Consider the following 114923-nt stretch of genomic DNA (forward strand, 5'->3'; position numbering starts at 1 on the left):
TCGCCGCCGAAGAACAGCTGCGCGCCGCGCGCGCCAATATCGGCGCCGCGCGGGCCGCCTTCTTCCCGAGCATTTCGCTGACCGGGAGCGCCGGTTTCGCCTCGAGCGAGCTGGGTGATCTGTTCGGTTCGGACGGGCTCAGCTGGTCGTTCGGCCCCTCGATCTCGTTGCCGATCTTCGACTGGGGCGCGCGCGAAGCCGACCTCGATCTTGCCCGGGCGCGCGAAACCGAACAGGTCGCGCTGTATGAAAAGGCGGTCCAGACCGCATTCCGCGAAGTGTCGGACGGACTTGCCGGACGCCGCTGGCTGGCCCAGCAGGTCGCCGCGCAGGAACAGGGCGTGGCCGCGCAGGAACGCATCGCGCGACTGGCGCGCCTGCGCTACCGCGAAGGCGTGGCGGACTACCTCGAAGTCCTTGATGCCGAACGCAATCTGTTCTCCGCCCGCCAGCAATTGCTCGCCACGCGCCGGGCTTATCTGCAGAACGGCACGACGCTGTTCGTGGCGCTGGGCGGGGGTCTCGAACGCTCTCCCTAAGAGGACCTATGGCGGGCTGAGGACGGCCTACCCTGCCCCCAACGGATCGGGCCGCGGCTAAAAGCCCATTTTTACGCCGGCCCAGACCGTGCGCGGGACGCCGAAGTCGATCGAGCCGCCCTGATTGCGGGTGACGATGGTCTCGTCGGTGAGGTTTTCGCCGCGCAGGACCAGCGCGATAGTGTCGGTCAGCGGCACCTGGGCGAAAGCATCGAGCGTCGTCGCCGCAGGCAGGAGGTCGGTTTCCAGATCGTCCTCGAATTGCGCGCCGACATGGCGCAGCGTGGTCGACAGCAGCCAGTTTTCCGCCGGGCGCCAGGCCAGCGTCGCGCCGCCGACGAAGCGCGGGGTCTGCGAGGGGCGATTGCCATCGAGCGCCGCGGCGAAGCCCGAACCTTGCGCTTCGGCATCGGTCCATGCCGCCGAGGCATCGAACGACACCTCGCCCAGGGTCGCGGCTATAGACGCCTCGATCCCGCGCGCATGCACCGCATCGATGTTGCGGCGCTGGCGCAGGTTCGTATCGAGCGTGACATTGGCGACCGCATTCTTCACGCGGTTGTCGAAGGCTGTCAGCGACAGGCCCACACCCGGCACCGGGGTCACGTCCACGCCCAGTTCGAAGCCTTCGAGCCGTTCGTTCTCGAGCGCCGCATTGGCCTGGGTCACCACGGGGAAAACCACGAAGGGCCGGTAGAGCTCGTTCAGTGTCGGCAGGCGCAGGCCCGAATAGGCTGCGGCGCGCAGCGCTACGCCCTCGCTCGCCCGGTAAACCAGACCGCCGCGGAAGGAAGCGTCCCACCCGGCCCGGTCGGCATAGGTCGTCGTCGATACCAGCGCTCCGGCGCCGTCGTTCTCGCGGTAGAAGCCATCGCGGATGGTCCAGCGGTCGAGCCGTGCCCCCGCGGTCAGCACCAGCGCGCCCAGCGTCCAGTCATCCTCGGCAAACACGCCGAGATCGGTATTGGTCCCGCCCGCATTGCGGCGCGCGGTGACCGCACCCGAAAAGGCGCTGATCGCGGTTTCGAACAATTCGCCCTCCGCGCGACGGTAATCGACGCCCAGCCGCAGGACATGCGCCCCGCCCACCGGCGGCCGGATCTCGAACTTCCCGCCCAGCCCCGTCGCCGGCGTGTTGCGCTGGTCGAGCACGGGCACGAAGCGGGTCGAGCTGACCACGATGTTGGTGAAGTTGCGCGCCTGGACATAGCCGATGGCATCGAATTCCCACGCACCGCGCCCGACCATGCGCAGGCTGGCGTCCTGCCCCTCGATGCTGCTGTCCGCACCGTCGAACCGCAGCGTGCGTTCATCGCGATAGGCCAGCCCGCGAACCTGCAGTTCGACATCCTGCGTCAGGGGTGCGACCCCGCGGATCTGCGCGGACCAGCCGTCGAATGCGGCGCGCGCGCTGAGCGGGGCGCGATCGGCTTCGGGCGTGGTGAAGAAGCCCTTGCCGCGGTCCCAGCGGCCCGAGGCAACCACGAAGCCGCTCCCCAGACTGGCGCCCGCGCTGCCCGACAGTTCGGTTTCGCCGCGGTCGTTGACGAGCGCCTGTCCAGCGAAGCCATCCAGCGCGTCGATCCTGGCGCTTTCCAGCTCGATAGTACCCGCGAGCGCGCCTGCGCCGAACGGCCCCGATCCACCGCCCCGGGTAACGCGGATCTGCGCAAGCCGCTCGGGCGCGATCGCGCTGAACGGGATATAGCCGAAGAAGGGATCGCTCATCGGCACGCCGTCGAGCAGCACCAGCGCGCGGCTGGTGGCATTTCCCCCCAGCGCGCGCAGCGTCGCCCCTTGCGCCGAGGCATTGGCCGAACGGCTGTCCGACCGGCGGAATTGCTGGAACCCGGCGACCGTGGACAGCGCATCCTCGATCCGGCCCGAAGGAACCGCAACCAGCTGGTCGCGGTCGATCACCTGCGTATCGTAAGCGGGCGCAGCGGGAGTCGTATCGAGACCCGCACCGGTGACGACGATCACCTCGTCCCCATCTGCGTCTTGCGCGGCCGCGGGTTCGACAAGGGCCAGCGCGAGGGCTGTACCGGACATCAGATATCTCAGAATAGGCATCGCCGCGTGCCCTAACCGGTGATCCGCGTGAAGGCGAGAGCAAGCTAACCGTTGCAGCCGCGCGGCGATTGCCTAGAGATGGTCTTGGAAGAGGAGACAATCGGGATGACCGACGCAGATGCGCGTTCGCAATGGGTAAAACGGCCCGCGGCAGCGACCGAAGGGACCAATTGCCCGCTCGAGGAATACCAGGCGCTCTACGCCCGCAGCATCGAGGACAGCGATGCCTTCTGGGCCGGGCAGGCCCAGCGGCTCGACTGGATCACGCCGCCCAGGACAGTGGCCAACTGGTCCTATGATCCGGTGTCGATCAAATGGTTCGAGGATGGCGCGCTCAACATCTGCCACAACGCTGTCGACCGCCATGTCGCGGCCGGCCATGGCGAGCGGCTGGCGCTGATCTTCGAGCCCGACGATCCCGCAGGCGAGGTCCGCCGGATCACCTATGCCGAACTGCAGGCCGAAGTCATCCGTATGGCCAATACGCTCAAGGCGATGGGCGTCGCCAAAGGCGACCGGGTGACGATCTATATGCCGATGGTGCCCGAAGGCGCCTTTGCCATGCTGGCCTGCGCGCGGATCGGTGCAATCCATTCGGTGATTTTCGGCGGCTTCAGCCCCGAGGCGATCGCCGGCCGGGTCGAGGATTGCGAGAGCGACTGGATCGTCACCGCCGATGAAGGTCTGCGCGGCGGCAAGCGGATCCCGCTGAAAGCCAATGTCGATGCCGCGTTGGACAAGGTCCCCGCCAAGGCGGTGCTGGTCGTGCGCCACACCGGCGGCGACGTGTCGATGACCCCGGGCCGCGACCATTGGTATCACGAGCTTTCGGCGGATGTGGCGAGCGATTGCCCGTGCGAACCGATGAATGCCGAGGACCCGCTGTTCATCCTTTACACTTCGGGTTCGACCGGCAGCCCCAAGGGCGTGTTGCACACCACGGGCGGCTATGCGGTGTGGACCGAGACGACCTTCCGCTATGTCTTCGACTACCGCGAGGGCGAGGTCTTCTGGTGCACGGCCGATATCGGCTGGGTCACCGGGCACAGCTATATCGTCTATGGCCCGCTGTTGAACGGGGCCACCGCGCTGATGTTCGAGGGCGTGCCCAATTATCCCGATCACGACCGGTTCTGGGCGGTCTGCGAGAAGCACAAGGTCAATATCTTCTACACCGCGCCCACCGCGATCCGCGCACTCATGCGCGAGGGCGAGAGCCATGTGGTGAAACACGATCTGTCCGCACTGCGCCTGCTGGGCAGCGTCGGCGAACCGATCAATCCGGAGGCCTGGCGCTGGTATCACGACACCGTCGGCAAGGGTGAGTTACCGGTCATCGATACCTGGTGGCAGACCGAAACGGGGGGCGTGATGATCACCACCCTGCCCGGCGCGCATGATATGAAGCCGGGCAGCGCGGGCCGGCCGTTCTTCGGCGTTTGTCCGCAGCTGGTCGACAATGAGGGCGAGGTGCTCGACGGCGCGGCCTCGGGCAATCTGTGCATCACTCGCAGCTGGCCCGGCCAGGCGCGCACGGTCTATGGCGATCACGCGCGCTTCGTGCAGACCTATTTCAGCACCTATTCGGGCAAGTATTTCACCGGCGACGGCTGCCGCCGCGACCGCGACGGCTATTACTGGATTACCGGCCGCGTCGACGACGTGATCAACGTGTCGGGCCACCGTATGGGTACGGCCGAGGTCGAAAGCGCGCTGGTGCTGCACCCGCGGGTGTCCGAAGCCGCAGTGGTCGGCTTCCCGCACGATATCAAGGGTCAGGGCATCTATTGCTACGTCACGCTCAATGCGGGCGAGGTTGCGGATGATGATTTGACCGGAGCGCTGCGCGCGCATGTGCGGCAGGAGATCGGCCCGATCGCCACACCCGATCACCTGCATTTCACCCCCGCGCTGCCGAAGACACGCAGCGGCAAGATCATGCGGCGTATCCTGCGCAAGATCGCGGAAAACGAATTCACTGCGCTGGGCGACACATCGACGCTTGCCGATCCGAGCGTCGTCGATGCGTTGATCGAGGGGCGCAAGAACCGCTAGGTCTGCCGCCAGCCAATCGAGCGATATGCGGGAAACGCCCGTATTATCGTTATCGGGTGATTAACCGGGCTTCTGCATAAGCCTCATATGAATGTGGACCGTGCGCAATGTGGGTGGTGAAACAAATCGCCACGCGGTCGCGTGGATCCGATTGGCGTGGCTATTTCCTGATCGCCTGCGTCATTATCCTCGCGCTGCTGCTTGCCGGCACCAGCTGGAGCGCGTGGCAATCCTCGATCGAGCGCGCGGCGGCCGAGGCCCGTCAGGATTACACGCTCGAAGTCCTGCTCGAAACCGATCAATTGCGCACTGCCGCACTGCAGCAGATCCGCGGCGGGCGCGGATATCTGCTCACCGGCAAGCGCATCTTCCTGACCCCCCATACCGAGGGCAAGCGTAGTGCCAGCGCCGCCTATGACCGGCTGTCGGGGCTGCTGGCGGACAATGGCGGCCAGGCCCCCCGTATCAGGGCGCTGAAGACCGATCTCGCCCATCTAGACACCGTCATCGGATCGATGATCGCCAGCGCCGCCGACGGACGCCAGGCCGATGCGCTGCGGACCATGCGCAGCGGCAGCGACCGCGACGCCATCGAAGCGATCATACGCACGCTCGACGAGATCGAGGGCACCGAGCGCGCCGCACTCGCCACGCGCACGGCGATTGCGCAGAGCCGGGCAATCGCCAACGAACGCTACCAATATATGCTCGCGGGTATCGGCCTGTTGCTGCTGTGGCTGTCGATCCTCGCGACCGTCTATGTCCGCAAGGCGCTGGCGCGCGAACATGCGGTGCGGCGCGAGCTCGAACAGTTCGCGCTGACCGATCCGCTGACCGGGCTGCCCAACCGGCGTGCTTTCATGAAAGCGCTGACCCGATCGATGGCCCGGGCCGAATTGGACCGCGACCGCAAGCTCAGCCTCGCCATTTTCGACATCGACCACTTCAAGCGGGTCAACGATCTGTTCGGCCATCCGGCGGGCGATGCAGTGATCAAGGAAGTCGGTGCTCGCGCATCCAAGGCGCTGCGCGAGCGCGATCTGGTCGGGCGGATCGGCGGCGAGGAATTTGCCGTGCTGCTCCCCCGCGCCGACATTGAAACCGCACGGTTCGCCTGCGAACGCCTGCGCGAAGCGATCGCCGGGGCGCCCATCGTCCATGGCGATGCGATCATCCCCGTCACCGCCAGCATCGGGATTGCCGAGTTTCAACCGGGCGAAGATAGCGACAATCTGATGATCTGCGCCGACGCCGCGCTTTATGAAGCGAAGACCGGCGGGCGCAACCAGGTCCGGCTCGCCGCCTGAAGGTTGCACATTCCGGCATCGCCGGATTAGGTGGGACACATGGCAACACCGCGTATCCTGTTCGTCTGCCTCGGCAATATCTGCCGCTCCCCGCTCGCCGAAGCGGCCTTTCGCGAGGCGGCGCGCGAAGCCGGGCTCGAGGTCGAGGTCGATAGCGCCGGAACCGCCGATTACCATGTCGGCGAGCCACCCGACCCGCGCAGCATTGCCGAAGCGCAGCGGCGCGGCATCGATATCACCGGCTATCGCGGGCGGCAGCTACACGCGCAGGATTTCCATGCGTTCGATCATATCCTCGGCATGGACCGGTCGAACATGGCCAATATCGCGCAAGTCGATCCGGGTGACGGCAAGGCCAGGGTCGCGATGCTGCTGGATATCGTGCCGGGGCAGGAGGGCCGCGAAGTGGCCGATCCGTGGTATGGCGAAGCCGACGGGTTCAGTGCGACCTGGGCCGAAGTGGATGCCGGTGCCCGCGCGCTGCTTGCGGTACTGTTCGACCACACATCCTGACCCCGCGGCAGTGCACGCGCGCAGCCACTAGCCGCCGCGCAGCGTCTTCACCCCGAAATCGCGCTCGAACAGATAGAGCAGCACGCGCGCCGCTTCGCCGCGCTTGCCTTCGAGACCGCCGTCGCGCTCGATCAACAACCGCGCATCGTCATGCGCCTTGGGCAGCAAGGCAGTGATCTGCTCCAGCGTGGCAACGTTGAACGCGCTGTCGCCCGATTGCCGCGTGCCGAGCAGTTCGCCGCCACCGCGAAGGCGCAGATCCTCCTCGGCCAGCAGGAAGCCATCCTGCGTCTGGCGCATCAGCTTGAGCCGTTCCTGCGCGGTTTCCGACAGCGTTTCGCCATGCAGCAGCACGCAAAAGGACTTCTCGCTACCGCGGCCCACGCGCCCGCGCAGCTGGTGCAACTGGGCCAGCCCGAACCGCTCGGCCTGTTCGATCACCATCAGCGTGGCATTGGGGACATCCACCCCGACCTCGATCACGGTGGTCGCGACCAGCAGCTTGGCATCGCCGCGCGCAAAGCGTTCCATCGCGGCGTCTTTGAGTTCGGGGGCAAGCTGGCCGTGGACCATCACCACATCCTCGCCGAACCGCTCCTTCAGCATGGCATAGCGCGCTTCGGCGGCAGCGATATCCTCGGGCCCGTCCATCTCGCGAACCATCGGGCAGACCCAATAGGCCTGCCGCCCCCCGGCGATCTGCGCGGCCAGCCGCTCGACCAGCGCGGGCAATTTGTCCTGCCCCATCACCACCGTGTCGATCGCCTGCCGGCCGGGGGGCAATTCGTCGAGCTGGCTGACGTCGAGCTCGCCATATTGCGCCAGCGTCAGCGTGCGCGGGATCGGGGTTGCGGTCATGGCAAGCACATGCGGCGCGCGCTTGCCCTTGCTGGCGAGCATCAACCGCTGGCCGACCCCGAAGCGGTGCTGCTCGTCGATCACCACCATCGCCAGATTGCGATAGGCGACCTTGTCCTGGAAAATCGCATGGGTCCCGACCACCAGGTCGATACTGCCATCGAGCAGCCCCATCAGCGTCGCTTCGCGCGCGCGGCCCTTGTCGCGCCCCATCAGCAGCGCCACGCGCGCGCCGGTGGGTTCGGCCATGCGGCGCAGGCTTTCGTAATGCTGGCGCGCAAGGATCTCGGTGGGCGCGAGTAAGGCAGCCTGTGCCCCCGCCTCGACCGCGATCAGCATCGCTTCGAGCGCGACGACGGTCTTGCCCGCCCCGACATCGCCCTGCAGCAGCCGCAGCATCGGCGCTTCCTGCGCCAGGTCGCCTTCGATCTCGGCAATCGAGCGCTTCTGCGCGCCGGTCAACGGGAACGGCAGGTCGAGCTTGGCGCGATAGCTGCCATCGCCCTGCAATTGCTGGCCCTTGCGCTTGCGATTGTCCGCGCGGACCAGCATCAGCGCGAGGCTGTTGGCAAGCAATTCGTCATAGGCCAGCCGGTCGCGCGCCGTTGCATTCTCGCCCTTGTGCGCCAGCACCAGCGCATCGCGCCAGCTGGGCCAGCCTTCCTGGTCCACTTGCGACCGCTCGATCCACTCGGGCAATTCGGGGGACCGCGCGAGCGCCTGATCGACCAGCCCCGCGAGCTTGGGCTGCGTCAGCCCTTCGGACAGGCGATAGACCGGCTCGCACAGCCGCTGGAGCGTCTCGCCGCCCTCTTCGACCACATGGTCGGGGTGGACGATCTGGAGCATGTCGCCAAAGCGTTCGAGCTTGCCCGCCACCCAGCGCGTCTCGCCCTCGGGAAGCTGCTTCCTCGCGGTGTAGGAAGCGCGGCCGAAATAGGTCAGCGCAATCACATTGCCGAGCGCATCCTGCGCCAGCACGCGATAGGGCGCGCGCGGCGACCGGCCGCCGCGATGCTCGGTCACGGTCAGCTTGACGACGATCTGCTCGCCCTCGCCCGCCTCGTCCACATTCTCGACCGCGCGGCGCGTCACGAAGCGTTCTGGAAGATGGTAATCGAGGTCGCGCACCCGCGTCAGGCCAAGCTTGTCGAGCGGTTTCTTCAGCTTGGGGCCCACGCCGTCGAGCGTCTCGCTTTCGGCGAACAGAGGGTTGAGGATATCGGGGCGCATCGCCGCTTCCTAGCCCAAGGCAAAACGGCCCGTCACCCCCGTGTGGGCGGGCCCCCCGATAAGCTGTCGATATCGCTCGGGCCTGATGTTCGCTGGATCCCTGCCTACGCAGGGATGACGAGGCGAAAGTTTGGCGCTAGTGGACCCACCATGGTCCAAGCCCTGACATTTGAAGGCCGCAAGCAACGCGCCAAGTTTCGTGCCTGGCATCGCGGCACGCGCGAAGCCGATTACATGATCGGCGGCTTCTTCGATCGCTATCACGACAGCTGGGACGAGGGGGAACTCGCCTGGTTCGAGGCACTGCTCGAACAGGACGATGTCGATGTCATGGCATGGGCGCTCAAGACCCAGCCCACCCCGCCGTCCTTCCAGGGGCCGTTGATGGCGGCGATGCAGGAACTCGACTACGTCGATATTCCGCGTTGACGGGCTAGCCACAGCCCCTATCTCCCTATTCGCACATCGCGCACCCCCTTCCCGTCCGGGCAGGGGGCATTCTTGCGTGTGCGGAACGCGCGGCCCCTTCGAACGCTAGGAACACGATGCCCGATCTTTCCAATATCCTGAACGCCCGCGAACCGCTGACGCTGGCGCAGGTGGCACGGGGCGCGCAGCCGCTGGTCATGGCCGATCTGGCCCGCGCCAGCACGGGTCGCGCAGTGTTCATCGCACCCGACGATGCAGCGATGCGCGGGATCGTCGAGGCGGCGGCGTTCTTCGCCCCCGAACTCGACGTGATCGAATTTCCCGCGTGGGATTCGCTGCCCTACGACCGCGCCAGCCCGGCGCTGTCGATCAGCGCACGCCGGCTGGCCGCGCTTCACCGGCTGCAGACGGGCAAGGCCAAGGCGCAGCTGATCGTTACCACCGCCAACGCCGTTCTCCAGCGCGTGCTCACCCCGTTCCGCATCCGCGAAAGCGTGCGCGAGTTCAAGGTGGGGACCGAGATCGGGCGCGAGAGCCTCGCCGCGTTGCTCCAGCGGCAGGGCTACAGCCGTGCGGACACGGTGATCGACAAGGGCGAATATGCCGTCCGCGGTTCGATCGTCGACATTTTCCCGAGCGGTATGGAAGAGGCGCTGCGGCTCGACTTCTTCGGCGACGAATTGGAGAGCCTGCGCACCTTCGATCCCAATACGCAGATGAGCACCGGGCGGCTCCAGTCGCACCTGTTGCTGCCCGCCAGCGAAGCGCTGCTCGACGATGACAGCATCAAGCGGTTCCGCAGCCGCTACCGCGAGATGTTCGGCGCCAATGCCACGCAGGACCCGCTTTACGAAGCCATCAGCGAGGGGCGTAGGCTGGCGGGGATGGAGCACTGGCTGCCCTTGTTCGAGGACAAGCTGGCCACGCTGTTCGACCATCTCGGCAAGGACGACCTCATCGTGATCGACCAGGCGGCGCTGGCCGCTGCGGACGAGCGCGTGAAGGATATCGGCGATTATTACGACCAGCGCACCGCCATCACTGGACAGGCCAAGGGCAATTACCGGCCCCTGAAGCCCGATGCGCTCTATCTCACTGCGGGCGAATTCAAGGCCGGCCTTGCTGCCGCCCCCGCCCACCGCGCGACGCCTTTCGATGAACCCGAAAGCGCCAAGGTGGTGAATTTCGGCTTCCGCTCGGGCCGCGACTTCGCGCCCGAACGTGCCCGCGGGGACAATGTCTATCCCGTGCTGGCCGACCACCTCAAAGCGCTGGCGAAAGCGGGCAAGCGTCCGCTGCTCGCCGCCTATTCCAAGGGTAGCCGCGCGCGCATCGCCTCGATCCTGGAGGAAGCGGGTACGCCGGTACAGATGGCCGACACCTGGCAGGAAGCGCTGGGCCTGTCGGCTGCGAAGGGATCGGGCGTACCCAAGCCCACGGCGATGATCCTGCCGATCGAAGCCAGTTTCGCCAATGACGAGCTCGAATTGCTGACCGAGCAGGACATCCTTGGCGACCGGCTGGTGCGGCGCAAGAAGAAGCGCAAGGATGCCGACGCCTTCCTCGCCGAATTGCAGGCGCTCAGCGTAGGCGATCTGATCGTCCATACAGAGCACGGCATCGGCAAATATCTCGGTCTCGAACCGATCGCGGTGGGCAAGTCCAAGCACGATTGCGTCCAGCTCGAATACAAGGGCGGCGACAAGCTGTTCATCCCGGTCGAGAATATCGATGTGCTCAGCCGCTATGGCTCGTCCGAAGAGGCGGTTCAGCTCGACCGGCTCGGCGGCGAAGCATGGCAAAAGCGCCGCGCACGGCTTAAGGAGCGGATCCTCGAGATCGCCGGCGAACTGATGCAGGTCGCCGCCCAGCGTGCACTGAAGAAGGCTCCGGTGCTGGAGGTGGAGGACGGCCCCTACAACCAGTTCCTCGACCGTTTCCCGTGGGAAGAAACCGACGACCAGGAACGCGCGATCGAGGATGTTCTTGGCGACCTCGAAAGCGGCAAGCCGATGGACCGGCTGGTCTGCGGCGATGTCGGATTCGGCAAGACCGAGGTCGCACTGCGCGCCGCCTTCATCGCGGCAATGAACGGCCAGCAGGTCGCGGTGGTCGCGCCGACCACCCTGCTCGCGCGCCAGCATTTCGAGAATTTCGCGTCCCGCTTCAACGGCTTCCCGCTGAAGGTCGGCCGCCTGTCGCGGCTCGTTCCGGCGCGCGAGGTGAAGGAGACGCGCGCGGGGCTGGCCGATGGCCAGGTCGATATCGTGGTCGGCACGCATGCGATCCTGTCGAAGCAGACCAACTTCAAGAACCTCGGACTGGTGATCGTCGACGAGGAACAGCGGTTCGGCGTCACGCATAAGGAAAAGCTCAAGCAATTGCGCGCCGATGTGCATATGCTCACGCTCACCGCCACGCCGATCCCGCGCACGCTGCAGATGGCGATGACCGGGCTGCGCGAACTGTCGACCATCCAGACCCCGCCGGTCGACCGCCTCGCGGTGCGCACCTATGTGATGGAATGGGACGACATGGTGATGCGCGAAGCCTTGCTGCGCGAACATCACCGCGGCGGACAAAGCTTCATCGTCGTGCCCCGGATTTCCGACATGGAAGCCATTTCCGACTGGCTCCACGAGCACGTGCCCGAGGTCAAATTCGTCGCCGCGCATGGGCAGATGGGCGCAGGCGAGATCGAGGAGCGGATGAGCGCCTTCTACGAGGGCAAATACGAAGTGCTGCTGGCGACCACCATCGTCGAAAGCGGGCTCGACCTGCCCAGCGCGAACACGATCATAATTCACCGCGCCGATATTTTCGGCCTCGCCCAGCTCTACCAGCTGCGCGGACGCGTGGGCCGTTCGAAGCTGCGCGCCTACGCCTATCTGACTTACGCCACCGACACGCAATTGTCTGAAGTGGCTGAAAAGCGCCTCAAGGTGCTCGGCGATCTCGACAGTCTCGGCGCAGGCTTCCAGCTTGCCAGTCACGACCTCGATATTCGCGGTGCGGGCAATCTGCTTGGCGACGAGCAATCGGGCCATATCCGCGAGGTCGGGTTCGAACTCTACCAGTCGATGCTGGAGGATGCGATCCTTGCCGCCAAGGCGGGCGAACTGGGGCTGGAAGCCAAGCCCGAACGCGTCAGCCCGCAAATCACCGTCGATGCGCCGATCATGATCCCCGAGGATTACGTCCCCGACCTCGCGGTGCGCATGGCGCTTTATCGCCGTCTCAACGATGCGCAGGACAAGCCCGAAATCGACGCGCTGGCGGCTGAGATGATCGACCGCTTCGGCGATCTCCCCGCTGCCACCGCCAATCTCGTCAAGCTGATCGAGATCAAGCACCAGGCGATCGAGGCCAATATCGCCAAGATCGATGTCGGGGCGCAGGGCACGCTGGTGACCTTCCACCAGGACGACTTCCCCGATCCGGTGGGCCTGCTCGCCTATGTCGACCGGCTGAAGGGCACCGCCAAGCTGCGCCCCGACATGAAGCTGGTCATCAGCCGCGCATGGGGTTCGCCCGAAAGCCGCCTCAACGGCCTGATCCAGCTGACCAAGGGTCTGTCGGGTATCGTCAGGAAATCGCGCAAGCGCGAGAGCGCGGCGGCGTAGGTTCCGTCAGGTCAGGCTGAGGAACGCGCTTGCGCTCATCGGCTTGGCGCGCAGGAACCCCTGGTAATATTTGCAGCCTTCCTTGCGGACGAATTCGCGCTGCTCCTCGGTCTCGACGCCCTCCACCAGCACCTGCAGGTCGAGCGCCTCGGCCATCGCCATGATCGCGCGGATCACCGCCCGGTCGCGCTCGTCGTCCAACACGCCGTCGAGCATCGAGCGATCGAGCTTGAGAGAGTCGATCGGCAGGACCTTGAGATAGCGGAAGTTGCAGAAGCCCGCGCCGAAATCGTCCAGTGCGATGCAGATGCCGAACAGTTTCAACTGGTCGAGCACGCGGCTGACACGGTCGAGATCGGCGAGCAGCACCTGCTCGACGATTTCCAGCGTGATCCGTTCGAGCGGGAAACCCGTCTTTTCCGCCATCTGCGCAAAATCGATCGCGAAATTCTCGGCGGCCAGATCAGGTGGGGTGATGTTGAGCGACAGCCGCAGGTGATCGGGCCAGTGCAGCGCCTTTTCCAGCGCGCGCATGACGATATGGCGTGACAGGTGCGCCACATGGTCGGCCCGCTCGGCAACCTGGAACAGCGTCCCGCCGCCAATGCGCCCGATGACCGGATGGTCCCAGCGGGCCAGCGCCTCGGCCCCGATCAGCCGGTCGTCGTCGAGCGCGTATTGCGGCTGGAAGAGGATCTCGATCTCGTTGCGGTCGATCGCCGCGAGCAGATCCGCTTCGAGCTGCTGGTTCGAGCGGCCCGAGCGCGCGACATCGCCCGTCGACCAGTCGATCCGCCGCCGCGCGCTGTCGCGCATGCGGGCAGCGACCTCCGACAGGCGATCGAGCACGCTGTCGGGATCGTCATTCTGGGTCACGCGCATCAGGGCGATGCGCGGCCACAGCCGCAGGCTCGCCCCGCCCTCGGGATTGGCGATCGGCATGGCGATGGCATCGGCCAGCGCCTCGGCCAGCCACTGCCAGCGTTCGCGGCTGCATTCCTGCCGCGCAACGAGGAGGAAATTGCCCCCGCCAAGGCGCGCCGCGGTCCAGGCGCTGCTGCTCTCGAGTTCGTCGCCCGCGAAATGCCTGATGCGCTGCGCCACTTCGACCAGCGCCCCGTCGCCCGCCGATTCCCCGAAGGCGACATTCACCGTATCGATCCGCCCGAGCGTGATCATCATCGCGTGCATGGGGCAGGCGATCGTGTCGCTGGGCCATTCAGCCAGCCAGCGCTCGATTGTCTCGCGTGCCTGGGACTGGTCCGCCAGGCCGGTTAGCGCATCGCGCGTGTCGCCGGTTGTGTCGCTGGGTATGCTGGCCATGTGACAGTCCTTATGAGGCCCGGGGTTAAGCGGTATCAGTTTTTGCAGTGTGTTGCCAAATGGGACGCGCGACCATAGGAAACCCGCGTGCCCGGCGAGCTCGTCCCGGCACGGGAGGATGCGAGGGGACCCATGTCCGAATTCAGCCGACTGGCCCTGCTCGTGTCCGACGCCCCGCGTGCGCAGGAAGCCGCCGACAAGGAATTCCGCGCAGTCGCCGACTGGGTGCCGCTCGAAGAAGCCGATGCGGTCGTCGTGCTCGGCGGCGATGGTTTCATGCTGCAGACGCTGCATGCCATGCTCGACAGCGGCCGGATCATTCCGGCCTACGGGCTCAATCTCGGCACGGTCGGCTTCCTGATGAACCGCAACCGCAACCCCGAAACGCTGCTCAAGCGGATCGGGCGGGCCAAGCGCCACCATATCGCCCCGCTGCGGATGGAAGCGACCACGCAGGCTGGCGCGCAGCACACCTTTTGCGCGATCAACGAGGTCAGCCTGCTGCGTGAGACGCGCCAGACCGCTAAGCTGGAGGTGACCGTCGACGACAAGGTGCGGATCCCCGAGCTGGTCTGCGATGGCGTGCTGCTCGCCACCCCCGCGGGATCGACCGCCTACAACCTCTCGGCCGACGGCCCGATCCTGCCGCTCGATTCGAACCTGCTCGCGCTTACCCCGATCAGCCCCTTCCGCCCGCGCCGCTGGCATGGCGCGATCCTGCCCGACCGCAGCCGCATCACGCTGCGCGTGCTCGAGAAGGACAAACGCCCGGTCTCGGTCGTGGCCGACCAGCGCGAGCTGCGCGACGTGGCCGAAGTGAACCTCGAAATCGCCCGCGACAGCGAATTGACGTTGCTGTTCGACCCCGGCCACGCGCTCGACGAACGCATCGTCGCCGAGCAATTCGTGGTCTGAGCGGCACAGCGGAACCGCGGCGCACAATTTTTGCGATTTGCCCGCTTGCCAAACCGTATGACCGCCCATATAGGCGCACCCCTGCCCAGCGGGCTGCTCCCCGATAGCTCAGCGGTAGAGTAGGTGACTGTTAATCACTTGGTCGTTGGTTCGAATCCAACTCGGGGAGCCACTTTTCTCATACATTCAGCAGCAAGCGCCCGCCCACCCAGGCGGTGAGCGCTGCTGTGCCGTAGCGGATCCAGCGTTGCGGCAGGTATTTGAGCGCCAACAGGCTGCCGATCTGCCCGCCGATCGCGACCGCGACCAGCAGCGGCAGGCCGAAATCGATCGCGGCACCGAGGCGGCCCGTACCGCCCTTGAGCAATTGCCCCGCCAGACCGAACAGCGAATTGACGAGAATGAACAGGCTGGCGGTCGCGGCAATCGCGCGCGCGCTGTCCCAGCGCGTCAGGTGCAGGAACGGGGCGAGGAAGATGCCCCCGCCAATACCGACGAGGCCCGCGAGATAGCCGAGAGGCACCGCCAGCACCGGCATAGCCCCCGCGAACCGCGGCGGCGCTCCCGTCGCCGTATCGCGCGGTCGCAGCAGGAGCGTCAGCGCGGTCAGGACGAGGCTGGCCCCGAGAATGGTGAGGAATGTCGCCTCGTCGATCGGGGTGAGGCCGCCGAGCAAGGCGGCGGGCGCCGCGACCCCCGTCAGCAGCAACGCATTTCGCCACGGCGTGACCTTGGCGCGGGCAAAGCGCAGCGAACTGCCCGCCACCACGACGATATTGCATGCCAGCGACAGCAGCGGGAGCAGGCGATAGTCGATCTCGGCAAGCGCCAGCAGCGCGGTATAGGTCGAACCGCCGCCGAACCCGACGCTGGCATAGAGCAAGGCTGCCACGAAAAATGCAACGATGAGGGAGGCCATGGCGCTCGCCTAGACCGCCACCGCGCCGCGCGCTAGCGTCGCGGCGCAGGAGGACGAGGGATAATGCAGGCAGGTAACATCGAACTTGGCGAGGCGCTTGTCCGCGCCGGGCCTGGCGATGCCCGCAGGATCGGCGACATCACCGCCGAGGCCTTCCGCAACGATCCTTTCAACCTCTGGCTGTTCGGCAAGTTCGCCGGGATCCGCAACCTGTTCCACCTGCAGGCGCGGCGCATCTACGTCCCGCGCGGCTATAGCTATTCGCTGGGCGACGAGGGCGCGTGCATGTGGATGTTGCCCGGCGGCGAGGCGAGCTTTTCGCTGCGGGATTATGCCGCTTTCGCCCTCCCCACGCTGTTTCGCTGCGGACCGGGAGCGGTGGCGCGCGGGATCCGTACCGGCGATGCAATGGCGCAGTGCCATCCCGCCTTCGATCACGCCTATCTGTTCAGTATCGGCCTGCGTCCGGCGGCGCAGGGCAAGGGACTGGGGCGCAAGCTGATCCGGCCGGTGCTCGATGCCTGCGACCGGATGCAGCTGCCCGCCTATCTCGAGAATTCGAACCCGGCGAACACCGGCTTCAATACGTCCTGCGGCTTCGAGCCCTTTGGCGTCCCGATCCATCCGGAACCCGGCAGCCCGCCACTGGTACCGATGGTCAGGCAGCCCCGCCGCGCCTAGCGGCAGAGCTGCCCCGACCGGGCATCACGCATTGGCGCTGATGGCGCCGTGGCAATGCTTGTACTTGTTGCCCGAACCGCACGGGCACGGCGCGTTGCGGCTGATGTCCATGCCCGCATAGGGGTTCTCGCTCACCGAACCGCCCGGCCCGACCGCAGCGCGCGAACTGCCCGCCAGTGCACCGAACAGCGCCGCGCGTCCGGCCGAGCCATCGCCGTCGTTGGAATTGTCGAGCCCGGTCAGCGGGTCGATGTGACCGGTAAGGAAGTCGGGCAAGTCGGGCAGATCGACCTGCGGCAACGGCGCAGGTTCGACCAGTTCGAGGCGGATCAGCTTGTTGGTCACCGTCTCGCGCAGCTTGTCGAGCATGGTTTCGAACAGGCTGAAGGCTTCCTGCTTGTACTCGTTGAGCGGCTGCTTCTGCGCATGCGCGCGCAGGCCGACCACCTGGCGCAGTGCGTCGAGCGTGGCGAGGTGGTCCTTCCACTGCCCGTCGAGTTCCTGCAGCAGCACGCTCTTTTCGATCCGCCGCCACAGCGCGGGATCGGCCGCAGCGATCTTGTTGTCCATGATCGTATCGATTTCGCTGGCCAGCCGTTCCTCGATGATTTCAGGTTCGACCTGGTCTTCCTCGATCCAGTGCTCGATCGGCGGTTCGATCGTCAGCACTTCGGCAATGCGCGTCTTGAGCGCCTCGATGTCCCACTGCTCGGGATAGGAACCCGGCGGGCAGGCTTCCGAGACGATCGAATTGATCGCATCGTGACGCATGTCGACCACCACATCGTCGACCGCCTCGCTGTCCATGATCTCCGCGCGCTGTTCGTAGATGACCTTGCGCTGGTCGTTCATCACATCGTCGTATTGGACGACCTGCTTACGGATTTCGTAATTGCGCGCCTCGACCTTCTTCTGCGCGGTCTCGATCGCCTTGGAGAGCCATTTCGAGCCGATCGCCTCGCCATCCTCGAGGTTCGAGTTGAGCATCTTGGAGAACAGCGTGTCGGGTCCGAAGATGCGCAGCAGGTCGTCCTCCAGACACAGGTAGAACCGGCTGAGCCCGGGATCGCCCTGGCGGCCCGAACGGCCGCGCAGCTGGTTGTCGATGCGGCGGCTTTCATGGCGTTCGGTGCCGAGCACGAACAGGCCCCCGGCCTCGAGCACCTTCTGCCGCTCGGCCGCGACCTCGGCGGTGATGCGAGCGATTTCGAGGTCCTTCTTGGCCCCGTCTTCAAGCTCGGAGAGCTCGTCGCCGATCCGGAAATCGACATTACCGCCCAGCTGGATGTCGGTCCCGCGGCCGGCCATGTTGGTGGCAATGGTCACCGCGCCGATACGGCCCGCCTGCGCCACGATATGCGCCTCGCGTTCGTGCTGGCGCGCGTTGAGGACCTCGTGCTCGACCCCTTCCTGCCGGAGGAATTCGCTGAGCATTTCCGACTTCTCGATCGACACCGTGCCGACCAGCACAGGCTGGCCGATGGCGTTCTTCTCGGCGATGGCCTTGGCGATGGCTTTGAACTTGTCCTGCGTGTTCTTGTAGAACTCGTCATCCTCGTCGATGCGCGAAACGGGGACATTGGTCGGGATCTCGACCACGTTCATCTTGTAGATGTCCCAGAACTCGGCCGCTTCGGTGGCCGCGGTGCCGGTCATGCCCGACAGCTTGGGATACATGCGGAAATAGTTCTGGAAGGTGATCGAGGCGAGTGTCTGGTTCTCGGGCTCGATCTTGACGCCTTCCTTGGCCTCGACCGCCTGGTGCAGCCCGTTCGACCAGCGGCGGCCATCCATCATGCGGCCGGTAAACTCGTCGATGATGACGACCTTGTCGTCCTTGACGATGTAATCGGTGTCGCGCTTGAACATGTGCACCGCGCGCAGCGCCTGGTCGAGATGGTGGACCACCTGCGTGTTCTCGACATCGTAGAGGTTGTCGGTTTCGAGCAGGCCTCTTTCGATCAGTAGCTGTTCGACCGCTTCGGTGCCTTCTTCGGTCAGCTGGATGCTGCGCTGTTTTTCGTCCTTCTCGTACCAGTCCTCGGGGAACTCCTTCACCACCTCGTCGATCGAGGTGTAGAGATCGGACTTGTCCTCGGTCGGGCCGGAGATGATCAGCGGCGTACGGGCCTCGTCGATCAGGATCGAATCGACTTCGTCGACGATGGCGAAATTGAAGGGGCGCTGGACCATCTGTCCGCGCTCGTGCTTCATGTTGTCACGCAGGTAATCGAAGCCAAGCTCGTTATTGGTCGAATAGGTGATGTCCGCGTTGTAGGCCTCACGGCGCTGGTGCTCCGGAAGGTTCGGAACGATCACGCCGACAGTTAGGCCGAGGAACTGGTGCAGCCGGCCCATCCATTCGGCATCGCGCGCGGCGAGGTAGTCGTTGACGGTGACGATATGGACACCCTTGCCCTCGATCGCATTGAGATAGGTCGCGAGCGTGGCCACCAGCGTCTTGCCCTCACCCGTGCGCATCTCAGCGATTTCGCCGCGGTGAAGCACGATACCGCCGACCATTTGCACATCGAAATGGCGCATGCCGAGCACACGGACCGAGGCTTCGCGCACGGTGGCGAAGGCTTCGGGCAGGATGTCGTCGAGCGTCTTGCCATCGGCCAGCTGCGCGCGGAACTTGTCGGTCTGCGCCGCCAGTTCTTCGTCCGAAAGCGCCTGGAGCTGCGGTTCGAGCGCGTTGATCCGGTCGACGATCTTGCCGATCGATTTGACATAACGGTCGTTGGACGAACCGAATACGGTCTTCATGATGGAATTGAACATAGGGGGCCTGGCGCCTTCCGGATGAATTCTATGGTGTATGGTGGAAAGCCCGCGCACAGCGTACGTGGCGGACGAAAATCGGGGGATGTCGCGGCCGGCCTATTCGTAGGCGCGGTCGATGCCCATCTGCACGGTCGGGATGACGACCGAAAGGACCGCAACCGGCTGGCCCGGTCCGGTCGCACGCGGCGCAACCAGCGAATGGCGAGCCGTGTGGAGACGGATGCTTACCTCGCCGTGGCAGGGCTTCTCGGTATCGGCTGCGCGCTCGACGCCCGATGCCGCATCATAAACCACCGCATGGGCAGGCGCGCCGGCAGCAGCGAGGCCGGTCAGGAGCGCGAGGCAGGCGAGCAGGCGTTTAAGCATCCTGACCGGCGAGATAGTGACGCGGAGGCGGAACGTCCAGCCCGAAGCCGGTAAACTCGCCGAAAGTCCCGCCTCCGGCGCTGGGGACAGATGTGGGCCAGCAGTCGAATTATCTTTCCAGTAAACATACGCTCTTAAGCGTCGCACTCGAAACGGGATTGCAGGGGGCAAGAATGAGCACTGTCGACGGGACCTTGGATAGCAAGCCGAGCGGCTATGAAGAGCGGGATGACCCCGCCGTCGTTACCCGCCTGCTGCTGGCCAGCGGGCTCATGCTCTTCGTCGAACTCGCGCTGATCCGCTGGCTCGGTTCGAGCGTCGTCCACCTGTCCTATTTCTCGAATTTCGTCCTGCTGGGGTCGTTCCTCGGCATTGGCGCGGGCTTCCTGATCAGCCGCAAGGAATGGTCGATCTGGCCGATTTCGCTGCCGCTGCTGGCGATCCTCGTCATCGGCGTGATCCAGTTTCCGGTCTCGATCGAACGGCAGGGTTCGGACCTCATCTATTTCACGGCGCTCGAAATCGAAGGACCACCCGCCTGGCTTGCGCTGCCCGTGGTCTTCGGGCTGGTCGCGGTCATCCTTGCCGGACCGGCGGAACTTGTCGGGCGGTGTTTTCCCAAGATGCGGCCCCTGTCTGCGTATCGCTACGACCTGATCGGTTCGCTGGCCGGGATTCTCGGCTTCACTGCCCTGAGTTTCCTCCATGCACCTTCGCTGGTCTGGGGCGTGGTCGCCATGGTTCCGATCATGCTGCTGACGGCACCCAACCGCCGGATCGTAAGCGCTGGCTGGGGCGTCGTGCTGCTGGCGGGCCTCGCCATGGAGACCTTCACCCCCGGCGTGAGCTGGTCGCCCTATTACAAGATCAACGCCGAGGAGATGGAAGAAGCCGATTCCGGTTTCGTCCTGATCCGCGCGAATGGCGTCCCGCACCAGTTGATGGCTCCGGCGGAATGGAAGCTGGAACAGGGCGAACGGATTTACGAGACGCCCTATCTACGGCTTCCGGGTAAGCTCGACGACGTGTTGATCGTCGGCGCTGGGTCGGGTTCGGACGTTGCGATCGCGCTGCGCGAAGGGGCCAAGCATGTCGATGCCGTGGATATCGACCCGCGCATCATGCAGATCGGGGTCGAGATGAACATCGACCGCCCCTACGCCAATCCAGGCGTCCAGCGGCATGTCAACGACGGCCGCGCCTTCCTCGAGAACACCGAGCGCAAATACGATCTCATCCTTTTCGCGCTGCCCGATTCGCTCACGCTGGTGAGCGGCGCATCGCAAATCCGCCTCGAATCCTTCCTCTTTACCGAGGAGGCCATCCAGTCGGTCCGCCGCGCGCTCAAGCCCGACGGCGCGTTTGCGATGTACAACTATTACCGCGAACCCTGGCTGATCGACCGGCTTGCCGGGACCACGCAGGCGGTGTTCGGCCATGAACCCTGCGTCGACACCTGGGCCGATGCGCAGGCGGTCGTCAGCATCGCGGTGCAGGCGGAATCGCAGACCTGCGGCGAACCCTGGGTTCCGACGACCGAAATCACCACGGTCAAGGACGATGCCCCGTTCCTGTATTTCCGCGGAAACAGCTTCCCGCCGCTCTATGCCTTCACTATCGGGGCCATCCTGCTCGCCTCGCTGGTGACAGTGCGGCTGCTGGGCGGCCCGCTCGGCACGATGCGGCCCTATGCCGACCTGTTCTTCATGGGTGCGGCGTTCCTGCTGCTCGAAACCAAGAACATCGCGACCTTTGCCTTGCTGTTCGGCACCACATGGTTCGTCAACGCGCTGGTGTTTGCCGGCGTGCTGGTGATCGTGCTTGCCGCGGTGGAAACCGAGCGGCGGGTCAAGACGCCGCCGCTCAAGGTGGTCTTCATCGCGCTGGCCGCCTCGCTTGCGGCGGCCTGGGTCATCAAGCCCGAATGGTTGCTGCCGCTGGCGTTCTGGCCGCGGCTGGTCGTGGCAACCGTGCTGGCCTTCCTGCCGATCTATCTCGCCAATATCGCCTTTGCGAAACGCTTCCGCGAAAGCAGCGATTCGCAATCGGCCTTTGCGATCAACCTGCTCGGCACGATCGTCGGCGGGTGTCTCGAATATGCGGCGCTGTTCACCGGCTACAACAATTTGCTGATCGTGACCGGCCTGCTGTATCTCGTCGCCTTCCTGCTGGTGCCGAGGGTCGCGGGCCGCGCAGCCTGACGCTTGTCTGGCGCGCGGCGCGGGGCTAGCGCGCGGGGAATGGATCTAACGCCTTCTCTGCTCGCCCGCCCCTTCCCCGCGCTGCCGGTAATCGACGGCGTGACGCTGCGCGTGGCGCGCGCGGGCTACAAGGCGTGGGACCGGTCCGATCTGACCTATGTCGAACTCGCCGCCGGCTGCGCCGTGGCGGGGGTCTTTACCAAATCGGCCTGCGCCTCGAGCGAGGTCGAGATGGGCCGCGCACAGGTGGAGCAGGGCCGCGCGCGGGCGCTGATCGTCAATGCAGGCAATTCCAACGCCTTCACCGGCTATCGCGGGCGCGAGGCGGTCGAGCAGATCATTGCGCAGGTAGCCAAGGCACTCGACTGCCCGGGGGACGAGGTGTTCGTGTCCTCGACCGGCGTGATCGGGGTGCCCTTGCCCAAGGACAAGGCGCGCGCCGGAGTGGCCGCGGTGCTCGGCGCCGAAAGCTGCGGCTGGGAAGAGGCGGCGAACGCGATCGGGACCACCGACACCTTCACCAAGGGCGCCGCAGCGGCGGCTTTCATGGGGACCCAGCGGGTCGAACTCGCCGGGATCATCAAGGGCAGCGGCATGATCGCGCCCGACATGGCGACGATGCTGGGCTATGTCTTTACCGACGCGGCCGTGGACCCGGCGTTCCTGCAGGAGATGCTATCCAAGGCGAATGAGGCGACGTTCTCCTGCATCACGGTCGATGGCGATACCTCGACCAGCGACACGGTGCTGCTGTTCGCAACCGGAAAGGCGGGCAATGCGCCGCTGACCACATGGGACGATCCCGGCGCCGATGCCTTCTACGCGGCGCTGCACGATGTCTGCCGCGAACTCGCCCTGCTGGTCGTGCGCGACGGCGAAGGGGCGCAGAAATTCATCGAGGTCGCGGTCACCGGGGCGGCGGACGACGCCAGCGCGCGCCGCGTCGGCCTGGCGATTGCCAACTCGCCGCTGGTGAAGACCGCGATAGCCGGGGGCGACGCCAATTGGGGCCGCGTGGTCATGGCGGTGGGCAAGGCGGGCGAACCCGCCGACCGCGACCGATTGTCGATCGGCTTCGGCGGGACCTGGGCCGCACGCGATGGCCAGCCCGTCGCCGATTACGACGAGGCACCGGTCGCCAAGCATCTTGCCGGGCAGGACATTCGCATCGAGGTCGATCTCGGTCTTGGCGAAGGCCGCGCGACCGTCTGGACCTGCGATCTCACGCATGGCTACATCTCGATCAATGCAGACTACCGCTCGTGAGCGCGCTCGACCGCGATATCCTCGCGCTGATGCAGCGGGTCACCGTGCAGGCGATCCTCCCGCGCTATCGCAACCTTGCCGCGGGCGAGGTCGAGGACAAGGGCGGCAACGATCCCGTCACGGTGGCCGACAAGGAGAGCGAGGCGCTGCTGCGCGAGGGGCTGGCCGCGCTCGACGATACGCTCGCCTTCGTGGGCGAGGAAACCGCGCACGCGGACCCAGGCATACTGGACCGGCTCGATCGCCCGTGCTGGATCGTCGATCCGGTCGACGGGACCCGCAATTTCGCCAGCGGGAAGCCGCCATTCGGGATCATCATCGCGCGCGCCGAAGGCGGGGAAGCACAGTCGGGCTGGATTTACGACTGCCTCAGCGGACGCTTCTGCACCGCGCATCGCGGCCAAGGGGCGCAGGTTGATGGCGTGAAGGTCGCCGCCCACCCCACCGGCATGACGCCGCCGATCGCCGCCCTGTCGCTGATCTTCATGCAGGAAGAGCGCCGCGAGGCGACGCGGCGGCATATCGCACCGCAGTACCACCTCGTCGACATCCCCTATTGCGCGGCGGAGCAGTATCCGCGGCTGGCGCTGGGGGTGAACGATGTGTCGATTTTTGAACGCACGCTGGCCTGGGACCACGCGGCGGGTGCGCTGTGGCTCAACGAGGCGGGCGGAAAAGCAGCGCGGCCCGACGGCTCACCCTATCGCGTGGACGAGGTGGGCCGAACGGGCCTGCTGGGTGCGGCGAGCCCGGCCCTGTGGGACGAGCTCGCCGAGCTATATGCGAAGCTGGATTAAAGCTCGCTCTCAAGCCACTGCTTGAGCTGGCCCTTGGGCGCCGCGCCGCGCATATGGGCAGCGGCTTCGCCATTCTTGAACAGCACGAGATAGGGGATCGACTGGACGCCCATCGAACCGGGGACGTCGGGGTTTTCCATGATGTCCATCTTGGCGATGGTGACCTGCTCGCCCAGTTCCTCGCTCAGTTCTTCAAGCGCGGGTGCGATCATCTTGCACGGACCGCACCAGTCGGCCCAGAAATCGACCAGCACGGGCTTGTCGCTTTCGAGCACGTCGGATTGGAAGCTGGCGTCGGTGACGGCGGTGGTGGCCATGGGAAATCTCCTGAAATTCGCTTGGCCCCCGATGTGGGCAGCCCGGTCAATTACTCAACGGGCGGCAGGGTAAAACTTTCCTGCGGCGCCGCAAATGCGCTCTTGTAGGCAGCCAGTATCGCGGGCGGCAAGGCGAACAGCTGCGGCGTCTGGGTATAGAGCACTGCGGCTTCTACCCGCCGGCCGGGATAGATCGCCTCCAGCGCGGCGACATAGGCCGCCATCTGCTTGAGCGTGCTTTCGGGAATGTCCTCGGGCGCGGCTGGCGGGCGCCGCGCGGTCTTGAAATCGACCACGGTGACCGTCTCGCTCGTGACCAGCAACCGGTCGGCCGTGCCCATCACGACCTGCCCTTCGACCGTCGCGGCGAGCGGCACTTCGGCAAGCGCCTGCGGACCGAACACATGCGCGAAGGTCGGATCCTCCAGCACCGCGCGAACCCGGGTGAGCATTTCCGCGCGCTCCGCCTCGGTCAGATCGGGAGCCTGCCGCGCGAGCCAGCCGCGCGCCTGTTCCTCGCGCATATCCTCGGCCAGCTGCGGCATCCGTTCGAGCAGCGCATGGATCAGCGTCCCGCGCCGCGCCGCTTCTGCCGCATGGGCGGGAGGCAGCGGCGGATCACTGCCCTCGACCTCGCCCAGCCCCGATGGCGCGAGCGGGCGCGGCGGCCGCGGTTCGGGACCGATCGGGCGCGTGGCCCATACGGGCAGCATCGGCTGCGAACTCTCGGCGGTGTGCTCGGCCGCTGGCGCTACAGCGGGAGCGCGTTCGCCGATTTCCCAGCGCGCATCCCAGATCGGGTCCGCCAGTCCCTCGTCCTCGCCGAACAACGGCTTGAGGCGTGCATACCAGCTATCCTCATGCGGGCCGTTCTTCGCATCGCGCGGACCCAGCGAACCGGTGATGAACAGCGCTTCCTGCGCGCGTGTGAGCGCGACATAGAGCAGCCGCCAGTGCTCCTGCATTGCCTTGGCGGTTTCGAGCTCGCCCGCCAGCCGCAACGGACCGACCTGTTCGCTCTTGGCAAGGACGGGCAGCGGGACCGCGCGTGCCTCGCCCCCACCGGGGAGGTCCTCGTGCAGGACCAGTTCCCCTGCGCCATCGGGGCGGATCGCGCTGTCGGCGAGGATCACGATCGGCGCTTCGAGCCCCTTCGAGCCATGCACGGTCATGACGCGGACCTGGTCGCCCCCCTCGCCCGCTTCGCGTTTCAGGTCGCCATCGTCGGCATCGAACCAGCGGATGAAGCCCTGAAGGCTGGCGGTATGCGCGCTGGCATAGGCATTCGCCGCATTGAGCAATTCGTCGATCGGATCGTTCGCTTCGCGCCCCAGCCGCGCGACCAATTGCCGCCGTCCGTCCATCGGGCCGATCAGCATCCAGTGGAGCAATTGCTGCGGACTGTCGTAATCGGCGCGGCGCAGGATTTCGCGCAGGATGCCCATGGTCTCCACGACCCGCTCGGCATCGCTGTCGCGCAGATGCTCCCACAAGCGCATGCGGGGCGGGCGATGGCCGTAGCGCAGCAATTCGTCCTGGCTCCACCCGATCAGCGGCGAGACCAGCAGGCTGGCGAGCGTAAGATCGTCGAGCGGTTGCGCGGCAAAGCGCAGCGCCGCCATCAAATCCTTCACCGCCAGCGGGTTGCCGAGCCGCAGGCGATCGACCCCGGCAACGGGAACACCGTGACGGTACAGCCGCGCGACGATCAGCGACGCCAGTTCGCGCCGCTTCTGTACCAGGATCATGACATCGCCAGCCGTGGCACGGCGCGGATTGCCCTTCGACAGCGTGAAGCCCTCGCCCGCAGGATCAAGCCACTGTGCCACCTGCTGCGCGATACGATCGGCCAGCTGGCGATCGTGCCTTGCAAGCCAGCCTTCCCGCTCGCCGTCATCATCCTCGCCTTCCGTGACCCGGACGACCTGCCACAGACCGATCAGCCCCGGCTCCGCGCTGCCCGTATGCGGGTCGCCGCGCTGGTCGAGACCGAAACCGCCATAGCCAATCGCATCGATTGCCCGGTCGACGAAGCCGAGCACCTGCTGGTTCGTGCGATAGCTGCGCCCGAGCCCGTATTCCTCCAGCCCGCGAACGTTCGGCGCGCCGCGCGTTTCGCGCGCGGCCTGCGCAGCGGCATCCAGCTTGTCGCGAAAGTAATCGCGCGCTTCGCGGAAGTTTTCCGGACTGGTGCCCTGGAAACCGAAGATCGCCTGCTTGTAGTCGCCGACGGCAAAGATGGTGCGCACCGCATCGCCCTGCGCGCCCGCGCCGTCGAAGTAATCGTCGGTCAGCGCCTTGACGATGCTCCATTGCGCCGCATTGGTATCCTGCGCTTCGTCGACGAGGATATGGTCGAAACTGCGGTCGAGCTTGTAGCGGATCCACTCGGCCATCGCGCTGTTCGACAGCAGGCTGGCGGCGCGGGCGATAAGGTCGTCGAAATCGACCAGCCCCTCGCGCTCCTTCGCCTTATGCCAGACGAGCGCGAAGGCGCGCCCGGCCTCGAGCTGCGGAGCAAGGAATGCAGCCAGCTCGATCAACGCGGCGCGTTCGCGGACCTGCGCCACGGCCTCGGCCACCTGCTGCTGATTGTCCGTAAAGACAGGATCGGCCTTCTCCGCCCCCGCCAGCTTGCGCGGCGTTCCGTCCTTCTTGAGCAATGTAGTGCAGAAACCCTCGAGACCAGCTCGGCGCGCGTCCGCATCACCGGCGAGCCAGCCCTCGATGAAGTCGGCGCATTGCTGCCCGGTCTTGGCGGGCCATCCGCGCGTGGCGGACAGGCAGGCGCGCAAGGCCGCGACGGGAAAGGCGTCGTCCGAACAGGCCTGCGCCACCCATGCAGCATCGGCGTCGGCGGGGATGCCGAGCAGGCGGTGGACGCGCGGCTGCATGGGCGGCTGCCAGCTGCCCGGTCCGCGCCATAGATCCATGTGCCGTGCGCAGCGCATCAGCCAGCCGCGGACCGCATCGGGCCCCTTGCGCTTGCTCAGCTCGGCAATCGCGCCGGTTATGCGGGTGTCGCCTTCGCCCAGCAGCGTCGCCAGCACCTCGCGGCTGAGCAGGTCGCGCTCGCGGTCTTCCATCGGGCGCGATCCGGGCAGCATGCCCGCCTCGCCCGGGAACGCGGCGAGGAGATATTGTGCGAAGGCGTGGATCGTATCGATCCGCAAGCCGCCGCCGGGACAATCGAGCACGCGCGCGAACAGTGCGCGGGCCCGCGCACGTGTGGCGGGATCGGCCGGCGCGCCAAGATAGCCGAGCTCCTTGCCGAGCTGGGCATCGTCCATCCGCACCCACCGCGCGAGCACCGCGTTGACCCGCACCGCCATTTCGGCCGCGCCCGCCTTGGTGAAGGTCAGGCACAGCACCTGCGACGGATCGGCACCCGGTTCGAGCAGCAGCCGCAACACACGCGCCGACAGCACCTGCGTCTTGCCGGTCCCCGCGCTCGCCGACAGCCACACGCTGTCCTGCGGATCGACCGCGAGCCGCTGCTTGTCCTGCAGTTCGTAGACGGTCCCGCTCATGCGTCCTCTCCGCCATCCTGATGCGCGATCCATTCATCGAGCCGCATCAGCTGGTCATAGGTGTCGTAGGCGGGGTAATCGGGGTTCTCGCGCGCGGTGAAGGGATCGCGGCCCTTGATGAAACGGCCGATAGCCAGCGTCAGCTTCTCGGCGGTGAGCGGGAGGAATTCCTCGGGCAGCACACCCGAAGTCTTGCGCCCGACCTTCAGCGGGATGTCGACATAGCCGAAGCCGAACGGGTTATCGTCATTGTTCGCCTTGCCCAACGACCAGTATTCATAACCGTGCGGATCGCCCGACAGGCCGTCGAACCCGCCCCGCTCGGCGATCAGGCCGAGGATACCGAGCTGGAGTGCAAAGCCCTGCTCGACCATCGCCGCGCTGGGCGGCTTGCCGGTCTTGTAGTCGATGATCGCAAGGCTGCCGTCCTCTAGCCGGTCGATCCGGTCCGCGCGGCCATGCACCTGCACGCCTTCGAAAGTCATCGCGCCCTTCTTCTCGACCGCGAGCACGCAGCGCTCGTCGTAACTGGTCACCTGATCCTCGATCCAGCGCAGCGCCGCTTCGAGGCGGGGCTGCCACAGACCGCGCATCAGCGGATCGGCGTTTTCCTCGTCGAGCACCGCATCCATGATCGGTGCCAGCGACGCCGCCGGATCGCTCTCGCGCGCCTCGTGCCAGCGCTGCAGGATCGTATGTGCGACATTGCCCTGCCACAGCGCCGACGGCTCGGCATCGAGCGCGTCGAGATCGGACAGGCCCATGATCTTGCCCGCATAGAATTGGTAGGGATCGCCCAGTAGCCGATCGAGCGCGGTGGCGGAAATATCGACATCGCGCTGTTCCGGCGCCGGATCGGGCGCGGGCCGCGGATAGCGCTCGGCCGCCGGTGCGCGCGTCATGGCGCGGGCCAGCGCGACCGCTTCGCGTTCCTCGTAACGCGGCAGCATCTCGCCCAGCAACGCCTGCACCCGCAACAGGAAGCGCGAGGGAATCGCAGGGCCGGCCTCGTCGCGCTCCGACCGCGAGAGCACCACCTCGGGTGCCCCCATCGCCCCGGCCAAATCGTGTGCCGACAGACCGATGCGGAAATCGGAGCCGGGAATGCCCAGCGCGCGCAGCACGGGCGGCGCGAGCAGCGCGTCGATCCCGCCCCTGGTGGGCCAGACGCCTTCGTTGAGCCCCGCACAGATGACCAGTTCGGCGCGGTTCATCCGGCTTTCCAGCAGACCGAGAATATGTACCCGCGCATGCCCGCCATAGGGTGGCCGCACTGCGATCTGCTCCATCGCATCGCGCAGCGCGATGCCCGTTTCGGTAGGCGCGAGCGCAAAAGCCGCTTCGCGCGCATGCAGCCGCAAATCCTCGACAAAGGCGGAGAGCGCGCGGCCGTCTTCCCTGGCCCACAGCTTCTCGCCGCACAGCGCCTCGCCCGCCTCGGCTAGCGTATCCAGCACTTCGGCCAGCGGCGCGCTTTCCTCCTGCCGCAAGGCAAGCAGCGGCATCAGCGCCTGTTCGACCACCGCATACCATGCGCCGACCGGCGGATGGGTTTCGGACAGCTGGGCTGCGATCTTCGCAAGCGGAACAAGCCCGCCCGCCTGCCGCGGCCCGCGCAAACGCTGCTCGATCCGGCGCAGCTGGCGCAGCCAGGTACCGCGCTCCATGCCGCCATCGACCAGCGGATGCGCCAGCAGCCCCATCAGCGGCACGGGCGCGGCGTCCTCCGCCATCACCTCGGCCAGCAGCAGGAACAACCGCCCCGCCGGGGTCTGCGAGAGCGGGCGGCCCGCCGAATCGTCGGCGGCAATATTCCAGCGGTCGAGATGGTGCACCACCCGCCGCGCCAATGCGCGGTCCGGGGTGACGACTGCCACGCGCCGTTCGGGTTCCTCGAGCGCTTCGCGCACCAGCAGCGCGATCGCCTGCGCTTCTTCCTCGGGCGTGGCGCAGGTCATCGTCCGCAGGCCCGACAGGCGGCGCTTTTCGGGCGGCAGATCGACCCAGCCCTTGCTTGCCTCGGGCGGGAGAAACAGCGATCCGATCGCATGGCTGCGCTCGGGCGGCGCCGCGGCGAGGCCCCTGCGATGCCACGGCTGCACTTCTTCCCGTGCCACCCCCATGCGGTTGAGCAGCAGCTTGAGGTGATATTGCGGATGCGTCACCGCATCGTCGCGCGCAAACGGCGTGGCACCCGGCTCGGGCGTTGCACCCGCCCGCCCCAATTCGTCCCAGACCGCCTGCGGCATCGTCAGGTCGAAATCGGGCAGGATGACCGCGCCATGTTCGAGATCCGCCACGACGCGCAACAGCCGCGCGAGCGACGGCGCCGCGCTGGTCACCCCCGCAGCCACGACCGGCGTCGGCGGCGGGGTCTGCTTCCAGCGCGAGGCAGCCCAGTCGAACAGCCGATTGCGCCGCGCGGCTGCATCGAGCGCGTCCCATTCGCGCAATTGTGCCAGCCATTGTGCCTGCACGCTGGCAAACAGGTGGAGGCTTTGCTGCCAATGGCCCGACAGCGATCCGAACAGGTCGAGCACGGGTTCGCCAAGCAATTCCTCGGGGCCCACGCCTTCGACCAGCAGCCGATCCATCGTCGCGCCCATCTCGCGCGCCAGCCGGAGCAGGGTCGCCCCGCCGGGCGCCTCGTCGCCCATGGTTTCGCCAATAAGCTGGGCCAGCGCGAACAGCCGCCGCTGCGGATCGATCGCGGGCGGGACATCGGCCGCGCCAAGCGGATCGAGCAGCGGGCCCAGCGTCTCGTCGAGATCGAGATCGCCAACCACCGCCATGCGCGGCATCAGCAGCCCCGGCGTAGTGTGCTCGCCTGCGTGGCGGATGAAGGCTTCGGCGATCGTCCGCCGCGCCCGGCTGCTCGGTACCAGCAGCGTCAGCCGCGCAAGACCGAACTCGGGGTCCGAATATCGCGGGACGAGACCCGCCACCAGCGCATCGGCAAAGCCGCGGTGGGCAGCAATCGAGTAGACCTGCGGCTGGTGCCGTTCAGCCACCCTTGAGCGCCTGTTCGGTCGGGCGGATATGCGCCGGCGTGCCGACTTCGTACCAGTGCCCGGTAAAGGCGAGCCCGAACAGGCGGCCTTCGGCAATCGCCCGGTCCCACAGGACATTGGTCGAGAACTTGCCTTCGGGCGCATCGCGCAGCAGCCGCTCGGATACGAGCTGGATCCCTGTATAGATGAACGGCGCGATCCGCCCCGGCAGCTTGCGCTGCAACAGCCCCGCCCCATTCATGTAGAAATCGCCCACGCCATCGAAATTATACGCCCGCGCGTGGTTCACGACCAGCAGCAGCGCGTCCATCCGGTCGGGGTCCCAGCGCGCCGACAGATCGGCAAAGGCATTGCGCGGACCATCGAGCCAGATGCTGTCGGCATTGCAGGCAAAGAACTGGCTGGGCAGCAGGCCCGCTGCCGCGGCCTTGACCATGCCGCCGCCGGTTTCGAGCAAGTGTTCGCGCTCGTCCGAGAAGGTCACAGCGGGCGCCTTGCGCGGCCCGATATGCGCCTCGATCGCATCGGCGAGATAGTGCACATTGACCACCGCCTTGGCGATCCCGGCTTCCTCCAGCCGATCGAGCGCCCGGTCGATCAGCGGCTTGCCCGCCACGCGCACCAGCGGTTTGGGCGTGCTCGCGGTCAGCGGGCGCATGCGCTTGCCCAGCCCCGCAGCCATCAGCATGGCGGTGTCGGAGGCCAATTCGCTCACTGGATTTCCCCGCCCGCGGTATCGCGGATTTCCTGCGGGATATTGGCGGCGAACCAGTCGGCGACCGGCCGCAGCGCTTCATGCGCGAGATCGCGCTCCATCGCGGTCCAGACCCGCGGGATCATCGCGAGGTAGCGGGCCTTGCCATCACGCTTCCACAGCCGGGTGAAGATGCCGACGATCTTGGCGTTCCGCTGCGCGCCGAGCCGCGCGTAATCGGCTTCGAAGTGCTCGCCCGGATCGGCCGCAGCACGGTAGCGACCGAGCATTTCGCATTCGAGGTCTTCGGCCACATCGCGGCGTGCATCCTGCAGCAAGCTGACGAGATCATAGGCCGGGTGGCCGACCAGCGCGTCCTGGAAGTCGATCAGCCCCTGCGCGCCCGCCAGCTTGCCGGGTTCGAGCAGCATGATGTTTTCCGCATGGTAATCGCGCAGCACGGTTACGCCCGGCGTCTGGCGCGGCAGCAAGGGCTCGAGCACGGCCTCCCACGCCTTGCGATAGCCCTCGACATCGACGTCGAGCCCCATCGCCGGACAATACCATTCGACCAGCAGCATCGCTTCGCGCAGATAGACCGCCATGTCGTAGGTCGCGAACGGACCCGGCGGCAGCCGATGCAGCTGCACCAGCGTGTCGATCGCCTTGGCATAGATGTCGCGTTCGTCACCCGGATTGTCGTCGATCCATTCGCGCATCCGCTGGTCGCCGAAATCCTCGGTCAGAACCCATCCGCGCGCGGCGTCTTCCAACAGGATATGCGGCGCGCGCAAACCGCTGGTTTCCAGCCAGTGCGCGACATGCAGGAAGGGCTTGGGATCTTCCTCGGGCGGCGGTGCATGCATCAGCATCGCGCTCTTGCCGCCGAGCTTGAGCCGGAAGTACCGGCGGAAACTGGCATCGCCGACGAGCGGGGTGATTTCCGCCCCCTCCCATTCGGTATCGCCAAGGAATGCGTGAATATCGTCAAGAAGCGCGTCGCTCATAGCCAGCGCCCTTGCCAAGATGTGCCCGGGGTTACAACGGCCTCGCGCCCGTCACCCACCTTTTCGAGATCAATCGCGAGACACGTCGGCTCATGCGCGAAGCCGCCGGCATGGTCGGGCCATTCGGCAAGCAGGACCGCACCCTCGCGATAGTCGTCGAGCCCGAGTTCCTCGACCTCGGATGGATGTTCCAGCCGGTAGAAATCGGCATGCACCACCGGCGGGTTCAGCTCGTCATAGGTCTCGATAATCGTGTAGGTTGGCGACGGCACTTCGCCCATGTGGCCCAGCGCAGCAAGGATCGCCCGGGCGAGCGTGGTCTTGCCGGTCCCCAGCGTGCCCGAAAGCGCGACGACATCGCCCGGGGCGAGCAGGGCCGCGATACGCTGCCCCAGCGCCTCCATCGCTGCGAGATCGGGCAAGGCAATGGTCACGGCAGCGTGATCGTGGCCGTGGTGCCGCCGTTCTTGCGGCTGTGGATTTCGAGCGTTCCGCCATGCGCTTCGATCAGCTGCCGCGCGAGCGGGATACCCAGCCCCTGCCGCCGCTCGATCCCCTTGCCATCGGCAGACATGCGGATGCCCTCGAGCGCCCGCGCCAGTTCATGCTGGCTCATCCCGCGGCCATTGTCGGCGATGACGATCTTGGTCTCGCCGCGCTTGCGCCCGATATCGACCAGGATCCGCCCGCCGCGCGGAGTGCCGTTGATGGCGTTGTCGAGCAGCTGCGAAATCGCCCGCCGCAACTGGTGCGGATCGGCGGTGACGCTCTTCTCGGGGCTTCCCTTGAGATCGAGCGTCAGCCCGCTGTCGAGGATCCGCCGTTCCTGTTTGCGCACGATCTGCGTCACGAAAGGCAGCAGTTCGAGCTTGCTCTGGCGCAGCGGCATCAGGCCCGCTTCGGATTGCGAGAGATCGAGGACGTTTTCGACCTGCTCGGTGAGCTTGCCGACCGACAGCGAGATCGCCTGCGCATATTCCTCGGCCTGCGGTGGCAATTCGCCCGCAATGCCGCTGGTCAGCAGTTCGGCAAACCCGCCGATCGAGGTCAGCGGCGTCCGGAATTCATAACTCATGTTGGCCAGGAAGCGGGTCATCACCGCATCGGCTTCCTCCAGCGCGCGGTTACGCTCGCGCAAGGCCTGTTCGGCCTGGCGCGAGGCGGTCACGTCGAGCACGGTCAGCAGGCCATTGCCATCGGGCAGCGGGACCCCGGTGAAGTCGAGCGTGCGCCCATTGGCGAGTTCGATGCGGCCATCGCTCTTCTTGCGATCGAGCGTCGCCGCACGGATGACCTGGTTGATCCCCGACACCGCGCTGGGATCGGCAAGGTTCGGGGCAATCGCGCCGAGCAAATCCTCCGCCTGCGGGTGGCCATCGAGAACCTCGTGTTCGATCCCCCAGGCGCCGGGGAAGCCGCGGTTCCACAATTCCAGATGCCCGTCGGGAGCGAATACCGCCAGCGCCTCGAACAGATTGTCGAATGTCGCGGTGCGCGTGCGCAGCAGCGTGTCGCGGGTCGCCGAAAGTGCGAGCTGCTCGGTCCGGTCCTCGGCGATCATCACCAGCCCGCCATCGGGGAGCGGCTGCGCGACGATCCGCAAATGCGTGCTGTCCGACAGCGACCAGGCTTCTTCATGCGGCTCGTCGCGCTGGAACCACTCGGCCAGTTCGTTGCGCCATGCGGGGAAGTCGCGGACTTCGGGGATGCGGCCATTCTCGCGGGCAATCAGCAGCATTTGCTGGAAGGTCGTGCGGTCGTTGACCACGCCCGGCGGCAGCGAGAACACGCGGTGGAACGGCTGGTTGGCGAAGGTCATGCGGTGCGCCGCATCGAACTGCGCCACGCCGATCGACAGCTGGTCGAGCATCGAGCGCTGCGCCTCGCGGAAGGCGCGGAATTCGCGGGCCTGCTCCTCCATTTCCTCGATATCGACCGCGTAACCGGCAATGCCCTCGCCCATCAACGGCAAGTCGGTCACCCGGATGGTGCGCCGCGCGCGGTCGATGGTCGCGCTGACGATGCGCTCGATCGGCTGGCGCCGGTCGGCAGCCTGTTGCGCGACCTCGGTCGCCGTCCGGCCATTGACCGTTTCGACCAGCTCGATCTGTTCGGTGACCACGCGGTCCGCGCTGTCCGCGCCGACCGCTTCGACATAGGCCTGGTTGACCAGCCGCAATTGCATGTCCGCCCCGCGGAACCACATCGGCATCGGCGCCGCCTCGATCAGCCCGACCAGCGCGCCGAAATCCTCGCGTGCGCGCGCGGCTTCCTCGCGCAATTGCAGCAATTCGGCTTCGCTCTCGCTGAAATCGAAGACCCAGATCAGCGCCGCCCCGCCGGGCGAAACCGCGGGGTCTGCCAGCGACCCCTGCATCGCCAGCGACTTGCCCGAGCCCGGCGCCACGGTGATCGCCATGCGGAACGGCTTGGCGGTCTTCTGCGTGCGGCGCACATTGCGCGTCAGATCGTCCATCTGCGCTTCGGTCAGGCCGCGGCCATCCGCGCCCGCCAGTTCGGACATGTATTCGGGGACCTTGTCGAGCCCGATCCAGCGCGCCAGCCGGTCGGGCGCCTCGATCCGCCCGTCGGCGCGGACCAGCAGCGGGATCGCGGGCGCTTCCTCGATCAGGCGCGAAAGGCGCTGCGCAACCTGCCTGCTGGCGATCGATTTCTGCTCGCGTCCGCTCGCGCGCAGCATCGCCCAGACTGCACCTGCGGTCCATAAGGCCAGCAGGAGGCCGACGATGGCCAGCAGTGCGGGAGAGGTTTCCATTACCGCCAGCTATGCGGACGCGCGCGGGGATGCAATGCCCCCGCGCGCGTTCGTGCCACGGTAGTGCCGCAGTTTGCGGCGATCAGTAGCGGTAGTGCTCGGGCTTGAACGGGCCATCGACCGGCACGCCGATGTAGTCGGCCTGCTTCTGGCTGAGCTTGGTCAGCTTCACGCCGAGCTTGTCGAGATGCAGCGCCGCAACCTTCTCGTCGAGATGCTTGGGCAGGACATAGACGTCGTTCTGATATTCGTCGCCCTTGGTCCACAGTTCGATTTGCGCCAGCGTCTGATTGGTGAAGCTGAAGCTCATCACGAAGCTGGGGTGACCGGTGGCGCAGGACAGGTTCACGAGGCGGCCCTTACCGAGCACGATGATTTCCTTGCCGTCGGGGAACTTCACCAGGTCGGTGCCCGGCTTGAGTTCGTTCCACTCGTAATTGTCGAGCGCGGAAATCTGCAGCTCGCTGTCGAAGTGACCGATGTTGCAGACGATCGCCTTGTCCTTCATCGCCTTCATCTGTTCGGCGGTGATGACATGCTCGTTGCCGGTCGCAGTGACGAAGATATCGGCAACACCGACCGCTTCGTCCATGGTCACGACTTCGAAGCCGTCCATGGCCGCCTGCAGCGCGCAGATCGGATCGATTTCGGTCACCAGCACGCGCGCGCCGCCATTGCGCAGCGACTGCGCCGAGCCCTTGCCGACATCGCCGAAACCGGCGACGCAGGCGACCTTGCCCGACAGCATCACATCGGTCGCACGGCGGATCGCGTCGACCAGCGATTCGCGGCAGCCATAGAGATTGTCGAACTTCGACTTGGTCACGCTGTCGTTCACATTGATCGCGGGGAACGGCAGCTTGCCCTGCTTGGCAAGGTGATAGAGACGGTGGACGCCGGTGGTGGTTTCTTCCGAGACGCCGACGATGTTCTGAACCGACTTGGTCAGATATCCCGGCTTGGCCTTGAGGAACGCCTTGAGCGCACGCTGGAATTCGATTTCCTCGGCGTTCTGCGGCTCGGGCAGTTCCTCGCCCGCTTCGATGCGCGCGCCCCACAGCGCGAACATGGTGGCATCGCCGCCATCGTCGAGAATGATATTGGCGGTGCGGTCGGCATCGTCTTCGGTCGACCAGTCGAAAATGCGACCGACATAGTCCCAGTAATCGGCGAGGCTTTCGCCCTTGATCGCGAACACGGGAATGTCCTGCGCCGCGATTGCAGCCGCGGCGTGGTCCTGCGTCGAATAGATGTTGCAGGTGGCCCAGCGCACATCGGCGCCGAGCGCGACCAGCGTTTCGATCAGCACGGCGGTCTGGATCGTCATGTGCAGCGAACCGGTAATGCGCGCGCCCTTGAGCGGCTTGTCGGCATATTCCTCGCGCAGCGCCATGAGGCCCGGCATTTCGGTTTCGGCAATGGCGATCTCGTCGCGGCCGTATTTGGCCAGCGCCAGGTCCTTGATAACGTAATCGGTAAATTCGGTCACGATGATGTCCTCGATTTTTCGGGGTGGTGACCGCACGCAAAAGGGGCGGCCGCCATATTGGCGCCGCCCCTAGCCCCTCCACGAACCGGGGGCAACAGCCCCCCGACCGTTGCGAACCCGAAGGGGCCCCGGCGCGCCGCGAACCGTCCCCCGTTGCGCGGCGCAGCAGCGAGCCGTTTCATCGCTGCAATCTCGCATTTCATGGGATAGGATAAAGGGATTACAGTAACTTAAAGCGGCGCGGTAAAGAGGTCTTAACGCTTGCACGGCGGTTCCGCGATGCCGCGCCCGTCGAGGAAGGTTGCGCGGGCCTTCGCGCCCGCCTACCCATGCGCCGGACGACATTAACGGAGTTTCCAACATGACGATTTCGGTGGGCGACAAGCTGCCTGATGTGAAGCTGGTCAAGGCGACCGAGAATGGCCCCGAACAGGTCAGCTCGAGCGAATATTTCAAGGGCAAGAAGGTCGCGCTGTTTTCGGTGCCCGGTGCCTTCACTCCGACGTGTTCGGCGCGCCATCTGCCCGGCTATGTCGAAAAGGCCGACGACTTGAAGAGCAAGGGCGTCGACGAGATCGTCGCCACGGCGGTCAACGACGCCTTCGTCATGGGCGCGTGGAAGAGCTCGGCCGGATCGGACGACATCACCATGCTGGCCGATGGCAATGGCGATTTCGCCGAAGCCGTGGGTCTGACGATGGACGGTTCGGGTTTCGGTCTCGGCAAGCGCGGCCAGCGCTATTCGATGGTTGTCGAAGACGGCGTGGTCACGCAGCTCAATGTCGAGGCACCCGGCGATTTCTCGGTCTCGAGCGCGGAGCACATGCTCGGCCAGATGTAGACCTGTTTCGGCCTGCGCCGTTACCGTATGACCGCCCCGCCCGGCCCTGCGCCGGGTGGGGCGTTTTCGTGAGTCCCGTGCGAAGGCCGCCCTCCCGCCTGACCAAAATATACAAGACACGGGCCAAAATACCCTGAAGCCTGTCCCGATCGACCCCCCATCAAGGAACCCGATCGGTACCCTCAGCTCCCTGCAAGCGGGCCCCCTCGCGACTGGGCAGGTTGAGGCACGACTCAATGCCTATGATAGAAAAAACAAGAGATTATGTCGCAGTTCTCCGACAGCAGGCCACGCAGCTGAACGAACTTGCCGATACGCTGGAAAAAGACCTTGGCTCCGCTGCCCGCCCAATCAAACGGGCTTCCGCTCCGAAAGTATCACCGGTCGAATTGGTCCCGGTCGCCCAAGCGATGTTCTCGCTGCGACGCAGGCGCGAAAAAATCCTGCCCCAGAAATTCCTCGGCGAACCGATGTGGGACCTGCTGCTCCATCTGTTCGAACGCACGGCGAACGACCACCCGGTATCGATCACCAAGGCCAGCTACGCGGCGCACGTTCCACCGACCACCGCGCTACGCGCCATCTCGGTCATGGAGAACGAGGGGTACCTCGTCCGGACCAAGCCCTGCGCGAATTCGCGCAATGTCCAGCTGAGGCTGACCGACAATGCGATGGAGGCCATGTGCAGCTATCTGCAATCGTCGGACCCGCCGCGGCTCTATACCGAGGCGCTGGTTCACAGGATCGGCGGGGTCGGCGTGGCGTGACAGCTTGAGTATGCCTTCGGTGCCGTTGAACCGGCACTCGGGGAAACCTGGTCAGCCGTACCCCATGAGCCGGAGCACTTCCTCGCGGCTGCGGTGGTCGTCGAGGAACGTACCCATCATGCGGCTGGTGACCATGCCGACACCGGGGGTTTTGACCCCGCGGGCGGTCATGCAACTATGCGACGCCTCGATAACCACGGCGACACCCTGCGGCTGAAGGTTCTCCCAGATGCAATCGGCGACTTCCGCGGTCAAGCGTTCCTGAACCTGCAGGCGCCGCGCGAAACCGTGCAGCACCCGGGCCAGCTTGGAAATGCCCACAACCCGGTCATGGGGCAGGTAAGCGATCGCCGCCTTGCCGATGATCGGCGCCATGTGATGCTCGCAATGCGACTGGAACGGGATGTCCTTCAGCAGGACGATCTCGTTATAGCCGCCGACTTCCTCGAAGACGCGGCCGAGATGGTAGGCGGGGTCTTCCTCGTAACCGAGGCAATATTCCTTCCACGCGCGCGCCACGCGGGCGGGGGTATCGAGCAGGCCTTCACGCGATGGATCATCGCCGGTCCATTCGATCAGAGTGCGAATGGCATCCTGGACATGGTCGGGCACCGGCAGCTTGCCGCGGGGATCGTCCTCGTCGGGTCCAACTAGGCTGCTCACGTTCCCTTGATCCTCCTGAACTTTTCGCGAAACCGCGCGAGCCTGCTGCCTTTGCGGAAAAGGCCGCCCTTTGCAAATGGCTCGAACATCTCTTCCGGGTGCTCGGGATCGAGCAGCGCGCTTTCGGCCAGGGTCTGCTCGACTCCATTGAGTTCGGGCGGGTGGTAACGCCGCAGATTGCGCCCGCCGTCTTCCTGCGAATGGTCGATCAAACGGGCCATCGACCCGTAGCGCGACAGCAGCTGGCCGACCTCCCCTTCGTCGATCCCGCAATGCTCGCCAAGCAGCGATCGCCGCAGGTCGGCTATGCCGGCACGCGCGTGATCGTTGCCCGCACGCGTGGCATCGATGAACACGTCGCATTCGCTGTCGAGCCCCATCGAGCGATTGTTGAGATTGGCCGAGCCGATCCGCAGGATATCGTCGTCGATGATCATGATCTTGGCGTGGACATAGATCGGGGTCTCGCCGGAGAATGGTGACCACAGCGAGAACCGGCGGTGCTTGTCCGCCTCTTCTATCGCGCGCACCAGTTCGGCGCGCGCGTGGTCCATCGCCTGCTGCTCCAGCCAGCCGTCGGCATGGCAGGGATGGACGATGACGATCTCGGGCGGTTCGTCTTCCTGCAGGCGGGCGATGATCGCCTCGGCAATCGCGCGCGAGGCGAAATACTGGCTTTCGGCGTAGATGAAGCGTTTGGCCGCTCCGATCTGCTTGAGATAGAGTTGCTCGATCTCGTCGACCGCATCCCAGTCACGATAGGAGGCGCGGGTGCGGGCGATGCCGATTTCGACATTCTCGAATTGCGCCTCCAGCGCATCGGGCCAGGGCGTACCGGGGCTTTCGGGCACATCGGGAAGTTCATCGCCGCCAGCGCAGGTCCAGCGGTCGTCCCCCAATTGTGCGAGGGCGACGGCGATTTCGCCTTCCATCATCATCGCGGCATCGTGCCACGGCTTATAGGGCCGCCCATGCGGCGTCTTGCGCCGCGGATCGTCTTCCTTGTGTTCGCGCGTGTCCCAGCGCTGGTCGGTCATGTCGATCCCGCCGCACACGGCGACCTGGTTGTCGAGCACCGCGATCTTCTGGTGGTGGGTGCAGCCGACCGGATGGGCGGTGTCGAATTTGAAAGTGATCCGCGAATGCCGGATCCACCGCGCGAGATCCCACCACATCGAGGCACGCCCGATAGTGGAAAGCGCACCGACGCTCCATTTCAGGATACGGATATCCAGCTGTTTGCGGTGCCGGGCGAGCCAGGCGATAAAACTGCCCAGGCGCGAGGGATAGCCGCGCTTCCACCCGCGCTGCCACCAGCGACGCCCGCGTTCGAGATGGATCCGCGTATCGAAGTCCCAGCCGATCAGCAGGATACGCCGGCGCGATTTGAGCATCGCTTCCTGTACGAGGGCGAAATAGTCGGCTGCGTCGACGATAACGCTGGCGCGCGTAGCCTTGGCATAGCGCCACACCCCCGGTTCGACCGAAGGTTCGAGCCCGGAAACCCGGCTCGGGTCGCTTGTGCCCGCTTTGCTCACCTCCCGCCCCCTGCCAGCGCTATTCCTTGGCGTCTTCCTTTTTCTCGGGCGTGACCTCGGCCTCGGCCATTTCCTCGCGCTTGCGGCGCTCGAACACCTTTTCCATGTGCTTCATGTCGTCATCGTCGAGATATTGCTCGAAGTCGGGGAAATGGTCTTCCTCTTCCTCGTTGATATGATGGCGGTACTGGTGGTCGAAATTCTTGAACTTCGTCAGCCAGCCACCTTCGGACATATCGGTAGCCGCCAGATCGTTGAGCGCTTCCTCGATCTCGTGGTGCTCGGCGACCGAGTGGCGTGTCTCGCCGGTGGTCGGCGGTTTGCGCAGCATGGTCGAATAGAGCGCCTGCTCCTCAGCCGCGGCGTGCGACTTGAGCTCCTTGGTGAGCTCTTCGAACAGCGTCACGCGTTCGCTGCTGTCGCCGCTCGTCTCGAGCAATTTGTCGAGCAGCTCGCGATGCTGGTCGTGATCCTGCTTGAGGCGCGCGAAGATTTCTGAGGCGTCGGTCATGGAAAATGATCTCCTTTCACCAATGAACCGGCTACCGGCGGCGCGGTTCCAGTCTTGTGCCGGCCGGCGCGCGGTCCCATCTCCATGGCCATGCACGATCGCCAGGCCCCGTCGAAACCGCAGATGCAGATGATGGCGCAAGCCGCACTCGCCGCCCTGCCCGCGCAGTTCCGCGAGCAGCTGGGCGATATCGTCCTGCAGGTGGAAGACTTTGCCACTCCCGAGCAGCTAGCTTCGGTCGGCATGGAGGAACGCTGGCACCTATCCGGCCTCTATGAGGGTGAGCCCCTGCCCGAACGGTCGATCTGGGAAAGCGGGCGCCTGCCACCGCGTATCTGGTTGTTCCGCGAACCGCTGATTGCCGAATGGCGCGAGACCGGCGTGCGCATGGATGACCTCGTTCGCCACGTGGTGGTCCATGAAGCCGGCCACCACTTCGGCTTCAGCGATGACGATATGCACTGGCTCGAGGACCAGGCGGACTAGCGCCGCACCCGGAAGGACCGGCCGCCGCGGTAGCATGGCTCTGGCCGCCCTCAACTCTCAAAGGGCGGATTTCGCTAAGCCAGAACCACAAGAGGCCACCCCTCTTGCGAGAGATGGCCTCTTGTGGCGCGCCCGGAAGGATTCGAACCTCCGGCCCCCAGATTCGTAGTCTGGTGCTCTATCCAGCTGAGCTACGGGCGCGCTTGGAGGGCGGCACATAGGCAGGTGCCCCCAGCTTGGCAATCCCTAATTCAAGGTTTTGCAAACAAGTGCCGCATGAGCTCGATATCGAGCGGCGGTTTGTCGAGCGACTCGATCTCGCGCGGCGCAAACCATGCGATTTCGCCCCCTTCGCGGGCCTCCACCGGACTGCCGTCCCACACCGACCTGTAAAGCATTATGACAATCGGCGGACGCGCTTCTCCAAGCGCTTCTTCGGCGAAGGCGACCGGCGAAACCTGCTCCGGCGCAAGCGCCAATCCAAGCTCCTCATCGATCTCCCGGACCAGCGCATCCCGCGGTTTTTCCCCGCTTTCTACCTTGCCGCCGGGGAATTCCCACAGCCCGCCATGGTGCTTGTGCGCGGGCCGCCTGTGCATCAGCCAGCGGCCCTTCCCGTCGCTGAGCGCCAGGGCCACCACACAGGTCCATGTCGGAATATTTTCCAAAACCTTCGCCGCCCTCAACCCTTTCTTAACCCGATCAGCCGTACTCACCGATTGTCAGCTTAGGCAAGTGACGAATGGGGCAACGAACATGGTCGAATTCCTGCGCAATCTGGGACGCGACACACGCGGAGCCACTGCCGTCGAATACGGGCTGATCCTCGCACTGATCTTTCTTGCCATGATTGGCGGGATTCAGGCCTTCGGCACTACGGCTACGGCCATGTGGACGAGCATTGAAGCCGCGGTTGTCGCGGTCACGAGCGGCTGACGGGGAAAATGGGATGCTCGGAGTGTTAGGATTTTTTCAACCACTTCGATGCAAAACCGAAAATGTTCGAACCGGATTTTCGGGACGGACCGGGTACGAAGACTGAACCAGGAGACGACACATGAAGTTTTTCCGTAAGCTGCGCCGCAATGAAGAAGGCGCAACCGCTATCGAATACGGCCTTATCGCTGCCCTGATCGCCGTTGCTGCGATCACCGCAATGCAGAGCCTGGGTGACGAACTCAGCACGACCTTCAACAAGGTCTCGACCACGCTGAGCGCCGAAAACTAAGTTCGACGCGATCGATAAAGAGAGGGCGGCGGGTTCATCCCGCCGCCCTTTTCTTTTGTCCTGCGTCGACGTGACGAATTAGCGCCCGCGGACGACGATCTTCACCTTCTGCCCCGCGTTGACACCTTCATTCGACGTCAACCCGTTGAGCACGCGGAAGCGCTCTACCTGATTGTCGCTATAGGCCATCCGGCTCGCCAGCGAATTGACCGTATCGCCGCTCCGCACAGTAACCACATCGATCACGCGCGGGATGATATTGGCCGCGGTCTGCGCATCGATCCGCCGCATCGAACTGAACATCTGGTTGAACGTCGATGCCTGGCCCGCCGGTGTGATGGCGAGGAAGTGATAGGCGACACTGTTCGAAAATTCATACGCGAACACCGTCACATCGACCTGCCCATTGCCCGAATTTACCCGCGCGGTTCCGTAAGCGACCGGCAGTCCGTTGACGGTCGTCTTCTGGATCGATTGCGGGCGGATCTGCTGCTGCTCGCTCACTCCGGCGAAGACGCTGGTGACGTAGCTGTCGAGATTGTTGCTGTACGGGGCGAGCGTGAACTGCGCCTGCCCGCTCTGGCCGTTGATCGACACGGCGCGCGTGCCATTGACCATATAGAAGCCCTGCGGCGCGGTGAAGGCGAGCCGCAGTTCGGGATGGATGAACTGACGGCCTTCGACCACGCCCTGCGCCGGGTCGTCGCCATAGGTCAGCCCGTCGATCCGGGTGAGGAAGGTGTCGCGATTGGTGATTCCGCCACCGACGCCCGCGGCTTGCGCGGTCGTCATGGCGCTCTGGACGCGGCTGGCCGGGTCGGGGTGGGTCGAAGCCCATTCGGGAATGCTGGCATTGTCGCGGCCCTGGACCCGGGCATCGAGCGCGTTCTGCATCGCCAGGCTCTGCAGGACGGTTGCCATCGCGCGCGGATCATAGCCCGCCTGGTTGAGATAGCGGATGCCAAGTTCGTCGGCTTCCAGTTCCTGCGAACGCGAGAATTTCAGCGTCAGCAATTGCGAACCCTGCAATGCGGCCTGGCCGATCTGCTGCCCAATCCCGCTATTACCGAGCAGGATGCCCGACAGGATGGCACCTGCTGCGCCAAGCAGCGTATTGCGCTGCGAGGCCGCTTGGCGGCGCTGCGAATGACGCGCGGCGACATGGCCGACCTCGTGCCCGAGCACGCCGGCCAGTTCGGCTTCATTGTTCATCAGCGCGACCAGCTGGCGCGTCGTGTAGATATATCCACCAGGGATCGCGAAAGCGTTGTTCACCGGGCTGTTGAGCAGCGAAACCGTGAAGGATTCGCGCGCATTGCCAAGCCCGGACTGGACCGCAATGTTCTTGCCCACCTGCTCGACATATTGCGCATGGCTGCCGCTCATCGCGCCGCCGAATTCGGCAAGAAGCTGCGGATGCGCTTCGGCGCCCATCTGTGCTTCGCTTTGCGTAATCGGGGTGGATGCGCTCGGAATGTCGCCCCCGCCCATGCAGCCGGCCAGCGCCAGCGACAAAGCGGTGACGGAGGTGGCGGCGGTAAATCTGATGCGCGACATAAAAGGTCTCCCCGATTGGCAAACGCGCGCGGGCCCACTTGAAGCGACCCGCGCGGCGGTGTTTCATACAAAAGGGAAAACCTGAACGGGGGGAAGTTTGTTCCCGCCTTGGCGGTTGGGGGTCAGCCCGCCAGCGTCAGGAAACGCTCTTCCCGCAAGCGTTTGAGTTCGTGCGGCGCATAACGGCCAAGCTTGTCGAGCTCTTCGGCGATCGCGCTTCCCAGCGTGCTTACCGCCAATCGCGGATCGCGATGGGCGCCGCCGACTGGTTCGGGCACGATGCGATCGATCACGCCGAGGCTGGCCAGATCCTGCGCGGTGACCTTCATCGCCTCTGCCGCATCGGGCGCCTTTTCCGCGGTCCGCCAGAGAATCGATGCACAGCCCTCGGGCGAGATGACCGAATAGACCGCGTGCTCCATCATCAGCACGCGCTCGGCGCTGGCCAGCGCCACCGCGCCGCCCGATCCGCCCTCGCCCACGATGGCTGCAACCATCGGGACAGGCAGTGCGAGGCAGGCCTCGGTCGAACGCGCGATCGCTTCCGCCTGGCCGCGCTCTTCGGCTTCGACGCCGGGGAAGGCGCCCGAAGTATCGACCAGCGTGACCACCGGGAGGCCAAAACGCCCCGCCAGTTCCATCAGGCGGATAGCCTTGCGATAGCCCTCGGGCTTGCCCATGCCGAAATTGTGCCGAATGCGGCTGGCGGTATCGTTGCCCTTCTCGTGCCCGATGACCACCACCTTGCGGCCGTCGAGCTTGGCAAATCCGCCGAGGATCGCCTCGTCATCGCCATAACAGCGATCGCCGCCAAGCGGGACGAACTCGTCGAACGCATGCTCGATATAGTCGCGGAAATGCGGGCGCGAGGGATGCCGGGCGACCTGCGTCTTCTGCCACGGGGTGAGCGCCTCATACGTGCTGGCAAGCAGCGCAGCGCTCTTTGTCTCGAGCCGCTGCAGCTCGGTGGAGATGTCGACGTCGTCGCCCTCGGCTGCATTGCGCAGTTCGGCAATGCGCTGTTCAAGCTCGGCGACCGGCTTCTCGAATTCGAGATAGGAAATCATGCGGTGGCGCTAGTCCGAAGCGCGCTGCTGCGCAAGCGGGTGCCGCTCGTTGACCAGTTTCACCAACCGTGCGGCATCGACATGGGTGTAGATCTGGGTAGTCGAGATATCCGCATGGCCGAGCAATGTCTGCAAGGCGCGTAAATCCGCCCCGCCCTCCAGCAAATGCGTCGCAAAGGCATGGCGCAGGACATGCGGGCTGAGCTTTTCGGGTGGCAGATCGGCGCGCACCGCCAGTTCGCGAAGCAGCTGGAACAACCGCACACGCGACAGATGCCCGGTGCGCGAGGGAAACAGCCAGGGGGAATCGCTATCGCGCAAGGGCAGCCACCGCTGCAGCGCGGCACTTGCGCGCTGGCTGACGGGGACCATGCGCGCTTGCCCGCCCTTGCCGATCACCGTCAGAAAGGGCGCGTCGCGCGGGACCGCCGATAGCGGCAGCGCGACCAGTTCGGTGGCGCGCAAACCCGATCCGTAGAGCAATTCGAGAAAGGTGAGCATGCGCACGGCGGCGGGCGAATCGGCAGTCGCCGCCTCTTCGGCGGCGGCGAACAGCGCTTCCACTTCGGCATGGGAGAGGATTCGCGGTAGCGGGCGGCGGGTTGCCGGGCGTGGCAGCGCATGTGTGGGATCGTCTTCGCGCAGCCCTTCGTCGATCACGAAGCCGAAGAATTGCCGCAGCGCCGAGATCTTGCGCGCGAGTGTCGACGGAGCGAGCGACGACCAGCCTTGGCCGAGCCGCGCCAATTGCGCCGGACTGGCCTGCTCGAGGTTTCCCCCGACCAGTTCGTCTGCCTGTTCGAGGTCTCTGCCATAGGCAAGGATCGTGTTTCTCGCCGCTCCCCGCTCTGCCGCGAGCATGGCGAGGAAATCGGCGATCGCGCTCACGTCAGGCGCGCGCGACCGCCTCCGCGGCGATCATCCGGGCTTCGGCTTCGAGACCCACGCGGCGCAGTGCCGAAACGATGTGATAAAGGTGGCGGGCGGTCATGCGGTCCCAGCTCGATCCTTGCATGCCGAGTCCGGCGAGCATTGCAACCAGCGCGGGATTGTCGACTTCGGCCGCGCGATCGATCATCCGCGTCCAGCGGGTCTGCGCGGAAAAATCCAGGCCCAGCCGCCCGCTATACTCGGCGATCTCGCCGCTGCCGATCCGCTCGAGCCCGGCCAGACCGGCAAGCAGCAGCCGCGAACGGCGCTGGCCCGCGGACCCGTCATCGTCGACGAAACTGTCCAATTCACCGTCAGTGACGCCCACCGTGCGGCGGGGATCGGCCAGTGCCAGCAAGGCCCATGCCTCGCCGCCCGCATCCACCGTACCCGACCAGCGCATGGCATCGCCATCGAGGCCCGCGGTCAGCATCGACGCAATCAGGGCGCCCGTGTCGTCACCAAGATCGGCATCGACCGGGAGGCGCGCCGCCGCGTAGGCGGTCAGGACCATGCGACCATACGAATAATCGCCGCCGCCCGACCAGATATCGCGGATTGCCGCCAGCCGCCGCATCGGGTCAGTCCCGACATAGGCTTCGCGCAGGCGCGAGGCGGTCAGCGCAGCATCGCCCTCGGCGCCTTCTTCGGCATAGAGCTGGCTGTAGAGATCCACCATCGCCGAGGCCGATAGGATGCCGCTCGCCCCCGCGATCTCCGCACCGCGTGCGCGCTGGGCCGGCGCGAGTGCGGGGGTCAGCGCTGCGGTGCGCACCAGTTCGGGGGCTGCATCGTCCAGCAACCCTTCGGGGATCGGTTCGCCCAGCGCATTGGCGAGGGCAAAGCGCCACGGAGTGATCGCGCCCGTACCGTCCCATTCGATCGTCACCGCACGTCGCCCGCGCCCGGCCGAACCGGCAAGGCGCTGCGCGAGCAATACGTCGATCCGGTCGTCTTCGGTGCGGGTGAGCAGGCGGCGCAGATCGTTCTGCGCGCGGGTCGCCTCGCCGGCGTAGGCGTTGCAAATCCCCGCCAGCATCTGCCATTCCTGATCGTCGCGCCCGGTTTCGACCAGGCGCACGGCCGGGCAGGCACCGACTATATCAGCGGTGCCGATATAGGCGGCAACCGCGGCATCGGTCAGCGCGGGCGAGTAATTCGCGGTGTCGACATCCTGCACCAATGCGCGGGCGACACTGTGTTCGCCCATCGTATTGAGCACTTGCGCGCGAAGGGCCGCGAATTCGACCGGGTCCATGCCTTCGGGCGCCGCCAGCCTGCTGGCCAGCGCGCGGCGCAGCAGGATATGGCCCCAGCGCGAAACCATCGGCTGCTGCATGCCCGCGAGCACCGCGCGGACCAGCGCCGCGGGCTGGCGCGCCAGCGAGCCTGCGGGCAGGCCGCCCTCGCTTGCATCCATCACACCCACCCGCTCCATCGACCGCCGGGCTGCAGGCGGGATATCGAACTTCGGCTTCAGCCCGAGCAATTCGTCGAGATCGTCGGTCGACATCGCCTCCAGCTCTTCGAGCGTAGGCAGATTGGACAGATCGAGATCGGCACGCGGCGCCGCGGACTGCGTCGGCAGCGGCTGGACGATCTCGCCCGCCTGGCTCTCGGTTGCCTGCTGTGCAGCGGGCTGCTCAGGTGCCGCCGGCGCGGGCGTGCGCGTGGCGCGCGGGGTAGGTGTCGGCGAAGGCGCCGGACTGTCGAAGCCGGGGGGCAGCAGGTCCACGGGCGCCTCCTGCGCCAGCACCATCGCGGAACTGAGCGCGAGCGCCGCGCCGCCGACAAGCCATGCCGATTTCATCGCGCTGCCTCCGGCAATTCGACCGCCTGCTCGATCGGGTGCAGCGGCTCTTCCCCGCCATCAACCAGCGCCACGGCGAGCAATAAAACGAACAGCACCGCCAAGAGGCCTCCGATCCTTCTGCCGCTCATCGCCAAGATTTTCACGTCCCGTTTCAAGTGCTGATACCTTGCTCGCGCCCTAGCCCAGTTCTAGGCACGGCGGCAATGACCCATGCAACGACCCTCACCCCTGCCGAGATCGGCGGCATCGCGCGCCGGATCGACCGTCCCGTGGTGCTGGTGGGACTGATGGGCGTGGGCAAGTCCACCGTCGGCCGAAGATTGGCAGCAATGCTCGACAGGGACTTCGTCGATGTCGATGAAGAGATCGAACGCGCCGCCGACCGCACGGTGAGCGAAATCTTCGATACGCATGGCGAGAGCTATTTCCGCGATGGCGAGCGCCGCGTGATCGCGCGCCTGATGGACGAGGCGCATGGGGTGATTGCCACGGGAGGCGGCGCGTTCGTCGATCCCGAGACCCGCGCCGCAATCCTCGAGCGGGCGATCGCCGTATGGCTCGATTGCGATATCGACACGCTGGTCGAGCGGACCGCACGCCGCGACAATCGCCCGCTGCTGCGCTCGGGCGACCCGCGCGAGATACTCACCGCGCTCAAGGACCGGCGCGGTGCCGCCTATGCGGAAGCACAGATTCACGTGGTCACCGACGACGCGCCGCATACCGAAACCGCGCAACGCATCCTGGAGGCGATCGACGCATGGCTGTGATTCCCGTCGAACTGGCCGGGCGCGAGTATGAGGTCCGCGTCGGGACCGGCCTGTTGGCCGATGTCGCAGGACAGGCGCGTCCGTTCCTGCGCAAACACCACGTCTGCATCGTAGCCGATGAAAACGCGCGCGCGCATTGGGGCGAGACAATCGCCGGGTCACTCGGCGCAGCGGGGATCGAACCGCGCTGGTACGATGTTGCGCCGGGCGAAGGCTCGAAAAGCTGGGACAGCCTCGCCCGGCTGACCGACTGGCTGCTCGCCCAGGGAGTCGAGCGCGGCGACTACGTCTTTGCCCTGGGCGGCGGGGTCGTCGGTGATCTGACCGGGTTCGCCTGCGCGATCCTCAAGCGCGGCTGCGGCTTCGTGCAATTGCCGACCACGCTGCTGGCGCAAGTCGACAGTTCGGTCGGCGGGAAGACCGCGATCAACACGAGCGCGGGCAAGAACCTTATCGGTGCGTTCCACCAGCCCGCGCTGGTGCTGGCCGATCTCGATATGCTCGGCACGCTCCCTGCACGCGAATTGCGTGCAGGCTATGCCGAAGTGCTCAAATACGGCGTGCTGGGCGACCGGCCGTTCTTCGAATGGCTTGAAGGACACGGCGAAGCGGTGGTTGCGCTGCAACCGCAACCGCTCGAACAGGCGGTTGCCACCAGCATTGTAGCCAAGGCCCGGATCGTGGCCGAAGACGAGCGCGAAACCAGCGGCGCGCGGGCGCTGCTCAATTTGGGCCACACATTCGGTCATGCGCTGGAGGCCGAAACCGGCTTTTCGGACCGCTTGCTGCATGGCGAAGGCGTGGCGCTCGGCATGGTGCTGGCAGCGCGTTATTCGGCGCGCCGCGGCGCGCTTTCGCTGGACGATGCCCGGCGCGTTACCCGCGCGGTCGATGCTGCGGGGCTGCCTGCGGAAATCTCGGCGCTGGGTCTCGAGTGCGACGGCCGCCAACTGGCCGATCACATGCTGCACGACAAGAAGATGGATGCAGGCACGCTGCCTTTCATCCTGCTGCGTGCGATCGGCGAAGCGCATCTGGCACGCGATGTCGAACTGGCCGATGTCGCCGCCTTCCTCGACGAGGAATTACAAGCGCATTGAGCTTAGCCGGAGGCGGCAGGCTCAGCCTGTCTGCGCTAGCTGAGACGCGGTGCCAGCCGGGTGATCTTGCCCACGCCGACCGGCTGGTAATCCGCCATCATCGCATCGTGTTCGGCAAACAGCCGCTCGATCTCGCCGCGGCGGTCGAGCAGCGTGCAGGCGATGCCCGGGGCCAGGCTTTCGCCGTCACCGATCTTGCCGAGGATGCTGGCGAGATCGCTCACCGTCGCCTCCTCGGGCGATTTGAAGAAGTGGCCCCTCGCGTCGAAGAACCCGGTACCCTTGCGTGCCATGTCGCTACCTCCCGCATAAAAGCATGAGCCGACTCAGAACGCACAGGATTCCCCGCGGCGGTCAGCCTTACCAGGGCGTTTACCAACAAAGCCGGTGAACTTGGGCAAATTCGCAATAACGATACTCTATCAGGCGCCGAAAATTGCGCGTTGATGTGAGAAAGCGCCAGTCCCGCCTGCCTATTCGAGCTCGAGAATCACCTCGTCTACTGCCAGGCTGTCGCCCTCCGCAGCGTTGATCTTGCCGACCGTCGCCTGCTTTTCGGCGCGCAGGATATTTTCCATCTTCATCGCCTCGACCGTGGCGAGTGGCTGGCCGGGATGGACTTCCTCGCCCTCGCCCACATGCAGTTTTACCAGCAGGCCGGGCATCGGGCAGATCAGCATCTTGGACAGATCGGGCGGTGTCTTCTCGATCATATGCGCGGCCAGATCGGCGATCCGCGTCTGCAGGATACGCAAGTGATGCGTCGCGCCGCGCGTGGTCACCGCGTAGCCGGTGCGCGTGGATTTGAGCTGGAGGGTATAAGCCTCGACCGGGTCGGCATCTTCGTCCGCCCCGTTCTCGAACAGCGCGACGTCGACCATCGGTTCGCCCGGCGTGTACTGCATCTCGATAGTGACCGGTTCGCCGTCGACGGTCAGCGCGTTCTCTTCGAGCCGCACCTCATGCGACGTCGATCCTTCCTCGCGTTCGCCGATCCGCACGGTCCAGTCGCCCGGAGCGTAAAGGTCGTCTGACAGCTGGCCCGCGATGCGCCGCGCACGGTCGGCATCGGCGGTGGCAACCACCCCGCCAACAGCGGCCAGAACCCTCGTCAGCTGGTCAGACGCGGGCGCGCCGGTGAACCCGTCGGGATATTCCTCGGCGATGAAGCCGGTGGTCAGTTCGCCCGAACGGAAGCGCGGGTGCTGCATGATCGCGCTGAGGAAATCGACATTGTGCCCCAGCCCCTCGATGCGGAAGGCATCGAGCGCCGCGATCTGCAGATCGGCCGCCTCGTCGCGCGTTTCGCCCCAGGTGACCAGCTTGGCGATCATCGGATCGTAGAACATCGACACTTCGCCGCCTTCGAACACGCCGTCGTCGACGCGAACGCCGTCGACGCCGCGGCGGCCGTTCTCCTGCCCATCATCGGCCCAGGGTTCGACCGGCGGCTGGTAGCGCACCAGGCGCCCGGTGGACGGCAGGAAGCCGCGATAGGGATCTTCGGCATAGACGCGGTTCTCGATCGCCCAGCCGTCGATTTTGACATCGTCCTGCGTCATCGCCAGCTTCTCGCCTGCCGCGACGCGGATCATCTGCTCGACCAGGTCCACACCGGTGATCGCCTCGGTCACCGGGTGCTCCACCTGCAAACGGGTGTTCATTTCGAGGAAGTAGAAGCTCTCGCCGGTCTTGTCGGCGCCGCTGACGATCAGTTCGACCGTGCCCGCGCTGTGATAGCCCACCGCCTGCGACAGCGCGACGCATTGCTCGCCCATTGCCTTGCGCATCTTCGGCGTCACGAAGGGCGACGGGGCCTCTTCGACCACCTTCTGATGGCGGCGCTGGATGCTGCATTCGCGCTCGTTGAGATAGATCACATTGCCGTGCTTGTCGCCGAGGATCTGGATCTCGATGTGGCGCGGGTTGAGGATAAACTTCTCGATAAACACGCGGTCATCGCCGAAGCTGTTGAGGCCTTCACGCTTGGTCGCCTCGAAGCCTTCGCGCACGTCCTGTTCGGAATAGGCGAGCCGCATGCCCTTGCCGCCGCCGCCCGCGCTGGCCTTCATCATCACCGGATAGCCGATCTCGTCGGAAATCCGCACCGCATGCTCGGTATCCTCGATCTCGCCGACAAAGCCGGGGACGACGTTGACGCCCGCTTCCATCGCGAGTTTCTTGGACTCGATCTTGTCGCCCATCGCGGCAATGGCGTTCACCGGCGGGCCGATGAAGGCAATGCCTTCCGCTTCCAGCGCTTCCACGAAACTGGAGCGTTCAGACAGGAAACCATAGCCCGGGTGCACCGCTTCGGCCCCGGTCTGCTTGGCCGCGGCAATGATCTTGTCCGCCACCAGGTAGCTTTCCGAAGCGGTTGCGGGGCCGATATGCACCGCCTCGTCCGCCATGCGAACGAAGGGCGCGCGCGCATCGGCATCGGAATAGACCGCCACGGTCGCGATACCCATGCGCTTGGCCGTCTTGATGACGCGGCAGGCGATTTCGCCACGATTGGCGATGAGGATTTTCGTGAACATCGGTGTCAGTTCTCCGTTCCGGGTTTCGCTTCGCCGGACATCTGATTGCGCGTCAATTCGCGCAGTTCTTCGGTTCTCCGCTCGGTCAGAGCGGTCATGCAGGTGCTGTGGAGGAGCGGTTGCATCGTTCCCCCGCGCGCATCGTAGCTCGACAGCCGGCAGTGCGCGTCGCGGTACGCGATCCAGGCGCGCTGGGCTGCCAGCAGGCTTTCCCAATAACCCGGCTGGTCATCCTCGACCGCATAACCGTCCTCGCGCTGCATGATCGCACGCACTTGCGGCCACAGCGCGTTCAGTTCGGCATCGGCCTGCTCCCATTCCCGATGCGCGCAGATGTTCATCTCGCTTTGCACTTGCGGGTCGGCGCAGTCGGGCATGCCGGCAGCGGCCTGCGCAGTCAGCAGCAGGGACGACAGGATGATCATTCGGCCGGCTCGGCCACCTTGCAGGCGCGCATCGGTTCTTCCTGCTGCAGCGCCGTCAGGCCCAGCTTGGCGAACAATGCGGCGTCGGTGTCGTCGCCCGCATTGGGCGCGGTGAGCAGCTTGTCGCCGGTGAAGATCGAATTCGCCCCGGCGAGGAAGCACAGCGCCTGCGTGGCCTCGCTCATGCTCTCGCGTCCGGCGGACAGGCGCACCATGCTCATCGGCATGGTGATGCGCGCGACCGCCACGGTGCGGACGAATTCGATATCGTCGATCTTGGCGAGCGGGGTATCGGCCAGCATGTCGCCCAGCACCGTGCCCTTGACCGGGACCAGCGCGTTGACCGGCACGCTTTCGGGATGGCGTTCCAGCGTGGCGAGCGTGTGGACGAAGCCCACCCGGTCGCTGCGCGTCTCACCCATGCCCACGATCCCGCCGCTGCACACGTTGATGCCTGCATCGCGGACGTTCTGCAGCGTATCGAGCCGGTCCTCGTACTTGCGGCTGGAAATCACCCGCTCGTAATATTCGGGGCCGGTGTCGACATTGTGATTGTAATAGTCGAGGCCCGCTTCCTTGAGCATGTCGGCCTGTTTCGGCGTCAGCATGCCCAGCGTCATGCAGGTCTCCAGCCCCATCGCGCGCACGCCTTTCACGATCTCGACGATCGCGGGCATGTCGCGGTCCTTGGGATTGCGCCAGGCGGCGCCCATGCAGAAGCGCTGCGAACCCGCGTCCTTCGCCTGCGCCGCGGATTGCAGCACCGCGCGGACATCCATCAGCTTGGTCGCCTCAACCCCGCTGTCGGCCTTCACCGACTGCGAGCAATAGCCGCAATCTTCCGGGCACCCGCCGGTCTTGATGCTGAGCAGCGTGCACAGCTGGACTTGGCTTGGCGGGTGAAACTCGCGGTGGACTGTCGCGGCCTGGAACAGCAGTTCGGTAAAGGGAAGGTCGAACAGCGCCGCGATCTCGTCGCGGGTCCAGTCGGTGCGGATGTGGGTCATACAGGCTTCCTGGCAAGGTAAAGGCCGAATGCCATGACCGCCAGCCCGAGCGCGCGCTTGGGGGTGATCGCGCTCTGGATGGAGCCAAGCAGGCCGAAATGGTCGATAATCGCCGCAGCGACGATCTGGCCCAGCAGCACGAAGAAGATCGCATTGCCCAGCCCGATACGCGGCGCGGAATAGGCCACCGAAGTGGCGTAGAACAGCATCACGACGGCACCGATCCACAACCAGGGCCGTTCGAATGTGAACGTGCTGGCGGCGGGAAACCCGGTGAAAACCAGCATCGCGGTGGCGATGACAAAACCGATCGCGAAAGTGACCGCCGTTGCCGCGACCGGCCCGCCGAGCTGTTGGCCGAGCCCCGCGTTAAGCGCCGCGAAAACCGGAATGCCCAGTCCGGCCGCGAACATCATGGCAGCAAGCGGCAGGAAGGTAGGGGACGAAGATGCGCTCACTACTCAGTTGCCTCGTCCAGATCCTCGCCCGCAGGCGGCATGTTGTGGCCCAGCAGGCGCAGCACGTCGGCGGCGCATTCCACGACATTGCTGCCCGGGCCGTAGATGCCCTGCACCCCGGCATCACGCAGGAAGTCGTAATCCTTCTGCGGGATCACGCCGCCGGCGATCACCTTGATGTCACTACGGCCCGCCTCCTTCAGCAGCCCGATCAGTTCGGGGATCAGCGTCTTGTGACCCGCCGCAAGGCTGCTCGCGCCGATGGCATCGACATCCTTCTCCAGCGCCATGTCGCGGGTTTCCGCAGGCGTCTGGAACAGCGGGCCCGAAACGACCTCGAAGCCCATATCGCCAAAGGCGCTGGCGATGACATTGGCGCCGCGGTCGTGGCCGTCCTGCCCCATCTTCGCGACCATCAGCCGGGGCGCGCGGCCCAGGCGGCGCTCCACCGCTTTCACGCCTTCGACCACCTGCTGGTAGCGATCATCCTCGGCATAGGCCCTGGAATAGATCCCGCGCACGGGTGTCGGCAGCGTGTCGTAGCGGCCATAGGCGTCTTCCATCGCCTGGCTGATCTCGCCCAAGGTCGCATCGTGCCGCGCAGCCTCGACCGCCAATGCGAGCAGATTGCCTTCGCGCTGGGCCGCCCCGCGAGCCAGCGTGTCGAGCGCGGCCTTGCAGGCGAATTCATCGCGTTTGGCGCGGACTTCCTGCAGCCGCGCGATCTGGCTCTGGCGCACCGCGTGATTGTCGATGTCGAGGGTGTCGATCTCGTCCTCCGTCTCGCGGCGGTACTTGTTGACGCCCACGATCACCGTTTCGCCGCGATCGACGCTCGCCTGCTTGGCCGCGGCGGCGCTTTCGATCGCCGCCTTGGGTTTGCCGCTGGCGACATATTCGGTCATCCCGCCCGCCGCCTCGACCTCGTCGAGCATGGCCTTGGCCTGTTCGACCAGCGCGGCGGTGAGGCTTTCGATGTAATAGCTGCCGCCCAGCGGATCGGCGACATTGGTGATGCCGGTCTCCTCCTGGATCACCAGCTGCGTGTTGCGCGCGATGCGGGCGCTGAAATCGGTCGGCAGCGCGATCGCCTCGTCCAACGCGTTGGTGTGCAGCGACTGCGTTCCGCCCAGCACCGCCGCCATTGCTTCCACCGTGGTGCGGATGACGTTGTTGTAGGGGTCCTGCTCCTGCAGGCTCACGCCGCTGGTCTGGCAATGCGTGCGCAGCATCTTCGACTTGGGGTTCTGCGCCCCCAGCCCTTCCATGACATCGTGCCACAGCGCGCGCGCGGCGCGCATCTTGGCGATCTCCATGAAGAAGTTCATGCCGATGCCCCAGAAGAAGGACAGGCGCGGCGCGAAGGCATCGATATCGAGGCCCGCTTCCATCGCGCGCTTGGCGTATTCCTTGCCGTCGGCGATGGTGAAGGCCAGTTCCTGCACCGCGGTCGCCCCGGCTTCGTGCATGTGATAGCCCGAAATCGAAATGCTGTTGAATTTCGGCATGTTGGCCGAAGTATATGCGATGATGTCCGAAACGATCCGCATGCTCGGTTCGGGCGGGTAGATATAGGTGTTGCGGACCATGAACTCCTTGAGGATGTCGTTCTGGATGGTCCCGGCCAGCTTGTCCTGGGCGACGCCCTGCCGTTCGGCGGCAACGATGTAGAAGGCCAGAACGGGGATGACCGCGCCGTTCATCGTCATCGATACGCTCATCGTGTCGAGCGGGATCTGGTCGAACAGGATCTCCATGTCGCGCACGGTATCGATCGCGACGCCCGCCTTGCCGACATCGCCGACCACGCGCGGGTGATCGCTGTCATAGCCGCGGTGCGTGGCGAGATCGAATGCGACCGACAGACCCTTCTGCCCGGCGGCAAGGTTGCGGCGATAGAAGGCGTTCGATTCCTCTGCCGTGGAGAAGCCAGCGTACTGGCGGATGGTCCACGGGCGCCCGGTGTACATCGAGGCGTAGGGCCCGCGCGTGAACGGGGCGATCCCCGGCACCCCGGGATCGACCAGCGCGGCGGTGTCCTGCGACGTATACAGCGGCTTTACCGCGATCCCTTCGGGTGTGTGCCAGGTGAGATCGCGCCCCTTCACTTCCTTGTCGGCGAGGGGCTTCCAATCGTCATAAGTCGGCTTGTCGGTCATGCACGGTCCTAAACCACAATCGTATGCACAGGAAAAGAGCGGGCGCGGTGCAAACCACCCTCCTTCCCCGTCACCCCCGCGAAGGCGGGGGTCCAGATAACCTTGCGATCGATAGCCAAGGTAGATGGATTCCCGCCTTCGCGGGAATGACGATGATTCTATTGCCGAGTGGCGCTACTCGCCCTTGAAGTCCGGCTTGCGCTTCTGGAGGAAGGCCATGCCGCCTTCCATCGCATCCTTGCTCGCGCCCGCCAGCCGCTGGCCCTCGGCTTCGGCCAGTAGTACTTCGGTGATGGTGCCGTCCAGCGCGGTGGCGATGTTCTTCTTCATCGTGGCGTAGGCCAGCGTCGGGCCATTGGCGAGCTTGTGCGCCAGCGCCCGGGCTTCGCCGATCAGCGCATCGTCATCGCAGGCCTTGTAGATCAGCCCCCAGTCCTCGGCTTGGTTCGCGCCGATCTTCTCGCCCAGCATCATCATCCGCGTGGCGCGCGCGCGGCCGATCGCGCGGCTGAGCAGCCAGGTCGACCCGCCATCGGGGACGAGGCCGATATTGACGAAGGCCTGGAGGAAATAGGCGCTCTTGCCCGCAAGCACGAAGTCGCCCGCCAGCGCGAGGCTGCAGCCGACGCCCGCGGCAGGGCCGTTGACCGCGCAGATCACGGGCACGTCGGCGCGCAGCACCTGGTTGATCGCCGGGTTGTAATGGTTCTGCAGGGCGCGGTGGCTGCCGCCCTTGTTCTGCAGCGCGCTGCCCTCGCCCCGCGCGGCGAGATCGGCGCCCGAGCAGAAACCCTTGCCCGCGCCGGTGATCAGCACAGCGCGGCTGTCACCCAGATCGTAGAAAGCCGCGCCGATTTCGTCCGCCATCTGCGGCGGCATCGCGTTCAGCCGGTCGGGCCGGTTGAGCGTGATGGTGGTCAGCGGGCCGTCTTTCTCGACGATGATGGTTTCGTAGCTCACGCGTCTCTCCCAAAGGTTTCTTTTCGCTACCGACCTTGGCTGCGATGACGCCCGCGTGCAAGAGCCTTGCGTAGCGGGCCGGAATTCAGGCGGCCGCGCTGGGACGTGCCGACACGCGCTCGTGCCATGCCGCCAGCCCCGAACATTCGCCGGGCATTTCGAGGCCGACGAATTTGGCGAAATCGATCGTGGTCAGCAGCAGGATATCCGCGGCGGAGAAATCGTCGCCGGCAAGGTGGTCGCCCGCGCCGAGCGATTCGTCGAAGAAGCGCATCGCCTCGGCCACCCGCGGCCGGTTGGCCTCGCCCCATTCCGCATTGCGGCCCGGAAGCGCGGCGGTGAAAGGATGCGTATGCACCCACACCGCGCCCACCGGCGGCATGAGGATCATTTCGACCCGGCGGCACCACATCTCGATTTGGGCGATTTCGAGCGCGGTGGTGCCGAACAGCGGCGGCTCGGGATGCTCGGCTTCGAGGTACCGCATGATCGCGACGCTTTCGGCGATCACCGTGCCGTCATCGAGCTCGAGGATCGGCGTCTGCCCGCGCGGGTTCTTGGCGACGAAGTCCTCCGCCTTCTGCTCGCGCTTGGGGATCGAGACTTCCTTGCTCGGCAGCTCGATGCCCTTCTCGGCGGCGAAGATACGCACGCGGCGCGGATTGGGCGCCGGGTTCGGGCTGTCGTAGAATAGCATCGAAGTTCCTCTCATATTCCGCCGTCTTTTCCCGTCATCCCCGCGCAGGCGGGGATCCAGATAACGGTCGTTCAATCTCGCCAGGTCAGCTGGACCCCCGCCTGCGCGGGGGTGACGATAAAGGTTGGTGGGGCGCGATCAGTTCTCCCACACCCCTCAGTTCGACCAGTGCGCGTCGTCCTTGGGCGTTTCCATGATCTCGGTCAGCTGGCCCATCATGTCCTTGGGGTGCAGGAAGAAGATCGGCGTGCCGTGCGCGCCGATGCGCGTGGGGCCGAGGATGCGCTTACCCATGTCCTCGAACCACTTACGCGCGTCCTCGATGTCCTCGACCTCGTAGCAGACATGATGCTGTCCCCCGGCGGGGTTCTTGGCGAGGAAACCGGTCAGCGTGGACTGCTCGCCCAGCGGCTCGATCAGCTCGATCTGCGTGCCATTGGTCCCGTTCTCGCCAGGCGTGTCGACGAAGCAGACCGTCACCCCCTGTTCCTCGAGATCGAACGGCTCATGCGTAATGCTCGCGCCCATGACATCGCGATAATAACGCAGCGATTCCGCAATCGAGGGCGTCGCGACGCCGATATGGTTGAGACGGCCGAGTTTCATTCTATCCAATCCTCCGAGGATGCTAACATCTCCTCTTTGCGGCCTTCCATGACGTTAACGCAATCTGCGACTGCGTTAGTGCGAAATACAAGTGCCGCCCTCAAATAGCTGTAGCCCTCTCCAAAAGAAGCCAATTCCTCCACGTCGTTTGGTGATTCACCGCCTCGGGTATCTAACCAACTAAGAGCCTCGTTGATGCTCGAGTCCTCGAATTCAAACTTCTCCGCAAATCTTCGACATCTCTGGAACTGCTTTTCGAAGACCTTTGCTCCAGCAAGGATTTCCGATTTCGCCTCGTCCTCATCAATCTGGCTAACAGCTTTGAGTCCGAAAGCCCTCGCAGTCACGCACATATCGAGAAGCATCTTCCGTCTCTCGTCGCGCAATTCTCTTTCTTTGAGATAGTGGAGGATCACTGCACCGGCTACAGCAATGAGAGCTCCTAAAAGGGCTCCGACAAACCTCGCGGCATCTCCAGCCGAGAAATTGAACCCAGAAGCCGAAATTACTCCGATCACCACGCCCGCAGCTAAGCCTAATGCGGTCCCCGCATTGACTATCGAAGACGTCAGAGCGCTATAAAGTCGCTTCACCATCTAAAGCGGAATGTTGTCATGTTTCTTCCACGGGTTCTCGAGCTGCTTGGTTCGCAGCTTGCGTAGCCCCAGCGCAATCCGCTTGCGCGTGGAATGCGGGTAGATCACCTCGTCGATATAGCCGCGGCTTGCCGCGACGAAGGGGTTGGCGAAGCGGTCTTCGTATTCCTTGGTCTTCTCGGCGATCTTGTCGGGATTGTCGCGGTCCTGGCGGAAGATGATCTCCACCGCGCCCTTGGCGCCCATCACCGCGATCTCGGCGGTCGGCCAGGCGTAGTTGAGGTCGCCGCGCAGGTGCTTGGAGGCCATCACGTCATAGGCGCCGCCATAGGCCTTGCGGGTGATCACGGTGATCTTGGGCACGGTCGCCTCGGCATAGGCGAACAATAGCTTCGCGCCGTGCTTGATAATGCCGTTGTGTTCCTGGCTGGTGCCGGGGAGGAAGCCGGGCACGTCGACGAAGGTCAGGATCGGGATTTCGAAAGCATCGCAGAAGCGCACGAAACGCGCGGCTTTCTTCGATGAGTTGATGTCGAGCACGCCCGCGAGCACCATCGGCTGGTTGGCGACCACGCCCACCGTGCGCCCCTCGACCCGGCCGAAGCCGCAGATGATGTTCGCCGCATGGCCCGGCTGCACTTCGAAGAAATCGCCTTCGTCCAGCGTCTTACGGATGACTTCGTGCATGTCGTAAGGCTGGTTGGCATTGTCGGGGATCAGCGTGTCGAGGCTCGGCTCCTCGCGGTCCCAGGCATCGCTCGTCGGGCGCTCGGGCACGTCCTCGCGGTTGGACAGCGGCAGGTAATCGAAGAAATCGCGCGTCGCGAGCAGCGTCTCGATATCGTTCTCGAAGCTGTTGTCGGCGACCGAGGTCTTGGTCGTATGCGTCTTCGCGCCGCCCAGCTCTTCCTGCGTCACGACCTCATTGGTTACCGTCTTCACCACGTCGGGGCCGGTGACGAACATGTAGCTACTGTCTTCGACCATGAAGATGAAGTCGGTCATCGCCGGGCTGTAGACCGCCCCGCCCGCGCATGGCCCCATGATCAGGCTGATCTGCGGCACCACGCCGCTGGCGAGCACGTTGCGCTGGAACACCTCGGCATAGCCGCCGAGGCTGGCGACGCCTTCCTGGATGCGCGCGCCGCCGCTGTCGTTGAGGCCGATTACCGGCGCGCCGACCTTCATCGCGGTGTCCATCACCTTGCAGATCTTCTCCGCATGGCGTTTCGACAGCGAGCCGCCGAAGACGGTGAAATCCTGGCTGAAGACATAGACCAGCCGGCCGTTGATCGTGCCCGACCCGGTGACCACGCCGTCGCCGGGGATCTTCTGGTCCTGCATGCCGAAATCGACGCAGTCATGTTCGACATAGGTGTCGAGTTCCTCGAAGCTGCCTTCATCGAGCAATATATCGAGCCTCTCGCGCGCAGTCAGCTTGCCCTTGGCGTGCTGCGCGTCGATCCGCTTCTGCCCGCCGCCCATCTTGGCGGCATCGCGGCGGCGTTCCATTTCGGCGATATTGGCGGACATGCTCTCTCCGTGAATAGGTTTTGATGTGCGACTAGTGCCAAGCGAGGCGCAAGGTCAATCGCGCGGCGCGCTTCTCTCGGCGCTGATGAGGAACTCGACATTGCCTTCGGGGCCGGTGATCGGGCTTTCCACGATGCCCTGTACGGTAAAGCCCAGTCCTTCGACCCAGTCGCACACTTCGCCGCAAACGCGGCGGTGCAGTGCGGGGTCGCTGACCACGCCCTTCTTGCCCACTTCCTCGCGCCCGACCTCGAATTGCGGCTTGATCAGCGCGACGAGGCGGCACTGCGGCGCTGCGATTTCGAGCGGGCGATCGAGTACCTTGGCCAGCCCGATGAAGCTGGCATCGCACACCACCCAATCGCACGGCCGGTCGATCATGTCCGGCGTGAGGATGCGCGCGCTGGTCTGTTCGAGCACGGTGACGCGCTCGTCCTGCCGCAGTTTCCACGCCAGCTGGTTGGTCCCGCTGTCGACTGCGAAGACATGCTCCGCCCCGCCCTGCAGCAATACGTCGGTGAAGCCGCCGGTCGAACTGCCGATGTCCATTGCCACCGCGCCGCGCGGGTCGAGGTCGAAATGTTCGATCGCATGCGCCAGCTTGATCCCGCCGCGCGACACCCAGGGGTGATCGCGCCCGCGCACGTCGAGCGCCGCGTCCATTGGCAATTGCTGGCCGGGCTTGGCCAGTTTCTGTTCGCCGCTGAACACCAGCCCCGCCATGACCAGCGCCTGCGCGCGCGTCCGGCTCTCCACGAGCCCGCGGTCCACCAGCATTTGATCGAGGCGCATCTTTTTCGGCATTGGAAACATGCGCGTTAGCGATCATTGTGCAGGCATGAAACCGATCTATTTGCATCTGGGTGGCGCGCTGGCGCTGAGCTTCACCATCGCCGCCTGCGTGCCCGCTCCGCAGCCGACGCCCGCGCCCACGCCCGCACCGACGCCGGTTGCGACTACCCCGGCACCGCGGCCCCCGATGCCCGCGCCCGCCCCGGCAGAGAACTGGATCGACCGCCCGCAGACCGCCGGCAACTGGACCTATTCGGACCTCGGGGAGAATGCGCTCGCGCAATTTGTCGATAGCGGCGGCGCGCCTGCTTTCTCCTTGCTGTGCCTCGCCTCCGATGGGCAGGTCGGGCTGGTGCGGACTGCCATGTCGGGCGGCGCAGGCCAGATGATCATCCGGACCGAAACCGCCGACCGCGCGCTGCCCGCCCGCGCCTTCACTCCCGACAGCGCCGGGCGGCCCCGATCGATCGCCTATCTCGACGCGCGCGATCCGCTGCTCGATGCAATGGCGCTGACGCGCGGGCGATTCGCTGTGGAGACTTCGGGCTTATCCACACTTTACCTTCCGGCTTGGGCCGAGGTTACCCGCGTGATCGAGGAATGCCGCTGAGCGGAGTCGCAGGATCGGCAGCCTCCGGCACGACCGCGGCGAGCAGGCACAAAAATGGCCCGGAAACCGATCCGAGCCAGAAACGCCAATTCTGACGTGGGAAAACTTTTTTACAAGGGTTGTTTTAACCCTCTGGAAGACTCAAATATATCCACAAGATCAGCGGCGAAACGCGGTCTTGTTCCCCGGAGACGGGGTACTTTGGCTCTAAACAGCGCGAAAGGAGGTGATCCGATGTCTCATGGTTCAGCAGAGAGGTCGGCAAGTTTCCGCGCGGAGCACTATCGGTAAAACCAAACCCTTAGAGGCTTCGTGAGCGGCACTTCCCGCCGCTGACCATGCGAAGGGCAGTTCCACCTACGGGCGTGGGGCTGCCCTTCTCATTGTGTCGGGTCCAAACCGGACCGGTTTCCCGCCTTCGCCGCATCCCTCGGTTTTTGCCGGTGACAGGCCCCCATCAGACTCATCCTTGCCTCGCGCGCGCCTTCCGATTACCCGCGCTGCATGGATTTCGAGCATCTTCCCCACCCCGCCCCCGTCCCCGGCGAAACCCGCCAGCAGGCGCTTCTCGACCCCGGTTTCGGCAAGCTGTTCACCGATCACATGGTCGTGATCGATTACGATGCCGACAAGGGCGGATGGTACAAGGCGACGCTGGGCGCGCGCGAGCCGATCAGCCTCGATCCGGCGGCGGCCGTGCTGCATTACGCGCAGGAAATCTTCGAGGGCATGAAAGCCTACAAGCAGGAAGACGGCTCGCTTGCGCTCTTCCGGCCCGAGCAGAACGCACGCCGCTTCAATGAAAGCGCGCGGCGGATGGCGATGCCCGAACTGCCCGAAGAACTGTTTCTCGAATCGATCCGCCAGCTGGTCACCCGCGATCGCGACTGGGTACCGACGATTGCCGATGGCGCGCTCTACCTGCGGCCCTTCATGTTCGCTTCCGAAGCCTTTCTCGGCGTGCGGCCCGCGCGGCAGTACAAATATGTGCTGATTGCATCACCCGTCGGCGGCTATTTCAAGGCTGGCGCGCAGTCGGTGAAAATCTGGGTCAGCCGCAATTACACACGCGCTGCGCCAGGCGGGACCGGCGCGGCCAAGACAGGCGGGAATTACGCCGCCAGCCTGGTCCCGCAGGCCGAAGGCATCGAGAATGGCTGCGACCAGGTCGTCTTCCTCGATGCGGTCGAGAAGAAATGGGTAGAGGAACTGGGCGGGATGAACCTGTTCTTCGTGTTCGACGACGGCAGCGTGATCACCCCGCCGCTGACAGGCACGATTCTGCCCGGTATCACCCGCGACAGCCTGATCCAGTTGCTGCGCGAAGAAGGCCTGCAGGTGCGCGAGGAGCCTTACAGCATCGACCAGTGGCGAATCGACGCCACCACGGGTCGCCTGCTCGAGACCATGGCATGCGGCACCGCCGCAGTGGTCACCGCGGTCGGCACCGTACTTGGCCCCGATGGAGAGTTCACCATCGGCAGCGGGGGTACCGGCCAGGTGACCAACAAGGTCCGCGAGAAACTAGTCGCCATCCAGAAGGGTGCCGTTGCCGATACCCATGGCTGGACAGTAAAGCTCGGCTGATCAGAACCGCGGGCGGACCAGGAACCGGCGCGTGAAGGTTTCGCTCGGCCGCAGCACGATGATGGCGACGCCGGCCAGTGCAATGCCGCCGCCAACGACCAGCCGCCCGCCGATCGCGTCCCCCGTCAGCCACGCGCCGAAGACGATGGTCAGGATCGGCGTGAACAGCGTCAGCGGCACGATCAGATTGGCATCGTATTCGCGCAGCATCCGGTAATAGGCGGTATGCGCGCCGACCGAGACCACGATTGCGGCGAAGAACAGGCATGCGGCGAGCTTCCACGGCGACGTGGCCAGCGACGCGACCTGCCCGCTTTCCATCACCGCGGTCAGCGGCAACAGCACCGCTACCGAGGCGAGCGCCGCCCATGCCTGCAAACGGATCGATGACAGGTCGAGCCGTTTGACGAAGACCGTGCCGAGCGCACCCACGACTGCAGAGATGAAGACCAGCAACAGGCCGGTGCTGGTCTCCATCTGGTTCTCGCCCGCCATGGCGAACAGCACACCGCCGAACGCCAGCCCGATCCCGAGCCCGCGGCGCCAGCGAATACGCTCGCCCAGGAACAGGATCGCGAAGAGCACCGTCATCGGCGCGCCGGTCAGGCTGACGACCCCGGCAGCCGAGGGACTGGCCGTGACCAGCCCCATGAACAGCAGCGCAAAGGATCCCCCGCTGATCGCCAGGCCGATGAGCAGCACACGCCCGAGATTCTCGGGAAGCGGACGCAGCAGCGGGATGAGGACGATCGCCACGATCAGCGAGCGCAGCAGCGCATAGAACAGCGGCGGCGAAGCTAGGTCGACGATCGCCACCTTGCTGACGACGATATTGAGTGCCCAGACGATGTTGCACATCATCATGATCAGCAAGGCCCGCGCCGACATGGTCAGTCACCATCCAGCGGCGGGAGGGCCGCGGCCAGTTCGGCGACCCATGTATCGGCCACAGCATCGCTGGGCGCGCGCCAGTCGCCCCGCGGGCTCAGCGCGCCGCCCGCGCTGACCTTGGGCCCATTGGGAATGGCGCTGCGCTTGAACTGGCTGTAACCGAAGAAGCGCTTGAGAAACTTCTCCAGCCAGGCCGCGATCGTGGCGAGATCGTATTCGTTCTTAGACTTTTCGGGAAAATCGATCGGCCACAAACCCGCGTCCGCCTGCTTCCACGCATGCCACGAAAGGAAGGCGACATGGCTGGGCTTCTGCCCCCAGCGGATGATGTGGTGGAGGAAGAAGTCGTTGAGTTCGTAGGGGCCGATGATCGACTCGGTGCTTTGGATCGCACCGTCCTCGCCTGCGGGAACCAGCTCGGGGCTGATTTCGGTGGCGAGAATGTCGGTAAGCACGGCGTCGACGCCAGCATCGAATTGCGCGGTCTGCGTGGTCCAGCGAATGAGGTACTGGATGAGCGTCTTGGGCACGCCCGAATTGACCGCGTAATGGCTCATCTGGTCACCCACGCCGTAGGTACACCACCCCAGCGCCAGCTCGCTGAGGTCGCCGGTGCCGATGACCCAGCCGCCATTCTGGCCGGCCAAGCGGAAGAGGTAGTCGGTGCGCAGGCCCGCCTGAACGTTCTCGAAGGTCGTGTCATAGACCGGCTCGCCATCGGCAAAGGCATGGCCGATGTTTTCGAGCATCAGCCGCGCGGTGGGCGAGATGTCGATCTCCTCGGCGGTTATGCCGAAGGCCTCCATCAGCCGCCAGGCATTCGACTTGGTGTCGTCCGAGGTGGCGAAGCCGGGCAAGGTATAGCCGTGGATATCGCTGCGCGGCCGCCCCAGCCGGTCCATCGCCTTGGCTGCGACGATCAGCGCATGCGTGCTGTCGAGGCCGCCCGAGATACCGATGGTCAGGCTTTTCGGCCGGGTTGCCTGGATCCGCCGCATGAGCGCATCGACCTGGATGTTGAACGCCTCGTAGCAGTCCTCGTCGAGCTTATCGGCGCGGTTGGGCACGAAGGGGAACCGCCGGATCGGGCGGTTGAGGCCGATATCGGCGCGCGGCGCGGCGCGCTCGAATGCGATCCGCCGATACCAGTCCTCGGGCCGTCCGGCGGCCTCGGCGGCATCGTTGAAGGTCTGCATACGCATCCGCTCGGACAGGATGCGCTGCGTATCGATATCGGTGACGCACAGTTCGGGTGCCAGATCGAAGCGCACGCTTTCGGCCATCAGATCGCCCAGCTCGTAGATCATCCCCTGCCCGTCCCACGCGAGGTCGGTAGTGCTTTCGCCATGCCCGCTGGCCGAATAGGCATAGGCGCAGACCGACCGGCTCGAGCTTGCGCGGCTGAGCAAATGGCGTTCGTCAGACTTGCCGATGACGATATTCGACGCCGAAAGGTTGAGCAGGATCGTCGCACCCGCCAGCGCGGCCATGGTGCCGGGCGGATTGGGCGCCCAGAAATCCTCACAGATCTCGATGCCAAAGGTGAACCCCGGCAGATCGTCCGCGGCGAAGATCAGATCAGTACCGAAAGGTACCTCACGGGCGCCACAGCGGATCGTCAGGCCGACGCATTCGCGGCCATGCGCGAACCAGCGCTTTTCGTAATATTCGCGATAGTTGGGCAGGAAGCTCTTGGGTACCACGCCGAGCAATTCGCCCCGCGCGACGACCAGCGCGCAATTGTAGATCCGGCCATTGCGGCGCAGCGGCGCCCCGAAGACCAGCACCGGGCTTAGCTCGCGCGACGCGGCGATGATAGCCTCGACCTGCGCTTCAACCGCATCGAGCAGCGCGAGCTGCATATGCAAATCGTCGATCGCATAGGAAGACAGCGCCAGTTCGGGATAGAGCAACAGGTCGACATGCTGCGCATGCGCCTTGTGCGCGGTTTCGAGGATCCCCTCGGCATTATAGGCGATATCGGCTGTGCGCACCTTGGGCGTACTCGTCGCGAGGCGAACGAAGCCATGCGTGTGCATGTCGTAGAAGGGATGCGTCGCGCTTCCGCTCATGGGGGCGGTACCTTTCTGATCGGATGGTGCAGGAGCCGGTTCGAGCCAGTCGGCCGGCTGGCAAATGCCGAGTTCGGCCAGCCGTTTCTGGACGGTAGCGCGCGCGATCTTGCCCTTCGCCTCCCAGCCATAGACGGTCCGGCTTGGCCAAGGCTGCGGCTCGCCGAAGCGCGCACCGAAGTCCTCCGCACTGAGCGGAGGGCGCTGCGCTTCGCGCCACTGGCGTATCTTGAAGCCGGCCAAATGCATGGCCGCGGAGGTATCCTTTTAGGCTACCCTACGCAAGTTCGGACTGGTCTTCCTTGCGCATTTCGGTGCGGAAGCCGTTGAGCACGGGCCCCGCATGATGCGTTGCCTGGGCCTGGGCGGCAAAGGCGGCGAGCAATTGGCTGCCCAGTCCGCCCCCCGGATCGGTAAAGGCGTCGGCGCCCACACCGTCATCCTCGATGGTGAACCGCCACGTGTCGCCGCGCACGTGGAAGAAGACCGCGATCGTGCCGGTCCGATCATCGGGGAAAGCGTATTTGCACGCATTGGCGACCGCTTCGTTGAGATAGAGCCCGATCGCCACCGCCTCTTCGGGGGTCAGCGTCGCCTGGTCGATTTCGCGGAACAGCCGCACCGATGGCGGCAGGCTCGATCCCTCGATCCCGTCGAGAAGGTATTCCAGATAGGGCTTCATCGCGACATCGGGATTGTCCGACTGCTCCAGCGCCAGCGCCGAATAGGCATCGGCAAAGGTCCGCACGCGGCCCACCGCATCGTCGAGCGGGGCATGCAGTTCGCGCTGCGGGATACGGCGCTTCTGCAATTCGAGCATGCTGGCGACCAGCGCGAAATTGTTCTTCGTGCGATGCTCGAGCTCGGCCAGCAATGTCAGCCGCCGGTCGGCGCGCTCGCGGATTTCGTCCATCGTCGCATGCGCGGCACGGCGAAAGGCCTCGGCGAAGACGAGCACGATCAGCGCGCAGGCGGCGTTGAGGACCACGCGTGCGGGATCGGTAAGGTCGGCGAACAGGAACGAGCGCGATGGAGGCAGGATAAAGAACCACGCCCAGAAGAAGGTAATGGTAAAGGCGACCACGCCCGCGCGCCAGTGTCCGTAAAGCGTGGCGAGCAGGATCGTGGGATAGATCAGCGCGAAGGGCCCGGAGACCGGCGCCCATACGTCGACCAGCGAACGCAGGCCGACCATGGCTGCAGCGCACATGGCACCGAACACCACTTGGGCGGCAATCTTGCTGCGCTGGCTGAGGAACTGGCGACTGACATCGAAATTGGCGAGCCGGTGCATGGATACGACATTCCGGCGGAGAACCGATGCCCGCCGTTGCCCCGTTGCACGCGCGGACGCGCGATGGCTCCGCACCATCGGCGCGTTCCGTTTATCGCAAACTTCCGAAAAGCAGAAGCCCTTCTCGCGTCTGCGCGCTACGCTGCGAGCAATTCCTGCGCGCTCGGACTTTCCTGCAACAGGTTGATAAGCCCGCGTTCTTCGCGGGTCAGCCAGCGCGTGGCCCGCGGCAAGCGCAATTGCGCGCGCCAGCTTTCCTGATCCTCGAGCAGTTCGAACACCGCCGGGTGGATATAGCTCTTGCGGGTCACGGCGGGCGTATTGCCGAGATGGTCGGCGACGCATTCGAGCAGCGCCTTCATTGGTATCGCACCTTCGCCATCCCGAAGGCATGACAGCGCCTTTACGCTGGCATGCCAGGTGCGGAAGTTCTTGGCGGTGAAGTCCTGCCCCATGGTCTCGCGCAGATAGTCGTTCACATCGCTCGACCCGACCGTGTGCAGATCGCCCTCATCGTCGGTATATTTGAACAGGTGCTGCCCCGGCAGGTCCTGCATCTTGCGCACCATGCGCGCCAGGCTGCCATCGGACAGCGTCACTTCGCGCAGCTTGCCCGCCTTGCCCTTGTACCGCAGGCGCAGCACCTTGCCGGTCAATTCGGCATGGCGCTGGCGCAAGGTGGTGGCACCGAAACTCTTGTTGGCCTTGGCATAGCCTTCGTTCCCGACGCGCACCGCGCCCAGGTCGAGCAGGCGCACGACACTGGCGATCGCGCGTTCACGCGTCAGCTTGTGACCGCGCAGATCGGCCTCCACCCGCTTGCGTACCAGCGGCAAGAGGCTGCCAAAGGTGACACAGCTGTCGAACTTCTCGCCTTCGCGCGCGGCGCGGAATTCGGGATGGTAGCGATATTGCTTGCGCCCCTTGGCATCGATCCCGGTGGCGAGGATATGGCCGTTGGGTGCGGGGCAGAACCAGGCATCGGTATAAGCCGGCGGGAGCGCAACCGCATTGAGCCGGCGCTTCTCCGCTGCATCGGTCAGCAGCTTTCCCTCGGGGTCGTAATAGGCCCATCCCCTGCCCGCCCCCTTGCGAGTGATTCCGGGCAGGTCGTCGTCGACATAGATGAGCTTCGTCATGGCGAAGGGAAGAACCGTGGGAGAGTGTTCGCGGTTCCCCACCTTGCGACGAATAGAAGGCTGTTTTAGCCCATCCGCCTGAGGAGAACGATCTTGGCCGATTCCACCTATACCCCGCCCGAAGTCTGGACCCACGATTCCGAAAACGGCGGCCGCTTCGCCAATATTAACCGCCCCACTGCCGGTGCGCGCGAGGACCGCGAGCTGCCCGCGGGCGAGCATGACTTCCAGCTTTATTCGCTCGCCACGCCCAACGGGGTGAAAGCCACGCTGATGTTCGAGGAATTGCTCGAGGCGGGGCATGCTGGCGCCGAATACGACGCCTGGACGGTCAATATCGGCGAAGGCGACCAGTTCGGCTCGGGCTTCGTCGACCTCAATCCCAATTCCAAGATCCCGGCCCTGCTCGACCGCAGCGGGCCTGAGCCCGTTCGCATCTTCGAGAGCGGGGCGATCCTGATGCACCTGGCCGAAAAGTTCGGCGCCTTCCTGCCCACCGATCATACGCGCGCGGAAGTGCTCAGCTGGCTGTTCTGGCAGGTCGGCAGCGCCCCCTTCATCGGCGGCGGCTTCGGCCATTTTTATGCCTATGCGCCCGAAAAATTCGAATATCCGATCAACCGCTATGCGATGGAAACCAAGCGCCTGTTCGACGTTACCGACCAGCGGCTGGCGCAAAGCGAATTTCTCGGCGGCAAGGATTACACGATCGCTGATATGGCCACCTGGCCCTGGCTGTCGCCCTTTGTACTCGGCGGCATTTACGGCGAGGCGCGCACCTTCCTCTCGATCCACGAATACACCCATGTCGAACGCTGGGTAAAACAGATCGCCGAACGCCCTGCGGCGCGCCGCGGCCGGATCGTCAACAAGACCTGGGGCGATGAAGACGCGCAGCTGCGCGAACGCCACTCGGCAGCCGATTTCGACGGCAAGGCAATCTGACCGCCCCCCGTTTGGCTTGACTTAGCTCCTCCCATGCCGTCCCATCGCGGCGGTATGGGAGGATACAGATTTGCGTGATCCGGTGCGCCCGGTCGGCCGACTGGAGAAGATCGGCTATGGGATGGGCGATCTCGCGTCGTCCTTCTATCTCAACTTCTTCAATCTCTACCTGCTGTTCTTCTTCGTCGAGCTTGGCGGCGTGGCGCCTGCAGCCATGGGGCTGATGCTGTTCCTGACCAAGCTGATCGACGCGGTGACCGACCCCATGATGGGCGCGCTGGCCGATCGCACGCGCAGCCGCTGGGGCCGGTACCGCCCCTATCTGCTGTGGGGCGCGATCCCCTTCGGCCTGACCGGGGCGGCAATCTTTGCCGCGCCCGATCTCTCGCCCGGCTCGATGCTGATCTGGGCCTATGTCACCTATACCGCGACCATGCTCGCCTTCACCGCCGCCAGCGTACCCTATTCGGCGCTGATGGGCGTCATTTCCACCAGCGCCGACGAGCGCTCGAGCTTCGCCGCCTATCGCATGGTGTTTTCCGCCGCCGCGGTCATCCTGATCGGGGTGGTCGGGACGACGCTGGTGCGCGAACTGGGCGCGGGCGACGAGCGGCGCGGGATCATGCTGACCATGTTTGTGCTCGCCGGACTGGGCGTCGCGACCTACTGGATCGCCTTTGCCGCGAGCCGCGAGCGTATCCCGCCTGCACCAACCAACGGCCGGATTATCGATGATCTCAAGGTCCTCGTGCGCACGCCTGCGTGGATCGCCGTGGCAGTGGCCGCGCTGCTCGCCCCGGTCGCGCTCTCCGCGCGTGCGGGCAGCGCGCTGTTCTGGTTTCGCTATGTCGCGGGCGATGACGGCGCGCCGGTGTTTTTCTTCCTCGACCGGATCGGGCTGTTCTATTCGGCGCTCGCCATCGGCCAGCTGATCGGCGTCATCGGCGCCAATTACCTTGCCCGCAGGTTCGACAAGCCGGTGCTCTTGATCGTGGCCGGGGGGCTGAAAATCGCCGCCATGCTGGTTTTCTACATGCTGCCCTTCGATGCGGTCTGGCCCCAGACCTTCGTCCAGCTGTTCGTCGGCGTGGGATTCGGCATGATGATGGTGCTCGCCTATTCGATGTTCACCGATATCGCCGAATATCTCGAATGGTCGAGCGGGCGGCAGATGACCGGCCTGGTGATCTCCGCCTCGATCTTCGCGATCAAGGCGGGCGTGGCCTTCGGCGCGGCGCTGCCGGGTTTCCTGCTGGCACTGACCGGCTTCGAAGCGGGCGCGACCCAGTCCGCCGAGGCGCGCATGGGGATCGAGCTCGTTTTCGCCCTCGTCCCCGCCGCCGCGATCGTTCCGGCGGGTGTGGCGATGTATTTCTACCGGCTCGACCGCGCGACCATTGCGCAGGTCGAAACCGAACTGGCCGAGCGTCGACTCGTTTCGCCTTCCAACCCCTTCCCTTCCGCGCCCGAGACGTTATAGGGGCGCTCACTCGCTGGGGTGTAGCCAAGTGGTAAGGCACCGGTTTTTGGTATCGGCATTCGCAGGTTCGATCCCTGCCACCCCAGCCAGTTTCCATGTGATCCACGCGACAAACGCCAAGGTTTGCCGGCGGACCAAACCGCCCGGCGCCCTGCGGTAATACGCTTTCGCGAAATCGATCACCACTCCGAACTGCCGCGACGATCCCGAGCAAGCGCGCCGCACTGCCCGCGCGCTTCATCCGTAATCAAAGTGTATGGTTAGGGCATCTTAACCCTCGCCCCTTAAGCTCCTGCGCGGGAAGTAGATGGGGGTAGGGAACAGCCGATGACGGCGGCGTTCATTCTCGGGATCAACATGTTCATCGCCGCGCTGTTCGGCGTGGCGTTTGCGGTGGTCGCGCGCTCCAACCCGGTTGCCCGGGGCGCGGGTTGGCTGGCCGCCGCCTATGCGCTGGGCATCGTCGATGTGATGCTCGAGTTCATCATGCGTTGGACCGAACATCCCACGCCGGTCATCACCGGCATCTTCTTTACCTATCTGGCGGCACTCACCTGCGGCCTTGTCGGCGTAGCGAAATATTATCGTACTGGACCGCAGACCAGGCCTATAGTGGCCGTCTGGGTCCTCGCCGGAATGCTGACCCCCGCAATGCTGATGCTTCCTTACGGCACGGGCGCTCGCACGCTGCTCTATCAGCTTCCCTATTTCACCATGCAGGTACTGATGACCTGGATCGTGATCCGGTCCGGGCGCCGCATGCTGCTCGACCGGTTGCTGGTCTTCGTCAGCTCGGCGGCTGCGCTCTCCTACCTGGCCAAGCCGCTCATCGCCTGGCGGATCGGGGGTGCCGACACGCCGCAGAACTACCTCGCATCGGATTACGCAGCGATTTCGCAAAGCCTGGGTTCGGTCATCCTGATCGCGCTCGCGCTGGTGCTGCTGCTGGTCATGATGCGCGACATGACGATCGAGATGATCGCGCGCTCGGAAACCGATCCGCTATCGGGCCTGCGAAACCGCCGCGGGTTCGAGGTTCATGGCGAGCAGATGGTCGCTGACGCCCTCCACAGCCACCAGCCCCTGACGCTGGTGACGGTCGATATCGACCGCTTCAAGACGATCAACGACCGCTTCGGCCACCCGGTCGGCGACAAGGTGATCATTGCGGTCGCCGAGTTGCTTTCAAGTGCGACTGGAGAAGGGGATCTGGTTGCACGGCTCGGGGGCGAGGAATTCGCGCTCGTGCTTGCCGGGCAGGAGATCGAGCAGGCGGCGCGTTCGGCCGAATTAATGCGGCAGCGGGTGCAGACCGAACTGTCGCGGGCGGTCGGCAACGCGCAGGTGGTTTCGGCGTCCTTCGGCCTGGCCCAGCTTTCCCCGGACGAAGCGCTGTCCAGCCTCGCCCGCCGGTCCGACCTCGCACTCTACGAAGCCAAGAACACCGGGCGCAACAAGGTCTCCCTCGCCCCGCTCGAACAGGCGGCAACGCGGCCGGCACGTCCCGTGCTCGCGACGCGCAGGGCCGCTGCCTGATCGCACCAGGCCGGGTGCAAGGTGGTTCTTGCCCCCAATTCTCCTCCAGGTTTCGGTTGCAGCATGAAACCCGCTTGCTAGGCAGGGCAGCAAGAGGAGAGCATGTGTGCCCGAACAGGACCCCGAGAATATCCCCGTCATCGCCGGTGTCGGACAGGTCAACGACCGCCCCGAGAACCCCGGGGATGGGCTCGACCCCATACACCTGATGGCCGAGGCGCTGCGACGGGCCGATGCGGATGCGGGCGGCGACCTGCTTGCCGAATGCGATTCGCTGGCGGTGGTGGCGCAACTGGCCTGGCCGCAGCTCAACCCTGTCGATGGCAAGCTGGCCGAGGTACTGGGAATCGATCCCGCGCACCGGATGCAGACCGCGATGCCCAATGGCGACAGCCCGATCCTGCTGCTCAACGAAGCCGCCAATCGCATCGGGCGCGGCGAGGCGAAGATTTGCGCGGTGACCGGCGGCGAGGCTCTGCGCACTGCGGGCCAGCTGGCAGCGCTGAAGAAGCGCACGGATGGCGCAAAACCCAACGCGCTGCGCGATGCGAGCCACCGCGTGCGCAAGGGATATGCGCAAGGATACGGGCTGGTCGTGCCGACCGATGTCTATCCGCTTTACGAAAACGCCGGACGCGCCGCCTACGGGCAATCGCTCGCCGAAGGGCAGGCGGAAAGCGGTGCGATCTGGGCCGGGATGAGCGAGGTCGCAGCGCAGAGCGAAGGCGCCTGGATCCGCAAGACGGTGAGCGCGGACGATGTCGTGATGCCTTCCGCCGACAACCGCCCCATCGCCTTTCCTTACACCAAGCTCCAGGTCGCCAATTCGTCGGTCAACCAGGGGGCTGGCTTCATCGTTACCTCGCTGGCCGAAGCGCGGCGACGCGGGATTGCGGAGGACCGGCTGGTCTATGTCGGCTACGGCGCGGCAGCGCATGAAAGCGACAGCTTCCTGTCGCGCGATCGCTATGACGCTTCCCCCAGCCTCGCCACCTCGATCGAGCGGACGATGGCGCTGAACGGTGTCACCGCCGCCGACCTCGCGCATGTCGAGCTTTACAGCTGCTTTCCCTGCGTCCCGAAAATGGCGCGCCGCGTGCTCGGCTGGCCGCTCGAGCGGCCCGCGACCGTTTTCGGCGGATTGACCTTCGGCGGCGGTCCGATCGGCAATTACATGAGCCATGCGGTCGCCGCGATGGTTGAGAAGCTGCGCGGGACCGGCGACAAGGGGCTGCTGTTCGCCAATGGCGGCTATGCCACGCACAACCACACCATCCTCGTATCGGGTGCCCCGACGCAGGCCGCCTTCCCGCAGGAGTTCGACTACCAGGCCGAGGCCGACGCGCGGCGCGGGGACGTTCCGCCGCTGGACAAGACCTATACGGGTCCCGCGACGATCGAGAGCTACACCGTGCATTACGACCGCACCGGCACACCAAGCTCGGGCGTGATCGTGGCCCGCACGCCCACGGGATCGCGCACGCTGGCCAGCGTTCCCGCCGATGATGGCGATATGATCGCCTTCCTCACCGAAGGACGCGGCGAACCCGTTGGAAGCAGCGGCGTGATAACGCGCTCGGGTGAGGCGGAGGCACTGGCGCTCTGGTCGCGCGACTGACCGCTGGACCCGCGGCTCAGAACTGCAGCGCCTGCACCTTCGCCCCTACCGGCAATTCGGCTTGGCCCCGCGGGCAGCGGATAAGCCAGTCCCCCCGGGCCAGTCCACCCTGCACGCCGCTGTCCTGGTTGCCGAGCGGGCACAGCCCCTTACTCGCCCAGGCCGCGCGTGCGAAGGTCTCGCGATCGCCGGTAGCGGGCAGGCCCACCGCCAGCGGCATGCTGCGCCAGCAATGCGCGGTGCTTGCGCCCTGCAGCAGCGCGAGGATTGGCTGGAGGAACAATCGCGCAGTCACCATCGCCGAGGTGGGATTGCCCGGCAGCCCCAGCACCAGCGCTCCCCCCGCGCGGCCCAGCCACACCGGCTTGCCCGGCTTGATCGCCACCTTGTCGAAGAGCAGTTCGAGCCCGTGCGCCGCGAACATCGGTTTCGCAAAGTCACGCTCGCCAACCGACGCGCCGCCGGTGACCACCACCAGGTCGGCACCGCCGAGCAATTCACCCGCCTGTCGTTCGAGTGCGGGCAGGTCGTCGAGCCCGCGCTCGCAGGTGGTCACTATCGCGCCCTCGCTTTCGACCAGCGCAGCCAGCGCATAGCTGGTGCTGTCGGGGATGGCGTCGGGCGTGCGCTGCGCCGATCCGGGCTCGGCCAATTCGTCGCCGGTCGCGAGCAGCGCCACCCTCGGTTGCCGGTGGACGGCAATCTCGGACCTGTCTCCCGCCGCAATGGCGACCAGCGCTTTCGGGTTGCAGCGTGTGCCTTGCTCGAGGACGACATCGCCTTTCGCGAAATCGCTCCCCTGTTGGCGGATGTGGCGGGCCGGACCGAACCCGGCGGAGAAGCGCACGCCCTCGCCCTCACGCGAGGCATATTCCTGCATGATCACGCAATCGGCGCCCTCGGGCAGCGGCGCCCCGGTGAATATCCGCACGGCCGTCCCGGTGGCCAAAGGGTGTTCATAGGGGTGACCGGGCCGCGCCTCACCGACCACCCGCATCGGCGCGTCGGGGACGACGCTCTCCAGCCTTACCGCATAGCCATCCATGGCGGAAATCGTTCGGCGCGGTGACGGGATGTTGGCAGTAACATCGGCGGCGAGCGTCCGTCCCACAGCTTTGGATAGCGCAACCGTCTCAGCCTCGAGCGGAGCGATATGCCTAGGAAGCAACGCCATCGCCTCGTCGAAGGAAATCATGCGCGCTGCCAGTCACCCGACTGGCCGCCTTCCTTGGCGGTGACGCGGATGTCCGCGATGGTCATGCCCTTGTCGACTGCCTTGAGCATATCGAACAGCGTCAGGCAGGCGATGGACACTGCGGTGAGCGCTTCCATTTCCACCCCCGTGCGCCCTTCGGTCCGCACCGCCGCTTCGACGATGAATCCGGGCCGCGTATCGTCGAACGCGATCGTCACCTCGACTTGCGAGAGCGGCAGCGGGTGGCACAGCGGGATCAGGTCCGACGTCCGCTTGGCGGCCATCACCCCGGCCAGTTCCGCAGTTGCGATCACGCTGCCCTTGGGGGTCTTGCCCGCCTTCACCAGCGCTATCGTATCGGCTGCGCAATCCACCCGGCCCGCAGCCGTGGCGCGGCGCGCAGTAACGGGCTTGTCGCCGACATCGACCATCCGCGCACGGCCCTGCTCGTCGATATGGGATAGATCGGCCAATTTCGGGTCCTCGATTGCTACGGTCGGGCGGCGTTCGAGCATCATCGCGCGGCCCTGTCGAGCGGCTTCGCAAAAAAGGCCACTATCCACGGTCAGACGGTCCGCCAGGAGTGGGAGAAACCCGCCGACCGCCGCATTAACCTAAAGTTTGATTGACGTTACGATTTCGGCCCAAGGTTCATTGGGCTTGGTTCTGATTGATGAGGTGATGCATTGGTGCAGGATGCCGGCGTCGACCACCACTACTAGCGGATCAGCGCGACTTGCGGGTTGCTGGCTTAGGCGCAAAGAACCGCACTCACCCCGGCTTGGACAAGCCGACGACGCTTCGCGGGAGAATGCTGGCGCTTGGCGTAGCTGGCGCTTGCGCCAGCCGAACGGCTACGGGCGCGACCCGCTCACCGAAAACGGACAGGGGGTTTCGGCATCGTCGGCGGCATCCGCGTCGAGGTCACCGATCTGCCGGTCGACCAGGCGATGGATGTTCGGCGCATCGGGCTCGCGATACTGCCCCAGCAAGGCCAGCACGCCCTCTTCATCGAGCGGGCGCCCGAGATAGAAACCCTGTCCGAACTCTGCGCCCAGTTCGAGCGCGGTCTCGCGATCGCCGACGGTGGCGATATATTCGGCGATGCTTTCAAGCTTCATCGCCTCGATCATCTTGATAATGCCGCGGAGCATGTCGCGCCCTTGCGGTTCGCGCGCGCCGCGGATCAGCGAGCCATCGATCTTGACCTTGTCGAACTTGATTTCGCGCAGATAGACCAGCGACGCAAAGCCCGCACCGAAATCATCGAGAGCGATGCGGCAGCCTGCGCTACGCAGGAGTTCGACATTCCGGCGGGCGACGTCGAAATTCACCAGCATGGCGGTTTCGGTGATTTCGAACTGCAGGCGGTCGGGCGGGAAATTCTTCCGCTTGATCAGATTGACGATTTCCGCTGCGGCGTTCTCACTGCAGATATGGGCGGCGCTGAGGTTAAACGACAGGCGGCAAGGCGGGACCCATTCGGCTGCAAAATCGAGCGCCTTGCTAAGCAGCGAGAGGGTGATCTCGCCGATCCGGCCCAGACGCTCGGCTGCCGGGATGAACAATGCCGGCGAAACCTCGCCGAAGGTCGGATGATTCCAGCGGGCAAGCGCTTCGAAAGAGGTCAGTTCGCCCGTCTTGAGATTGAGGATCGGCTGATACGCGAGCGTCATGTGTTCGATCGTGCCAATTTCCATCAGCTCGGCTTCGATGGCGTGCAATCGACTGGTTTCTTCCTGGATCGCGCCATCGAACAGCTTGGTGGTCTCGAGATTCTCGCGCTTGGCGACATACAGCGCCGCATCCGCATCGCGCAGCGCGCGACCGACATCGGGCGCATCCTCGCCCAGCACGCATGCGCCCGCGCATCCGCCGACGCTGACCAGGGCGTTCGAGAGGCGCATGGGCTTGCGCAGTTGCACCAGCGCATCGTCACAGGTCGCGACCAGCGCGCCGAGTTCCTCGGGGCATGACGACCCGCCGATAAAGATGCCGAATTCGTCCCCGCCCAGCCGGCCGACGATCGTTCCCGCCGGTGACACGCGTTGCAGGCGGCGGGCGACGTGGCGCAGCACGACATCGCCGGCATGGTGACCATAGAGGTCGTTGATCGGTTTGAAGCGGTCGAGGTCGATCACCGCCAGTAGCCCGCATTGCCCCCCGTCCAGCTTTGCCTCGACATCGTGGATGAAGGCAAGGCGGTTGCGGACACCGGTCAGATTGTCGAACTCGGCCTGGCGCTGGGCAGTGCGCCGGGCATCGATCAGTTCGAGATTGGTCCGTTCCATCCCGACCAGTGCGGCATCGGCATCGAACTGCGCCTTGAACAGGCTGAGCTGCATCTTGTGGCTGGTCTCGGCGAGATACAGGCTGACCACGGTAAGCACGATGACCGCGACCGAAGCCGGCAGGTTGTTGCCCGCATAGATATACAGCACAGCGGCGACCAGGGGGAGCACGAAACAGAAGAAGATCACCCGCGAAGCGAAGACGATCCCCGTCAGCGCGGCGCCCTGCGTCAGCCCCGCCAGCAGCGCGAGCGAGAGGATCTGCAACCACGCCATGTTTTCATTGTTGAACGCGATGCTGCCGAACGCGAGCGAGAGATAGAACAGCGTCTGCGAGCAGGACAGCAACACGACCATGAAGCCTGTCACGCGTGCTGCAACCGGATTGACGTCTTCCGACGCGCCTTCGGGCAGCGGCAACACCCAATGCCGGAAGCGCGTGATAACAGCGAGCACCAGGATACCGGCCATGATCCGGGTGGGGGTCTGTTCCCAGGTCACCCATGCGATCCCGATAAAGGGCGCGATGATGGTCAGATAATAGATATGGATCGTGTTGCGCACCGACTTGATGCGTTCCCGACTGAACTTGGCGGCGATTTCGTTGTCGGATTCAAATCCGATCAACTTATCTATACGCCGCCAAAATTGCACTCGAGCCTTAAACATTAAGCCGAGGTGGCAGGCCGGAACGAAGGTATGGTAAACCGCATATCAGGGGAACTACGGTGTTGTGGAGCAGCGACGCCTGCCGAAGCACTGCCCCAATGGTTAACGGCACCAACGAAACCGCGCGAAAAACCGGATGGATCGTCACGACGCAGCAACCGTTCGGTTAGGCGAACTGGAGCACGGCCCGTCCCTCCATGCTCGTTCGGATCGCGAGCTCGCCCTTGCGACGTGGGAAACGACGCGCGCGAACTCGGATATGCGCAATCCCTACGCGCCCAAGCGCCGAAGAATGTCGTCGATCGCCGCGACGAGTGCGGCGTTCAGCGACGGGTCGAGCGCATCGGGGTGCGGATTGCGAAACTGGCCGCTGTCATTGTTGAAATAGCGGCCCGAGGCATGGTCGAACTCCGGCGACACGGCCGCCCGCCGCAGGATATCGGCCCCGATGCCGAGGTCCTTGCCGTCCATTCCATAGGCTTCCTTGACCATCTTGCTGCCGAGGAGCGAGCCGGGGTTCACTGCAATCACCGCCGGTCCGGCATCGGCGAACTCGTCCGCCATGTGGCGCGACCACATGGTCAGCGCGAGCTTGCTTTGCGCATAGGCGTCATTGTCGGAAAGCCGCTCCTCCCCCGCGAGCGCGGCGAGCGATACCGGGGCTTGTGCAGCCGAAGACAAGTTCACGATCCGCCCGCCCATGCCGATATGGAACGCCAGTTCGCTGGCTAGCACATAGGGCGCGATCGTATTGACCACGAAGCGGACGTCGAGCCCATCGCCCGTCATGGGTTTGGCGATGCTGAAGACGCCGGCATTGTTGATCAACACGTCGAGATCGGGCTCTGCGCGGCGGATTTCATCCGCGAGGTGCCGCGTCGCCGCAATCGAGGACAGATCCGCCTGGTAGGTGGCGATCCGGCCCCCGCCGTCCACGGCCGCGACAGCAGCGCGCGCCGCATCGAGCTTCGCTGCGCTGCGTCCATGCAGCAGGACGCTATGCCCCTTGGCGCGCAGCACCTTGGCGGTCTCAAGGCCGATGCCATCGGTCGCGCCGGTGATCAGGATGGTTTTGCTCATGATTGTCCGTTTGATATGCGTAAGGGCCGCCGGCCGAAATCCATCCGCCAGCCGTTATTCGGCAAGGGTGAAGGCCGCGCTCGTTCGAATGTAGAGGAGGCAGTCGTCTTCGGTGTCGCAGCTGATGGTGTGGACAGCCTTGCCCGTCGATCCGAAATAGCTGCCCGCCCCCAGCGCCACTTCACCCGTGGTCTGCGGATTGGTGTAGCGAATCCCGGCGGACGTAACGACAGCCCGCAAGGGCCCGGCGTTTGTGGCGATCCGCGATAAAGAACCGGCAGGCAGGCGCAGAAGCGATCCGCCTTCGCCGGTTTCCCGATCAGCCCACAGGAACGCCGTCTGCGCGCCGGATCCGTCGCTGACAGGAAGGAAGGTCACATCGTCACCATCGAGCCACACGAGATTGGACGCCGCAACATTGATCGGCCGCTCGCCATTGTCGAAGGCTTCGGCGGACGGTCGGACGAGATAGGGCCCGGAATCGATTTCAATATAGGCCATGTTGAACACGCCCCTCGCGGCGGTGACATGATCCTCGCCAGCGGGCTGTGTCCAGAATGATGACGGCGACAGCCACAGCGGCGCAGCCTCCGGGTCGTCATTGTGGATCGCCCCGCCGATCACGACGCCGCGATAGGTGACGTTGTGAATATGCGGCGGGGAGGAGAACCCTTCGTCGAAACGGACAAGGAAGCCGGAGGCCTCGTCGCGGGCCCGATCGCCCCACAGATCGCCGGCCCGCGGGCTGGCATCGCCGCGCGCCGCGTTGAGCGCACCCCATTCGACCGCATCGAACTCGACCACCTCGTAATGCGGCGTATCCGCGGCCGCGGCAGGCAGCGACGCCAGCATGGAGATGGCAGTGGCGGCGGCTATGATCGGCTTGGTCACGGAACTGCTCCTGTTGAGCCGGTCCAGCAAGACGGCTCTGGTGATGTTCGAGCATTTCGACATAATAGAGTGCCTTCTCGATACAAATGCGCCATGTGAGGTAACAGTATTCGTAGATCAGGTATAATCGATGGACACTGACAGCCTGCGTCTGTTCGTACGCGCCGCCGAGAAACTGAATATCAGCGCTGCCGGGCGCGATCTGGGACTGGCGCCTGCGGTAGCCAGCGCCCGGCTCGCGAGGCTCGAGCATGAAGTCGGCGCCCAGCTTCTCCACCGCTCCACGCGCAAAGTCTCAATCTCGATTGAAGGTGAGGAATTCCTGCCCTTCGCGCGCGAAATCCTGGCGCAGCGCGATGCGGCCATGGCCGCGCTCGGGCATGGCCGCGCGCGGGCCGAGGGCACGATCCGGTTCGCCGCCTCGAGCACTTTCGCACAGCTCTACGTCGCGCCGCTGCTGCCCGAATTTCTCGCCCGCAATCCCGGCCTCCGCCTCGATCTGCGGTTTTCGGATACGCCCTTCGATCTGCTCGAAGGCAGTTTCGATCTCGCGCTGCGCAACAGCGCGCTCGACGATAGCAGCCTGAAGGCGCGCAAGCTGGCCGAGGTGCGCGGCGTGCTGTGTGCTTCGCCGGACTATCTCGCGCGGCGCGGAACCCCCGCCTCCCCCGCGGATCTCGCGGACCATGACCTGCTCGCCTTTCGCAGCATGGGCACGAGGACACTGATTTCGAGCCGCGGCGAGAAAGCCGAATTCGCATGCCCCGAGGAAAACTGCCGGGTGGTGATCGACGATGGTGCGAGCATGCGCTTCGCCGCGATTGCCGGGCTGGGCATCTCTCCCCATGCCGACTGGAACGTCGAGCAGGCCCTGCGCGACGGTACGCTGTGCCGGGTACTTCCCGAGTGGCATGTGCAGGACAACACCGCGCTCTGGCTGGTCTATCCCAAGACCAATGTCCTGACCGCCAAGGTGCGCGTGCTGATCGACTTCCTCGTCGAGAAAATCGGTCGCGATCCGCCCTGGCTGCAGTAAACTGCGCAGTTCCCTTCCCGTCCCCCCTCCCACGAAGACCACGAACCCGACATGTCCATCCGTCCCGCCACCAGCCACGATCGCGACGCGGTCTGGCATATCCTCGAACCGGTGTTTCGCGCTGGCGAGACCTATGCCATCGATCCCGCGATCTCCAGGCAGGATGCCCTGGCCTATTGGATGGGCGGCGACAGCGAGGCCTTCGTCTTCGAGGACGCGGGCGCAGTCCTGGGGACCTATTACCTGCGCCCCAACCACGGCGGCGGCGGGGCCCATGTGTGCAATTGCGGCTATATCACGGCCACCGCAGCGGCGGGTCGCGGGATAGCGCGGCAGATGGGCGAGGACTCGCTGCGACGCGCACGCGAGCGCGGGTTTCGCGCGATGCAGTTCAATTTCGTGGTCGCCAGCAATGTCGGTGCGGTTCACCTGTGGGAAACGCTGGGCTTCGCCGCGGTCGGCCGGCTGCCGAACGCCTTCGACCATCCAGCCAGGGGCATGGTCGATGCGCTGATTATGTATCGTCAACTATAGAACAACCGACCAGGCCGATGAGTTGGCGGCTTGATTATATCGAAAACCGGAAAACTCTTTGCCGGCTACGGGCGGTTTTGTTGCTTTGCCAATGTAATTATCTCGACTGACAAGACACGCATGCTTCGCGCAGCGTGCACAACAGCCAAGAGGTAAGCATATGACCGCTCTCGCCCCCCTCGTCCGCACCGGCGCCGCCATCGTCGAAACGGCCAAGGCCCGTTACACCACCAAGTCCTACGACGCCTCGCGCCGTATCCCCAAAGCCGATCTGCAGGGCGTGCGCGACCTGCTCCGCTTCAGCCCCTCGAGCACCAATGCCCAGCCCTGGCACTTCATCCTGGCGGGCACGCCCGAAGGCAAGGAACGCGTGGCGAAATCGACCGCGGGCGGTTTCGGGTTCAACCGCAGCAAGGTGATCGACGCATCGCATGTGGTGGTGTTCGCGGCGCGCACCTCGATCGAGGAAGACTATCTCCAGCATATTCTCGACGTCGAGGATGCCGATGGCCGCTTCGTCGCCGATCCCGCAGCGCTGCGCGAACAGATGCACGGCGCGCGCTCGATGTTCGTCAACATGCACAAGGAAGCGGGCGATCTCGACGCCTGGAGCCAGGCGCAGACCTATCTCAACAAGTTCATGCTCGGTGTCGCCGCGCTGGGTATCGATGCCACGCCGATGGAAGGCGTCGATCTCGACCTGCTCGACGAGGAGTTCGGCCTGCACGAAAAGGGTTTCCGTGCGCTGGTCGTCGTATCGCTCGGCTACCGCGCCGAAGACGATTTCAATGCCGCGCTGCCGAAGTCGCGGCTACCTGAAACGGAGGTCATCACCGAAATCTGACCCCCCTCTCTTTGGTGATACCTTCGAAGGCCCCGTCGAGCGATCGGCGGGGCCTTTCAACGTGTGATCACACCTGGAGGGAAGCGGTAGAGCGTGTCGGGGAGGCTGTATTCCGCCCCTCCCCGACAGGCTCGCAATCACAGTCAGCCGACGCTTTCCATTGTCAGCACCTTGCCGACCCATTCGGGCGCCTCGACCGCTTCGGCCAGCAGCTTCGCGACATCGCCGCGCGCAGCCTCGCCCTTGGGATCGACATTCTCGCCCAGACGGACCTCGCCAGTGCCGTCCGCATCGGTCAACGATACCGGGCGCAGGATCGCATATTCGAGATCGGTCGCCTTGAGATGCTCGTCGGCCTCGTGCTTGGCCTGGAGGTAATGCGCGAGTTCGCTGTCCGGGTCCGGATTGTCCGCCCCGACGCTGCTGAGCATCACGAAGCGGCGCACGCCATTGGCCACCGACAGGTCGATAAGCCGCTTGGCACCGTCACGGTCGACCTTGTCGGTCATCTCCGCCGGCGTGTCTCCGCCCGAGCCCGCGGCGAACACGACCACGTCGCATCCCTTGGTCACATCATCGGCCAGATCGGTCAGGTCGGCTTCGCGCTGCTCCACCCCATCGGGCAGGCCCGAGGTATCGGAACTGGCGCGCACCATGGCGACGGTATCGAGGCCCCGGTCGTGCAATTCGCGCACGAGCCTGAGGCCGGTATTGCCGGTCGAACCGGCGACGAGGACTTGCATGGATATTCTCCGAATTTGTCTGCTGAGGGGCTGGTGATCGCGCTTACGAGGGCAGGAAGATCGCCTTGGCGTTGACGAATTCCTTCATGCCGAAGCCGCCATGTTCGCGGCCGTAACCCGAATTCTTGACGCCGCCGAAGGGCATGTTGGGGTCCGCCGCTCCGAACGAATTGATCCGCACCATGCCGGTATCGAAATGATCGCGCGCCAGCCGGATCGCCTTGTCTTCATCCCTGGTGAAGATGCCCCCGCCCAGGCCATAACGGCTGTCGTTGGCGATCCGCATCGCGTCCTCGTCATCCTTCGCGCGGATGATCGACGCGACGGGGCCGAACAGTTCGTCATCATAGGCGGGCATGCCCGGCTTGCAGTCGGCGAGCACGGTGGCGGGGTAGTAATAGCCCTCCCCTTCCTGCGGATCGCCGCCGCACAGCAGCGTCGCGCCCTGCTCGACGCTCTTGCCCACCTGCTCGACCAGCGTGTCGAACTGCTCCTGGCTCGACACCGGACCAAGCTCGGTATCCTCCGCGGTCGGATCGCCCATCTTGGCACGCTGCATGCGCGCGACGAAGGCGGTGACGAAATCGTCATAGACCGCCTCGGTCACTACGAAGCGCTTGGCGGACACGCAGGTCTCACCATTGTTATAGAGCCGCCCCTGCGCGCAGGTTTCGACCGCGAGGTCGATATCGGCGTCCTCGAGCACCAGATAGGCGTCGTTCGACCCCAGCTCGAGGACGGTCTTCTTGAGGTTCTTCGAGGCAAGCTCGCCGATATGGCTGCCCGCGCCGTCGCTGCCGGTCATGGTCACCGCGCGGATCAGCTTGTGTTCGATGACCTTGTCCGACAGATCGTGCCCGACGAGGATGACCTCGAACAAATCCTTGGGCAGGCCGGCTTCAAGGCACAGATCGCGCAGCAGCAACCCGCTGCCGGTGCAGATCGATGCATGTTTGAGGATCACCGCATTGCCCGCCATCAGGTTGGCGGCGAGCACGCGCACCGGCTGGTAGACGGGGAAGTTCCACGGCTGCACGCTGTAGATCACCCCGATGGGCGAGAAGGTCACGATCCCGCGCTTGCGCCCGCCGCTGTGCTGGCGTTCCTGATCGGCCAGTTCCTTGGGTCCATGTTCCGCAGTGTATTCGAAAATACGCGCGCAGATCTCGACCTCGGTCTTCCCGTCCTTGATCAGCTTGCCCATTTCGCGCGTCATCAGTTCGGCAAATCGGTCGGCATTGGCGCGCAGGACCTCGGCGATCCTGCGCAGGTAGGGCGCGCGCTCGTCATGCGATTTGGTGCGCCAGTCGAGAAACGCGGTATGCGCCGCTTCGATCTTGGCGAACACCTCGCTCTCGCTCATGGTCTCATAGGTTTCGAGCGGCTCGCCGGTGGCGGGGTTGCGGGTCTGTATCTGGGTCATATTTCGCTTTCTCGCTGTGGGGGGGGAGCGCTCGCCGATCCGCCCGGGACCGGCGCAGCTGCACGCCGCAAGGTTCAGCAAGACAACGGGAGCGACCACCCCCCGTTCCGTTCGCACCTGCAACAAACGCGTTCACGCGCCCGAGCGTGCGCCACGCAGGATGGTTTGGCGCAAGGGGCCGGACAGGCCCACGACAGGCGCCGATCACGGAGCAGTATTTTTAAGATGGGTCGTGCGCAGCAGCCGAAAGCTGCCGCTGCTGCACATGGCTATGCCAGTCGAATTGGTAGCGGAGGAGGGACTTGAACCCCCGACACGCGGATTATGATTCCGCTGCTCTAACCACCTGAGCTACTCCGCCCCATAGAGGCATGCCGGGGCGATAGCCCCCTCGGCAGGCGGCGCATTTAGGGCGGTCCGCGATTGCGGTCAACCGCGCAAATGCGCCTCGTCCGCGTTTTCTGCGGATGCTTGCGATGCCGCCTCGTTCATGCGCCGGACCTTGGCTGCCAGACCGCGGTTGAGCGCGTGCGTCAGCGCGGTATCGACCTCGGGCACCGCGCGCGCATAATGCGCCAGCGCATCGCGGTCGAAAGTCGCCACACGGGTGCGTTCGGTCACCACCACCGTGGCCGAGGCGGTCTGGCCCGACACCAGGCTCATCTCGCCGAGAAACTCCTCCGGGCCGCAGGTGCCCACGACCTTGCCGTCGCACTCCACCCGCGCTGCGCCGCGCGCCACATAGATCAGCGGCGGGTCGGGCTGGTGCTGGTTCATGAGCACCGCGCCCGCTTCGACATCGCGCCATTCCATCAGATCGCGCAGGCGCTGCTGGCGGCCGGCGTCTTCGATACCGAGCAGGCGCTGGAACAGGCTGGTTTCCTCTTCCAGCATCGCGCCGCGCCGCGCACGGCGGCGCAGCACCGATATCTGCATCCCGTTGATGATCAAAAAGACCGCGGCGATGATTGCCCAACCAAGCTGGTCGGTCAGCGCAAAATGCGCCAGCGCGGCAAGCCCGGCGACAAACATCGCATAGCGCAGCTGCCTGATCGTGGTCGCTGCCATCGCCGCGACCGCCAACAACGCCGCTGCATAAGCCAAGATAGTGGCGATTTCAGCCATCCCCCGTCCCCTCGTAAAGCACGGCTCTTATGCCGCGCTCCGGCCCCTGAATGCAAATTCCTTTACCGCTTCCCACGGCCCGCCGCGATAGCGAAAAAGCGCAAGGCCGCGAAAGGCGAAGCGACGGGGTTCGATCATCCCCGCCAGCGCCGCCTGCAGCGCCTTGGCCTCCTTGGCGGCGACCTTGTTCTGGATTGTGACGTGCAAGCGCGGGCGGTGCTGGTCCTGCTGCGTCAGCATGCCCCGAAAATGCTCGGCGATCATGTCGCGCAGCGCGAGCATGTCGAGGCTGGACAGCTTGATCGCAGTGCCGCCGCCGAGCGACAACAGCCCCTCGACCTGGCCCGCAACCGGCGCGAACTCGCCCGCAAGGCGCTTGAGATAGGTACAGGCCTCCGCCTCGCACATGGCCGGCAGCGCGTGGAACAGCGTGACATGCGCGTCGAGGTAGTTGCGCTCGGGCGGGAAATGCTCGGTTCGCAGCGCCGTGTACCGGGCGTGCAGGTCGCGCGGCAATTGCGCGGTGACGATCAGCGGGGCGGCGTCTGCCCCGCTCACATTTCCCCGCGGCGGCGGCGGATCTCGAACCATTCGGCGACATTGCGGTTATGCTCTTCCAGTGTCTCCGCAAAGGCATGTCCCCCGGTGCCATCGGCAACCATGTAGCGCGCGCTTGTTTCCGCCGGGTTCAGCACCGCCGCGATCGCTTCACGCCCGGGATTGGTGATCGGCCCCTTGGGCAGGCCGACCATGGTATAGGTGTTGTAATCGTTGATCGCGGCGATTTCGGACTGGCGGATGCGCCGCCCCAGCGGTTTGCCCTTGGTGAGCGGGTAGATGATCGTCGGGTCGGCCTGCAGCAGCATGCCGTCCTTCACGCGGTTGGAATAGAGCCCGGCGACCATCCTGCGCTCGCGCGCGACCCCGGTTTCCTTCTCGACGATCGAGGCGAGGATCACCGCGTCCTTCACATTGTCGACCGCGATGTCGGGCGCGCGCTTGGGCCAGGCTTCGGCGAGGTAGTTCTGCATCGCCGCCTGCATCCGCGCGAGCACCGCGCTGCGCGCCTCGCCGCGCTCGAAATCATAGGTATCGGGCAGCACCGAGCCTTCGACCGGGACGGGGATTTCGCCGGTCAGGTGATCTTCGGCCATCAGCCGTTCGTGGACCAGTACCGAGGGCAGGCCTTCGGGAATGGTCACGAAGCGCCGGATCACCTCGCCATGCTGGAAAGTGTCGAGGATCTGCGCATTGCTCGCCCCGGCGGGGAGCAGGAATTCGCCCGCCATGATCGGGTCCGATGAGCCGAACAGCTTGGCGCGCAGCAGGAAGCCTTCGGGATTGGCGATCAGCCCTTCGTCGCCGAGCTTGTCGGCGACCGAAGTCAGGCTGGCCCCCGACGGAACGATGAAATTGGTGTCCTCGTCGATCTCGGCGGTGCCCCACCAGCCCGACAGGAACCAGATCGCCCCGATGGCGAGAACCAGCGCGAGGACGCCTGCGAGGAGGCACCCGGCCTTTTTCACGTCAATCGACCTGTTTGAGGATCAGCGATGCATTGGTGCCGCCGAACCCGAAGCTGTTGTTGAGCACCGCCTTCACTTCGCGCTGCTTGGCCTGCTTGGGGACCAAGTCGACACCTTCGGTGCCCTCGTCGGGATTGTCGAGATTGAGCGTGGGCGGGACGATCTGGTCGCGGATCGCGAGGATGCAGAAGATGGCCTCGACCGCACCGGCGCCGCCCAGAAGGTGCCCGATGGCCGATTTGGTGCTGCTCATCGATGCACCGCCCAAATCGTCGCCCAGCACGCGCTTGACCGCGCCCAGTTCGATCGTGTCGGCCATGGTCGATGTGCCATGCGCATTGACGTAATCGATATCCGCCGCGGTCAGGCCCGCCTTCTTGAGCGCCATGCGCATGGCCAGTTCGGCGCCCTTGCCTTCGGGATGCGGTGCAGTGACGTGATAGGCATCGCCCGACAGGCCATAGCCGACCACTTCGGCATAGATCTTCGCGCCGCGGGCCTTGGCGTGTTCATATTCCTCGAGCACGACCACGCCCGCGCCCTCGCCCATCACGAAACCGTCGCGGTCCTTGTCATAGGGACGGCTGGCTTCGGTGGGGCGGTCGTTCATGCTCATGTTGAGCGCGCGCGCCTGTGCGAAACCGGCCACGCCGAGCGGGTTGATGGTGCCTTCGGCGCCGCCCGCCAGCATGACGTCGGCATCGTCGAGCGCGATCATCCGCGCGGCATCGCCGATCGAATGCGCCCCGGTCGAACAGGCCGTCACCACCGCGTGGTTGGGGCCCATCAGCCCGTATTTGATCGAGACCTGACCCGAGATGAGATTGATCAGCCGGCCGTGGACGAAGTGCGGCGACACGCGGCCGGGGCCGCGTTCGTGCAGCACGATGCTTTCTTTCTCGATCCCCGGCAGCCCGCCGATGCCCGAGCCGATCGAGACGCCGGTGCGCAGCTTGAGTTCGTCGTCCATCTCGTCGAGGCCGGCGTCTTCAAGCGCCTGGCCCGCGGCATCGATGCCATAGATGATGAACGGATCGACCTGCCGCTGGACCTTGTGGTCGACGCGCTTGTCGGGGTCGAAGCCGAACTCGTGGTCCTTGGGCTTCACCTCGCAGGCGATGGTGCATTTCTGCCCCTCGGTGTCGAAGCGCGTGATTTGCGCGGCTCCGCTCTTGCCCGCGATCAGGTTCTTCCATGAAGTCTCCACGTCACCGCCCAGGGGGGTGACGAGGCCAAGTCCGGTTACGACCACACGACGCATGTAATTCTCCGCAGATAAGACAACAGGCCCGGCCCGCTATGGGGTCGGGCCTGTCCGGTCCCGCATATAGTGCGGGATTCGAAAAGCGCGAGGCTTAGCCCTTGTGCTCTTCGATATACTTGGTCGCGTCGCCGACGGTGGTGATCTTCTCAGCCGCATCGTCGGGGATTTCCACGCCGAATTCCTCTTCGAAGGCCATGACCAGCTCGACGATGTCGAGACTGTCCGCACCGAGATCGTCGATGAAGCTGGCTTCCTGGGTGACCTTGTCGGCCTCGACGCCGAGGTGCTCGACGACAATTTTCTGCACGCGGTCGGCAGTATCGCTCATTTGTGTCCCTCTCAGATTGGGGGTTTGTGAATTGCCTGTCGCCCTAATGAACGCCGCTGGCAAGCGCAAGGGGCTCGCGACAGCAGCATAATAAAGCGATTTCCCTACCAAACGCCAACCGCGCCCAGCTTATCCCGGCGGATAGCGGCGGTCGAGCTGGCGTTCGGCGCGCATCCGGCTCGCCACGCGGTCGATACCGGCTTGCGCATAGGCCCGCCCGTCGGCCGTCATCCGCGTGCGCTGGTACAGATCCGCCGCTTCTTCCAGCCGGCCATCGCGTTCGGCGCATAGTCCCGCATTGAACAGGAGCGACGCGTGATCGGGATAGGAGGCCAGCATCGCTTCGAACTGGACGCAGGATACCGCCTGATCGGACTTGGTCAGCCGGACCGTCTCCCTGAACGCGCTGGAATCGGCGTTCGCCAGGCCCTTGCGGCTTTCCATGATGCGCACATCCTCGCGCCTGAATTCGGGAGCAAGGTCATAGCGTACGCGCTGGGCAAACTCGTCCACCATCGAATCCATCATGCGCGCGGGCGAAGGCTCGGACTTGTCGTTCGCGCAATAGCGCTGCGATTGCACCAGGTCGTCGTCCGCCGCGTAGAGCGTCCCGCCTTCACGCGCGATGAGTCGCAGCGAAGGAGAGAAGCGAACGGTCATCTTGCGACAGCGGAACACATCGACCGTTTCCTCGATGCATTTCTTGTTATCGTCGCGGCGCACGCAGCGGGTGCGTTTCTCCGACCCGTCGCGGACTTCCGAAACCTCGCCGCTTGCGGTGCCCCGCAGCGTGGCTCCTACCGGACCGCTGAAGGCCTCCTCGGGCGCCGCGCCAGCCGCACCGTAGATATGGTAGGTGTTACCGCCGCCCGTCGCCGACTTGATCGTGAAATAGGGCTGCGAATCCAGCCGGACATCCTCCAACCGGTCGGTGATCGCAATGGCGAGCTGTTCGCCGACATCGCCGCCGAAGCGTTCGACCGTGATTTCCTCGACCTCGACCGCACCGGCCGTGCGCGCCGGGTAGACACCTTCGACGGTCAGCACCTCGGCCAGCGCGATATCCGGGCTGGCCAGTGCCAACCCCGCTATCGCCAACAGTGAATATGTCCGCATTCCATCCCCCGTTTCTCCGAGGGAAGGTCTAGGTCAGCGCGGTGACGCTGTCATGAACAAATCGGTCAGCTATTGTCAGGCTTCGGCGCTTCCACGGTCCGGACATGCACGTCGCGCAGCTGGCGCGGGCTGACGAGATTGGGCGCGCCCATCATCAGGTCCTGCGCCTTCTGGTTGAGCGGGAAGGCAATCACTTCGCGAATGTTCGGCTCGTCGGCTAGCAGCATCACGATGCGGTCGATCCCCGGGGCCGAACCGCCATGCGGCGGGGCACCCAGCTTGAACGCCTCGATCATGCCGCTGAAGTTCTCGTCGACATCGGCCTGGCTGTAACCGGCCAGTTCGAACGCCTTGTACATTATGTCGGGGCGGTGGTTCCGGATTGCGCCCGAGGACAGCTCGTAGCCATTGCAGACGATGTCGTACTGCCACGCGAGGATATCGAGCGGGTCCTTGGTTTCCAGCGCTTCCATCTCGCCCTGCGGCATCGAGAAGGGGTTGTGGCTGAAATCGATTTTCTTCTGTTCTTCGTCATATTCGAACATCGGGAAATCGACGATCCAGCAGAATTTGAAGCAGCCTTCCTCGATCAGGCCGAGTTCCTCGGCCACGCGGGTGCGCGCGGCGCCAGCCAGCTTGGCGGCGTCCTTTTCCTTGCCCGCGGCAAAGAACAGGCCATCGTTCTCGCCCAGCCCCAGCTCGGCATAGAGCTTTTCCATGCCTTCGGTGCCGTGGTTCTTGGCGATCGGACCGCCGAATTCGCCGCCCTTGCGGGTGACATAGCCAAGGCCCGCGAAACCTTCGCGGCGCGCCCAGTCGTTCATCTCGTCGAAGAACTTGCGGCTTTTCTCATGCGTGTTCGGTGCGGGGATCACGCGCACGCGGCCGCCACCGCCGACGATCTTCTCGAACAGGCCGAATCCGCTCTGCTCGAAATGGCTGGTGACATCGCTGATGATCAGCGGGTTGCGCAGGTCGGGCTTGTCGCTGCCGTATTTGAGCATCGCTTCGGCATAGGGGATGCGCGGGAATTCGCCCGCGGGGGTCACGCTCTTGCCGCCCGAGAATTCCTCGAACACGCCCGCCAGCACGGGTTCGATCGCCTGGAAAACGTCTTCCTGCGTGACGAAGCTCATTTCGAAGTCGAGCTGGTAGAACTCGGGGCTGCGATCGGCGCGCAGGTCTTCATCGCGGAAACACGGCGCGATCTGGAAATAGCGGTCGAAGCCGGCGACCATCAGCAGCTGCTTGAACATCTGCGGCGCCTGCGGAAGCGCGTAAAAGCGGCCCGGGTGCAGGCGGCTGGGCACGAGGTAGTCGCGCGCGCCTTCGGGGCTGGAAGCGCCGAGGATCGGCGTCTGGAACTCGCTGAAGCCCTGGTCGGTCATCCGGCGGCGCAGCGAGGTGATGACCTTGTTGCGCAGCATGATGTTGGCATGCACGCGCTCGCGCCGCAGGTCGATGAAGCGGTATTTGAGGCGCGTCTCTTCCGGATAATCCTCGGCCGAGTTGACGATCAGCGGAAGATCGTCCGCGCGGCTCTGCACGGTGACCGCGCGGGCGAAGACCTCGATCCCGCCGGTCGGCAGGTTCGGGTTCACCGCGGCATCGGCGCGCGCCTTGACCACGCCATCGATGGTGACGACCGATTCCAGCTTGAGCTTGTCGAGAACCGGCAGCGCCTCGCTGTCTTCGTCGGCGACGATCTGGGTGATGCCGTAATGGTCGCGCAGATCGACGAACAGCACGCCGCCATGATCGCGCTTGTTATGCACCCAGCCCGACAGGCGAACGGTTTCGCCGACATTGTCCTTGGTGAGCGCGGCGCAGGTATGGGTACGATAGGCGTGCATCTAAAGCTCGATCTTTCTGCCGGAGATTGGTTGGAACCGCGCGCGCATCCGGGCGCCGCACGAGAGCGCGCCCCTAACAGCCACCAAGGGCCGTTTTGTCAAGATTTCTCTGGGTCCAGGCTAGGCGAGTCGCGCCCGGCGCAAGGCGCGCAGCGTGCCGGCGCGCACCCACGGGCGCACCCCCGGCTCGGGCGCCCTCACCCCGCAGCGCGCGAGCAGGCCGTTCATGGCCCAGGCATCGTCCTGCATCAGGCTGCTGTGCGAACGCCAGGTTACCGAGAGCGAGATCGACGGTTCGGTCCCGACCGTGACCGTGTGCGGGGCCTTGAAGGGAACGTGGAGCGCATCGCCCGGGGCAAGGTCGAAGGGCCAGCCCTGCGCTGCCAGTTCGGGCCGCCATTCGAGCAGATTGGCGCCGCTGCGGTGGAAACGTTCATTGTCCGACCGGGACGGCAGGCCGCAGGATGGCGGCAGGATTGTGAACCGTTTGCGGCCGCTGATCTGGAACAGGATATTGTATTCCGGATCGAAATGCAGCGGGGTGACGAGCCCCGGTGAACTGATGAACAGGAACGCAGTGGGTTTGACGATCGCGCCGGTACGCGTTTCGACCACCGGCGTGATAGCCTGCAGGATATCGGCCACGAGCGGCGCGAAATCGGGCCATTTGTCCAGCTCGCGCAGCATGATCCAGCGCTTCGCGCCGTGGAGACCGTGCACCAGCGGCCGCAGATCCGCCGGGTATTCGGGCAATACGCGGAAGCGCTGCTGCGGCGTATCTTCGCGTATCTCGATCAGCGCGCGATCGGCTGCCGCGATGGTATCGGCCAGCCGCGACCAGTCGAAGCACGGTTCGATGTCGAGCCTGTGCGAAAGCAGGTGCGCGGCTTCGGGATAGGCCCCCCACAGCGGCGCGCGGTCGAAGCCGGGCGTGGCTGCGACGGCATCGAAAGCATGCTGGAATTCCATGCGGGACATGGGGTGCACCATGGCACCCAAGCGTTAAGACCAGCTTGACCGGACTTGCGGCAGGTCTAAAGCGGCGCGCATCGCGACGGTGTATAGTTGCCGCCGAACGATTGCGGGCCGCGCCAGACGCGCTAGCCTGAACCTGCGGGGCAAGCCCGCAACTCGATGGGCCCCGGCCCGGGGGCGGCACTCCGCCCGACAGAAACGAAAAGATACGATGAAAATACACGAGCTTATTACCGAGACTGCACCGCTGGCCGAATTGTGCGAGCGACTGGCGAAAAGCGATTTCGTCTGCGTCGATACCGAATTCATGCGCGAGAACACCTATTGGCCCGAGCTGTGCCTGGTGCAGATCGGCAATGAGGAAGAGGCCGCGGCGATCGACCCGCTCGCGCCCGGCATCGACCTCACCCCGCTGTGGGACCTGATGTGCGACAATGACGAGGTGCTCAAGGTCTTCCACGCCGGCGGGCAGGACGTCGAGATCGTCTATAATTTCACCGGCAAGACCCCGCAGCCGATCTTCGATACGCAGATCGCGATGATGGCGATCAGCCAGAGCGAACAGATCGGCTATGCCAATCTGGTCGAAAGCTGGCTGGGCCTGACGATCGACAAGGGTGCGCGGTTTACCGACTGGGGCCGCCGTCCGCTGACCGAGCGGCAGATCGAATATGCGATCGGCGATGTCACCCATCTGGCGGACATCTTCCCGCGCATCCTCAAGAAGCTGATGAAGACCGGCCGCGGCGTGTGGCTCGATGCCGAAATGGAAAAGCTCGCCGATCCGGCGAATTACGCCAATGATGCCGATCTCGCGTGGAAGCGCATCCGCTCGCCCGGGCGCAACCCCGCAGTGCTTGGGCGGCTCAAGGCGCTGGCCGCATGGCGCGAGAGCGAGGCGCAGCACAAGAACATCCCGCGCGGGCGCATCATGCGCGACGAGACGCTGGCCGATATCGCCAGCCACCCGCCCAAGAAACAGCCCGACCTGATCAAGGTCCGCGGCCTGTCGAATGCGTGGAAGGACAACGACATCGGCAAACGGCTTCTCAAGGTGCTCGACAAGGCCGAACCGCTGCCGAAAGAGGAAATGCCCGACAAGCCCAAGCGCGGTGCGCCGCTGGGCAAGGAAGGCGCACTGGTCGCCGATCTGCTCAAGCTGCTGCTCAAGATCCGCGCGCGCGAGATCGACGTCGCGTCGCGCCTGCTGACCAAGGCCGACGAGATGGAAGCCCTCGCCGCGGGCGCGCGCGACCTCAAGATCCTTACCGGCTGGCGCTACGACGTCTTCGGCAAGGATGCGCTCGAACTGGTCGAAGGCCGGCTGGCTTTCGCGGTCAAGGACGGCCGCCTGCTGATGACCCATGTCGATGAACTGCACGCCGGCATGGTCGAAGCGCAGGCAGCGGAATAGAACGCAAACAGTCATTGCGAGCGGCGCAGCCGCGCGGCAATCCAGCGCCGGGTTTACTGGATTACCGCGTCGCCTGCAGCTCCTCGCAATGACGGATATGGGTTAGAAATGTCCACTTATCTTCCCACGCTCAAGCAGCTCCAGTATCTCGTCGCGCTCCACGAGCACGGCCATTTCGGGCGCGCGGCGGATGCCAGCTTCGTGTCGCAATCGACGCTGTCGGCGGGCATTCGCGAGCTTGAATCGCTGCTCGGCGTGACGCTAGTCGAGCGCAGCCGCCGTGTGGTGCGCTTCACGGCACTGGGCAACCAGGTGGTCGACAAGGCGCACCGCATTCTGCGCGAGGCGGAGGAACTGGCCGATCTGGTGCAGGCGGCGGGCAAGCCGCTGGCGGGCCAGCTGCGGATGAGCGTAATTCCCACGATCGCACCGTTCCTGCTGCCGCGCTTCCTCCCGCGCCTGCGCCGCGAACGGCCCGACCTCGAACTGCTGCTGCGCGAGGAAACCAGCCATGATGCGGTCGAATCGCTCCAGCACGGCCGCGTCGATTGCGTGCTGCTCGCGCTGCCCTTCACCACCGGCGAGGTGGAAAAGGCGCATATCGCGCACGACGAACTCTACGTCGCCTTCCCCAAGGACGATCCGCGCGACCCGCCCGAATTCGTGCCCCCGAGCATGATCGACGAGGGGCGGCTGCTGCTGCTCGAAGACGGCCACTGCCTGAAGGACCACGCGCTGGCCGCGTGCAACCGGCCCGAAATGCGCGCCAGCGCGACGATGATCGGCACCAGCCTGCATACGCTGGTGCAGATGGTCGATAACGACCTCGGCCTGACCATGCTGCCCAAGATGGCGGTCGATGCGGGGATCCTCAACGGGACCGACGTGGTCGCCCGCCCTCTCAAATCGAAGAACGCCACCCGCGAAATCGCGCTGATCTGGCGCAAGAACTCGCCAAGGCGCGCGGATTTCGAACTGCTGGCCGAGGAATTGCGGGCTGGTTAGGCAGCTAGGGACGGCTTCTATCCAATTGTAATCAAAGAAAACTTGCACGGACCTTGTCGGCTTTGCTCCTCGCTCCGGTCATACCACTCACTGCGACCTCTGCGGGGAAGCTGCCCTCAAACGGTCACGCGAGAAGACGCTTGTAGGCGCACGTGTCGCAGTCGATCAGGTCGGACACACGATAGGGCCCGGGCCGCACCCTGATTACTCTACCTCTTGCTGGTCGATCGCCACCGTTGGAGTCGTTTTAATGGTCGGTGCCTCGATCTGCGGAATGTCGGCGTTTTTTCCGTCGAGATCGAGAACGCCAAGTAGATATGCGCCTACAAGGGTGCCGATAACCGTCGCCAAGATGCCGCTGGCCCAAGATATGGTCGACGGTCCTAACTTGCTGATCCACCCCTCCTCCTTCTCTTTGAGGTGGATCGCAGCGAATGGGAGAAACTTGGAGTGTAGCCAGTTGATGCCAAGCAACAAGGCAAGGCCGGTTCCCATAAAAATACCTCGGTCTCGAAGAGTTTCGAAGCTAGGCAAGAGTACCAGTGCAGTGAGCAGAAGGAACTGGTTAAGGCTGATTCCCCAGCGCGCATATGTCGTCACATAGGTGCGTCCATACGGCTCAACGCTGCGCTTTATCGTCTCTAGCTTGCCTAGCACCCATGCTTCGTCATTCCCCTGGGTCATCGCCCAATTGATCTGCGGCCCGAACTCAATGGTGACGGACTGATTGAACCCGGCCGCGTCCTGCTTCTGCGCGAAAATCCTCACGAGCGTTGCCGTTGTCGCCTTCCATTCCTGGTCCTTGAAGGTGTCGAGGTAGCGAGCTTGTTCCGTTCCCGTATTCACCGATACGACAACACTTGGAAAGTCGGATTGTAGGCTCTCTGCGAGATCGACGATCCCATCTCGATCAATCTCGATTGCACCGAAATTGTGTCGAGCAGTGTGGAGCTGTTCAGGCCCGGATTTTTCGTAAGTGTCGTCGTCAAAATTGTGAGGGAATATGTGGAAAGTCCCTCCGGTCCCGATTTGGGTCTCCCAGTCGCCTCGAATTTCGCCGCGAGCATTTAGCGTCCCGGTCGCGGTCAAATTTCCCAGCGTCACACCATCGATTTCTGCTGTAGGTGTCCCGGTAAGTTTCAACGTCGGCGCGTCAAACGTACCCTCGACAGAATACACGGCGACAACGCCGGGCTCGCTTATTCGAAGGGTTCCAGTGAGCGCATCGTCCTCACCTTCAAGTTTAATGAAGATGTTTCCAGTATTTGTGCCGAAAATTCTTCCAGCCCAGCGTTTGGTTAGCGGCATTTAATCCTCGCTCAACTTGCTAGAGGCTGTATCGAAGCCTTTTGAAGATCAATCCAAGCAAATGATGCTATCCACGTCACAGTGCTCGCTTCGCAGTGGTAATGTTTCTTAGATCGCATTCACGCGGCAAGCGAACTATGCCAGCGAGGGTCCATAGCGCCAAGTCGCTATCGCCTAGCTCCGTCCAACCAAATCGGGGTGCTGCCAGTCGTCACCCACGTATGCGCCCCACTGCCGCAGCAGTGTTCGGGCGACGAACGAAACATCGCGAACTTGCTTGTCACCACTGAATGCCCCTTCGAAGTAAGTGCCGACAGCCGCAACCTGCAGATCGATGGCATCGTTCACCCGCCTCTCCAGCTTTTTGCCTCGACCAGCGCCTTCTCCAATCCATGCTAGCGTATGGATGAGGACGCATAGCGAGTAGCGGAATGCGAACATGCTCATCGCATCCTTAACCGCCAACGCCTTTTCGCCTTGTTTCTGCTGGTTATCGATCATGAAGTTACGCGTGGCCTCCAGTAGCAAGGCCACCGCCTTCCGTTTCGTTGCATCGGACACCTTTTGTTTCGTGGCGATTGCTCGCCGTTCCTCGCGAGTGAACTCACCTGCTGCGCCCACAAGCGCATCCTCCCAGTCAGCGACTTCGTTACGCAGGCGTTCGATCATAGTGCTCGCGTATGTTTCGGCCTCCTGCATCATCGGCCCAAGATGCTCTGGCGGAGGAACACGCCTAAGATCGGCAGCCAGCTGACCCAGCCTCACACTCTCGGCGTAGTCGATCAACTTTACCGCATCGTCCTTGCTTCGGACCTCGTCGTCGAGAATGTCGCCAATAGGCCGTAACGCGAACACTTGGTTTGGGAACTTGGCAGCAATCGTCAATGACTCTCGCGAGGTCGTCAGCGCATTCTTCTTTTGCATTTCGATGATCGTCCAATCCGAGAACGCGACCGAATGACTCCGGTCCATCGCTAGGAATTCCTCCATCGCTGGCGCTCGCATTAGGTTTTTATCGAAGATGATAGTGATCATGCTGTCGAAGTGATGTCGGGCGCCCAGAATAGCAATGAAGTTTGCTAGATCGTGGTCATGTTGCTCCGGCGAAATGTATGACCACATGGCGAAGGGTTTGCCGATGTCAGACAGAAACCCGCAACCAGACTGACCCCCAATATTCCGTTACGAGCGAGCTGCATATTCGGGTCACGCGCAGTGTGTATGGTCCAGCAGGTTCGTCCGCCAAAACACGCCGGTCTCCTCCCCACTCCGTCTCGGATATTTCCTACAGCGAGCGCCCGCGCTAAAACCCCGCGCGCTCTTTCTCGCCGTCGAACCAGCCCGATCCCGCCCCTTTCGCACCCCCGCGTTTTTTGCGCATGGACCGTGTAACACCCGGTCCATGTCTACACAGTGGCCGAGGGCGAATCCTAATCCATGTGCTTGAGGCCGACGCGCAGGTAATCCCAGCCGGTGATCAGCGTCAGCACGGCTGCCGCCCACAGCGTGGCGAGGCCCACCGTGTGCGGGATATTCGCTTCGACGGCGCCGATCATCATGGTCCATTGCGGCAGGCCCTGGCCGAGGATCAGCGCCCCCAGCGCGACCATCTGGAAGGTCGTCTTCCACTTGGCCAGCCGGCTCACCGGAACCGACACCTGCAGCGGCCCGAGAAACTCGCGCAGGCCCGACACGGCGATCTCGCGCATCAGGATGATCAGCCCGGCCACGACATGCATGTCGCCGACATAGGGCCCGCGAAGCACGCCCTGCGCGGCGAGCACGAGGATCACCGCCGCGACCATGATCTTGTCCGCGATCGGATCGAGGAAGATGCCCAGTTTCGACACCGTCCCGCTGGTGCGCGCCAGATAGCCGTCGAAGTAATCGGTGATGCCCATCAGGCAGTAGAGGCCGAAGGCGAGCAGGAAGCCGGTTTCCCAGCCTGGCCACCACAGGAACCAAGCGAGCAGCGGAATCGCGAAAATACGCGACAGTGTCAGCATGTTGGGTAGCGTCAGCATCGTGGCGCCAGCCCTAGCGGCAATCGTCCCGTCGCAAAAGCCGCTGTGTGCCCTTGTCCGCCACCGCGATGGCACTAGACTTGGGCCACAAATGGGTTTCTGCCCGGGGGGTCATGCTTACATCCACGCATTTGCTGCGGCGCCGGCGGTTCCTGCCGCTGTTCGTCACGCAGCTGTTCAACGCCTTCAACGACAATCTCTACAAGACCACCATGGTCCTGTTCGTCGTTTACGCGGTCTATAATGACGAGACGACCGAGGCGGGGTTCAGCGGGCTCGCCTCGGCGCTGTTCATCCTGCCGTTCTTCATCCTGTCCGCGCTGGCGGGCCAGCTCGCCGACATGCGCGACAAGGCGAAGATCATCCGCACGGTCAAGCTGTGCGAGATCGGGCTGATGATGATCGGCGCGGCCGGCCTCTACATGGCGTGGCAGGGCATCATGGTGGAGACAGTGGCGATCCCGCTGCTGCTGCTCGCGCTGTTCCTGACCGGGGTGCAATCGACCTTCCTCGGGCCGATCAAATACGCGATCCTACCGCAGCACCTCAAAAAGGAAGAGGTGCTCGCGGGGACCGGCCTGGTCGAGGCCGGGACCTATATCGCCATTCTGGCGGGTACGATCCTCGCCGGACCGCTGGCGGTGGAGCATACCGGCTGGGCCGCGATCGGCATTATCGTGACCGCCTGCATCGGCTATTTCGTCAGCCGCCAGGTGCCCCCCGCCCCGCCCATGGGCGAGATCGAGAAGCTCGACTGGCACATCCTGCGCGCCTCGGCGAAGCTGGTGCGCGACACGATGCACAATCCGGAGGTCTATTACGCGATCCTCGCGATCAGCTTCTTCTGGACCATCGGCGCGGTGCTGTTCATCCAGTTCCCGCCGCTGGCCAAGAACACCATCATGGCCAGCCCCGAAGTCGCCAGCCTGTTCCTGGTCGTCTTCTCGGTCGGCGTGGCGATCGGATCGGTGGCGGTCAATGCGCTGCTCAAGGGGCGCGTCTCGGCGCGGTTTGCACCCGGATCGGTGATCGCGATGGGGGTGTTCGTGGTCGCCTTCTACGTCGTGGCGAAGCTGTGGGAAGCGGACCAGCCGACCAGCCTGCTGGGGGTGAACGAATTTATCGCCTGGCCGATGGCGGCGGTGCTGCTGCTGTGCCTGCTGGGAATCTCGGTCGCTGGCGGAATGTTCGTGGTGCCGCTCTACGCCTTCCTCACCACGCGCGTTTCGCCCGACAAGGCCTCGCGCACGATCGCGGCGAACAATATCGTCAATTCGGGCGCGATGGTGGGCGGGTCGCTCGTGGCGATGGGCATGAGCGCGATCGGGGTGCCGATTACCGAACAGATCCTGCTCTGCGCAGCGATGTGCCTGGTTTCCGCATGGCTTGCACGCAGACTGATCGCGGCGGAGAACCACGCGGCCGCCGAAGCCGTTGCTGCCGGCGCCTAAGCGCTACACGATAAAGGCGAACACCGCGGCGAGCGTGGCGAAATAGGTCGTTGCGACCCCGCGGACATCGTCGCGGGTCAGACGCCAGTCGACCGTCCTGCTCGCGGGGAGATCGGCGAAAGCCGCACGTCGCTGCGGCAGGCTTGCCCGGAACCAGTGGCGGGCGGCTTCACTCGAGAGGACCAGGGCGCGTCGCATAGGCCCTTGTTAACGCTTTCTTAACCTTTTGGAACCGCTTTTGGCCCAACTGTCCCCGACTGGAACGGCGCGCGTGCAGATCGACGATCGAGGTCGCAATTGCGCCGCTGCATCAGGCGGGCTAACCGGCGCTATCATGCAAGCGCCCAACACCCCGCCCGCCGCCCGATTGCTCGTCGATTGCCTTGTCGAACAGGGGTGCGACCGCGTCTTCACCGTGCCGGGGGAGAGCTTCCTCCAGGTGCTCGATGGTCTCGGCCAACAGGACGCGATCGACGTGGTAACCTGCCGGCAAGAAGGCGGCGTCTCCTTCATGGCCTGCGCCGATGGCGCGATGACGGGCCGCCCCGGCGTCGCCTTCGTCACGCGCGGTCCGGGGGCGACCAATGCCAGCATCGGCGTGCATGTCGCGATGCAGGATTCGCAGCCGATGATCCTCTTCGTCGGCGATGTCGACAGCGAGATGCGCGACCGCGAAGGCTTCCAGGAAGTCGATTTCGCGGCGTTCTTCGGACCGATCGCCAAATGGGCGGCGCGGATCGATTCCGCCGAGCGGATCCCCGAATACATCGCGCGCGCCTATGCCACCGCGATCTCGGGGCGGCCCGGCCCGGTCGTGCTGGCCCTGCCCGAAGACATGCTCAGCCGGGACACCGCCGCGATGCCTCGCCCGCGGGTCGAACGTCCGGCCCAGGCGCCCTGCCCCGATGCGATGCAGGCGCTGATGGCGCTGATTGCCGATGCCGCGGCGCCCGTGGCGATCATCGGGGGCGCGGGCTGGAACGCCAAGGCCCGCGCGCATTTCCAGCTCTTCGCCGAGCGGCTCGGCATTCCGGTGGCGACGGCTTTCCGCCGGCAGGACGCGATTTCACCCGCAAGCGCGGTCTATGCTGGCAATCTCGGCTACGGCCCCAACCCCGCGCTGGTCGAACGCGTCAAACAGGCCGACCTGATCCTCGCGATCGGTGCGCGGCTCGGGGAAGCGACCACCGATGGCTACACCGTCCCGCCGCTGACCGCGCCCGAGCGCAAGCTGGTTCACGTCCACCCCGATGCAAACGAACTCAACCGCGTCTACCCCGCCGATCTGGCCATCTGCGCCAGCATGGACGAATTCGCAGAAAGCGCCGCGCTTTGGGATGACGGCGAAACGATCGACTTTGATGCAGGGGCCGCGGCGCATGCCGAGTGGGAAGACTGGGCGACTGCGCACCCCAACGACCATGCGCTGGACATGGGGCAGGCGGTCCAGTTCATGCGCGACACGCTGCCCGCCGACACGATCATCTGCAACGGCGCGGGCAATTTTGCCGGCTGGTGGCATCGCTACTGGCGCTACGAGGGCTTTCCGACCCAGCTCGCCCCCACCTGCGGCGCGATGGGTTACGGGGTGCCCGCGGCGGTCGCGGCGGCGATGCGGTATCCGCAACGCACCGTGGTCGCGGTGGCAGGCGATGGCGACTTCCTGATGAACGGGCAGGAACTGGCCACCGCGGTCCAGCATGGCGCCAACCTGCTGGTCATCGTGGTCGACAATTCGGCTTACGGCACGATCCGCATGCACCAGGAACGCGAATTTCCCGGCGAGGAACGGATCAGTGCCACCCGCCTTGCCAATCCCGACTTCGCCGCGCTCGCCGAAGCCTTCGGCGGCTGGTCGGCGCGGGCGGGAACGACCGAGGAGTTCAAGCACGCGCTGGTCGAGGCGCAGGGCCGCGGCGGCGTGCGGCTGATCCACTGCACCATCGATATCGAACAACTCGCCGCCAGCGGCGCCAGTATCAGCGGCCTGCGCGGCCGCTAGCGCAGCGGGGGTCTATATCCCCGCCATCGCGCAGATCACCGACCATTCGTCGGGCTTGATTTCGGCCACCGACAGGCGCGAGAGCCGGACCAGTTCGCAATCCGCCAGCTTGGGTTCGGCCTTGATCTGCTTGAGCGTGACCGGATGCGGCAGCTTGGTTTTCGGCTTGACCTTCACCGCGGCCCATTTGCCTTCGGGATCGGTCGGGTCGGTAATTCCCGCCACGCTGACTTCGCAGATACCGACGATCTCGAGCCCTTCGCGCGAATGGTAGAAGAACGCCTGGTCGCCTACTTCCATCGCCGCGAGATTGTTCTTGGCCCGGTGGTTGCGCACCCCGTCCCACGTACCTTCCTTCTCGGCGATGAGATCGTCCCAGCCATATTTGAAGGGTTCGGATTTCAACAGCCAGTAACGCATCGGGGAACCTGCTCCGTCAATTTTGCTCGGGTTCGCAGCGGGTAGCGCGTGCAGCCCGCAGTGACCACCCACCGCAGTCCCCGGTTAACCTGTTTTTAGGCGGCCTTGCCTAAGCAAGCCCTGCAGCCACAACTCAGGGGGCGGGCTTGACCGCGAAAACTGCCAAGACACATGAGGATCGACGCACGCAAGCGGGCAGGAAACCTGCGCCTCGCGAACGTGATTTCGTCACTCTCGGGATCGCCTTTGCGGCGATTATCCTGTTCGTGGGGACGGCGGGCGTCGTCCTTCCTGACCTGATCAAGGCATGGACCGGCAAGGAGGCGTCGCCGGACACCGCATTAACCAATGCCCTGCTGCTCAATATCGCGCTGATCCTGCTCGGCTGGCAGCGCTACAAGGCGCTGTCCGACGAATTGGACACCCGCCGCGCATCCGAGGAAGAAGCGCGCCGTCTGGCCGATCTCGACCATCTGACCGGCTGCCATAACCGTCGCAGCTTCACCACCGCGCTGGGCGACCTGCTCAACGATCTTGAGCGGCGCGAACAGGCACTGGCGGCAATTGCCGTCGATCTCGACAATTTCAAACAGGTCAACGACCTTCACGGCCACCAGGCCGGCGACGAAGTTCTGCGCACGACCGCAGCGCGCATCCAGCGCCTGCTGCCCGATGGCGGGATCCTGGCGCGGCTTGGCGGTGACGAATTCGTCTGCGTCGTGCCCTATCACCCGCAGGTCCCCGATCGGGTCGACCAGCTTGCCACGCGGATGATCGAACAGGTCGCGCGGCCGGTTCCCTACGGGGATTCGCCGGTCGATGTGACCATGTCGATCGGCATCGCCTCGAGCACGCAGATCGAAGACATGCGCCACGGCACGACGTCGGCACAGAAGCTGATGCACAAGGCGGATATCGCGATGTATCACGCCAAGAAGCAGGGCAAGAACCGCTTCTACTGGTTCGAACCGCCGATGGAAAACGAGCTGCGCTTTCGCAACGAGCTCGAAGCGGGCATCCGCAAGGGCATCGCCAATGGCGAGTTCCGCCCCTATTACGAACAGCAGGTCGATCTTGAATCGGGCAAGCTGGTTGGCTTCGAAATGCTCGCCCGGTGGGAATCGCCCGAAATGGGCGTCGTCGGCCCTGATATCTTTATTCCGATCGCCGAGGAAATCGGCGTCATTGGCGAAATGAGCGAAGCGCTGATCGCGCGCGCTTTCGAAGACGCCAAGGAGTGGGATTCGCAGCTCACCCTGGCGGTCAATATCTCGCCTGTGCAGATGCGCGATCCGTGGTTCGCCCAGAAACTGCTCAAGCTGCTCGTGCGGCACAATTTCCCTGCCAATCGGCTGGATATCGAGATCACCGAAAGCTGCCTGCACGAAAATGTCGGCATGGTCCGCTCGATGATCAGCAGCCTGCGCAACCAGGGCGTCGGGGTCAGTCTCGACGACTTCGGCACGGGCTATTCGAGCCTGTCGCAGCTGCGCAGCCTGCCGTTCGACCGCCTCAAAATCGACCGCACCTTCATTTCCGAGCTCAAACAGGAAGAACATGGAGAAAAGCTGGTCGATGCGATCCTCGCGATGAGCGACGGACTCAAGTTGCCCGTGACCGCCGAAGGGATCGAGAACGAAGTCGTGCTCGAAGCGCTCAAGCGAATGGGCAAGATGAAGGGCCAGGGCTATCACTATGGTCGTCCCGAACCCGCTGGGCTGGTCCTCGAACGGCTGAGCCGGCAGGACCTGCTCGCCAAGGACAAGCTCGACAATGTCACCGAGGTCGATTTCACCGCGCAGGGTAGCAAGCGCGCCGGCTGACACGGCACTGGACGCTGCGGCGGCGAGTGCATAGATGCGCCGCACGATGCGTGTCGATTTCATCAAGATGCATGGACTGGGTAACGACTTCGTCGTGCTCGACGCCCGCACGCGTACCCTCCCCGCGATTGACGCGCCCGTTGCCCGCGCATTGGCCGACCGCCGCACCGGGATCGGCTGCGACCAGCTGATCCTGCTTGAGCCGAGCAAATCCGCCGACTTCCGCATGCGCATCTTCAATCAGGACGGCACCGAGGTCGGCGCCTGCGGCAATGCCAGCCGCGCAGTCGCGCTGCTCCATGGCGCTGGCGCCAGGGTGGAAACAGCGGGCGGCGTGATCGCGGTCGAACCCAGCGGCACTGGGGCCAGCGTCGACATGGGCGAACCGCGCTTCGACTGGGAGGCGATCCCGCTTGCCTATGGCATGGACACCGCCGTCATGCCGGTCGGCTGGGAGACCCTCGACCAACCCGGCGCGGTCAATGTCGGCAATCCGCATGTGATTTTCTTTGTCGAAGACACCGACGCGGTACCGCTCGAAACTTTCGGCCCGCAAATCGAAACCGATCCGTTGTTTCCCGAGCGCGTGAACGTCAATGTCGCGACAATCCTCGACCGCCAGCATATCCGCCTGCGCGTCTGGGAGCGCGGTGCCGGGATCACGCGCGCCTGCGGAACGGGTGCTTGCGCGACCGCCGTGCATGCCATGCGGCGCGGGCTGGCCGAACGCGAAGTGACCGTCACCCTGCCCGGCGGCGACCTCGTTATTGCTTGGGGCGACGACAATCGCATCCGCATGACCGGCCCCGCAGCGGAGGCCTATCGCGGCAGCTTCGAATGGGACGATTTCGCGTGAGCGAGGCGCAGGTTATCTCGCTCGGCTGCCGGTTGAACATTTCCGAAAGCGAACAGATCCGCGCGATGCTGGCGCAGGAACGCGACCTGGTGGTGATCAATAGCTGCGCAGTGACCAGCGAGGCGGTGCGCCAGACCCGGCAGGCGATCCGCCGCGCGCGGCGCGCCCATCCCGATGCGCGGCTGCTGGTGACCGGCTGCGCCGCCGATATCGAGCGCGACCAGCTTGCCGCTATGCCCGAGGTCGACGGTCTCGTCGCTAACACCGCCAAGCTCGATGCGCGCGCCTGGAACGTCCCCGCGGAAGCGCCCGCCATTCCGCAGGATCGCACCCGCGCCTTCATCGCGGTACAGAATGGCTGCGACCATGCCTGTACCTTCTGCGTCATTCCGCAAGGCCGCGGGCCCAGCCGATCGCTGACCATCGCGCAGGTGCTGGCCGAGGTCGAACGCCATCTCGACCATGGCGCCCCCGAAGTGGTCCTGACCGGCGTCGATGTGACCTCGTGGGGCCATGATCTGCCCGATACGCCGCCGCTGGGCGAGCTGGTCCGCGCGGTGCTCGACCGCTTCCCCGAGTTGGGTCGCCTGCGCATGTCCTCGCTCGACGGGATCGAGATCGACCCGCTGCTGTTCGATCTCTTCGCGGGCGAGGAGCGACTGATGCCACATCTGCACCTCTCGCTTCAACATGGGCACGACCTGATCCTCAAGCGCATGAAGCGGCGGCATCTGCGCGGCGATGCGATTGCGCTTGTATCCCGGCTGAAAGAGCGCCGCCCCGATATCGCCATCGGCGCAGACCTCATTGCGGGCTTCCCGACCGAGACCGAGGAGCATCACGCGGCCAACCTCGCGATCATCGAGGAGTTGCAGATCGTCCACGGGCATATCTTTCCCTATTCGCCCCGCCCCGGCACGCCCGCCGCGCGGATGCCGCAGGTCGAACGCGAAACCGTCAAACGCCGCGCCGCCGAATTGCGCACCCGTGCCAAGGCAACCCGCGACGCCTGGCTCGCGTCGCTCGTCGATAAGCCGCACAGTGTTCTCGCCGAGCGCGATACGACGGGCTACACCCCGCATTTCGCCCGTGTGGCCGTGCCCGAAGGCACACCCGCCGGGGCGATTGTCTCCGTGACGCCGACGCAAATCGAGAATGGCCTGCTGCAATGAATGACACATCGAGCTGGAGCGACCGGCTGTTCGGGGGCTTTCGCAAGACTTCCGAGAAACTGACGAGCAACCTCACCGAAGTCGTCGGCACGGCAAAACTCGACGATGCGACGCTCGACGATGTCGAGGATGCGCTGATCCTGTCGGACCTCGGCCCGGCGGCAGCCGCGCGGATCCGGACCAAGCTGACCGAAAAACGCTTCGGGCTGGAGATAACCGAGCGCGAGCTGAAAGAAGCCGTTGCCGAGGAAATCGCCGCGATCCTGCGCCCGGTGGCGAAACCGCTCGAGATTACCGCTTTCCCGCGCCCGCAGGTCCTGCTGGTGATCGGCGTCAACGGCAGCGGCAAGACCACCACCATCGCCAAGCTCGCGCATCTGTTCCAGGAAGACGACTACGCGGTCATGCTGGCGGCAGGCGATACCTTCCGCGCCGCTGCCATCGGCCAGCTGGCGACCTGGGCCGACCGCGTGGGCGTTCCCATCGTGCGTGGCCCCGAAGGCGGCGATCCGGCGAGTATCGTGTTCGACGCGGTCAAGAAGGCGACCGAGATCGGCACCGATGTTCTGATCGTCGACACCGCCGGACGGCTGCAGAACAAGCGCGAGCTCATGGATGAGCTGGCCAAGATCCGGAAGGTGCTCGGCCGTCTCAATCCCGAGGCCCCGCATGACGTGGTGCTCGTGCTCGACGCCACCAATGGCCAGAACGCGCTCAACCAGATCGACGTGTTCAAGGAAGTCGCGGGCGTCACCGGCCTGGTGATGACCAAGCTCGATGGCACCGCGCGCGGCGGGGTGCTGGTCCAGGCGGCCGAACAATACGGCCTGCCGATCCATGCGATCGGCGTGGGCGAGAAGATCGACGACCTGCGCCCGTTCGATCCCGACCTCGTGGCGCGCGTGATCGCGGGGGTCGCCTAGTTCAGCCCATCGTCATTGTGAGCAGGCGAAGGTGAACCCGATATTTCCGCGCGATTGCGCTGCACGTAACGACTGACTGAGAGAATGATGAGCGAGACCGACAGCAACACCGCGGCCAAGCCGAAACCCAAGACGGGCTGGCTCAACATTCTCGTCGATTATGGGCCGCTGCTGGTTTTCCTCGGCGTCTACAAGTTCTACCAGCCACCCGAAACCTCGACCTTCGGCGAGATCGCGGCGGTCATCTACGGCACGATCGCCTTCATGATCGCGGCCGTAGTGGCGCTGGTCTTCAGCAAGTTCAAATTCGGCCATGTGAGCCCCATGCTGATCCTCTCGACCGCGCTGATCGTCGGCTTTGGCGGGCTGACGATCTGGCTGCAGGACGAAAGGTTCATCCAGATCAAGCCGACGGCGATCTACCTGTTGTTCGCCGTGCTGCTGATCGGCGGCTGGCTCCGCGGCAAGGCGCTGCTGCAGATCCTGCTCGAGGCAGCCTTCGAAGGCCTCGACCGCGAGGGCTGGCTCAAGCTGTCCCGCAATTGGGGCATGTTCTTCTTCTTCATGGCCGCGCTGAACGAAGTCCTGCGGATGCAACTGGACTTCGAAAGCTGGCTGTGGGCGAAGCTATGGGTATTCATGCCGCTCAGCTTCCTGTTCACCTTCACCCAGCTCCCCATGCTGATGAAACACGGCCTGGCGCTGGAAGACCGTGACGAGGTGGTGAAAGACGAACCGCCGACTGCGTAACTGCACGGTTCAACCCAGTAGCACAGAGGGGCCGCCTTCAGGCCCTCCAAGCCGGTCCTAAATCTCGACCTGGCTCCCGAGTTCGACCACGCGGTTGGTCGGCAGGCGGAAGAAATCCATCGCGGTCGCGGCGTTGCGCAGCATCCAGGCGAAAATCTTCTCGCGCCAGATCGGCATGCCCGGCTTGTCGCTGGCGAGCAGCGTCTGGCGGCTGAGGAAGAAGCTGGTGTGCATCATGTCGAATTCGCCGCCGCAGCGGGACATTTCCTTCAGCCCCTGCGGGACGTTGGTTTCCTGCATGAAGCCGTAATGCAGCGTCGCCCGGTAGAAGCCGTCACCAAGGTCATGGATCTCGCACCTCTCGGTGGTGTCGACATAGGGCGCGTCCGCGATCAGCACGGTGAGGATCACCACGCGTTCGTGCAGCACCTTGTTGTGCTTGATATTGTGCAGCAGCGCGCTGGGCACGCCCGCAGTCTGGCTGGCCATGAAGATCGCCGTGCCGGGTACACGCGTCGCGGAATTCTTCGCGCTCTTGGCGAAAATCTCGATCGGCAGCGCGGTCTCGCTCATCCGGTCGCGCATCAGCTTGCGCCCGCGCGCCCAGGTGGTGAGCAGCGTAAAGGCGACGAGACCGACCACCAGCGGGAACCAGCCGCCGTCGGGCACCTTGGCCAGATTTGCGGCGAAGTAGGCCCCGTCGACGATCAGGAAGAACGCCACCACCGGTAGCGCAATGAACCATTTCCATTTCCACACGCCGACGAACAGCACGCCCATCAGCAGCGTGTCGATCGTCACCGCCCCGGTCACCGCGATGCCGTAAGCCGCCGCGAGATTGGAGGATGTCTGGAAGGTCAGCACCAGCAGGATGACCGCCACCATCAGCGACCAATTGACCACCGGAATGTAGATCTGTCCCGCCGCGGTCTCGCTGGTGTGACGGATCGACAGGCGCGGCATGAAGCCCAGCTGCATCGCCTGGTGGGTAATGCTGAACGCACCCGAGATCACCGCCTGGCTGGCGATAAAGGTCGCAACCGTGGCGAGGATGACCAGCGGCAGGCGCCATTCCTCGCCCGCCAGCAAGAAGAAGGGATTGCGCACCACTTCGGCGGCCTGTTCGGGCGGCAGGCCGGCGATCATTGCGCCCTGTCCGAAATAGTTGAGCAGCAGGCACGGCATGACGAAGCCGAACCAGCTCAGCCGCATCGGCCCGCGCCCGAAATGGCCCATGTCCGAATAGAGCGCTTCCGAACCGGTCACCGCGAGCACCACGGCCCCCAGCGCGAAAAAGGCCACTGCACCGTCGGTGACAAAGAACATTACCGCATAATAGGGATTGAGCGCCCACAGAATGTCGGGATTGAGGATGATCTGGTTGAGGCCGAGCCCCGCGATGGTCACGAAATAGACGATCATCACCGGCGCAAACAGCGCGCCGACCTTGGCCGTACCGCGGCTTTGCAGCAGGAACAGGCACACCAGCAGCACCAGCGCGATGGGGATCACCAGCGGATTGAGCCGCTGGTCGACCACCGTCAGGCCCTCGACCGCGGACAGGACCGAGATGGCCGGCGTGATCATGCTGTCGCCGTAGAACAGCGAGGTTGCGAAGACCCCCAGCAGCACGACCAGCCAGCCATAGCTCGACTTGCCGATATGGCGGCTGAGCAAGGCGACCAGCGCAAGGCTGCCGCCCTGCCCCTTATTGTCCGCACGCATCAGGATGGTGACATACTGGATCGCCACGACGACCAGCATCGACCAGAAAATCAGGCTGACCACACCAAGCACATGCAGGCGGTCGATAGCGATGCTCGCGGCCCCGGCGAACGTTTCGCGAAAAGCATAGAGCGGGCTGGTCCCGATATCGCCGAAGACGACACCGATCGCCCCCACCGCCAACGCAGTGCGCGAGCCGCCGTGGCCGTGGCCACCCTGCTCGGTTACGGGAGGCACGCCATCCTGCTGGAGCGGCGCAGAAGCGGTATCATTCATGCGGGATTGGGTTCCGACAACATCGTGTCACATGGCCTGCTTGGCGAAGTCGCGGCGATTAGCAGCAAGGCTTCGCACTCGCAACAAATCGCGCATCGCATTGATTATTTTTCGCTTTGTTGGGCAGCGGATGGCTCTGCAACACCCAACATCGTCTCCAGCCGGTCGAGTCGCGCGGCCAGCGGTGCCCGCCACTCGGCATTTTCGGGCGCCGCTTCGAGCAGTTCGCGCCACAGCGCGAGCGTGCGGCCCGGCTCCCCTGCCCGCAGGAATGCCAGCCCGAGGAAGTAGGTCGGCGCGGGATTATCGGGCGCAGCCTGCTCGCCGCGCGAATAGGCGAACAGCGCCGCCGCAGTCAGCTGGCCATCGGCATGTTCCACCAGCGCATTGCCCAGCGCCACCCAGGCCTCGCCGTCATTCGGGTTCTCCGCCACCGCATTGCGCAGGAAATTCGCCGCCTGGTCGTGCTGGCCGCGCCGGGTGAAGGCGTCGGCAGTGACCACGAAGCGCGAGGGCAGCCTACCCGCCGGATAGAATTCGCGCCGCGCCTCGACCATCAATTCGCCGGTCTGCGCGGCATTGTCGGTCACCGGAGTGGCGGGCGCGCCGGCCTGTCCCGGGTGGCCCTGCAACGCGTAGCCCGCGAGCCCGAACAGCAGCGCCGATCCGAACAGCATCCACAGGCTGCGCGGCAGCTTGAGCAGGACGACCGCGAGGCCGAAGACCAGCGCCGCAAGAACAATGATCGGCAACCAGCTCATGCGCGCCCCCGGAACCGGCGCAGCAGCACCGCGCCCGCGCCCAGTATTAGCAGCAGCGGGATGGCGAAGAGCGGCCAGGTCGTAGCGCTCACCTCGGGTTTGTAGCTGACATAATCGCCATAGCGCTGCATCAGCCAGCTGCGAATGTCGCCGGGGCTTTCACCCGCCGCGATGCGGATCCGCACCTGGTGGCGCATGTCGCCCGCCATGGGGGCGTCGCTATCGGCAATCGACTGCGACTGGCACTTGAGGCAGCGCAGCGTCTCCATCAGTTCCTGCGCGGCCTGTTCCTGCGCGGGATCGTCGAGCTGGCGATAGGCATAGGGTGCGGGCGGCATGCTTTGCTGCGCGGTAGCCGGCAGCGCGAACGCGAGCACCAGGGCGGCAAGAAAGGCGCGGATCATCGGGCCTGCTCTAGCTGTTCGAGCAACAAAGGTACGTCGCTCGCACGGACATCGCCGATATGCTGGTAGCGGATCACGCCCTCGCCATCGATCACGAAGGTTTCGGGCACGCCGGAAGAGCCGATCGCCAATTGGACTTCGGACAGGTCGTCGCGCCCGATGCGGCTGTAGGGATTGCCGTGCTGCGCGAGGAACCGGGCGATGTCTTCGGGCCGGTCGCGGATCGCGACGCCGACGATCTCCACGCCCTGCCGCTCGAGGCTTTCGAGATGCGGCGCTTCGGCGATGCAGGGCAGACACCAGCTTGCCCAGATATTGAGCAGGCGCGGCCGGCCATCGGCGAAGGTTGCGTTGGATACCCCTTCGATCCCGTCCATGGCCGGCGGAAGGTCGAAATAGGGCAATTCTTCGCCGACCATGCCGCTGGCGACGAATTCGTCCTTGGGCTGCGTCAGCTGATAGGCCGCGAGGCCGATGAACAGCGCAAACAGGAACAGCGGGACCCACAGACGCCAGCTCATGCGAGCGCCTCCCGGTCCGCGCGGCGTTCGGCAATGCGCATCGCGAGGCGGCGATGCCTCAGATCGCTCAGCAGCCGGCCGAGCAAGGCCAGCACGCCGCCCAGCGCCACCAATAGGCCGCCGTACCAGATCAGCGGGACGAAGGGCTTCCACCACAGTCGGACCTGCCACCGCCCGTCGGGTGCGCGGTCGCCGATCACTGCATAAAGCTGGCCGTTCCACCGCGTGACAAGCGCGCTTTCGGTGGTCTGCTGCGGCGGGGCCCAGAAATTACGCGATTGCGGGGTGAGGATATGCGGTTCGCCGCCATCATAGCTTGCCGCAAGCCGCCCCTGGATCGCGGTCCAGTTGGGACCCGCAACCGGCTCGACGCCCTGCAAGACGATCGTCCACGGGCCAACGGTGGCGCTGCCGCCTTCGGCCACGGCGGCGAGCCGTTCCTTGGTGAAGGCGCTTTCGCTCGCCATGCCGATCAGCGCCACCGCGATACCGAAATGGGCGACTACCATGCCCCATGTCGCAAGCGGGGTGCGGCCCAGCTTGCGGCGGCGCAGGGGCAGCAGGCTGGCGACCGCCAGTCCCAGCCCGAAGGCGAGCCCGAGCAGCGGCAACAGCGCGATCTCCGCGAGCAGGCCGAACAGGACCAGCCCCGCGAGCACCAGCGCGGCGAACAGTGCCACTTCGCGGCCGATCCGGTCGATCCGGTCCTGCCGCCAGCGCAGCAGCGGCCCGACCGCCATGACCGCGAGCATGGGGATGACGAAGATCGCCCCGACGGGATTGAAATAGGGCGGCCCGACCGACACGCGCACATCGAATGCCTCGGTCAGCAGCGGGTAGAGCGTACCCAGCAGCACGATGGCCAGGATGGCGCTGAGCATGACGTTGTTGAACACCAGCGCGCCTTCGCGGCTGGCCAGCGCGAACCGCTCGCCCTCGCTGATCGTATTGGCGCGCAGCGCGAACAGCAGCAGCGCCCCGCCGATGAAAATACCGAGCAGGACGAGGATGAAGGTCCCCCGCTCCGGATCGACCGCAAAGGCGTGCACGCTGGTCAGGATGCCCGACCGCACGAGGAAGGTCCCCACCATGCTCATCGAGAAGGCGACCACGCCCAGCATGATCGTCCAGGTGCGCAGCGCGTCGCGGCTAGCGAGAACGCTCGCCGAATGGAGCAAGGCAGTCGCCGCGAGCCAGGGCATGAGCGAGGCGTTCTCGACCGGATCCCAGAACCACCAGCCGCCCCAGCCGAGCTCGTAATAGGCCCAGTAACTGCCCGCGGTGATGCCCACTGTCAGCATGACCCACGCGCCCAGCACCCACGGCCGCATCGCGCGCGCGAAATCGGGGGTTACCTGCCGCGTCAGCAGCGCCCCCACGGCGAAACTGAAGGCGACCGACAGGCCGACATAGCCGAGGTAGAGCGTGGGGGGATGAAAGGCGAGACCGATGTCCTGCAGCAGCGGATTGAGCCCCATCCCCTCCGCAGCGGGGGTTGGCAGGCGTTCGAAGGGATTCGAACTGAGCAGCAGGAAGGCGTAAAATCCCAGCGAGACCACACCCTGTGCGGCCAGCGTGGCATTCATCGTGCGCTCGGGCAGACGCCGCTCGACCAGCGCGATCAGGGCACCGGCCAGACCCATCACGGTCACCCACAGCAGCATCGAGCCCTCGTGATTGCCCCATGTGCCCGACAGCTTGAACACCAGCGGTTTCATCGAATGCGAATTGGAAGCCACCAGCTTGACCGAGAGATCGGTGACCGCAAACAGCCACACCAGCATCGCGAAGGAGAACGCGACGAGCACACCCTGAACGATCGCCGCGGGGCGAATCAGCCCGGCCAGTTCGCTCGCCCCGTCATTGCGCACCGCCATGAAGCCGACGGCCATCTGCAGCGCGGCCAGGGCAGCGGCGAGCCACAGGGCGGCAAGACCCAGTTCGGCGATCATTCCAGCCCGACCGTCGTTTCCTCGGCCATCTGCGCGGCCTGGTGCTGTTCCATGTCCTGCAATTCGCGCGGCACGTAATTCTCGTCATGCTTGGCGAGGAGATTGTCGGCGATGAATATCCCGCCGGACCCCAGCCGCCCTTCCGCGACCACCCCCGAACCTTCGACGAACAGGTCGGGCGCGATACCGCTGAAGCGGACCGGCACGCGCGACCCGTCATTTCCCGTGACGGCGAAGGTCAGCGTGACCCCGTCGGCCGCGGTTTCGAGCGATCCTTGCTCGACCATGCCGCCCAAGCGCACGGCCTGACCGATCTCG

The 114923-nt window shown here is 64.9% G+C and carries 101 protein-coding genes and 4 tRNA genes (2 of these 105 cut by a window edge); 38 read left to right on the top strand and 67 right to left on the bottom strand.

From position 1 onward, the window contains the following. Positions 1-539: the 3' portion of an efflux transporter outer membrane subunit gene (locus tag J2S32_RS03635; RefSeq protein WP_253516388.1), read on the top strand. The gene continues 871 nt to the left of window position 1, outside the view; the window shows 539 of its 1410 coding nt (coding positions 872-1410); its start codon lies beyond the left edge, outside the window; its stop codon occupies positions 537-539. A 57-nt stretch (positions 540-596) separates the two neighbouring features. On the opposite strand, the gene J2S32_RS03640 is transcribed toward J2S32_RS03635, so the two are convergent. Beyond that, positions 597-2591, bottom strand: a complete 1995-nt coding sequence (locus tag J2S32_RS03640) for a TonB-dependent receptor (RefSeq protein ID WP_253516399.1) — start codon at positions 2589-2591, stop codon at positions 597-599. 126 nt (positions 2592-2717) lie between these two features. Between J2S32_RS03640 and acs the strand changes: the two genes are divergently transcribed. The 3 genes from acs (at position 2718) to J2S32_RS03655 (ending at position 6487) form a co-directional block, all read left to right on the top strand. After that, complete coding sequence (gene acs / locus J2S32_RS03645; protein WP_253516401.1) at positions 2718-4667, top strand: acetate--CoA ligase; 1950 nt, start codon at positions 2718-2720, stop codon at positions 4665-4667. A 116-nt stretch (positions 4668-4783) separates the two neighbouring features. Then, positions 4784-5974, top strand: a complete 1191-nt coding sequence (locus tag J2S32_RS03650; RefSeq protein ID WP_253516404.1) for a GGDEF domain-containing protein — start codon at positions 4784-4786, stop codon at positions 5972-5974. Positions 5975-6013: 39 nt separating this feature from the next. Further along, positions 6014-6487, top strand: coding sequence for a low molecular weight protein-tyrosine-phosphatase (locus tag J2S32_RS03655; protein WP_253516406.1), 474 nt, complete (start codon positions 6014-6016; stop codon positions 6485-6487). Between the two features lie 27 nt (positions 6488-6514). Here J2S32_RS03655 and recG read toward each other — a convergent pair whose 3' ends face one another. Beyond that, positions 6515-8578: an ATP-dependent DNA helicase RecG gene (gene recG, locus J2S32_RS03660; RefSeq protein ID WP_253516409.1), complete on the bottom strand. Its 2064-nt coding sequence runs from the start codon at positions 8576-8578 to the stop codon at positions 6515-6517. 150 nt (positions 8579-8728) lie between these two features. On the opposite strand from recG, the gene J2S32_RS03665 reads away from it, so the two are divergent. Beyond that, a complete protein-coding gene (locus tag J2S32_RS03665; protein WP_253516411.1) occupies positions 8729-9007 on the top strand; it encodes a succinate dehydrogenase assembly factor 2 in 279 nt (92 codons plus the stop codon). A 116-nt stretch (positions 9008-9123) separates the two neighbouring features. Beyond that, positions 9124-12630: a transcription-repair coupling factor gene (mfd, locus tag J2S32_RS03670; RefSeq protein ID WP_253516415.1), complete on the top strand. Its 3507-nt coding sequence runs from the start codon at positions 9124-9126 to the stop codon at positions 12628-12630. Between the two features lie 6 nt (positions 12631-12636). Here mfd and J2S32_RS03675 read toward each other — a convergent pair whose 3' ends face one another. Further along, entirely contained in the window at positions 12637-13953 is a 1317-nt protein-coding gene (locus tag J2S32_RS03675; RefSeq protein WP_253516418.1) for a bifunctional diguanylate cyclase/phosphodiesterase, read from the bottom strand. Between the two features lie 132 nt (positions 13954-14085). Here J2S32_RS03675 and J2S32_RS03680 point away from each other — a divergent pair, with 132 nt between their 5' ends. Then, positions 14086-14868 carry an NAD kinase gene (locus J2S32_RS03680; RefSeq protein WP_253516421.1) on the top strand — a complete coding sequence of 261 codons (783 nt, stop codon included), beginning with the start codon at positions 14086-14088 and terminating at the stop codon, positions 14866-14868. A gap of 97 nt (positions 14869-14965) precedes the next feature. Then, positions 14966-15040: transfer RNA gene (locus J2S32_RS03685), tRNA-Asn, on the top strand. Between the two features lie 6 nt (positions 15041-15046). Here the strand turns inward: J2S32_RS03685 and J2S32_RS03690 are convergent. Continuing rightward, complete coding sequence (locus J2S32_RS03690) at positions 15047-15787, bottom strand: sulfite exporter TauE/SafE family protein (protein ID WP_253516424.1); 741 nt, start codon at positions 15785-15787, stop codon at positions 15047-15049. 63 nt (positions 15788-15850) lie between these two features. Here J2S32_RS03690 and J2S32_RS03695 point away from each other — a divergent pair, with 63 nt between their 5' ends. Next, positions 15851-16468, top strand: a complete 618-nt coding sequence (locus J2S32_RS03695; RefSeq protein ID WP_253516427.1) for a GNAT family N-acetyltransferase — start codon at positions 15851-15853, stop codon at positions 16466-16468. A gap of 24 nt (positions 16469-16492) precedes the next feature. Here J2S32_RS03695 and secA read toward each other — a convergent pair whose 3' ends face one another. Beyond that, a complete protein-coding gene (gene secA / locus J2S32_RS03700) occupies positions 16493-19252 on the bottom strand; it encodes a preprotein translocase subunit SecA (RefSeq protein WP_253516431.1) in 2760 nt (919 codons plus the stop codon). A gap of 99 nt (positions 19253-19351) precedes the next feature. After that, positions 19352-19621, bottom strand: a complete 270-nt coding sequence (locus J2S32_RS03705; protein WP_253516434.1) for a hypothetical protein — start codon at positions 19619-19621, stop codon at positions 19352-19354. Between the two features lie 173 nt (positions 19622-19794). On the opposite strand from J2S32_RS03705, the gene J2S32_RS03710 reads away from it, so the two are divergent. From J2S32_RS03710 to J2S32_RS03720, 3 genes are read left to right on the top strand one after another with little or no spacing between them, the layout of a single operon-like run. Continuing rightward, the gene (locus J2S32_RS03710) at positions 19795-21822 is read left to right on the top strand and encodes a spermidine synthase (protein ID WP_253516437.1); all 2028 of its coding nucleotides are present in this window, start codon (positions 19795-19797) and stop codon (positions 21820-21822) included. Between the two features lie 39 nt (positions 21823-21861). Continuing rightward, positions 21862-23088 carry a bifunctional glutamate N-acetyltransferase/amino-acid acetyltransferase ArgJ gene (gene argJ, locus J2S32_RS03715; protein WP_253516440.1) on the top strand — a complete coding sequence of 409 codons (1227 nt, stop codon included), beginning with the start codon at positions 21862-21864 and terminating at the stop codon, positions 23086-23088. Between the two features lie 29 nt (positions 23089-23117). Next, complete coding sequence (locus tag J2S32_RS03720) at positions 23118-23885, top strand: inositol monophosphatase family protein (RefSeq protein ID WP_253522918.1); 768 nt, start codon at positions 23118-23120, stop codon at positions 23883-23885. Here J2S32_RS03720 and trxA read toward each other — a convergent pair. The 8 genes from trxA to ahcY form a co-directional block, all read right to left on the bottom strand. Next, positions 23882-24202, bottom strand: coding sequence for a thioredoxin (trxA, locus tag J2S32_RS03725; protein WP_253516442.1), 321 nt, complete (start codon positions 24200-24202; stop codon positions 23882-23884). The genes J2S32_RS03720 and trxA overlap by 4 nt on opposite strands. 50 nt (positions 24203-24252) lie before the next feature. Next, the gene (gene addA, locus J2S32_RS03730) at positions 24253-27732 is read right to left on the bottom strand and encodes a double-strand break repair helicase AddA (protein WP_253516445.1); all 3480 of its coding nucleotides are present in this window, start codon (positions 27730-27732) and stop codon (positions 24253-24255) included. After that, positions 27729-30743 carry a double-strand break repair protein AddB gene (gene addB, locus J2S32_RS03735; protein WP_253516448.1) on the bottom strand — a complete coding sequence of 1005 codons (3015 nt, stop codon included), beginning with the start codon at positions 30741-30743 and terminating at the stop codon, positions 27729-27731. The genes addA and addB overlap by 4 nt, the downstream gene beginning before the upstream one ends. Then, a complete protein-coding gene (locus J2S32_RS03740) occupies positions 30736-31458 on the bottom strand; it encodes a nucleotidyltransferase family protein (protein ID WP_253516451.1) in 723 nt (240 codons plus the stop codon). Before J2S32_RS03740 ends, addB begins: the two co-directional genes overlap by 8 nt. Continuing rightward, entirely contained in the window at positions 31455-32444 is a 990-nt protein-coding gene (locus J2S32_RS03745) for an aminoglycoside phosphotransferase family protein (RefSeq protein ID WP_253516454.1), read from the bottom strand. Before J2S32_RS03745 ends, J2S32_RS03740 begins: the two co-directional genes overlap by 4 nt. Further along, the gene (gene tsaE / locus J2S32_RS03750) at positions 32441-32878 is read right to left on the bottom strand and encodes a tRNA (adenosine(37)-N6)-threonylcarbamoyltransferase complex ATPase subunit type 1 TsaE (RefSeq protein ID WP_253516463.1); all 438 of its coding nucleotides are present in this window, start codon (positions 32876-32878) and stop codon (positions 32441-32443) included. The genes J2S32_RS03745 and tsaE overlap by 4 nt, the downstream gene beginning before the upstream one ends. Further along, positions 32875-35220 (bottom strand): sensor histidine kinase, encoded by a 2346-nt coding sequence (locus tag J2S32_RS03755; RefSeq protein WP_253516465.1) that lies wholly within the window; start codon positions 35218-35220, stop codon positions 32875-32877. Before J2S32_RS03755 ends, tsaE begins: the two co-directional genes overlap by 4 nt. Before the next feature lie 82 nt (positions 35221-35302). Beyond that, positions 35303-36709, bottom strand: a complete 1407-nt coding sequence (gene ahcY / locus J2S32_RS03760; RefSeq protein WP_253516472.1) for an adenosylhomocysteinase — start codon at positions 36707-36709, stop codon at positions 35303-35305. Between the two features lie 361 nt (positions 36710-37070). On the opposite strand from ahcY, the gene J2S32_RS03765 reads away from it, so the two are divergent. Continuing rightward, positions 37071-37550 carry a peroxiredoxin gene (locus J2S32_RS03765; protein ID WP_253516475.1) on the top strand — a complete coding sequence of 160 codons (480 nt, stop codon included), beginning with the start codon at positions 37071-37073 and terminating at the stop codon, positions 37548-37550. 410 nt (positions 37551-37960) lie between these two features. Then, a complete protein-coding gene (locus tag J2S32_RS03770; protein ID WP_253516478.1) occupies positions 37961-38317 on the top strand; it encodes a hypothetical protein in 357 nt (118 codons plus the stop codon). A gap of 51 nt (positions 38318-38368) precedes the next feature. Here J2S32_RS03770 and folE read toward each other — a convergent pair whose 3' ends face one another. The 3 genes from folE to J2S32_RS03785 are packed head-to-tail and all read right to left on the bottom strand — an operon-like array spanning position 38369 to position 41029. Then, on the bottom strand, positions 38369-38980 hold the full coding sequence (folE, locus tag J2S32_RS03775) for a GTP cyclohydrolase I FolE (protein ID WP_253516481.1): 612 nt from the start codon (positions 38978-38980) through the stop codon (positions 38369-38371). After that, positions 38977-40518 carry a phospholipase D-like domain-containing protein gene (locus J2S32_RS03780; RefSeq protein ID WP_253516484.1) on the bottom strand — a complete coding sequence of 514 codons (1542 nt, stop codon included), beginning with the start codon at positions 40516-40518 and terminating at the stop codon, positions 38977-38979. The genes folE and J2S32_RS03780 overlap by 4 nt, the downstream gene beginning before the upstream one ends. Positions 40519-40537: 19 nt before the next feature. Beyond that, entirely contained in the window at positions 40538-41029 is a 492-nt protein-coding gene (locus J2S32_RS03785) for a hemerythrin domain-containing protein (RefSeq protein ID WP_253516487.1), read from the bottom strand. A gap of 90 nt (positions 41030-41119) precedes the next feature. Here J2S32_RS03785 and J2S32_RS03790 point away from each other — a divergent pair, with 90 nt between their 5' ends. Beyond that, a complete protein-coding gene (locus tag J2S32_RS03790) occupies positions 41120-41515 on the top strand; it encodes a metallopeptidase family protein (protein WP_253516488.1) in 396 nt (131 codons plus the stop codon). Between the two features lie 124 nt (positions 41516-41639). On the opposite strand, the gene J2S32_RS03795 is transcribed toward J2S32_RS03790, so the two are convergent. Together J2S32_RS03795 and J2S32_RS03800 are read right to left on the bottom strand one after the other, a co-directional pair. Further along, positions 41640-41716 (bottom strand) — tRNA-Arg (locus J2S32_RS03795). Between the two features lie 50 nt (positions 41717-41766). Then, entirely contained in the window at positions 41767-42231 is a 465-nt protein-coding gene (locus J2S32_RS03800; protein WP_367398968.1) for a (deoxy)nucleoside triphosphate pyrophosphohydrolase, read from the bottom strand. Between the two features lie 40 nt (positions 42232-42271). Here J2S32_RS03800 and J2S32_RS03805 point away from each other — a divergent pair, with 40 nt between their 5' ends. Together J2S32_RS03805 and J2S32_RS03810 are read left to right on the top strand one after the other, a co-directional pair. Next, positions 42272-42451, top strand: a complete 180-nt coding sequence (locus J2S32_RS03805) for a Flp family type IVb pilin (RefSeq protein ID WP_253516499.1) — start codon at positions 42272-42274, stop codon at positions 42449-42451. Positions 42452-42572: 121 nt separating this feature from the next. Continuing rightward, positions 42573-42743, top strand: coding sequence for a Flp family type IVb pilin (locus J2S32_RS03810; RefSeq protein ID WP_253516502.1), 171 nt, complete (start codon positions 42573-42575; stop codon positions 42741-42743). A 78-nt stretch (positions 42744-42821) separates the two neighbouring features. Here J2S32_RS03810 and J2S32_RS03815 read toward each other — a convergent pair whose 3' ends face one another. The 5 genes from J2S32_RS03815 to J2S32_RS03835 form a co-directional block, all read right to left on the bottom strand. Then, the gene (locus tag J2S32_RS03815) at positions 42822-44300 is read right to left on the bottom strand and encodes a M48 family metalloprotease (protein WP_253516505.1); all 1479 of its coding nucleotides are present in this window, start codon (positions 44298-44300) and stop codon (positions 42822-42824) included. A 122-nt stretch (positions 44301-44422) separates the two neighbouring features. Then, complete coding sequence (locus J2S32_RS03820; RefSeq protein WP_253516507.1) at positions 44423-45367, bottom strand: acetyl-CoA carboxylase carboxyltransferase subunit alpha; 945 nt, start codon at positions 45365-45367, stop codon at positions 44423-44425. Positions 45368-45376: 9 nt separating this feature from the next. Next, positions 45377-46255, bottom strand: coding sequence for a tyrosine recombinase (locus tag J2S32_RS03825; protein ID WP_367398969.1), 879 nt, complete (start codon positions 46253-46255; stop codon positions 45377-45379). Position 46256: 1 nt separating this feature from the next. Next, positions 46257-48107 carry a hypothetical protein gene (locus J2S32_RS03830; protein WP_253516509.1) on the bottom strand — a complete coding sequence of 617 codons (1851 nt, stop codon included), beginning with the start codon at positions 48105-48107 and terminating at the stop codon, positions 46257-46259. After that, positions 48104-48265, bottom strand: coding sequence for a hypothetical protein (locus J2S32_RS03835; RefSeq protein ID WP_253516511.1), 162 nt, complete (start codon positions 48263-48265; stop codon positions 48104-48106). Before J2S32_RS03835 ends, J2S32_RS03830 begins: the two co-directional genes overlap by 4 nt. Before the next feature lie 48 nt (positions 48266-48313). Between J2S32_RS03835 and J2S32_RS03840 the strand changes: the two genes are divergently transcribed. Then, entirely contained in the window at positions 48314-48880 is a 567-nt protein-coding gene (locus J2S32_RS03840) for a shikimate kinase (RefSeq protein WP_253516513.1), read from the top strand. Next, on the top strand, positions 48871-49980 hold the full coding sequence (aroB, locus tag J2S32_RS03845) for a 3-dehydroquinate synthase (RefSeq protein ID WP_253516524.1): 1110 nt from the start codon (positions 48871-48873) through the stop codon (positions 49978-49980). Before J2S32_RS03840 ends, aroB begins: the two co-directional genes overlap by 10 nt. A 35-nt stretch (positions 49981-50015) precedes the next feature. Here the strand turns inward: aroB and J2S32_RS03850 are convergent, their stop codons facing one another. The 12 genes from J2S32_RS03850 to J2S32_RS03905 form a co-directional block, all read right to left on the bottom strand. Further along, positions 50016-50273 (bottom strand): hypothetical protein, encoded by a 258-nt coding sequence (locus J2S32_RS03850; RefSeq protein ID WP_253516528.1) that lies wholly within the window; start codon positions 50271-50273, stop codon positions 50016-50018. A 180-nt stretch (positions 50274-50453) separates the two neighbouring features. After that, the gene (locus J2S32_RS03855; protein ID WP_253516531.1) at positions 50454-52520 is read right to left on the bottom strand and encodes an acetyl-CoA carboxylase biotin carboxylase subunit; all 2067 of its coding nucleotides are present in this window, start codon (positions 52518-52520) and stop codon (positions 50454-50456) included. 5 nt (positions 52521-52525) lie between these two features. Then, positions 52526-52945, bottom strand: coding sequence for a lysozyme inhibitor LprI family protein (locus J2S32_RS03860; protein WP_253516535.1), 420 nt, complete (start codon positions 52943-52945; stop codon positions 52526-52528). Next, positions 52942-53952: a biotin synthase BioB gene (bioB, locus tag J2S32_RS03865; protein WP_253516549.1), complete on the bottom strand. Its 1011-nt coding sequence runs from the start codon at positions 53950-53952 to the stop codon at positions 52942-52944. Before bioB ends, J2S32_RS03860 begins: the two co-directional genes overlap by 4 nt. Next, complete coding sequence (locus tag J2S32_RS03870; RefSeq protein ID WP_253516552.1) at positions 53949-54410, bottom strand: DMT family transporter; 462 nt, start codon at positions 54408-54410, stop codon at positions 53949-53951. The genes bioB and J2S32_RS03870 overlap by 4 nt, the downstream gene beginning before the upstream one ends. Next, the gene (scpA, locus tag J2S32_RS03875; protein ID WP_253516566.1) at positions 54410-56569 is read right to left on the bottom strand and encodes a methylmalonyl-CoA mutase; all 2160 of its coding nucleotides are present in this window, start codon (positions 56567-56569) and stop codon (positions 54410-54412) included. Before scpA ends, J2S32_RS03870 begins: the two co-directional genes overlap by 1 nt. 174 nt (positions 56570-56743) lie before the next feature. Then, positions 56744-57529 (bottom strand): enoyl-CoA hydratase-related protein, encoded by a 786-nt coding sequence (locus J2S32_RS03880; RefSeq protein WP_253516569.1) that lies wholly within the window; start codon positions 57527-57529, stop codon positions 56744-56746. 85 nt (positions 57530-57614) lie between these two features. After that, a complete protein-coding gene (locus J2S32_RS03885; protein WP_253516571.1) occupies positions 57615-58226 on the bottom strand; it encodes a glutathione S-transferase family protein in 612 nt (203 codons plus the stop codon). Positions 58227-58382: 156 nt separating this feature from the next. Further along, a complete protein-coding gene (mce, locus tag J2S32_RS03890) occupies positions 58383-58832 on the bottom strand; it encodes a methylmalonyl-CoA epimerase (RefSeq protein WP_050599937.1) in 450 nt (149 codons plus the stop codon). Further along, a complete protein-coding gene (locus tag J2S32_RS03895; RefSeq protein WP_253516573.1) occupies positions 58829-59350 on the bottom strand; it encodes a hypothetical protein in 522 nt (173 codons plus the stop codon). The genes mce and J2S32_RS03895 overlap by 4 nt, the downstream gene beginning before the upstream one ends. 78 nt (positions 59351-59428) lie before the next feature. Then, positions 59429-60961, bottom strand: coding sequence for an acyl-CoA carboxylase subunit beta (locus J2S32_RS03900; protein WP_063511210.1), 1533 nt, complete (start codon positions 60959-60961; stop codon positions 59429-59431). 54 nt (positions 60962-61015) lie between these two features. Beyond that, a complete protein-coding gene (locus J2S32_RS03905) occupies positions 61016-61753 on the bottom strand; it encodes a TlyA family RNA methyltransferase (RefSeq protein ID WP_253516575.1) in 738 nt (245 codons plus the stop codon). A 46-nt stretch (positions 61754-61799) separates the two neighbouring features. Between J2S32_RS03905 and J2S32_RS03910 the strand changes: the two genes are divergently transcribed. Further along, positions 61800-62363 carry a hypothetical protein gene (locus tag J2S32_RS03910; protein ID WP_253516577.1) on the top strand — a complete coding sequence of 188 codons (564 nt, stop codon included), beginning with the start codon at positions 61800-61802 and terminating at the stop codon, positions 62361-62363. A gap of 504 nt (positions 62364-62867) precedes the next feature. Continuing rightward, positions 62868-63950 carry a branched-chain amino acid aminotransferase gene (locus tag J2S32_RS03915; RefSeq protein ID WP_253516579.1) on the top strand — a complete coding sequence of 361 codons (1083 nt, stop codon included), beginning with the start codon at positions 62868-62870 and terminating at the stop codon, positions 63948-63950. Here the strand turns inward: J2S32_RS03915 and J2S32_RS03920 are convergent, their stop codons facing one another. From J2S32_RS03920 to J2S32_RS03935, 4 genes are all read right to left on the bottom strand, one after another. Beyond that, a complete protein-coding gene (locus J2S32_RS03920) occupies positions 63951-64838 on the bottom strand; it encodes a DMT family transporter (RefSeq protein ID WP_253516581.1) in 888 nt (295 codons plus the stop codon). Between the two features lie 2 nt (positions 64839-64840). After that, positions 64841-66913 carry an NAD(+) synthase gene (locus tag J2S32_RS03925; protein WP_253522925.1) on the bottom strand — a complete coding sequence of 691 codons (2073 nt, stop codon included), beginning with the start codon at positions 66911-66913 and terminating at the stop codon, positions 64841-64843. Positions 66914-67190: 277 nt separating this feature from the next. Next, the gene (locus J2S32_RS03930; protein WP_253516591.1) at positions 67191-68207 is read right to left on the bottom strand and encodes a sensor histidine kinase; all 1017 of its coding nucleotides are present in this window, start codon (positions 68205-68207) and stop codon (positions 67191-67193) included. Between the two features lie 137 nt (positions 68208-68344). Next, complete coding sequence (locus J2S32_RS03935; RefSeq protein ID WP_253516595.1) at positions 68345-69346, bottom strand: DNA topoisomerase IB; 1002 nt, start codon at positions 69344-69346, stop codon at positions 68345-68347. 93 nt (positions 69347-69439) lie between these two features. On the opposite strand from J2S32_RS03935, the gene yghU reads away from it, so the two are divergent. From yghU to J2S32_RS03960, 5 genes are all read left to right on the top strand, one after another. Then, the gene (gene yghU / locus J2S32_RS03940) at positions 69440-70291 is read left to right on the top strand and encodes a glutathione-dependent disulfide-bond oxidoreductase (RefSeq protein ID WP_253516599.1); all 852 of its coding nucleotides are present in this window, start codon (positions 69440-69442) and stop codon (positions 70289-70291) included. A 70-nt stretch (positions 70292-70361) separates the two neighbouring features. Next, entirely contained in the window at positions 70362-71771 is a 1410-nt protein-coding gene (locus tag J2S32_RS03945) for an MFS transporter (protein ID WP_253516602.1), read from the top strand. A 14-nt stretch (positions 71772-71785) separates the two neighbouring features. Beyond that, positions 71786-71860, top strand: a tRNA-Gln gene (locus J2S32_RS03950). 238 nt (positions 71861-72098) lie between these two features. Further along, positions 72099-73307, top strand: a complete 1209-nt coding sequence (locus tag J2S32_RS03955) for a GGDEF domain-containing protein (RefSeq protein ID WP_253516605.1) — start codon at positions 72099-72101, stop codon at positions 73305-73307. Between the two features lie 106 nt (positions 73308-73413). Further along, a complete protein-coding gene (locus J2S32_RS03960) occupies positions 73414-74925 on the top strand; it encodes an acetyl-CoA acetyltransferase (RefSeq protein WP_253516608.1) in 1512 nt (503 codons plus the stop codon). A 16-nt stretch (positions 74926-74941) separates the two neighbouring features. Here J2S32_RS03960 and J2S32_RS03965 read toward each other — a convergent pair whose 3' ends face one another. The 5 genes from J2S32_RS03965 to J2S32_RS03985 form a co-directional block, all read right to left on the bottom strand. Beyond that, positions 74942-76120, bottom strand: coding sequence for a molybdopterin molybdotransferase MoeA (locus tag J2S32_RS03965; protein WP_253516611.1), 1179 nt, complete (start codon positions 76118-76120; stop codon positions 74942-74944). Next, a complete protein-coding gene (gene moaC, locus J2S32_RS03970) occupies positions 76117-76593 on the bottom strand; it encodes a cyclic pyranopterin monophosphate synthase MoaC (protein ID WP_253522928.1) in 477 nt (158 codons plus the stop codon). Before moaC ends, J2S32_RS03965 begins: the two co-directional genes overlap by 4 nt. 381 nt (positions 76594-76974) lie before the next feature. Further along, positions 76975-79038, bottom strand: coding sequence for a putative bifunctional diguanylate cyclase/phosphodiesterase (locus J2S32_RS03975; protein ID WP_253516620.1), 2064 nt, complete (start codon positions 79036-79038; stop codon positions 76975-76977). Between the two features lie 312 nt (positions 79039-79350). Further along, entirely contained in the window at positions 79351-80160 is an 810-nt protein-coding gene (locus J2S32_RS03980; protein WP_253516624.1) for an SDR family NAD(P)-dependent oxidoreductase, read from the bottom strand. Between the two features lie 54 nt (positions 80161-80214). Next, positions 80215-81051: a DUF4437 domain-containing protein gene (locus J2S32_RS03985; protein ID WP_253516626.1), complete on the bottom strand. Its 837-nt coding sequence runs from the start codon at positions 81049-81051 to the stop codon at positions 80215-80217. Positions 81052-81181: 130 nt separating this feature from the next. Here J2S32_RS03985 and J2S32_RS03990 point away from each other — a divergent pair, with 130 nt between their 5' ends. From J2S32_RS03990 to nfsB, 3 genes are all read left to right on the top strand, one after another. Continuing rightward, positions 81182-82087, top strand: a complete 906-nt coding sequence (locus J2S32_RS03990) for a LysR family transcriptional regulator (RefSeq protein WP_253516638.1) — start codon at positions 81182-81184, stop codon at positions 82085-82087. A 51-nt stretch (positions 82088-82138) separates the two neighbouring features. Beyond that, a complete protein-coding gene (locus J2S32_RS03995) occupies positions 82139-82621 on the top strand; it encodes a GNAT family N-acetyltransferase (protein ID WP_253516641.1) in 483 nt (160 codons plus the stop codon). 160 nt (positions 82622-82781) lie between these two features. Beyond that, the gene (gene nfsB, locus J2S32_RS04000) at positions 82782-83465 is read left to right on the top strand and encodes an oxygen-insensitive NAD(P)H nitroreductase (protein WP_253516646.1); all 684 of its coding nucleotides are present in this window, start codon (positions 82782-82784) and stop codon (positions 83463-83465) included. A 143-nt stretch (positions 83466-83608) separates the two neighbouring features. On the opposite strand, the gene J2S32_RS04005 is transcribed toward nfsB, so the two are convergent. The 11 genes from J2S32_RS04005 to J2S32_RS04055 all read right to left on the bottom strand — a co-directional run bounded on the left by J2S32_RS04005 (position 83609) and on the right by J2S32_RS04055 (position 93821). Continuing rightward, a complete protein-coding gene (locus J2S32_RS04005) occupies positions 83609-84208 on the bottom strand; it encodes an SDR family oxidoreductase (protein ID WP_253516649.1) in 600 nt (199 codons plus the stop codon). A gap of 43 nt (positions 84209-84251) precedes the next feature. After that, the gene (locus tag J2S32_RS04010) at positions 84252-85631 is read right to left on the bottom strand and encodes an NAD-dependent succinate-semialdehyde dehydrogenase (protein WP_253516658.1); all 1380 of its coding nucleotides are present in this window, start codon (positions 85629-85631) and stop codon (positions 84252-84254) included. Positions 85632-85915: 284 nt separating this feature from the next. After that, positions 85916-85992, bottom strand: a tRNA-Met gene (locus tag J2S32_RS04015). Positions 85993-86060: 68 nt separating this feature from the next. After that, positions 86061-86756 carry a Crp/Fnr family transcriptional regulator gene (locus J2S32_RS04020; RefSeq protein ID WP_253516660.1) on the bottom strand — a complete coding sequence of 232 codons (696 nt, stop codon included), beginning with the start codon at positions 86754-86756 and terminating at the stop codon, positions 86061-86063. A gap of 27 nt (positions 86757-86783) precedes the next feature. Further along, positions 86784-87314 (bottom strand): 2'-5' RNA ligase family protein, encoded by a 531-nt coding sequence (locus tag J2S32_RS04025; RefSeq protein WP_253516672.1) that lies wholly within the window; start codon positions 87312-87314, stop codon positions 86784-86786. Then, on the bottom strand, positions 87311-88282 hold the full coding sequence (gene mltG, locus J2S32_RS04030) for an endolytic transglycosylase MltG (protein WP_253516675.1): 972 nt from the start codon (positions 88280-88282) through the stop codon (positions 87311-87313). Before mltG ends, J2S32_RS04025 begins: the two co-directional genes overlap by 4 nt. Position 88283: 1 nt before the next feature. Then, the gene (gene fabF / locus J2S32_RS04035) at positions 88284-89543 is read right to left on the bottom strand and encodes a beta-ketoacyl-ACP synthase II (RefSeq protein ID WP_253516681.1); all 1260 of its coding nucleotides are present in this window, start codon (positions 89541-89543) and stop codon (positions 88284-88286) included. 94 nt (positions 89544-89637) lie between these two features. Beyond that, complete coding sequence (locus J2S32_RS04040; RefSeq protein WP_006834437.1) at positions 89638-89874, bottom strand: acyl carrier protein; 237 nt, start codon at positions 89872-89874, stop codon at positions 89638-89640. A gap of 129 nt (positions 89875-90003) precedes the next feature. Then, positions 90004-90990: a tetratricopeptide repeat protein gene (locus J2S32_RS04045; RefSeq protein ID WP_253516683.1), complete on the bottom strand. Its 987-nt coding sequence runs from the start codon at positions 90988-90990 to the stop codon at positions 90004-90006. A gap of 65 nt (positions 90991-91055) precedes the next feature. Next, a complete protein-coding gene (gene aspS / locus J2S32_RS04050; protein WP_253516687.1) occupies positions 91056-92843 on the bottom strand; it encodes an aspartate--tRNA ligase in 1788 nt (595 codons plus the stop codon). A gap of 120 nt (positions 92844-92963) precedes the next feature. Next, entirely contained in the window at positions 92964-93821 is an 858-nt protein-coding gene (locus J2S32_RS04055; protein ID WP_253516690.1) for a cupin-like domain-containing protein, read from the bottom strand. Positions 93822-94029: 208 nt separating this feature from the next. Here J2S32_RS04055 and rnd point away from each other — a divergent pair, with 208 nt between their 5' ends. Both rnd and J2S32_RS04065 read left to right on the top strand, forming a co-directional pair. Further along, entirely contained in the window at positions 94030-95232 is a 1203-nt protein-coding gene (rnd, locus tag J2S32_RS04060; protein WP_253516693.1) for a ribonuclease D, read from the top strand. A gap of 108 nt (positions 95233-95340) precedes the next feature. Beyond that, complete coding sequence (locus J2S32_RS04065) at positions 95341-96237, top strand: hydrogen peroxide-inducible genes activator (RefSeq protein WP_253516695.1); 897 nt, start codon at positions 95341-95343, stop codon at positions 96235-96237. Positions 96238-96441: 204 nt separating this feature from the next. Here the strand turns inward: J2S32_RS04065 and J2S32_RS04070 are convergent, their stop codons facing one another. The 3 genes from J2S32_RS04070 to pgsA form a co-directional block, all read right to left on the bottom strand. Further along, positions 96442-97545: a hypothetical protein gene (locus J2S32_RS04070; protein WP_253516697.1), complete on the bottom strand. Its 1104-nt coding sequence runs from the start codon at positions 97543-97545 to the stop codon at positions 96442-96444. 174 nt (positions 97546-97719) lie between these two features. Next, complete coding sequence (locus J2S32_RS04075; RefSeq protein WP_253516699.1) at positions 97720-98580, bottom strand: hypothetical protein; 861 nt, start codon at positions 98578-98580, stop codon at positions 97720-97722. Between the two features lie 395 nt (positions 98581-98975). Continuing rightward, positions 98976-99569, bottom strand: a complete 594-nt coding sequence (pgsA, locus tag J2S32_RS04080) for a CDP-diacylglycerol--glycerol-3-phosphate 3-phosphatidyltransferase (protein WP_253516701.1) — start codon at positions 99567-99569, stop codon at positions 98976-98978. 113 nt (positions 99570-99682) lie between these two features. Between pgsA and J2S32_RS04085 the strand changes: the two genes are divergently transcribed. Continuing rightward, complete coding sequence (locus tag J2S32_RS04085; RefSeq protein WP_253516704.1) at positions 99683-101020, top strand: MFS transporter; 1338 nt, start codon at positions 99683-99685, stop codon at positions 101018-101020. Between the two features lie 3 nt (positions 101021-101023). On the opposite strand, the gene J2S32_RS04090 is transcribed toward J2S32_RS04085, so the two are convergent. Beyond that, positions 101024-101218, bottom strand: a complete 195-nt coding sequence (locus tag J2S32_RS04090; RefSeq protein ID WP_253516709.1) for a hypothetical protein — start codon at positions 101216-101218, stop codon at positions 101024-101026. A gap of 136 nt (positions 101219-101354) precedes the next feature. Here J2S32_RS04090 and J2S32_RS04095 point away from each other — a divergent pair, with 136 nt between their 5' ends. Further along, positions 101355-103022 carry a thiamine pyrophosphate-binding protein gene (locus J2S32_RS04095; RefSeq protein ID WP_253516712.1) on the top strand — a complete coding sequence of 556 codons (1668 nt, stop codon included), beginning with the start codon at positions 101355-101357 and terminating at the stop codon, positions 103020-103022. Between the two features lie 12 nt (positions 103023-103034). Here the strand turns inward: J2S32_RS04095 and J2S32_RS04100 are convergent, their stop codons facing one another. Next, positions 103035-103442, bottom strand: a complete 408-nt coding sequence (locus J2S32_RS04100) for an EVE domain-containing protein (RefSeq protein ID WP_253516715.1) — start codon at positions 103440-103442, stop codon at positions 103035-103037. Positions 103443-103588: 146 nt separating this feature from the next. On the opposite strand from J2S32_RS04100, the gene J2S32_RS04105 reads away from it, so the two are divergent. From J2S32_RS04105 to J2S32_RS04125, 5 genes are all read left to right on the top strand, one after another. Beyond that, entirely contained in the window at positions 103589-105265 is a 1677-nt protein-coding gene (locus J2S32_RS04105; protein WP_253516718.1) for a putative bifunctional diguanylate cyclase/phosphodiesterase, read from the top strand. A 46-nt stretch (positions 105266-105311) separates the two neighbouring features. Then, positions 105312-106121: a diaminopimelate epimerase gene (dapF, locus tag J2S32_RS04110; RefSeq protein WP_253516728.1), complete on the top strand. Its 810-nt coding sequence runs from the start codon at positions 105312-105314 to the stop codon at positions 106119-106121. Then, complete coding sequence (locus J2S32_RS04115; RefSeq protein ID WP_253516730.1) at positions 106118-107293, top strand: MiaB/RimO family radical SAM methylthiotransferase; 1176 nt, start codon at positions 106118-106120, stop codon at positions 107291-107293. The genes dapF and J2S32_RS04115 overlap by 4 nt, the downstream gene beginning before the upstream one ends. Continuing rightward, positions 107290-108216 carry a signal recognition particle-docking protein FtsY gene (ftsY, locus tag J2S32_RS04120; RefSeq protein WP_253516733.1) on the top strand — a complete coding sequence of 309 codons (927 nt, stop codon included), beginning with the start codon at positions 107290-107292 and terminating at the stop codon, positions 108214-108216. Before J2S32_RS04115 ends, ftsY begins: the two co-directional genes overlap by 4 nt. 87 nt (positions 108217-108303) lie before the next feature. After that, positions 108304-108966 (top strand): inner membrane-spanning protein YciB, encoded by a 663-nt coding sequence (locus J2S32_RS04125; protein WP_253522931.1) that lies wholly within the window; start codon positions 108304-108306, stop codon positions 108964-108966. 57 nt (positions 108967-109023) lie between these two features. Here the strand turns inward: J2S32_RS04125 and J2S32_RS04130 are convergent, their stop codons facing one another. From J2S32_RS04130 to ccmE, 6 genes are all read right to left on the bottom strand, one after another. After that, a complete protein-coding gene (locus J2S32_RS04130) occupies positions 109024-110967 on the bottom strand; it encodes a potassium transporter Kup (protein ID WP_253516745.1) in 1944 nt (647 codons plus the stop codon). A gap of 104 nt (positions 110968-111071) precedes the next feature. Further along, entirely contained in the window at positions 111072-111728 is a 657-nt protein-coding gene (locus J2S32_RS04135) for a tetratricopeptide repeat protein (protein ID WP_253516748.1), read from the bottom strand. After that, a complete protein-coding gene (locus J2S32_RS04140; RefSeq protein WP_253516755.1) occupies positions 111725-112132 on the bottom strand; it encodes a cytochrome c-type biogenesis protein in 408 nt (135 codons plus the stop codon). The genes J2S32_RS04135 and J2S32_RS04140 overlap by 4 nt, the downstream gene beginning before the upstream one ends. Further along, positions 112129-112653 (bottom strand): DsbE family thiol:disulfide interchange protein, encoded by a 525-nt coding sequence (locus J2S32_RS04145; protein ID WP_253516759.1) that lies wholly within the window; start codon positions 112651-112653, stop codon positions 112129-112131. Before J2S32_RS04145 ends, J2S32_RS04140 begins: the two co-directional genes overlap by 4 nt. Beyond that, positions 112650-114605: a heme lyase CcmF/NrfE family subunit gene (locus J2S32_RS04150; protein ID WP_253516762.1), complete on the bottom strand. Its 1956-nt coding sequence runs from the start codon at positions 114603-114605 to the stop codon at positions 112650-112652. The genes J2S32_RS04145 and J2S32_RS04150 overlap by 4 nt, the downstream gene beginning before the upstream one ends. Continuing rightward, positions 114602-114923, bottom strand: the 3' portion of a protein-coding gene (gene ccmE, locus J2S32_RS04155; protein WP_253516764.1) for a cytochrome c maturation protein CcmE. 149 nt of this gene lie beyond the right edge of the window; 322 of the gene's 471 nt are visible here — the last part of the coding sequence; its start codon lies off the right edge, out of view; the stop codon is at positions 114602-114604. The genes J2S32_RS04150 and ccmE overlap by 4 nt, the downstream gene beginning before the upstream one ends.

Origin of the sequence: Qipengyuania citrea, assembly GCF_024171405.1 — a bacterium.
GTDB lineage: Bacteria > Pseudomonadota > Alphaproteobacteria > Sphingomonadales > Sphingomonadaceae > Qipengyuania > Qipengyuania profunda.

Coding starts and splice junctions, on each gene's coding strand:
- J2S32_RS03640 (WP_253516399.1), bottom strand. CDS start 2,591: ATGTCCGGTACAGCCCTCGCGCTGGCCCTTGTCGAACCCGCGGCCGCG.
- acs (WP_253516401.1), top strand. CDS start 2,718: ATGACCGACGCAGATGCGCGTTCGCAATGGGTAAAACGGCCCGCGGCA.
- J2S32_RS03655 (WP_253516406.1), top strand. CDS start 6,014: ATGGCAACACCGCGTATCCTGTTCGTCTGCCTCGGCAATATCTGCCGC.
- recG (WP_253516409.1), bottom strand. CDS start 8,578: ATGCGCCCCGATATCCTCAACCCTCTGTTCGCCGAAAGCGAGACGCTC.
- J2S32_RS03665 (WP_253516411.1), top strand. CDS start 8,729: ATGGTCCAAGCCCTGACATTTGAAGGCCGCAAGCAACGCGCCAAGTTT.
- mfd (WP_253516415.1), top strand. CDS start 9,124: ATGCCCGATCTTTCCAATATCCTGAACGCCCGCGAACCGCTGACGCTG.
- J2S32_RS03675 (WP_253516418.1), bottom strand. CDS start 13,953: ATGGCCAGCATACCCAGCGACACAACCGGCGACACGCGCGATGCGCTA.
- J2S32_RS03680 (WP_253516421.1), top strand. CDS start 14,086: ATGTCCGAATTCAGCCGACTGGCCCTGCTCGTGTCCGACGCCCCGCGT.
- J2S32_RS03690 (WP_253516424.1), bottom strand. CDS start 15,787: ATGGCCTCCCTCATCGTTGCATTTTTCGTGGCAGCCTTGCTCTATGCC.
- J2S32_RS03695 (WP_253516427.1), top strand. CDS start 15,851: ATGCAGGCAGGTAACATCGAACTTGGCGAGGCGCTTGTCCGCGCCGGG.
- secA (WP_253516431.1), bottom strand. CDS start 19,252: ATGTTCAATTCCATCATGAAGACCGTATTCGGTTCGTCCAACGACCGT.
- J2S32_RS03705 (WP_253516434.1), bottom strand. CDS start 19,621: ATGCTTAAACGCCTGCTCGCCTGCCTCGCGCTCCTGACCGGCCTCGCT.
- J2S32_RS03710 (WP_253516437.1), top strand. CDS start 19,795: ATGAGCACTGTCGACGGGACCTTGGATAGCAAGCCGAGCGGCTATGAA.
- argJ (WP_253516440.1), top strand. CDS start 21,862: ATGGATCTAACGCCTTCTCTGCTCGCCCGCCCCTTCCCCGCGCTGCCG.
- J2S32_RS03720 (WP_253522918.1), top strand. CDS start 23,118: ATGCAGCGGGTCACCGTGCAGGCGATCCTCCCGCGCTATCGCAACCTT.
- trxA (WP_253516442.1), bottom strand. CDS start 24,202: ATGGCCACCACCGCCGTCACCGACGCCAGCTTCCAATCCGACGTGCTC.
- addA (WP_253516445.1), bottom strand. CDS start 27,732: ATGAGCGGGACCGTCTACGAACTGCAGGACAAGCAGCGGCTCGCGGTC.
- J2S32_RS03745 (WP_253516454.1), bottom strand. CDS start 32,444: ATGAGCGACGCGCTTCTTGACGATATTCACGCATTCCTTGGCGATACC.
- J2S32_RS03755 (WP_253516465.1), bottom strand. CDS start 35,220: ATGGAAACCTCTCCCGCACTGCTGGCCATCGTCGGCCTCCTGCTGGCC.
- J2S32_RS03765 (WP_253516475.1), top strand. CDS start 37,071: ATGACGATTTCGGTGGGCGACAAGCTGCCTGATGTGAAGCTGGTCAAG.
- J2S32_RS03770 (WP_253516478.1), top strand. CDS start 37,961: ATGTTCTCGCTGCGACGCAGGCGCGAAAAAATCCTGCCCCAGAAATTC.
- J2S32_RS03785 (WP_253516487.1), bottom strand. CDS start 41,029: ATGACCGACGCCTCAGAAATCTTCGCGCGCCTCAAGCAGGATCACGAC.
- J2S32_RS03790 (WP_253516488.1), top strand. CDS start 41,120: ATGCACGATCGCCAGGCCCCGTCGAAACCGCAGATGCAGATGATGGCG.
- J2S32_RS03805 (WP_253516499.1), top strand. CDS start 42,272: ATGGTCGAATTCCTGCGCAATCTGGGACGCGACACACGCGGAGCCACT.
- J2S32_RS03810 (WP_253516502.1), top strand. CDS start 42,573: ATGAAGTTTTTCCGTAAGCTGCGCCGCAATGAAGAAGGCGCAACCGCT.
- J2S32_RS03815 (WP_253516505.1), bottom strand. CDS start 44,300: ATGTCGCGCATCAGATTTACCGCCGCCACCTCCGTCACCGCTTTGTCG.
- J2S32_RS03820 (WP_253516507.1), bottom strand. CDS start 45,367: ATGATTTCCTATCTCGAATTCGAGAAGCCGGTCGCCGAGCTTGAACAG.
- J2S32_RS03830 (WP_253516509.1), bottom strand. CDS start 48,107: ATGAAATCGGCATGGCTTGTCGGCGGCGCGGCGCTCGCGCTCAGTTCC.
- J2S32_RS03840 (WP_253516513.1), top strand. CDS start 48,314: ATGACCCATGCAACGACCCTCACCCCTGCCGAGATCGGCGGCATCGCG.
- aroB (WP_253516524.1), top strand. CDS start 48,871: ATGGCTGTGATTCCCGTCGAACTGGCCGGGCGCGAGTATGAGGTCCGC.
- J2S32_RS03850 (WP_253516528.1), bottom strand. CDS start 50,273: ATGGCACGCAAGGGTACCGGGTTCTTCGACGCGAGGGGCCACTTCTTC.
- J2S32_RS03855 (WP_253516531.1), bottom strand. CDS start 52,520: ATGTTCACGAAAATCCTCATCGCCAATCGTGGCGAAATCGCCTGCCGC.
- J2S32_RS03860 (WP_253516535.1), bottom strand. CDS start 52,945: ATGATCATCCTGTCGTCCCTGCTGCTGACTGCGCAGGCCGCTGCCGGC.
- bioB (WP_253516549.1), bottom strand. CDS start 53,952: ATGACCCACATCCGCACCGACTGGACCCGCGACGAGATCGCGGCGCTG.
- scpA (WP_253516566.1), bottom strand. CDS start 56,569: ATGACCGACAAGCCGACTTATGACGATTGGAAGCCCCTCGCCGACAAG.
- J2S32_RS03885 (WP_253516571.1), bottom strand. CDS start 58,226: ATGCTATTCTACGACAGCCCGAACCCGGCGCCCAATCCGCGCCGCGTG.
- mce (WP_050599937.1), bottom strand. CDS start 58,832: ATGAAACTCGGCCGTCTCAACCATATCGGCGTCGCGACGCCCTCGATT.
- J2S32_RS03900 (WP_063511210.1), bottom strand. CDS start 60,961: ATGTCCGCCAATATCGCCGAAATGGAACGCCGCCGCGATGCCGCCAAG.
- J2S32_RS03905 (WP_253516575.1), bottom strand. CDS start 61,753: ATGCGCCTCGATCAAATGCTGGTGGACCGCGGGCTCGTGGAGAGCCGG.
- J2S32_RS03910 (WP_253516577.1), top strand. CDS start 61,800: ATGAAACCGATCTATTTGCATCTGGGTGGCGCGCTGGCGCTGAGCTTC.
- J2S32_RS03915 (WP_253516579.1), top strand. CDS start 62,868: ATGGATTTCGAGCATCTTCCCCACCCCGCCCCCGTCCCCGGCGAAACC.
- J2S32_RS03920 (WP_253516581.1), bottom strand. CDS start 64,838: ATGTCGGCGCGGGCCTTGCTGATCATGATGATGTGCAACATCGTCTGG.
- J2S32_RS03925 (WP_253522925.1), bottom strand. CDS start 66,913: ATGAGCGGAAGCGCGACGCATCCCTTCTACGACATGCACACGCATGGC.
- J2S32_RS03930 (WP_253516591.1), bottom strand. CDS start 68,207: ATGCACCGGCTCGCCAATTTCGATGTCAGTCGCCAGTTCCTCAGCCAG.
- J2S32_RS03935 (WP_253516595.1), bottom strand. CDS start 69,346: ATGACGAAGCTCATCTATGTCGACGACGACCTGCCCGGAATCACTCGC.
- J2S32_RS03955 (WP_253516605.1), top strand. CDS start 72,099: ATGACGGCGGCGTTCATTCTCGGGATCAACATGTTCATCGCCGCGCTG.
- J2S32_RS03965 (WP_253516611.1), bottom strand. CDS start 76,120: ATGATTTCCTTCGACGAGGCGATGGCGTTGCTTCCTAGGCATATCGCT.
- J2S32_RS03980 (WP_253516624.1), bottom strand. CDS start 80,160: ATGAGCAAAACCATCCTGATCACCGGCGCGACCGATGGCATCGGCCTT.
- J2S32_RS03990 (WP_253516638.1), top strand. CDS start 81,182: ATGGACACTGACAGCCTGCGTCTGTTCGTACGCGCCGCCGAGAAACTG.
- J2S32_RS03995 (WP_253516641.1), top strand. CDS start 82,139: ATGTCCATCCGTCCCGCCACCAGCCACGATCGCGACGCGGTCTGGCAT.
- nfsB (WP_253516646.1), top strand. CDS start 82,782: ATGACCGCTCTCGCCCCCCTCGTCCGCACCGGCGCCGCCATCGTCGAA.
- J2S32_RS04005 (WP_253516649.1), bottom strand. CDS start 84,208: ATGCAAGTCCTCGTCGCCGGTTCGACCGGCAATACCGGCCTCAGGCTC.
- J2S32_RS04010 (WP_253516658.1), bottom strand. CDS start 85,631: ATGACCCAGATACAGACCCGCAACCCCGCCACCGGCGAGCCGCTCGAA.
- J2S32_RS04020 (WP_253516660.1), bottom strand. CDS start 86,756: ATGGCTGAAATCGCCACTATCTTGGCTTATGCAGCGGCGTTGTTGGCG.
- fabF (WP_253516681.1), bottom strand. CDS start 89,543: ATGCGTCGTGTGGTCGTAACCGGACTTGGCCTCGTCACCCCCCTGGGC.
- J2S32_RS04040 (WP_006834437.1), bottom strand. CDS start 89,874: ATGAGCGATACTGCCGACCGCGTGCAGAAAATTGTCGTCGAGCACCTC.
- J2S32_RS04045 (WP_253516683.1), bottom strand. CDS start 90,990: ATGCGGACATATTCACTGTTGGCGATAGCGGGGTTGGCACTGGCCAGC.
- aspS (WP_253516687.1), bottom strand. CDS start 92,843: ATGCACGCCTATCGTACCCATACCTGCGCCGCGCTCACCAAGGACAAT.
- J2S32_RS04055 (WP_253516690.1), bottom strand. CDS start 93,821: ATGTCCCGCATGGAATTCCAGCATGCTTTCGATGCCGTCGCAGCCACG.
- rnd (WP_253516693.1), top strand. CDS start 94,030: ATGAAAATACACGAGCTTATTACCGAGACTGCACCGCTGGCCGAATTG.
- J2S32_RS04065 (WP_253516695.1), top strand. CDS start 95,341: ATGTCCACTTATCTTCCCACGCTCAAGCAGCTCCAGTATCTCGTCGCG.
- J2S32_RS04070 (WP_253516697.1), bottom strand. CDS start 97,545: ATGCCGCTAACCAAACGCTGGGCTGGAAGAATTTTCGGCACAAATACT.
- J2S32_RS04075 (WP_253516699.1), bottom strand. CDS start 98,580: ATGATCACTATCATCTTCGATAAAAACCTAATGCGAGCGCCAGCGATG.
- pgsA (WP_253516701.1), bottom strand. CDS start 99,569: ATGCTGACGCTACCCAACATGCTGACACTGTCGCGTATTTTCGCGATT.
- J2S32_RS04085 (WP_253516704.1), top strand. CDS start 99,683: ATGCTTACATCCACGCATTTGCTGCGGCGCCGGCGGTTCCTGCCGCTG.
- J2S32_RS04090 (WP_253516709.1), bottom strand. CDS start 101,218: ATGCGACGCGCCCTGGTCCTCTCGAGTGAAGCCGCCCGCCACTGGTTC.
- J2S32_RS04095 (WP_253516712.1), top strand. CDS start 101,355: ATGCAAGCGCCCAACACCCCGCCCGCCGCCCGATTGCTCGTCGATTGC.
- J2S32_RS04100 (WP_253516715.1), bottom strand. CDS start 103,442: ATGCGTTACTGGCTGTTGAAATCCGAACCCTTCAAATATGGCTGGGAC.
- dapF (WP_253516728.1), top strand. CDS start 105,312: ATGCGTGTCGATTTCATCAAGATGCATGGACTGGGTAACGACTTCGTC.
- ftsY (WP_253516733.1), top strand. CDS start 107,290: ATGAATGACACATCGAGCTGGAGCGACCGGCTGTTCGGGGGCTTTCGC.
- J2S32_RS04125 (WP_253522931.1), top strand. CDS start 108,304: ATGAGCGAGACCGACAGCAACACCGCGGCCAAGCCGAAACCCAAGACG.
- J2S32_RS04130 (WP_253516745.1), bottom strand. CDS start 110,967: ATGAATGATACCGCTTCTGCGCCGCTCCAGCAGGATGGCGTGCCTCCC.
- J2S32_RS04135 (WP_253516748.1), bottom strand. CDS start 111,728: ATGAGCTGGTTGCCGATCATTGTTCTTGCGGCGCTGGTCTTCGGCCTC.
- J2S32_RS04140 (WP_253516755.1), bottom strand. CDS start 112,132: ATGATCCGCGCCTTTCTTGCCGCCCTGGTGCTCGCGTTCGCGCTGCCG.
- J2S32_RS04145 (WP_253516759.1), bottom strand. CDS start 112,653: ATGAGCTGGCGTCTGTGGGTCCCGCTGTTCCTGTTTGCGCTGTTCATC.
- J2S32_RS04150 (WP_253516762.1), bottom strand. CDS start 114,605: ATGATCGCCGAACTGGGTCTTGCCGCCCTGTGGCTCGCCGCTGCCCTG.